This is a genomic window from Exiguobacterium sp. UBA6309, from assembly GCF_002439205.1.
In the GTDB taxonomy this organism is placed as follows: Bacteria; Bacillota; Bacilli; order Exiguobacteriales; family Exiguobacteriaceae; genus Exiguobacterium_A.
This window is the reverse complement of the sequence record NZ_DJTL01000025.1, coordinates 115344-230686: the sequence shown is the minus strand read 5'-3', so window position 1 is coordinate 230686 and position 115343 is coordinate 115344. Positions and strand designations below refer to the sequence as shown.

General features: G+C 46.2%; 114 protein-coding genes and 1 other annotated feature (2 of these 115 cut by a window edge). Of the genes, 82 read left to right on the top strand and 32 right to left on the bottom strand.

Annotated elements, in window-relative coordinates; genetic code table 11:
* The 3 genes from budA to cydS form a co-directional block, all read right to left on the bottom strand.
* On the bottom strand, window positions 1-211 hold the start of the coding sequence (gene budA, locus B3M90_RS07645; protein WP_214852765.1) for an acetolactate decarboxylase. The gene continues 503 nt to the left of window position 1, outside the view; the window shows 211 of its 714 coding nt (coding positions 1-211); the start codon lies at window positions 209-211; its stop codon lies off the left edge, out of view.
* 11 nt (window positions 212-222) lie between these two features.
* Window positions 223-1914, bottom strand: a complete 1692-nt coding sequence (gene alsS, locus B3M90_RS07640; protein WP_056062730.1) for an acetolactate synthase AlsS — start codon at window positions 1912-1914, stop codon at window positions 223-225.
* A gap of 163 nt (window positions 1915-2077) precedes the next feature.
* A complete protein-coding gene (gene cydS / locus B3M90_RS14540; RefSeq protein ID WP_414651135.1) occupies window positions 2078-2179 on the bottom strand; it encodes a cytochrome bd oxidase small subunit CydS in 102 nt (33 codons plus the stop codon).
* 176 nt (window positions 2180-2355) lie between these two features.
* Here cydS and trmB point away from each other — a divergent pair, with 176 nt between their 5' ends.
* Both trmB and B3M90_RS07630 read left to right on the top strand, forming a co-directional pair.
* Window positions 2356-2997, top strand: a complete 642-nt coding sequence (gene trmB / locus B3M90_RS07635; protein WP_035406161.1) for a tRNA (guanosine(46)-N7)-methyltransferase TrmB — start codon at window positions 2356-2358, stop codon at window positions 2995-2997.
* Window positions 2998-3113: 116 nt separating this feature from the next.
* On the top strand, window positions 3114-3629 hold the full coding sequence (locus B3M90_RS07630) for a hypothetical protein (protein ID WP_214852771.1): 516 nt from the start codon (window positions 3114-3116) through the stop codon (window positions 3627-3629).
* Window positions 3630-3666: 37 nt separating this feature from the next.
* Here the strand turns inward: B3M90_RS07630 and B3M90_RS07625 are convergent, their stop codons facing one another.
* Both B3M90_RS07625 and B3M90_RS07620 read right to left on the bottom strand, forming a co-directional pair.
* A complete protein-coding gene (locus tag B3M90_RS07625) occupies window positions 3667-4023 on the bottom strand; it encodes a DUF1304 domain-containing protein (RefSeq protein ID WP_214852773.1) in 357 nt (118 codons plus the stop codon).
* A 69-nt stretch (window positions 4024-4092) separates the two neighbouring features.
* On the bottom strand, window positions 4093-4395 hold the full coding sequence (locus tag B3M90_RS07620; RefSeq protein ID WP_012371126.1) for a PepSY domain-containing protein: 303 nt from the start codon (window positions 4393-4395) through the stop codon (window positions 4093-4095).
* A 119-nt stretch (window positions 4396-4514) separates the two neighbouring features.
* Here B3M90_RS07620 and B3M90_RS07615 point away from each other — a divergent pair, with 119 nt between their 5' ends.
* Together B3M90_RS07615 and B3M90_RS07610 are read left to right on the top strand one after the other, a co-directional pair.
* Window positions 4515-5585 (top strand): M42 family metallopeptidase, encoded by a 1071-nt coding sequence (locus tag B3M90_RS07615; protein WP_214852775.1) that lies wholly within the window; start codon window positions 4515-4517, stop codon window positions 5583-5585.
* A 179-nt stretch (window positions 5586-5764) separates the two neighbouring features.
* Window positions 5765-6778 (top strand): PTS transporter subunit IIC, encoded by a 1014-nt coding sequence (locus tag B3M90_RS07610; RefSeq protein WP_214852777.1) that lies wholly within the window; start codon window positions 5765-5767, stop codon window positions 6776-6778.
* A gap of 88 nt (window positions 6779-6866) precedes the next feature.
* On the opposite strand, the gene B3M90_RS07605 is transcribed toward B3M90_RS07610, so the two are convergent.
* Window positions 6867-7157, bottom strand: a complete 291-nt coding sequence (locus tag B3M90_RS07605) for a hypothetical protein (RefSeq protein ID WP_056062721.1) — start codon at window positions 7155-7157, stop codon at window positions 6867-6869.
* A 126-nt stretch (window positions 7158-7283) separates the two neighbouring features.
* On the opposite strand from B3M90_RS07605, the gene B3M90_RS07600 reads away from it, so the two are divergent.
* The 7 genes from B3M90_RS07600 (at window position 7284) to B3M90_RS07570 (ending at window position 12481) form a co-directional block, all read left to right on the top strand.
* Window positions 7284-7592 carry a thioredoxin family protein gene (locus B3M90_RS07600; protein WP_214852781.1) on the top strand — a complete coding sequence of 103 codons (309 nt, stop codon included), beginning with the start codon at window positions 7284-7286 and terminating at the stop codon, window positions 7590-7592.
* 53 nt (window positions 7593-7645) lie between these two features.
* Window positions 7646-8443: a DUF1444 domain-containing protein gene (locus tag B3M90_RS07595; protein ID WP_290783226.1), complete on the top strand. Its 798-nt coding sequence runs from the start codon at window positions 7646-7648 to the stop codon at window positions 8441-8443.
* A 53-nt stretch (window positions 8444-8496) separates the two neighbouring features.
* A complete protein-coding gene (gene ytpR / locus B3M90_RS07590) occupies window positions 8497-9105 on the top strand; it encodes a YtpR family tRNA-binding protein (RefSeq protein WP_214852783.1) in 609 nt (202 codons plus the stop codon).
* A gap of 37 nt (window positions 9106-9142) precedes the next feature.
* Window positions 9143-9880, top strand: a complete 738-nt coding sequence (locus B3M90_RS07585; RefSeq protein WP_056062712.1) for a hypothetical protein — start codon at window positions 9143-9145, stop codon at window positions 9878-9880.
* A gap of 78 nt (window positions 9881-9958) precedes the next feature.
* Window positions 9959-11254, top strand: coding sequence for a UDP-N-acetylmuramate--L-alanine ligase (gene murC, locus B3M90_RS07580; protein ID WP_035406189.1), 1296 nt, complete (start codon window positions 9959-9961; stop codon window positions 11252-11254).
* A 170-nt stretch (window positions 11255-11424) separates the two neighbouring features.
* The gene (locus B3M90_RS07575) at window positions 11425-11940 is read left to right on the top strand and encodes a DUF2179 domain-containing protein (protein ID WP_035406192.1); all 516 of its coding nucleotides are present in this window, start codon (window positions 11425-11427) and stop codon (window positions 11938-11940) included.
* Between the two features lie 100 nt (window positions 11941-12040).
* On the top strand, window positions 12041-12481 hold the full coding sequence (locus B3M90_RS07570) for a Dps family protein (RefSeq protein ID WP_023469073.1): 441 nt from the start codon (window positions 12041-12043) through the stop codon (window positions 12479-12481).
* 53 nt (window positions 12482-12534) lie between these two features.
* Here the strand turns inward: B3M90_RS07570 and B3M90_RS07565 are convergent, their stop codons facing one another.
* Entirely contained in the window at window positions 12535-13647 is a 1113-nt protein-coding gene (locus B3M90_RS07565) for an aminopeptidase (protein WP_035406195.1), read from the bottom strand.
* A gap of 138 nt (window positions 13648-13785) precedes the next feature.
* Here B3M90_RS07565 and B3M90_RS07560 point away from each other — a divergent pair, with 138 nt between their 5' ends.
* The 4 genes from B3M90_RS07560 (at window position 13786) to ccpA (ending at window position 17343) form a co-directional block, all read left to right on the top strand.
* Entirely contained in the window at window positions 13786-14355 is a 570-nt protein-coding gene (locus B3M90_RS07560) for a DUF948 domain-containing protein (RefSeq protein WP_035406198.1), read from the top strand.
* The gene (locus B3M90_RS07555) at window positions 14352-14888 is read left to right on the top strand and encodes a YtxH domain-containing protein (RefSeq protein ID WP_056062709.1); all 537 of its coding nucleotides are present in this window, start codon (window positions 14352-14354) and stop codon (window positions 14886-14888) included. Before B3M90_RS07560 ends, B3M90_RS07555 begins: the two co-directional genes overlap by 4 nt.
* A 200-nt stretch (window positions 14889-15088) precedes the next feature.
* Window positions 15089-16174 carry a bifunctional 3-deoxy-7-phosphoheptulonate synthase/chorismate mutase gene (locus B3M90_RS07550; RefSeq protein WP_035406204.1) on the top strand — a complete coding sequence of 362 codons (1086 nt, stop codon included), beginning with the start codon at window positions 15089-15091 and terminating at the stop codon, window positions 16172-16174.
* 158 nt (window positions 16175-16332) lie between these two features.
* Window positions 16333-17343, top strand: a complete 1011-nt coding sequence (gene ccpA, locus B3M90_RS07545; protein WP_035406207.1) for a catabolite control protein A — start codon at window positions 16333-16335, stop codon at window positions 17341-17343.
* Between the two features lie 53 nt (window positions 17344-17396).
* On the opposite strand, the gene B3M90_RS07540 is transcribed toward ccpA, so the two are convergent.
* The 4 genes from B3M90_RS07540 to B3M90_RS07525 form a co-directional block, all read right to left on the bottom strand.
* Window positions 17397-18140 (bottom strand): FixH family protein, encoded by a 744-nt coding sequence (locus tag B3M90_RS07540; protein WP_214852789.1) that lies wholly within the window; start codon window positions 18138-18140, stop codon window positions 17397-17399.
* A gap of 102 nt (window positions 18141-18242) precedes the next feature.
* Window positions 18243-19436 carry an acetoin utilization protein AcuC gene (locus B3M90_RS07535; RefSeq protein WP_290783223.1) on the bottom strand — a complete coding sequence of 398 codons (1194 nt, stop codon included), beginning with the start codon at window positions 19434-19436 and terminating at the stop codon, window positions 18243-18245.
* Window positions 19433-20065, bottom strand: a complete 633-nt coding sequence (locus B3M90_RS07530) for an acetoin utilization AcuB family protein (protein WP_035406212.1) — start codon at window positions 20063-20065, stop codon at window positions 19433-19435. The genes B3M90_RS07535 and B3M90_RS07530 overlap by 4 nt, the downstream gene beginning before the upstream one ends.
* Before the next feature lie 18 nt (window positions 20066-20083).
* Window positions 20084-20716, bottom strand: coding sequence for a GNAT family N-acetyltransferase (locus tag B3M90_RS07525; protein WP_214852799.1), 633 nt, complete (start codon window positions 20714-20716; stop codon window positions 20084-20086).
* 146 nt (window positions 20717-20862) lie between these two features.
* On the opposite strand from B3M90_RS07525, the gene acsA reads away from it, so the two are divergent.
* Complete coding sequence (gene acsA / locus B3M90_RS07520; protein WP_290783221.1) at window positions 20863-22566, top strand: acetate--CoA ligase; 1704 nt, start codon at window positions 20863-20865, stop codon at window positions 22564-22566.
* 47 nt (window positions 22567-22613) lie between these two features.
* On the opposite strand, the gene B3M90_RS07515 is transcribed toward acsA, so the two are convergent.
* Window positions 22614-25163, bottom strand: coding sequence for a transglycosylase domain-containing protein (locus tag B3M90_RS07515; protein WP_290783219.1), 2550 nt, complete (start codon window positions 25161-25163; stop codon window positions 22614-22616).
* A gap of 148 nt (window positions 25164-25311) precedes the next feature.
* Window positions 25312-25520 (top strand) — a binding site (T-box leader).
* Window positions 25521-25575: 55 nt separating this feature from the next.
* Here B3M90_RS07515 and tyrS point away from each other — a divergent pair.
* Window positions 25576-26823 carry a tyrosine--tRNA ligase gene (gene tyrS / locus B3M90_RS07510; RefSeq protein ID WP_214852806.1) on the top strand — a complete coding sequence of 416 codons (1248 nt, stop codon included), beginning with the start codon at window positions 25576-25578 and terminating at the stop codon, window positions 26821-26823.
* Between the two features lie 44 nt (window positions 26824-26867).
* On the opposite strand, the gene B3M90_RS07505 is transcribed toward tyrS, so the two are convergent.
* From B3M90_RS07505 to B3M90_RS07495, 3 genes are all read right to left on the bottom strand, one after another.
* Window positions 26868-27395 carry a biotin transporter BioY gene (locus B3M90_RS07505; RefSeq protein ID WP_214852809.1) on the bottom strand — a complete coding sequence of 176 codons (528 nt, stop codon included), beginning with the start codon at window positions 27393-27395 and terminating at the stop codon, window positions 26868-26870.
* A 153-nt stretch (window positions 27396-27548) separates the two neighbouring features.
* Entirely contained in the window at window positions 27549-28148 is a 600-nt protein-coding gene (gene rpsD / locus B3M90_RS07500) for a 30S ribosomal protein S4 (RefSeq protein ID WP_214852823.1), read from the bottom strand.
* 233 nt (window positions 28149-28381) lie between these two features.
* Window positions 28382-28867 (bottom strand): GAF domain-containing protein, encoded by a 486-nt coding sequence (locus B3M90_RS07495; protein WP_023469058.1) that lies wholly within the window; start codon window positions 28865-28867, stop codon window positions 28382-28384.
* Window positions 28868-29090: 223 nt separating this feature from the next.
* On the opposite strand from B3M90_RS07495, the gene ezrA reads away from it, so the two are divergent.
* Together ezrA and B3M90_RS07485 are read left to right on the top strand one after the other, a co-directional pair.
* Window positions 29091-30797, top strand: a complete 1707-nt coding sequence (ezrA, locus tag B3M90_RS07490) for a septation ring formation regulator EzrA (RefSeq protein WP_290783217.1) — start codon at window positions 29091-29093, stop codon at window positions 30795-30797.
* A gap of 67 nt (window positions 30798-30864) precedes the next feature.
* On the top strand, window positions 30865-32424 hold the full coding sequence (locus tag B3M90_RS07485) for an amidohydrolase (RefSeq protein ID WP_214852831.1): 1560 nt from the start codon (window positions 30865-30867) through the stop codon (window positions 32422-32424).
* Here B3M90_RS07485 and B3M90_RS07480 read toward each other — a convergent pair.
* Both B3M90_RS07480 and B3M90_RS07475 read right to left on the bottom strand, forming a co-directional pair.
* Window positions 32416-33189: a MerR family transcriptional regulator gene (locus tag B3M90_RS07480; protein ID WP_214852834.1), complete on the bottom strand. Its 774-nt coding sequence runs from the start codon at window positions 33187-33189 to the stop codon at window positions 32416-32418. The two genes, B3M90_RS07485 and B3M90_RS07480, sit on opposite strands and share 9 nt — an antisense overlap.
* Window positions 33190-33279: 90 nt before the next feature.
* Window positions 33280-34095 (bottom strand): NAD kinase, encoded by an 816-nt coding sequence (locus B3M90_RS07475; RefSeq protein ID WP_023469054.1) that lies wholly within the window; start codon window positions 34093-34095, stop codon window positions 33280-33282.
* Window positions 34096-34260: 165 nt separating this feature from the next.
* Here B3M90_RS07475 and tpx point away from each other — a divergent pair, with 165 nt between their 5' ends.
* From tpx to B3M90_RS07455, 4 genes are all read left to right on the top strand, one after another.
* Window positions 34261-34758 carry a thiol peroxidase gene (gene tpx, locus B3M90_RS07470; RefSeq protein WP_290783419.1) on the top strand — a complete coding sequence of 166 codons (498 nt, stop codon included), beginning with the start codon at window positions 34261-34263 and terminating at the stop codon, window positions 34756-34758.
* Between the two features lie 100 nt (window positions 34759-34858).
* Window positions 34859-35767, top strand: coding sequence for a class I SAM-dependent methyltransferase (locus tag B3M90_RS07465; RefSeq protein ID WP_023469052.1), 909 nt, complete (start codon window positions 34859-34861; stop codon window positions 35765-35767).
* Window positions 35768-35887: 120 nt separating this feature from the next.
* Complete coding sequence (locus B3M90_RS07460) at window positions 35888-37099, top strand: acetate kinase (protein WP_214852837.1); 1212 nt, start codon at window positions 35888-35890, stop codon at window positions 37097-37099.
* Between the two features lie 302 nt (window positions 37100-37401).
* Window positions 37402-38007, top strand: coding sequence for a 3D domain-containing protein (locus tag B3M90_RS07455; protein WP_035406242.1), 606 nt, complete (start codon window positions 37402-37404; stop codon window positions 38005-38007).
* Window positions 38008-38114: 107 nt separating this feature from the next.
* Here B3M90_RS07455 and B3M90_RS07450 read toward each other — a convergent pair whose 3' ends face one another.
* Window positions 38115-38552: a universal stress protein gene (locus B3M90_RS07450; RefSeq protein WP_029342342.1), complete on the bottom strand. Its 438-nt coding sequence runs from the start codon at window positions 38550-38552 to the stop codon at window positions 38115-38117.
* A gap of 154 nt (window positions 38553-38706) precedes the next feature.
* Here B3M90_RS07450 and B3M90_RS07445 point away from each other — a divergent pair, with 154 nt between their 5' ends.
* Entirely contained in the window at window positions 38707-39432 is a 726-nt protein-coding gene (locus tag B3M90_RS07445) for an SDR family oxidoreductase (protein WP_035406245.1), read from the top strand.
* Between the two features lie 46 nt (window positions 39433-39478).
* Here the strand turns inward: B3M90_RS07445 and B3M90_RS07440 are convergent, their stop codons facing one another.
* Entirely contained in the window at window positions 39479-40582 is a 1104-nt protein-coding gene (locus B3M90_RS07440; protein ID WP_290783215.1) for a M24 family metallopeptidase, read from the bottom strand.
* A gap of 155 nt (window positions 40583-40737) precedes the next feature.
* Here B3M90_RS07440 and B3M90_RS07435 point away from each other — a divergent pair, with 155 nt between their 5' ends.
* Window positions 40738-42048 (top strand): DRTGG domain-containing protein, encoded by a 1311-nt coding sequence (locus B3M90_RS07435; RefSeq protein ID WP_023469046.1) that lies wholly within the window; start codon window positions 40738-40740, stop codon window positions 42046-42048.
* A gap of 52 nt (window positions 42049-42100) precedes the next feature.
* Here B3M90_RS07435 and B3M90_RS07430 read toward each other — a convergent pair whose 3' ends face one another.
* Complete coding sequence (locus tag B3M90_RS07430; RefSeq protein ID WP_035406252.1) at window positions 42101-42409, bottom strand: YtpI family protein; 309 nt, start codon at window positions 42407-42409, stop codon at window positions 42101-42103.
* Window positions 42410-42472: 63 nt separating this feature from the next.
* On the opposite strand from B3M90_RS07430, the gene B3M90_RS07425 reads away from it, so the two are divergent.
* A complete protein-coding gene (locus B3M90_RS07425; protein ID WP_290783213.1) occupies window positions 42473-43408 on the top strand; it encodes a DHH family phosphoesterase in 936 nt (311 codons plus the stop codon).
* Between the two features lie 65 nt (window positions 43409-43473).
* Here B3M90_RS07425 and B3M90_RS07420 read toward each other — a convergent pair whose 3' ends face one another.
* A complete protein-coding gene (locus B3M90_RS07420; RefSeq protein WP_214852844.1) occupies window positions 43474-43668 on the bottom strand; it encodes a hypothetical protein in 195 nt (64 codons plus the stop codon).
* Window positions 43669-43813: 145 nt separating this feature from the next.
* Between B3M90_RS07420 and dnaE the strand changes: the two genes are divergently transcribed.
* From dnaE to B3M90_RS07365, 11 genes are all read left to right on the top strand, one after another.
* Complete coding sequence (gene dnaE, locus B3M90_RS07415) at window positions 43814-46975, top strand: DNA polymerase III subunit alpha (protein WP_214852846.1); 3162 nt, start codon at window positions 43814-43816, stop codon at window positions 46973-46975.
* Between the two features lie 102 nt (window positions 46976-47077).
* Window positions 47078-47596, top strand: a complete 519-nt coding sequence (locus B3M90_RS07410) for a FadR/GntR family transcriptional regulator (protein ID WP_290783211.1) — start codon at window positions 47078-47080, stop codon at window positions 47594-47596.
* 20 nt (window positions 47597-47616) lie between these two features.
* Window positions 47617-48477, top strand: a complete 861-nt coding sequence (gene accD / locus B3M90_RS07405; RefSeq protein ID WP_056062672.1) for an acetyl-CoA carboxylase, carboxyltransferase subunit beta — start codon at window positions 47617-47619, stop codon at window positions 48475-48477.
* Window positions 48464-49399, top strand: coding sequence for an acetyl-CoA carboxylase carboxyl transferase subunit alpha (accA, locus tag B3M90_RS07400; RefSeq protein WP_023469039.1), 936 nt, complete (start codon window positions 48464-48466; stop codon window positions 49397-49399). Before accD ends, accA begins: the two co-directional genes overlap by 14 nt.
* Window positions 49400-49546: 147 nt before the next feature.
* A complete protein-coding gene (pfkA, locus tag B3M90_RS07395) occupies window positions 49547-50515 on the top strand; it encodes a 6-phosphofructokinase (protein ID WP_029342336.1) in 969 nt (322 codons plus the stop codon).
* A 65-nt stretch (window positions 50516-50580) separates the two neighbouring features.
* Window positions 50581-52329: a pyruvate kinase gene (gene pyk, locus B3M90_RS07390; RefSeq protein ID WP_290783209.1), complete on the top strand. Its 1749-nt coding sequence runs from the start codon at window positions 50581-50583 to the stop codon at window positions 52327-52329.
* A gap of 59 nt (window positions 52330-52388) precedes the next feature.
* The gene (locus B3M90_RS07385) at window positions 52389-52859 is read left to right on the top strand and encodes a DUF441 domain-containing protein (protein ID WP_290783207.1); all 471 of its coding nucleotides are present in this window, start codon (window positions 52389-52391) and stop codon (window positions 52857-52859) included.
* Window positions 52860-53077: 218 nt separating this feature from the next.
* Window positions 53078-54190 (top strand): citrate synthase, encoded by a 1113-nt coding sequence (gene citZ / locus B3M90_RS07380; RefSeq protein ID WP_035406285.1) that lies wholly within the window; start codon window positions 53078-53080, stop codon window positions 54188-54190.
* 71 nt (window positions 54191-54261) lie between these two features.
* Window positions 54262-55536, top strand: coding sequence for an NADP-dependent isocitrate dehydrogenase (icd, locus tag B3M90_RS07375; protein ID WP_035406288.1), 1275 nt, complete (start codon window positions 54262-54264; stop codon window positions 55534-55536).
* Window positions 55537-55558: 22 nt separating this feature from the next.
* A complete protein-coding gene (mdh, locus tag B3M90_RS07370) occupies window positions 55559-56497 on the top strand; it encodes a malate dehydrogenase (protein WP_214852856.1) in 939 nt (312 codons plus the stop codon).
* 455 nt (window positions 56498-56952) lie between these two features.
* Window positions 56953-58092 (top strand): zinc-dependent alcohol dehydrogenase, encoded by a 1140-nt coding sequence (locus tag B3M90_RS07365; protein ID WP_290783205.1) that lies wholly within the window; start codon window positions 56953-56955, stop codon window positions 58090-58092.
* 59 nt (window positions 58093-58151) lie between these two features.
* On the opposite strand, the gene B3M90_RS07360 is transcribed toward B3M90_RS07365, so the two are convergent.
* Window positions 58152-58577: a divergent PAP2 family protein gene (locus B3M90_RS07360; RefSeq protein ID WP_223040684.1), complete on the bottom strand. Its 426-nt coding sequence runs from the start codon at window positions 58575-58577 to the stop codon at window positions 58152-58154.
* Window positions 58578-58788: 211 nt separating this feature from the next.
* Between B3M90_RS07360 and B3M90_RS07355 the strand changes: the two genes are divergently transcribed.
* From B3M90_RS07355 to B3M90_RS07295, 13 genes are all read left to right on the top strand, one after another.
* Complete coding sequence (locus B3M90_RS07355; protein WP_369792024.1) at window positions 58789-59508, top strand: response regulator; 720 nt, start codon at window positions 58789-58791, stop codon at window positions 59506-59508.
* On the top strand, window positions 59505-61238 hold the full coding sequence (pnpS, locus tag B3M90_RS07350; protein WP_035406301.1) for a two-component system histidine kinase PnpS: 1734 nt from the start codon (window positions 59505-59507) through the stop codon (window positions 61236-61238). Before B3M90_RS07355 ends, pnpS begins: the two co-directional genes overlap by 4 nt.
* A 212-nt stretch (window positions 61239-61450) precedes the next feature.
* Complete coding sequence (polA, locus tag B3M90_RS07345) at window positions 61451-64048, top strand: DNA polymerase I (protein WP_290783203.1); 2598 nt, start codon at window positions 61451-61453, stop codon at window positions 64046-64048.
* Window positions 64049-64064: 16 nt separating this feature from the next.
* On the top strand, window positions 64065-64895 hold the full coding sequence (mutM, locus tag B3M90_RS07340; RefSeq protein WP_290754636.1) for a DNA-formamidopyrimidine glycosylase: 831 nt from the start codon (window positions 64065-64067) through the stop codon (window positions 64893-64895).
* On the top strand, window positions 64892-65476 hold the full coding sequence (coaE, locus tag B3M90_RS07335; protein ID WP_214852872.1) for a dephospho-CoA kinase: 585 nt from the start codon (window positions 64892-64894) through the stop codon (window positions 65474-65476). Before mutM ends, coaE begins: the two co-directional genes overlap by 4 nt.
* Before the next feature lie 154 nt (window positions 65477-65630).
* Complete coding sequence (locus B3M90_RS07330; protein ID WP_214852875.1) at window positions 65631-66674, top strand: glyceraldehyde-3-phosphate dehydrogenase; 1044 nt, start codon at window positions 65631-65633, stop codon at window positions 66672-66674.
* Between the two features lie 258 nt (window positions 66675-66932).
* Window positions 66933-67319 carry an adenosylmethionine decarboxylase gene (speD, locus tag B3M90_RS07325; RefSeq protein ID WP_023469024.1) on the top strand — a complete coding sequence of 129 codons (387 nt, stop codon included), beginning with the start codon at window positions 66933-66935 and terminating at the stop codon, window positions 67317-67319.
* Between the two features lie 101 nt (window positions 67320-67420).
* Window positions 67421-67795 carry a hypothetical protein gene (locus B3M90_RS07320; protein WP_290783201.1) on the top strand — a complete coding sequence of 125 codons (375 nt, stop codon included), beginning with the start codon at window positions 67421-67423 and terminating at the stop codon, window positions 67793-67795.
* Between the two features lie 13 nt (window positions 67796-67808).
* On the top strand, window positions 67809-68285 hold the full coding sequence (nrdR, locus tag B3M90_RS07315; RefSeq protein ID WP_035406313.1) for a transcriptional regulator NrdR: 477 nt from the start codon (window positions 67809-67811) through the stop codon (window positions 68283-68285).
* Between the two features lie 72 nt (window positions 68286-68357).
* Window positions 68358-69719, top strand: coding sequence for a replication initiation and membrane attachment family protein (locus B3M90_RS07310; protein ID WP_290754639.1), 1362 nt, complete (start codon window positions 68358-68360; stop codon window positions 69717-69719).
* A gap of 12 nt (window positions 69720-69731) precedes the next feature.
* Window positions 69732-70649 (top strand): primosomal protein DnaI, encoded by a 918-nt coding sequence (dnaI, locus tag B3M90_RS07305; RefSeq protein WP_035406319.1) that lies wholly within the window; start codon window positions 69732-69734, stop codon window positions 70647-70649.
* A 312-nt stretch (window positions 70650-70961) separates the two neighbouring features.
* Window positions 70962-72902, top strand: coding sequence for a threonine--tRNA ligase (gene thrS / locus B3M90_RS07300; protein WP_290783199.1), 1941 nt, complete (start codon window positions 70962-70964; stop codon window positions 72900-72902).
* 220 nt (window positions 72903-73122) lie between these two features.
* Window positions 73123-74328: a right-handed parallel beta-helix repeat-containing protein gene (locus B3M90_RS07295; RefSeq protein WP_290783197.1), complete on the top strand. Its 1206-nt coding sequence runs from the start codon at window positions 73123-73125 to the stop codon at window positions 74326-74328.
* A 47-nt stretch (window positions 74329-74375) separates the two neighbouring features.
* On the opposite strand, the gene B3M90_RS07290 is transcribed toward B3M90_RS07295, so the two are convergent.
* Window positions 74376-75845: a catalase gene (locus tag B3M90_RS07290; protein ID WP_035406325.1), complete on the bottom strand. Its 1470-nt coding sequence runs from the start codon at window positions 75843-75845 to the stop codon at window positions 74376-74378.
* Window positions 75846-76277: 432 nt separating this feature from the next.
* On the opposite strand from B3M90_RS07290, the gene infC reads away from it, so the two are divergent.
* From infC to B3M90_RS07240, 10 genes are all read left to right on the top strand, one after another.
* Window positions 76278-76808 carry a translation initiation factor IF-3 gene (infC, locus tag B3M90_RS07285; RefSeq protein WP_029342318.1) on the top strand — a complete coding sequence of 177 codons (531 nt, stop codon included), beginning with the start codon at window positions 76278-76280 and terminating at the stop codon, window positions 76806-76808.
* 27 nt (window positions 76809-76835) lie between these two features.
* Complete coding sequence (gene rpmI, locus B3M90_RS07280; RefSeq protein ID WP_023469015.1) at window positions 76836-77030, top strand: 50S ribosomal protein L35; 195 nt, start codon at window positions 76836-76838, stop codon at window positions 77028-77030.
* A gap of 37 nt (window positions 77031-77067) precedes the next feature.
* Entirely contained in the window at window positions 77068-77427 is a 360-nt protein-coding gene (gene rplT / locus B3M90_RS07275; protein ID WP_012371057.1) for a 50S ribosomal protein L20, read from the top strand.
* 118 nt (window positions 77428-77545) lie between these two features.
* Window positions 77546-78028 carry a dUTP diphosphatase gene (locus B3M90_RS07270; RefSeq protein ID WP_214852896.1) on the top strand — a complete coding sequence of 161 codons (483 nt, stop codon included), beginning with the start codon at window positions 77546-77548 and terminating at the stop codon, window positions 78026-78028.
* Window positions 78029-78040: 12 nt separating this feature from the next.
* A complete protein-coding gene (locus tag B3M90_RS07265; protein ID WP_214852903.1) occupies window positions 78041-79123 on the top strand; it encodes a M42 family metallopeptidase in 1083 nt (360 codons plus the stop codon).
* Complete coding sequence (locus B3M90_RS07260; RefSeq protein ID WP_396205226.1) at window positions 79098-79883, top strand: TrmH family RNA methyltransferase; 786 nt, start codon at window positions 79098-79100, stop codon at window positions 79881-79883. The genes B3M90_RS07265 and B3M90_RS07260 overlap by 26 nt, the downstream gene beginning before the upstream one ends.
* Before the next feature lie 308 nt (window positions 79884-80191).
* Window positions 80192-81214: a phenylalanine--tRNA ligase subunit alpha gene (gene pheS, locus B3M90_RS07255; RefSeq protein WP_290783193.1), complete on the top strand. Its 1023-nt coding sequence runs from the start codon at window positions 80192-80194 to the stop codon at window positions 81212-81214.
* A gap of 12 nt (window positions 81215-81226) precedes the next feature.
* Window positions 81227-83623 carry a phenylalanine--tRNA ligase subunit beta gene (gene pheT / locus B3M90_RS07250; RefSeq protein ID WP_290783191.1) on the top strand — a complete coding sequence of 799 codons (2397 nt, stop codon included), beginning with the start codon at window positions 81227-81229 and terminating at the stop codon, window positions 83621-83623.
* 211 nt (window positions 83624-83834) lie between these two features.
* Window positions 83835-85265, top strand: a complete 1431-nt coding sequence (locus B3M90_RS07245) for an ABC transporter permease (protein ID WP_214852912.1) — start codon at window positions 83835-83837, stop codon at window positions 85263-85265.
* Window positions 85266-85269: 4 nt separating this feature from the next.
* Complete coding sequence (locus tag B3M90_RS07240) at window positions 85270-85974, top strand: ABC transporter ATP-binding protein (protein WP_214852915.1); 705 nt, start codon at window positions 85270-85272, stop codon at window positions 85972-85974.
* 64 nt (window positions 85975-86038) lie between these two features.
* Here B3M90_RS07240 and B3M90_RS07235 read toward each other — a convergent pair whose 3' ends face one another.
* The 4 genes from B3M90_RS07235 to B3M90_RS07220 all read right to left on the bottom strand — a co-directional run bounded on the left by B3M90_RS07235 (window position 86039) and on the right by B3M90_RS07220 (window position 89764).
* Window positions 86039-87220, bottom strand: coding sequence for an MFS transporter (locus B3M90_RS07235; protein ID WP_290783188.1), 1182 nt, complete (start codon window positions 87218-87220; stop codon window positions 86039-86041).
* The gene (locus B3M90_RS07230) at window positions 87217-87654 is read right to left on the bottom strand and encodes a MarR family winged helix-turn-helix transcriptional regulator (RefSeq protein WP_214852919.1); all 438 of its coding nucleotides are present in this window, start codon (window positions 87652-87654) and stop codon (window positions 87217-87219) included. The genes B3M90_RS07235 and B3M90_RS07230 overlap by 4 nt, the downstream gene beginning before the upstream one ends.
* 75 nt (window positions 87655-87729) lie before the next feature.
* The gene (locus B3M90_RS07225) at window positions 87730-89064 is read right to left on the bottom strand and encodes a sensor histidine kinase (RefSeq protein ID WP_290783186.1); all 1335 of its coding nucleotides are present in this window, start codon (window positions 89062-89064) and stop codon (window positions 87730-87732) included.
* A 37-nt stretch (window positions 89065-89101) separates the two neighbouring features.
* Complete coding sequence (locus tag B3M90_RS07220) at window positions 89102-89764, bottom strand: response regulator transcription factor (protein ID WP_214852922.1); 663 nt, start codon at window positions 89762-89764, stop codon at window positions 89102-89104.
* Window positions 89765-89894: 130 nt separating this feature from the next.
* Here B3M90_RS07220 and B3M90_RS07215 point away from each other — a divergent pair, with 130 nt between their 5' ends.
* Entirely contained in the window at window positions 89895-91364 is a 1470-nt protein-coding gene (locus tag B3M90_RS07215; protein WP_290783184.1) for a UDP-N-acetylmuramoyl-L-alanyl-D-glutamate--2,6-diaminopimelate ligase, read from the top strand.
* Window positions 91365-91387: 23 nt separating this feature from the next.
* Here B3M90_RS07215 and rnhC read toward each other — a convergent pair whose 3' ends face one another.
* Window positions 91388-92308: a ribonuclease HIII gene (gene rnhC / locus B3M90_RS07210; protein WP_214852928.1), complete on the bottom strand. Its 921-nt coding sequence runs from the start codon at window positions 92306-92308 to the stop codon at window positions 91388-91390.
* A 120-nt stretch (window positions 92309-92428) separates the two neighbouring features.
* Here rnhC and zapA point away from each other — a divergent pair, with 120 nt between their 5' ends.
* The 11 genes from zapA to trxA all read left to right on the top strand — a co-directional run bounded on the left by zapA (window position 92429) and on the right by trxA (window position 103666).
* A complete protein-coding gene (zapA, locus tag B3M90_RS07205; protein WP_029342308.1) occupies window positions 92429-92665 on the top strand; it encodes a cell division protein ZapA in 237 nt (78 codons plus the stop codon).
* Window positions 92666-92668: 3 nt separating this feature from the next.
* On the top strand, window positions 92669-93217 hold the full coding sequence (locus B3M90_RS07200) for a CvpA family protein (protein WP_214852931.1): 549 nt from the start codon (window positions 92669-92671) through the stop codon (window positions 93215-93217).
* A 45-nt stretch (window positions 93218-93262) separates the two neighbouring features.
* Window positions 93263-94978, top strand: coding sequence for a DNA polymerase/3'-5' exonuclease PolX (polX, locus tag B3M90_RS07195; RefSeq protein WP_290783181.1), 1716 nt, complete (start codon window positions 93263-93265; stop codon window positions 94976-94978).
* Window positions 94979-97345 carry an endonuclease MutS2 gene (locus B3M90_RS07190; protein WP_214852937.1) on the top strand — a complete coding sequence of 789 codons (2367 nt, stop codon included), beginning with the start codon at window positions 94979-94981 and terminating at the stop codon, window positions 97343-97345. It begins immediately after the preceding gene.
* Between the two features lie 10 nt (window positions 97346-97355).
* Window positions 97356-97763, top strand: a complete 408-nt coding sequence (locus B3M90_RS07185) for a DUF350 domain-containing protein (protein WP_023469001.1) — start codon at window positions 97356-97358, stop codon at window positions 97761-97763.
* A 183-nt stretch (window positions 97764-97946) separates the two neighbouring features.
* A complete protein-coding gene (locus B3M90_RS07180; RefSeq protein WP_035406360.1) occupies window positions 97947-98843 on the top strand; it encodes a YitT family protein in 897 nt (298 codons plus the stop codon).
* Window positions 98844-99040: 197 nt separating this feature from the next.
* A complete protein-coding gene (locus B3M90_RS07175) occupies window positions 99041-100714 on the top strand; it encodes a long-chain-fatty-acid--CoA ligase (protein ID WP_290783178.1) in 1674 nt (557 codons plus the stop codon).
* Window positions 100715-100785: 71 nt separating this feature from the next.
* Window positions 100786-101364, top strand: coding sequence for a TetR/AcrR family transcriptional regulator (locus tag B3M90_RS07170; RefSeq protein WP_052018985.1), 579 nt, complete (start codon window positions 100786-100788; stop codon window positions 101362-101364).
* A gap of 74 nt (window positions 101365-101438) precedes the next feature.
* Window positions 101439-102212 (top strand): electron transfer flavoprotein subunit beta/FixA family protein, encoded by a 774-nt coding sequence (locus tag B3M90_RS07165; protein WP_214852942.1) that lies wholly within the window; start codon window positions 101439-101441, stop codon window positions 102210-102212.
* A 13-nt stretch (window positions 102213-102225) separates the two neighbouring features.
* Entirely contained in the window at window positions 102226-103191 is a 966-nt protein-coding gene (locus B3M90_RS07160; RefSeq protein WP_214852945.1) for an electron transfer flavoprotein subunit alpha/FixB family protein, read from the top strand.
* Between the two features lie 163 nt (window positions 103192-103354).
* Window positions 103355-103666 carry a thioredoxin gene (trxA, locus tag B3M90_RS07155; protein ID WP_023468994.1) on the top strand — a complete coding sequence of 104 codons (312 nt, stop codon included), beginning with the start codon at window positions 103355-103357 and terminating at the stop codon, window positions 103664-103666.
* A gap of 59 nt (window positions 103667-103725) precedes the next feature.
* Here the strand turns inward: trxA and B3M90_RS07150 are convergent, their stop codons facing one another.
* Together B3M90_RS07150 and B3M90_RS07145 are read right to left on the bottom strand one after the other, a co-directional pair.
* Window positions 103726-104103, bottom strand: a complete 378-nt coding sequence (locus tag B3M90_RS07150; RefSeq protein WP_290783176.1) for a VOC family protein — start codon at window positions 104101-104103, stop codon at window positions 103726-103728.
* Window positions 104104-104117: 14 nt separating this feature from the next.
* Window positions 104118-105440 carry a dihydrolipoyl dehydrogenase family protein gene (locus B3M90_RS07145; RefSeq protein WP_290783174.1) on the bottom strand — a complete coding sequence of 441 codons (1323 nt, stop codon included), beginning with the start codon at window positions 105438-105440 and terminating at the stop codon, window positions 104118-104120.
* Between the two features lie 82 nt (window positions 105441-105522).
* On the opposite strand from B3M90_RS07145, the gene uvrC reads away from it, so the two are divergent.
* A complete protein-coding gene (gene uvrC, locus B3M90_RS07140) occupies window positions 105523-107307 on the top strand; it encodes an excinuclease ABC subunit UvrC (protein ID WP_214852955.1) in 1785 nt (594 codons plus the stop codon).
* A 41-nt stretch (window positions 107308-107348) separates the two neighbouring features.
* Here the strand turns inward: uvrC and B3M90_RS07135 are convergent, their stop codons facing one another.
* Together B3M90_RS07135 and B3M90_RS07130 are read right to left on the bottom strand one after the other, a co-directional pair.
* Window positions 107349-107963: a PH domain-containing protein gene (locus B3M90_RS07135; RefSeq protein ID WP_023468990.1), complete on the bottom strand. Its 615-nt coding sequence runs from the start codon at window positions 107961-107963 to the stop codon at window positions 107349-107351.
* Between the two features lie 117 nt (window positions 107964-108080).
* The gene (locus B3M90_RS07130; RefSeq protein WP_214853214.1) at window positions 108081-108500 is read right to left on the bottom strand and encodes a YslB family protein; all 420 of its coding nucleotides are present in this window, start codon (window positions 108498-108500) and stop codon (window positions 108081-108083) included.
* 213 nt (window positions 108501-108713) lie between these two features.
* Between B3M90_RS07130 and B3M90_RS07125 the strand changes: the two genes are divergently transcribed.
* The 9 genes from B3M90_RS07125 to B3M90_RS07085 all read left to right on the top strand — a co-directional run.
* The gene (locus B3M90_RS07125) at window positions 108714-109331 is read left to right on the top strand and encodes a succinate dehydrogenase cytochrome b558 subunit (protein WP_214852958.1); all 618 of its coding nucleotides are present in this window, start codon (window positions 108714-108716) and stop codon (window positions 109329-109331) included.
* Window positions 109332-109350: 19 nt separating this feature from the next.
* Window positions 109351-111114: a succinate dehydrogenase flavoprotein subunit gene (sdhA, locus tag B3M90_RS07120; RefSeq protein ID WP_023468987.1), complete on the top strand. Its 1764-nt coding sequence runs from the start codon at window positions 109351-109353 to the stop codon at window positions 111112-111114.
* On the top strand, window positions 111114-111920 hold the full coding sequence (gene sdhB / locus B3M90_RS07115; protein WP_023468986.1) for a succinate dehydrogenase iron-sulfur subunit: 807 nt from the start codon (window positions 111114-111116) through the stop codon (window positions 111918-111920). Before sdhA ends, sdhB begins: the two co-directional genes overlap by 1 nt.
* Before the next feature lie 56 nt (window positions 111921-111976).
* Window positions 111977-112432, top strand: a complete 456-nt coding sequence (locus B3M90_RS07110; RefSeq protein WP_290755031.1) for an acyl-CoA thioesterase — start codon at window positions 111977-111979, stop codon at window positions 112430-112432.
* 65 nt (window positions 112433-112497) lie between these two features.
* Complete coding sequence (locus B3M90_RS07105; RefSeq protein ID WP_012371023.1) at window positions 112498-112761, top strand: phosphocarrier protein HPr; 264 nt, start codon at window positions 112498-112500, stop codon at window positions 112759-112761.
* A gap of 86 nt (window positions 112762-112847) precedes the next feature.
* A complete protein-coding gene (gene racE, locus B3M90_RS07100) occupies window positions 112848-113654 on the top strand; it encodes a glutamate racemase (protein ID WP_290783171.1) in 807 nt (268 codons plus the stop codon).
* Window positions 113655-114410, top strand: coding sequence for a ribonuclease PH (gene rph, locus B3M90_RS07095; RefSeq protein ID WP_214852967.1), 756 nt, complete (start codon window positions 113655-113657; stop codon window positions 114408-114410).
* Window positions 114407-115000 carry an XTP/dITP diphosphatase gene (locus B3M90_RS07090; RefSeq protein WP_035406397.1) on the top strand — a complete coding sequence of 198 codons (594 nt, stop codon included), beginning with the start codon at window positions 114407-114409 and terminating at the stop codon, window positions 114998-115000. The genes rph and B3M90_RS07090 overlap by 4 nt, the downstream gene beginning before the upstream one ends.
* Before the next feature lie 5 nt (window positions 115001-115005).
* On the top strand, window positions 115006-115343 hold the 5' portion of the coding sequence (locus B3M90_RS07085) for a metallophosphoesterase family protein (RefSeq protein ID WP_214852973.1). It continues 172 nt past the right edge of the window; only the first 338 of its 510 coding nucleotides appear in the window; its start codon is at window positions 115006-115008; the stop codon falls past the right edge of the window.

Below are 115343 nucleotides of genomic sequence, written 5' to 3'. Positions count from 1 at the left end.
TCTCAGGCTGAAGTGGTCGAGCGCTACCGTCTGAACGGAGCTGGTAGAACTGACCATCAAAACCAATCATCTCACCATCCAAGTGGTCGAACGTTCCGATACCAAAATTTCGTTGATCAATAACGGACGCGTATGTGACTTCACTCTCGAATACTCCGTCGAGCAGTGCCATCATCGTTGAAATCTGGACGAGCGTTTTATCGTGTGTCATGTGAATCCTCCTCAGTTCAATTGATCGAGATGAACTTGTTCTCCGAGCGCGATGTTGTCGCGATAATCAATCGGAACATCAACGATGACTGGTCCTTCTGTCGCGAGTGCTTCATCCATGATTGCGGCTAGTTCAGATGGATGATTGACGCGTAATCCTTTTGCTCCGAAACTCTCAGCATATTTGACGAGATCGACGTCACCAAATGACGTACCGGATTTCCGTTTGTATTTCATCTCTTGTTGGAACGCGACCATGTCGAATCCGCTATCACGCCATACGAAGTGGACAAGTGGTGAGTTCAAACGAACAGCTGTCTCAAGTTCCATTGCCGAGAAGAGGAATCCACCATCACCTGAAATCGAGACGGCCTTCTTACCAGGACGTACGAGTGTTGCTGCGATTGCCCAAGGAAGCGCGACACCAAGCGTTTGCATCCCATTACTAAAGAGAAGGTGACGTGGTTCGTACGAACGGAAATGACGTGCCATCCAAATATAGTGAGAACCAACGTCGACTGTGACCGTGACATCATCCGCAATTTTTTCACGTAACGTCTTCATGAAATAGAGTGGGTGCGTCAACGGAGAATCCGCGACAGGAGGAACATCACGATCGACAAGACGTTGATGTAATCCTTCAAGGAATTGAGCTGAACTTTCAGGTAATGTGAGTGGTTGCAGGCGCTCAGCGATTGCATCGACCGTTTTCGCCATATCACCGACAAGCTCGCGGTCTGGGCGATAGAAGTGGTCAATTTCAGCACGCATTTGATCAATATGGACAAGCGTCCGGTCGTGCGTCGGTTGGTTCCAGAATTTCGGATCATAGCCAATTGGGTCATAGCCGATCGAGAGGACGAGATCCGCTTCTGCGAGCAGTGCATCTCCCGGTTGGTTACGGAATAGTCCGACGCGTCCATAGAAATTCGATTCAAGCTCACGTGATAATGTGCCGGCCGCTTGGAACGTCTGGACGACAGGAATCGAGACGTGTTTGAGCAGGGAACGAATCGCATGTACGACGTCCGGCTGACTCGCACGCATACCGAGCAACAAGACAGGTAGCTTCGCATCTTGGATCAAACGAGCTGTTTCTTCAACCCAAGCTTCTGGTGCAACACCGAGCTTCGGTGCTTCAACCGCACGGAATGCCGTGACGTTCGCTTCGCTCAATCCGACGTCTTGCGGGATACTAACGAAAGCAGCCCCGGAAGTCGTTTCCGCTGTTCGGAAAGCATTGGACAGTACTTCTGGAATATTATCGGCATCTTGCACTTCTGCACTGAAGTTCGTAATCGGTGTAAAGAGTGCCTGATTGTCCATGGACTGATGTGTTCGTTTTAAGCGGTCTGCTCGTGTAACGGCTCCGGCGATTGCGACAACTGGGTCACCTTCAGAGTTTGCTGTCACAAGACCTGTCGCTAAGTTTGATGCGCCTGGGCCAGATGTTACAAGTACAACGCCTGGTTTGTCTGTCAAGCGACCAATGGCTTGAGCCATGAATGCAGCATTTTGTTCGTGACGTGCAACGATGAGTTCAGGTCCCCGATCCTGTAACACATTGAAGACGGAATCAATTTTGGCGCCAGGAATACCAAAAATGTAATCTACACCCTGTTCGATGAGTGAATCGACGACTAAGTCTGCACCTGTTTTCTTCTGTACTAGTTCTTTTGAATCACTGTTTTTATTTTCGTTCATTACAATTCTCCTTTTTACCAACGTTTTTTGGTGTTCGATAGCTGTAATAAATAATCTGTTTCGAAAAAAGTATACATCTGTTTCATGGTAAATCCAACCTAAATTCGTTTAGAGAATAAAAAAAGTACCTTGTGTACGATTACACAAGGTACAGAGATTGCGCTTATTCAACGTCGACTTTTCCGAAAGTCGCCCAGACGAATAAGGCACAGATGCCCATGACGAGAACGATGGGGGAGCCCCAAGCAATCAAGAAGTCTTCCATGGTATAGCCCTCCTTTTTAGTTCTTACGTACCTTTAGTGTAGTAGATTGCTCACTGTTTCTCAAGTGACGAACTGCTGAACATTCTTCAATCGGGATTGAAGAAGTTCTTATATAATTACCCGAATCATGATAAACTTATCTGCGGATAATCTAAGTTTGGAAAGGATGAACGATAGTGCGTTTACGACATAAACCATGGGCGCAGGATTATATGAAGGAACAATCCTCAATCTATATAGCAGAACCAGCATCCCTGAAAGGAAACTGGGCAACGGAGTTCAAGAATGATAATCCGATCTACATCGAAGTGGGGTCAGGAAAAGGAGCCTTCATCACAGGGATGGCAAACCAACATCCGGAGATCAACTTCATCGCGATTGAACTTTTTGAGAGCGTAGCAGTGACGATCGTTCAAAAATTAGTAGAGGCTCCACAAGCAAATGTTCGCGTCTTGACAGTCGATGCGAAAGATTTACGTGATTACTTCGAAAAAGGTGAAGTAGCGCGCGTTTATTTGAACTTCTCGGATCCATGGCCGAAGACACGTCATGCGAAACGTCGTTTGACGTATAAAACGTTCCTCTCAACGTATGAAGATATCTTACCTGCGAAAGGACAAATTCACTTTAAGACCGATAATCGCAAGTTGTTTGAATCGAGTCTGATGACGATGTCGGCGTACGGCATGCGCTTCGACTGGATGTCGCTTGATCTACATGCGAATGAACCGGAAGATAACGTCCGGACAGAGTATGAAGAGCGTTTTTCTTCAATGGGTCAACCGATTTATCGGATGGAAGCAACGTACCAAAATTAATTTAGACAAAAAGTTTTCTTATTTTCCTGGTATTTCTTTCACACTTTTTTCTTATTAATTGGTACAATGTTGTTGACTGAAGAACTTGTACTTATAGGTAAAGGGGGAATTTGGGGATGTGGCAGAAAAGCTTAGCCTTCGTAACGGCGCTCTTTCTCGCATTAAGTATCGGTCAATCGGTACTTGCTGCGGTTGATACCTCAGAAATGACAAAAGCATTAGATGAGGAATTACCAACGACGCATTACGATTATAAAAAAGGTTCGGTCGAAATCGAGGATCCGAAGACGTTCACGAACGGAAAAGGAGAAGAAGTCATTGGCGGAATCGCTGTCATCAAGACAGTCCGTGACGGCATCTTCATCACAATCAAACGTGAAATCCACTTCTTCAATGCCGATAGCGGTAAATTGTTGACGAGTGCCGACGCTGCAAAAGTTGACGGCGTAAAAGAATACATCGACAGCAACTCGGACAATCTTCATCAAAAAGTCGTTTACTGGTTACCGGTACTCTTGATGTTGTTGATCATCGCTGTACCAGCGATCGTCTTATACATCGTCGTACCACGTTTGTACTCTACTTCGGAATACATGAATCCGATTTATGAGCGCAACGATAACCCGCGCTAATCAAAAAAACCTTTACCCGTTTGGGTAGAGGCTTTTTTTATGCTAACAATATAAAGATGAAAGCGAGTATGGCGGGTAATCCTTGTTTAAGTAAAATGGAGCGATTAGCCGTCAAGGCGCCATAGAGTGCGGCAATGATCACACAAGCTAAAAAGAACAATTGGACAGCAATATCTTCACGGATCAGACCAAACAGAAGACCAGCAGCTAAAAATCCATTGTAGAGACCTTGATTGGCAAAAAGCGTCTGGATTTGCTTAGATGCGACCGCTTCATCCGTCAGTCCGAATGTACGTCGTGCCGCCTTAGAGGATAAAAAGAACATTTCAAGAGCCATGATATAAAAGTGCTCTAAGGAAACAAGTAAAACGAAGATAGTAGCAAGAATGGACATGAATCATACCTCCTTTATAGGAACGTGAAAAAAAGACCGCACTTCATCGATTGAAGCACGGTCTTCTGATTAAGCGTATTCGAGTAATGCGCCAGTTTCGGCATCGACTGTGAATTGATACGTTTTTTCGTCATCACCTTCAAGGACCGAGATGCCACCTTTATAGCTTTGGTAGTCGCGTGACTCATATGCGTAAGCCTCCGGTGTTGCAGAGATCCATGCACCTTGGACACGTCCTTTTGCTGAAAATGTGCGTTTCGTGATTTCGAGCGCTTCTTCGGCAGAAAGTTGTTTGTTGTCAACGGCCTTCTTCACTGCGAAAGCGGCGACGACAGCTGCTGCCAATCCGATAATCCAATAGCGTTTTTTCATTAAAATTCCCCTCCTTACAGGTTCTATTCCTACTGTACCAAATAATTCGTTCAGAGAGAAACAAAAGGTTAAGTGATTGAAGCAATTTTTTGTATAATGGGTAACAGGAGGCGATACATATGAATGAAAAAACGAGAGAGTTATTTCGAACATTGACGGAATTAAATGGGGCACCAGGGTTTGAACACGAGGTGCGTCAGTTCGTTCGCGAACGCATTACACCTGTCACGGATGAGATCGTTACAGATGGACTGGGTTCGATTTTCGGGAAGCGAACAGGGGATGCGACAGGACCGAAAGTCATGGTTGCCGGACACATGGATGAAGTGGCATTCATGGTGACACAAATCACGAAGAATGGGATGTTACGGATCCAACCGCTCGGTGGTTGGTGGAGTCAAGTATTGCTTGCCCAACGCTTCTCGATCTGTACAGACAACGGTATCATCCCTGGTGTCATCGCGTCGATTCCACCACACTTATTAACAGAAGAAGTACGCAATAAGCCAATGGCAATCAAAGACATGTTCATCGATATCGGTGCGGATTCAAAAGAAGAAGCAGAATCGTTTGGTGTACGTCCGGGTATTCCGGCAGTACCATTTTTCCCATTCACACCGATGGCGAATCCGAAGAAAATCATGGCGAAAGCATGGGATAACCGCTATGGTGTCGGAATGGCAATCGAATTGTTGGAGGAGACGACAGCAGCGGATCATCCGAACATTTTGTTCTCTGGTGCAACGGTTCAAGAAGAAGTCGGATTGCGCGGTGCCCAAACAGCGACGACACTTATCGATCCTGATGTGGCGTTCGTCGTCGATGCGTCTCCAGCCAATGATGCGTCAGGAGACAAAACGGAATTTGGTCAACTCGGACAAGGACCATTACTCCGTATTAAAGACAGCGTCATGATTCTTTCGAAAGAGATGACGGATTATGTCCTTGATACGGCAGAATCGAACAAGATTCCGTATCAATACTACGTCGGTGCAGGTGGAACGGACGGCGGTGTCATCCATCGCTCGAACAATGGTATTCCAACAACAGTCGTTGGTTTACCGGCACGTTATATTCATACCCATGCGTCAATCATGCATACAGATGATTATGATGCGGCGAAGGAATTGCTACGAAAACTCGTCACGAATCTTGATACGACGACGCTTGCAACATTGCAAGTCAAGTAAATAACGAACGGGGAGGACCATTCTCATAAAATAGACGGCGGACTTATAATCCGTCGTCTATTTTATTGTAGTGAGAACATAATGATGTTGATTGTCTTGTCAGTTGGAAAAACAGCCTAGTCGAATCGAAAGTGGATTTGGTATAATGATACGCGATGTTGAGTAAAGGATGTGACAAGATGTTCAAGCAAAAGGGAATTTCACTTAGCCCTAAAGTATATTTCATCACTGTATTAAGTTATATGGCGCTTGGTTTATTCAGTTCGCTGATCATGGGCTTGATTGTTCAAACAATCGGAGAAGGGTTGGTAGATCGTGGTATCGAAGCAAGGTTTCTTATTCAATTAGGCGAGCAGGCGATTGCTCTGACGGGACCAGCGATCGGTGTCGCCGTAGCGTTTGCGCTTGAAGCACCGCCACTCATCTTATTTGCAGCAGTTGCGGTTGGAGCATTTGGATATGAAGCTGGCGGACCGGCAGGTAGTTACATTGCGACGCTACTTGCAACAGAAATTGGAAAACTCGTGTCAAAGACGACGCGACTCGATATTCTGTTGACGCCGTTCGTCACGTTGCTAGTTGGATTCGTTGCTGGACGTTATGCCGGGAAATGGATTGGAAAAGGCATGACCGATCTGGGTGAAATAATTCGCTGGGGGACGGAACGCGAACCGTTGTTCATGGGTATCTTCATTGCTACTGTAATGGGACTTGCATTGACAGCGCCGATTTCAAGTGCTGCACTTGGAATCATGCTTGGATTGGATGGACTTGCTGCGGGTGCTGCGACGATCGGCTGTGCCGCTCAAATGATTGGTTTTGGTGTCATCAGTTATCGTGATAACGGAATCGGGGGCGTCATCGCACAAAGTATCGGCACATCGATGCTCCAAGTCGGAAACATCATCCGCAATCCTTGGATTCTCATTCCGCCTACGATCGCAGGTGCTATCCTAGCGCCATTCGCGACTGTTCTGTTGATGCTTGAGAGCAACCCAGAAGGCTCGGGCATGGGGACGAGTGGTTTTGTTGGTCCATTGATGTTGTTGAAGACGATGGGGTTTGAAATGGAATACTATGTAGCCGTCATCGTATTATGTTTTATTGCGCCTGGCATCATCAGCTATCTCATCTATCGGTTATTACTTCGACTCGGTCGGATTCAAGATGGTGACTTGAAAATCGAATATTAAGTACAAAAAGCTGATTCTAAAGAATGTGTCTGTTTGACCGAATGGTGGATAAACAAGGACATGCCTTTTGAATCAGCTTTTTTTCATTTCATAAAGAGAATCCGAATGAACTCGAATAAAAACTCGTGAAGAAGATGTAAAGATAAACGAGATAGAGGGGTATCAAGTAACGCATGCGCACGACAGGTAATTTCCGAGCAAGTCGTTTTCCAAGTGCTTCGAGTAGAATGATGACCGCGAAACCGACAACTAAATATAAAAAGATTTCGGGTAAGCTCCGTTCGGAATCAATGAAGGAATAGCCGTAACGTAAACAACTCGTCATGCCGATGAAGCCGACGAAGCGTTCGAACGGATGTTTGATTGGTTGATCTGCCATAGTGAAGTCCTTTCAAGGTGTTTTCTAGTTGCAGTATAGCAAACCGAGCACAAAAACGCACAGTCACATTTGAATATGCTATGATGAGGGCAATGACTTCTAGGGAAATTAAAGGAGGAAACCATCATGAAAACATTACAATCCAAACAAGAATTCGATACAGCAAAACAAGGCAAGACCGTCTTTTTATTCTCAGCAAACTGGTGCCCCGATTGTCGCTTTTTAGATCCGTTCATGCCAGAAATCGAGCAGACGTTTGACGCGTTCGAATTTTACTATGTCGATCGCGACGATCACATTGAAATTGCCCAGGAAATGGACATCTTCGGAATTCCAAGTTTTGTCGCGTTCCGAGATGGTGAAGAAACAGGGCGTTATGTCGGCAAAGAGCGGAAGACACCAGAACAAGTGACAGCATTTTTAGAAACCGTTTAAGAAAAAAGCGAGCGCTGACTCGCTTTTTTTCATGATAGAAAGGATGAAATCAAGTGGAACTACAACAAATCCGAAGAATGATGACACAAACATTCGAAGAAGAAGGTTATACAACGTATTTCGATCGTGAAAAGTCCGTGTTACGAATTGAGCGGAAGCATGATAAATCAGGCGTTGATGTCGGATTGAACCCGCTCGTCGCAAAAGCAAAACGAAGAGGTGTCATCGCAGTCGAAGAGACGATCGAATACATCCGTGCTGTACTCGGACAAACGGATCAAATTTCACTCATTGGACAAGAACAGAAAATATTCCCTGTCATTCGGGCTAAATCGTTTGCTGATACGACAAAAGAAGGAAAAACGCTTGTCAGCACACCACATACTGGTGAGACGAAAATCATGTACGCACTTGATTTAGGGGCGACATATCGTTTGATTGACGAAGAGTTATTGGCATCTGCAGAATGGACGGCTGAACAGCTGTCGGAAGCTGCACGTTTTAACCTGAAATCGCTCGATGCGCCATTTAAACAAGATGAAGTAGCGGGGAACATCTTTTATTTCTTGAGTCTTGGAGACGGATATGAGGCGAGTCGTGTCTTGAACAAGACATTGTTAGCTGATTACGCGGCGCGAATCGAAGGGGAATTCGCTGTTGGTATTCCACACCAGGATGTCTTGATTTTTGCCGATATCCGCAATGACGCTGGATATGATGTCTTACAACAACTCATGTTTGATTTCTTCTCGAACGGTCGTGTACCTGTTACGGCATTGCCATTCTTATATGAAGATGACAATCTAGAGCCGGTCTTCGTCCTCGCGAAAAACAAGCAGCCGAAAGAGTAAAGAATCTGATACAATAGGCATTGTGAGAAAGACGGAAGGGAGTCATGGATTGAATGAATGTGTTTTATAATAAAGAGGGCGTCGGTGACGTCTTAATGATCATTTTAGAAGACGCACCACGTGCGGAAGTGACGGCGACTCGTGAAGGAGACGTAGCAACAATCAAGCATGGTGATCGTATTATTGGTTACAACTTGTTTGAGGCGTCGAATACATTTACGATCGAGTCACGAGGACCGGTTGAATTGACGGAAGAATTGGCAACACGCATCCAAAAGGAACTTGCAAACCGAGATATCGAATTGTCACTCGAACAAGTTGACTATTCTCCGAAATTCGTTGTTGGGTTTGTTGCTTCTTGTGAGAAGCATCCGGATGCTGACAAATTATCGGTCTGTCAGGTAGAGGTGGATAACGGAACTTTACAAATCGTTTGTGGAGCGCCGAATGTAGCAGCGGGTCAAAAGGTCGTCGTCGCTAAACCGGGTGCGGTCATGCCGTCTGGGTTAATCATTCGTCCTTCAGCATTACGTGGCGTACCGTCAAGTGGTATGCTATGTTCAGCGCGTGAGCTCGGACTTGCCAATGCGCCACAAGAAAAAGGGATTCTTGTACTTGATGATACATCAGCAGTAGGGGAAGCATTCTCAATCGGTCGATGATTCGACCGATTTTTTAACAAGATGGAGGGGTGAACGTATGAGTAATCGTTATGAACAGTCACTAAAGGAGCAGGCTGCCCGAATTCGTCGAGAGCTTGCGGGGGAACGTGAGACAAAGCCGGTAGAGCGTCCGAAAAAAGAGGAGCGCGAAGACCGCTTCGTTTTAACAGATGTTCCTTCACCGATTTATGGATTCCAACGTCCGAAACAATCTGTATCTGAAACGGTAGAAGCTGCGGAAGAAACAAAAACCGTTGAACAGGTTTCAGATGCAGATGAACAGGGAATTACTGATGAGGTTACTTTGACGGAGCAGGAGGCTGTTGCGCCGGAAGAAGTTGTCTTAGACAATGCAGAAGCAGATGCTGGCTTTGTACCGGTGACGGACGTTGAATTACTTGTACCGGAACCTGAAGCCAATCAAGATCACGTAAGCGAAGTCGAATTGCCGACCGTACCTGAAACAGAAGAAACGGTTGTAAAAGAGCGGGTAAGTGAAGCACCTTCTACACGTGAAACCGTAGAAGAGCAAACTGTTCCGATGGATACATCGAGCGAGGCACTTCTTGATGATCAAGAAGCAGAGAAGCAACAATCGGAAGAAGTCACTTCGATTTTGGATCCATCTGTTGCTGAAGCGGAAGCAGTAGCACCCGTTCAGTCGGAAGTGAAAAAGCCGGTTGGACCGCCTGTCAATGTCGTTATGACGACAAAAGACTTGATGGCGATGTATCGTGCGCGTCGAGAGCAAAATAATTTACATGGTAAAAAATAAATCGGTTTGCTATAATGGTACAGGTTTTGTACCCGAGCCCGATGGTACGGACCGGAACGTGAATTGGAGGGCTTTTATATGACAAAGTATCATTTTGTTGGAATCAAAGGAACAGGGATGAGCGCGCTCGCCCAAGTACTACATGAGATGAATCATGAGGTACAAGGTTCAGACATCGAAAAGCACATTTTTACTGAAGACGCGTTACGGGCTAAGGGAATTCCATTTTTCCCGTTCAATGCGGATAACATCAAAGAAGATTATGTCATCATCCAGGGGAATGCCTTTGGAGATGATCATCCAGAAATCGCACGGGCAAATGAACTTGGTTTAACGATCCATCATTATTACGATTTCTTAGGACACTTAGCAAATGAATATCGTTCGGTCGCCATTACAGGCTCACACGGAAAAACGTCGACGACAGGTTTGCTTTCACACGTCTTGAGCGGTATTACACCGACGGCCTTCTTGATCGGAGACGGAACAGGGGCAGGAGTAGAAGATGCGAAGGCATTCGTCTTCGAGGCATGTGAATACAAACGTCACTTCTTATATTACAAGCCGGATTACGCTATCATGACAAACATCGACTTCGATCATTCGGATTATTTCACGGGAATCGATGATGTCGTTTCGGCTTTTCAAGAGATGGCGATGCAGGTCAAGCAAGCAATCGTTGCTTGTGGAGATGACGAACATCTTCAAAACATTCAAGCGAATGTACCTGTTCTTTATTATGGATTCGGAGAAAACAATGATTTCCGAGCTGAAAATGCGACATCAACGCCAGACGGCACATCGTTTGATGTCTATTTACGTGATGATTTCTATGGCACGTTCCTGATTCCAGGATTCGGTCGTCATCATGTCTTGAATGCATTATCGGTCATTGCGATCTGTCAGTACGAAGGATTGAGTAAAGAAGACGTTGCTGAACGTTTAGCAACATTCGGTGGAGTGAAACGCCGCTTCAGTGAGTCAGAATTCGGCACACAAATCTTAGTAGACGACTACGCACACCATCCAAAAGAAATCAGCGCAACGATCGAGTCGGCACGGAAGAAATATCCGGATCGTGAAGTCATCGCGATTTTCCAACCGCATACGTACACACGCTTGAAATCATTCATGGATGATTTTGCGACATCTTTACGTGAAGCAGATGCGACATATCTATGTGAAATCTTTGGTTCAGCACGTGAACAGGAAGGGCAAGTTCGAGTCGAAGATTTGCAGGAGAAAATTCCGCAAGCTTCTATTCTGACGCGCGACAACGTTTCTGTCCTACGTCAGCATGAAAATGCTGTGCTTCTATTCATGGGAGCGGGCGACATTCAAACGTATCAGCATCAATATCAAAGTGTAAAATAAGTGAGAACCAAAAGTGTCACTCGATTAGAGTGGCATTTTTTTGTCGTAAATTTGAATTGTGATAGTAAAATCAAAAAACTGATAAGGAAAATCTGAAATAGGATTGCATCTTGAAATAAAGTTTGAAATAGTGTGTATGTGTTGAAGTTATTATAGAGAGGAAAGACACCATGGGACAGATTTTACTCATCTTATTGCTCCAGTTGATTTACGTTCCTGTTTTGACATTGCGGACGATCATGCTTGTCAAAGGACGGACCGTCATTGCCGGACTCTTTGGGACGGTCGAAACATTGATTTACATTTTTGCACTAGGAATCGTGTTCCAAGACTTAACGACACTTGGTATGGTCGTTTATGCACTCGGATTCGGACTTGGTATACTCATTGGTGGATATGTCGAACGAAAACTAGCCATCGGTTACAATATGATCCAAGTACACACACAAGAATTTCCGGCAGAACTCATTCAAGTCATCCGTGATAATGGTTTCGGTGTGACGCATTATCAAGGACAAGGTCGAGACGGTGTTCGTTACCGATTAGATGTCCTTGCGGCACGAACACGTATGAAAGTGCTCCGTAACCTCGTCGAGGAGTATGAACCGAAAGCATTTCTCGTTGCCTTCGATTCCGTCGACTTCAAAGGCGGATATATGCTAAAGGGATTAAAACGTCCGCGATAATCCAATCTTCCTGAAAATGATGTTTATCTTTTGTTATTTAAGGATAAAGATGAATTAGAACGTCATTTGAAATCAGGAAAGCAGGAAAGGGGAATATCAGATGATCAGTAATCATGCAAAATCAGCTTTGAATCAACAGGTCGCAAACTATGGGGTCCTATTCGTTAAGCTCCATAACTACCATTGGTATATTAAAGGTCCAGACTTCTTGACGCTTCACGAGAAGCTTGAAGAACTCTATACATGGGTGTCTGAGCAGTATGATGTCGTTGCGGAACGTCTCTTGATGAATAACGGAACACCTTCAGCGACGCTAAAAGAATATTTAGAACAAACGACACTCGAAGAAGCAAAATCAGGTTTGTCAGCAGATGAGATGATCGATTCGGTCATTAAAGACTTCCAACAAGTCCGAAAAGAGATGCTTGATGCGATTGAACATCTTGAGGCACAAGACGTAACAGTCGAAGATGATCTGCTTGGTCAAGCGAAGGAAATCGAAAAACAAATCTGGATGCTTCGTGCGACATTGAAAAAATAAGATATAGAAAACGGATGCCCCTGTCCTATGAAGGACGAGCCATCCGCTTTTTCTTATTTCAGGTTTTCAGGATTGAGGACTTCGAGTTCAGGAAGGACGAAACGACCGTCTTTACGGATCAATACGTCGTCAAACCAGATCTCCCCACCACCGTAATCAGGGCGTTGGATATTGACGAGATCCCAGTGAACGGATGAATCATTACCGTTGTAGGCTTCTTCGTAAGCTTGACCCGGCGTGAAGTGGAAGCTGCCATCGATTTTCTCATCGAACAGAATATCCTTCATTGGATGCTGGATAAAGGGATTGACGCCAATCGCAAATTCGCCGACGAAACGAGAACCCGCATCTGTATCGAAGACTTGGTTGATACGATCCGTATCGTTCGCCGTCGCTTCGACAATTTTACCGTCTTTGAACGTCAGTTTGACGTTTTCAAACGTGAATCCTTGATACGGAGATGGTGTGTTATATGAGATGACACCGTTGACGGAATCTTTAACGGGTGCCGTAAAGACTTCACCGTCCGGAATATTGGCATTTCCGGCACATTTGATTGCTGGGATGTCTTTGATCGAGAACGAAAGGTCCGTTCCTGGTCCGACGAGACGAACACGATCCGTCCGGTTCATCAAATCGACGAGCGGTTCCATCGCTTGTCCCATTTTTTCGTAATCAAGCGTACAGACATCGAAGTAAAAGTCTTCGAATGCTTCTGTCGATTGATTGGCGAGTTGAGCCATCGATGCTGTCGGGAAGCGAAGGACGACCCATTTCGTTCCTTTGACGCGATCCTGTGTATGCATCTTACCAATCGTTTGACCGTACAGTTTCATTTGTTCAGCTGGTACATCCGATAGTTCATTGATATTATCACCAGCTCGTAATCCGATGTATGCATCCATCGCCTGCATCTGCTTACGTTCGATGTCTGCCATCAATTGGAGTTGCTCTTCTGAAGCATTTCGGTATAATTTTCGTAGGATACGATTATCCTTAAGTAAGACGAACGGATGACCGCCAGCCGCGTAGGCAGCTTCTACGAGTGCTTCGACTAGTTCACGTTCGATACCGAAATTTTCAATCAATACTTTTTCACCAGGTTCAAGGGCAACCGAATAGTTGATCAGATTCGTTGCCAGTTGAGTAAGACGTGGGTCACGCATGAAATTTCCCCCTCGAAATGGATGATGTAGGTTTCAATTATCATTGTAACGGAAATAAACCATTTGGAGTAGCAGGAATGACTTGCTACATGTCGAACTAACAACAAAAGACTACGCAAAAAATTGGAGGCAAGAACCATGGAAATCACATTAGGCGGAATCGCCGGATTAGTCGCTGCGATCGCATTCGTAGTACTCGTCATTTTCCTTGCCCGTGTACTAAGTGCTGCAAGTAAGACGCTGAACAATGTAGCCAACACGACAGCAGGACTTGAACGTCAATTGGACGGTATCATGATGGAGACGACAGCGTTGTTACATAAGACGAATCGTCTTGTCGATACGATTGAAGAAAAAACCGAGTTGCTTGCACCTGTTGCAAACTCGATCGAAGAGCTTGGTACGTCCTTGAATAAAGTAACAGATTCTGTCCGGACGGTATCCGATACGGTCGCTGGTGCGGCGGATACGAATAAAGACCAGATTGCACAAGCAGTCCGTTGGGGCTCAGTCGCTGTAGAATTATTCAAAAAAAATAAACCGGCAGAAACAACAGTTTCAAATCATACGACAGCGACGACGACAGTCGAGAAAAAACCACGTCGTCGATTCCGGAAAAAAGCAGAGACACCGGTTACACCGGAAGTCGTATCCGTCCCGGACGTCGAAAGCATTCCAGATGAGTTGAAAGGAGATCGTAAATCATGACGAAACAACACCCATATCAAACACAAGATTCTTCTAAAGGAGGAGGTTTCCTCGCGGGAATCATCGTTGGTGGATTGATTGGTGCCGCGGCAGCTCTCCTTTCTAGTCCGAAATCAGGTCGTGAGATGCGCGACTTAATCGACGAGCGTACGGCTCCTGCACGTCAACGTTTGACGGAACAGACGCAAGTTGTTCGCGAAAAAGCAGAACCACTCGTGGGAGAATGGATTCAACTGGCAAAAGACAAAGCAGCACCTGTCATTGAAAAAGCAAAGAATAATTCGACAGTTCAAGAAGCGGCACAATACGCTGGTTTTGAGAAAGATCAGGCAAGTATCGATGCAGCTCTCGCAGAAGCAGAACAACTTGTACGTGACATCGAGCGTGAAATTGGGGACGAAGTCGATGGCGCATCCGTGGCAGAAGAAATCGATACGGAAACGGTCGTTGATCTTTCAGAGCTACGGGAACAGTTAGCGGAAGAGCAAGAGGAAGACAATGACCCACAATCTGATGTGAATCATAAGAAATAAGAAGTGAATACGGAGCTCTCATCATGAGGGCTCTTTTTCTATGTTTCTTTATAGAGAAAACGTAGAAAAAATTATATGAAAAAACGTAATTTATTTTCATATTTTAAGAAATCATGCAGCTTCTTTATGTACAACATGGAAAGAGTTCGTTATAATTAGTTGCTATTACGAGCTATATGCTGATTAGGGAGTGGTAGGACATGGATCAACACGCAGAATTAAAAAGATTACGGGATGAACTCGATTTAGTGAATGCAGAATTATTGGAATTGATGAACCGACGTGGTCAAATTGCTGTCGAAATCGGAAAAGTCAAACGAGCACAAGGGCTTGACCGTTACGACCCTGTTCGGGAACGTCAAATGCTCGAATCAATTGCTGCTAATAACCATGGACCTTTTGAAACAGGACGCCTTCAGCATGTATTTAAAGAAATTTTCAAAGCTTCTCTTGAATTACAAGGAGAAGATCGGACTCGGAAATTACTCGTATCACGGAAACAAAAACCGACGAACACGATCATCCGAATCGGAGATGCTGTCATCGGAGATGGTTCTCAACAATTGATCGCTGGACCATGTGCGGTCGAGAGCGAGGAACAAGTATTCGAAGTCGCGGAACAACTCGCGAAACACGGCGTGAAGTTCATGCGAGGTGGGGCGTACAAACCACGCACATCACCTTACGACTTCCAAGGTCTTGGACTCGAGGGTCTAAAAATGTTGAAAAAAGCAGCGGACGCGCACGGTTTGCATGTCATCACTGAAATCATGACGCCGAGTGCGGTTGAATCTGCTTTACCATATGTCGACATTATCCAGGTTGGCGCACGCAACATGCAAAACTTCGATTTACTAAAAGAAGTCGGTCGTACAAATAAGCCGGTTCTTTTAAAACGAGGACTTGCTGCAACACTCGAGGAGTTCATGTACGCGGCTGAGTACATCATGGCAAGTGGTAACGATCAAGTCATTTTGTGTGAGCGCGGCATTCGGACATACGAACGTGCAACACGGAATACGCTTGATATCTCAGCAGTTCCAATTCTGAAGCAAGAGACACATCTTCCTGTCATGGTCGATGTGACGCATTCGACAGGACGGAAGGATCTTCTGTTGCCGACAGCGAAAGCGGCTTACGCGATCGGTGCTGATGCTGTCATGGTTGAAGTCCATCCGTTTCCGGCACTCGCGCTATCTGATGCGAACCAACAACTTGATTTCCAAGAATTCGATACGTTCGTCGAAAACTTGACGACAACCTTTCCGGCACTAAACGTTCAATGATTTTCGAAAAAGGGTGACCTAAAGCGAATGAAAACGTTTTACAATAAAGGAAGAATGGGAAAAGAAAACTATCTTTTCCTGTCTTCCTTTCGTGTTGCCTAAAAATGAAAACGAAATGAAAACACTTGAGATCGATCATACTAAAGGAGGAATTTGTTTTGAATAGTAATATTACGATTTATGACGTCGCACGAGAGGCGGCGGTCTCGATGGCGACCGTATCGCGTGTCGTCAACGGGAATCCGAACGTTAAACCATCCACACGAAAGAAGGTCCAAGATGCAATCGAACAACTGGGTTACCGCCCAAACGCTGTTGCTCGTGGACTTGCAAGTAAAAAAACGACGACTGTCGGTGTCATCGTACCCGATATTTCGAACATCTTTTTTGCGGATTTAGCACGGGGGATCGAAGATGTTGCGACGATGTATAAATATAACATCATTCTTTGTAACTCCGACCAAAATCGGGAAAAAGAAATCCATTTGCTCAATACATTACTTGGAAAACAGGTTGATGGGATCATCTTCATGGGTGGACGTCTACATGAGGATCTCGTTCGTGAATTCAAGACATCACCTGTGCCCATCGTTCTCGCTGCGACACTAAATCAAGATTATGACCTTCCTGCCGTCAACATCGATTACGAAAGTGCTGCACATGACGCCGTCAAATCATTGATTGACCGTGGACATGAACGGATCGGGTTCATCACTGGTCCACTTGAACAGCAAATCAATGGTGAAAAGAAATTTGCTGGTTATCGTCGGGCGCTCGAAGAGGCAAATCTTCCGTTCAGCGAACAAAACGTCGTCCTTGGAAACTATACGTATGATTCAGGAATGAAGGCGATGAACCAGTTGCTTGAACTTGGAGAAGATTGCCCACGTGCGATTTTTGCTGGAACAGATGAGATGGCTCTTGGTGTCATCCATGCCTTACAAGATGCCGGACACCGTGTTCCAGAAGACTTCGAAGTCATCGGACACGATAATACACGTCTTGCGACGATGATTCGTCCGAAACTGACGACTGTCGTTCAGCCGATGTATGATATTGGAGCAGTCTCGATGCGTCTTTTGACAAAGATTTTGAACAAAGAAGAAATCGAAACGAACGATGTCACGTTACCACACCGAATCGAACAACGGGATTCGACACGCCCTTAATCGAAAAAGCGTCTCTTCTCTCAAGCAAGCTGCTTGAAAAAAGAGACGCTTTTTCATTTTATGACGGTGATGAGTTCATCTTGGTGATGGTGGAGTTGATCATTTTCGACGTGCAGACGCACAGTCGTCTGACCGGGGGCGTTCAATGTGACTTTTCCGCTGTATGCATCACCTTTTTTAGTTAATGGAACATAATTATGTTTTTCAATACCGGTTTCAATGACTTCGACCTGAACGTTCGCCTTTAATGGTTTTCCATCGAGAAAAACGTGAAAGGAGACAGGGAGGTCAGCACCAGCCTTTACTTTCGTCGCACCCATATAATGGACAGACAGACCATCGACGGCTTCGTGTTCATGCGATGCTTCCTCTTTTTCATGTGAATGATCCATGACGACAAAAGAGATCTTATCCATGTGATGGAGTCCTTTTTTATCATTAATATGATAGAGACCTTCGTATTCACCTTCAGCAAGTTTGGCTTCTGCTTGATAGAAACCTGTCTTTTTCAAGGTTGCTTTGAATTTTTGATGTGCCCCATCTTGTTTTCCAGCTTTCCAAACTTCAAACGTCACATCCTCAAGGTTGACGGGCTTTTTCTTTTCGACCGCGGATGCTTTAAAGACGACGGCATCTTCATCCATTGTCTTTGCTGGGATATCGACAGTGACGTCGACGGTCGGTTTTCCGGCCCCTTGCATGTTATCGTGATCCATTGCCTGCTTTTCATTCCCACACCCTGCAAGTACGATCCCTGTCGACAGAATGAGACCGGAGTAAAGCCATGCCTTTTTCATGATGATTCCCCCAACTATTCGTTTACTAAGTAAAAATTCCATATTTAGTATAGCAACAAGATGTGAACTCCGAACGAAATAAATGTGAAGATAAAAAGTCAATTAATCAGCGGAATAGGGGGAAATCGCTGTCAGTTGTTTTTTACGTTCATCGTTTACGAATGGCCAAATCAATCGTTTGACGGTCTCCCAATTTTTTTCTTCAATTTCAGGACGTCTTGGAATTGCGGGATAAAGTGGTGACGGATCATGCCAGTGCGTGGGTGGCGCTATTTCCTGTCCGCCCCATCGTTCTTGCCATGCAATTGGAATTTCCCCGTGAAAAGGATCTTGTCCTGTCATGGCAGCAAAAACCTGACTCCACGCGCGAGGAACGACACGATACCAATCATAACCACCGCCGCCTAAAGCAACGATTTTTCCATCTGTATACTTTTCTGCCGCAGCCACAGCGATTTGAGGAATCTTTTCATAACTTTTCATCGTTAAGGATAGATGCGTCAATGGGTCAAGCACGTGCGCATCAGCGCCATTTTGTGTGATGATGAGATCCGGTTGAAACAACTCGCATGCCTCAAAGAGTGCCGTCTCATAAGCAAGTAAAAACGAATCGTCTTCCGTAAAAGCATCCAGTGGTACATTCCAGCTAAAACCGTATCCTTCTTCAGATCCTCTCTCCGTTACCATCCCCGTTCCTGGAAATAAGTAGCGACCTGTTTCATGGAGAGATAGTGTCATGACATCATTTCGATTATAAAAGGCCCATTGCACACCATCCCCGTGGTGAGCATCCGTATCGACATAAAGGATTTTACAGTGATATTTTTCAATCATCGCCGCCATGGCGACAGCCGTATCGTTATAGACACAAAACCCTGAAGCACGTCCGCGGAACCCGTGATGTAATCCACCGCCGATATGAAAGGTGCGTTTATACTGACCAGATAAGACGAGGTCACATGCTTCAATCGTTCCGCCGACAAGGAGGGAAGCACCCGAATGCATGCCTTGAAACAAGGGAGTATCTTCCGTACCAAGACCGTACATCTGTGCCTTGAGTGGTGATAATACTCCGGTTCCGGCTGCTTTGACAGCAGCAATATAATCCTGATCATGAACGAGTGCCAATTCTTCATCGGTCGCATGCCGTGGGGCGATACAAGGGATGTCATCTAATTGATGCATCGATTCAAGCAAGGAAATGGTTAATTGGAGACGGATTGGGTTAAATGGGTGGGTCTCGGAAAATCGATAGGTTGCTTCTTCAGGACTATACAGATAAGCAAAATCCTTCATCTGCTCACATCCGGTCCAAGTACATCGAATCCTTCTTTGCGTAACTTCTCGATGATCCGAATTGGATTCATCGTCTGAACACGAAACGCAACGATCCGGACATACGGATCGTCTGTTGGATACACGAGTACATTTAAAATATTAATATTCGTTTTAGCAAGCAGTGCGGAAATCTTCGCTAATGTACCTGCTGTATTCTCGACACGGATCTCGATTTGGGAACTTGGTTCGAGTGCACCCGTCAACTGAACGAATGTCCGTAACAGATCCGTTTCCGTGACGATACCGACAAGACGTCGACCGCGAACGATTGGCAAGCAGGATAAGCGATATTCATAAAACAGCACAGCAGCATCTTCTAGAAAATCAAGCGGATGGGCCGTGACAGGGCTTTCGATCATAATGCTTGAAACGGGATACTGTAGGTCTTGTTTTGCTGTGTCCGGATGAAAGATGCTACTCGCACTTTGAATTTCCTTTAGTCCGACAAGACCGACGAGTTCATGACGGGCATTAACGACGAGAATATGACGAATCTGATGACGTTGCATGAGTTCAACCGCATGCGCGATGGAATTCGTCGGTTGCATCGTGATGCACGTCGTATTCATGATTTGTTCGATTAACATGACGATTCCTCCTCGAGCTCAGTCATACATGAAGCGTCTTCTCAAGCGTAGCGCATCAAAATGAGCGATGACTTCAGGTGAGACGTGTTTTCCGATACGTGCCATCAGGCAGTTAGCAGGGTGGGAGGCGATTTCCGGATCATCGGTCGGGAAAAAGACAAGACCACCATGATTCATCATCTTCTCCATGATCTTCCGGTAATCCCACACCGATAGTCCACTCCCTTTTAAGTCCCAATGCCAATAATATTCAGTCGTTAGAATTAAATAATGTTCCATGGCAGGATCCAACATGGAGATTTCAAGCAATTTTTTACCAATCTGTTGTCCGCGGAACCGAGAGGAGACTTCAATCGCCCCGAGTTCCAAGATGTACGGATTGTTTCCCTCACTCCATGTTTCATAGGGATCAGGATATAAGTAAGTCACATAACCGATGATTTCCGTTCCTTGACGAGCGACGATGATCCGTCCTTCTTCAAGGTCCGCAATCTCAACGAGCGCTTGATGTTGTTCAGCGGGTGGACGAAAAGCCGTTAACCCTGAATCGAGTGTATACGTTGCTAGTGTTTGACTCGGTACGGGACCTTCGATGTCAACAGGACCGAGTGATGTTTCATGCGTCCGATGATTGAATTGTTTTTCAAACATGTAAGCGTCACCACCTTCCTATTCATTATAGACGAAAGCGCTTGAGTAAAGAGAGGGATTTTTTAACAAATTGACGGCAAATGGATTGAACTGACGGATAACTAGCTTATAATAAAGAGGAAAATATAGAAGGGGAGGAACGAGACATGAAAGTTTTGAAAGCGCTTCCGGGGAAGCATTGGTTAGCAGAGTATGATGAAACGAACACGTACGACTGGAAAGATGCTGAGCAGTACTTTTCATGGGCGACAACGGGGAAAGTCAACATGGCCTATGAAGCAATCGACCGCCACGCAGAAGGCGAGCGGGCGAACAAGGATGCGCTGATCTATTTCGATGGAATGACGGAACAACGATTCACCTATGCAGACATGAAACGATTGACGAATAAAGCGGCAAACGTATTAGTCGATGCAGGAGTCAAAACGGGTGACCGGATTTTCATCTTCATGCCACGCTCACCAGAACTGTACTTTGCCCTACTTGGTGCACTGAAAGTAGGGGCGATCGTCGGTCCGTTGTTTGAAGCATTCATGGAACAAGCTGTTCGTGATCGTTTAGTTGACTCTGAAGCGAAACTACTCGTGACAACGAAAGCGTTGCTCCCGCGTGTTCCAGTTGGGGAACTGGAATCACTTGAAAAAGTAGTACTCGTTGATGAAGGCGTTGAAGAATCAGAAACATTACTTGATTTCCGGAAAGCGTTCAAGCAAGCATCCGATGTATTTGAACCGGTCTGGTTGGATCGTGAAGACGGATTGATCTTGCACTATACTTCAGGATCGACAGGGAAGCCAAAAGGTGTCCTCCATGTTCAAAATGCGATGATTCAGCATTTAATGACAGGACGTTGGGTACTCGATCTACAAGAAGACGATGTCTACTGGTGCACGGCTGATCCAGGGTGGGTCACAGGAACAAGTTACGGTATCTTCGCACCGTTCTTAAATGGGGCAACGAACGTCGTTGTCGGTGGACGTTTCAATCCAGATTTCTGGTATAGCGTTATCGAGAAGTATAACGTAACGGTCTGGTATAGCGCGCCAACTGCTTTCCGGATGTTAATGGGAGCGGGGGCGGACGTCGCGAATCACCATGATCTTTCAAGTCTTCGTCATGTGTTGTCTGTCGGAGAACCATTGAATCCAGAAGTTATTCGTTGGGGAAAAGAAGCATTTGACCAACGCATTCATGATACATGGTGGATGACAGAAACGGGTGCGATGATGATTTGTAACTACAAGTCGATGGACATCAAACCGGGATCGATGGGGAAACCAATTCCAGGAACCCAAGCTGCGATCATTGATGATCAAGGAAACGAGTTACCACCGTTCCGGATGGGTAACCTTGCCTTGAAAACACCATGGCCATCGATGATGCGTCAAATTTGGAACAACCCACAAAAATATGAATCCTATTTCTTTAAAGGATGGTATGTGTCAGGCGATTCTGCCTATATGGACGATGAAGGCTATTTCTGGTTCCAGGGGCGTGTCGATGATGTCATCATGACGGCTGGAGAACGGGTTGGTCCGTTTGAAGTTGAAAGCCGTCTCGTTGAGTACCCAGCAGTCGCGGAAGCCGGAGTCATCGGGAAACCAGACCCGGTGCGAGGCGAAATCATTAAGGCATTCATTGCCTTACGTGATGGTTATGAGCCAACGGATGAATTAAAACAAGAAATCCAAGCATTCGTCAAGGAAGGTCTAGCTGCTCACGCGGCCCCAAGAGAAATTGATTTCCGAGATAAGTTGCCGAAGACACGAAGTGGTAAAATCATGCGCCGTGTCCTGAAAGCATGGGAGTTGAACTTGGAAACGGGCGATTTATCGACGATGGAGGATTGAACATGAAAAAAGGATGAATCACCGAAACAGGTGATTCATCCTTTTTGTTAGTTTTCAGAAGCAGCATCTTTTTTCTTTTCATCTTGTTTCTTTTGTTGCTCTTGCTGTTTCTTTGCATCTGCCTCTTTTTTCTTAGCGTCCGCTTCAGCTTTCTTTTTTGCATCGGCTTCGGCTTTTGCATCGGCTTTTGCTTTTGCGTCGGCTTTTGCTTTTGCATCGGCAGCACGTTTTGCGTCATCTGCTGCTTTTTTCTTTGCCTCAGCATCTGCTTTTTCTTTAGCTTGATCTTGTTGTTTTTGTTGATCTTCTTTCTTCTGTGCGTCTGCCTCTTTTTTCTTTTCTTCTACTTCTTTCTGTTTCTTCGCTTCTGCTTTTTTCTTTGCTTCTTCTGCTTTTTTCTTCTTATCTTCTTCTTTGAAGCGACCACTGTTTTGGAAGTCATTTGCTGTTACAGAAGATGGTTGCGTGAAGCGGGCGCCAGATTTGAAGTAACTGCTGTTCGCACCATACGATGCATTCGCCATCTGTGACCAGAGCGTCTGCGTACGTTGGTAGTACGTTGACGGACCGATAAGTGAGTTGTTCTGGTCGTGTCCTGTCCAGACGGCAAGGGTTACGCCAGGAGTAGAACCAACAAGATAAGAGTCTTTGACATCGTTGGTCGTACCCGTCTTACCGGCCCAATCTCCCGGTACGTTCAGTCTAGCTTTAGCGAACGTCGCTGTACCTTTCGTGAAGACACCACGCATCATATCAAGTGTCAGGTAAGCTGTTCGTGGTTCATAGATCCGTTTTTTCTTCGGTTTTGCTTTATAGATATCTTTTCCGTCTTTCGTAATTTTCGAGATGATGTACGGTTGGATGAATTCACCATAGTTGGCAAGTGTCGCGTAAGCACCTGCGAGTTCGACAGGTGTGATTTCCATCGTTCCGAGTGCCGCAGAAGGGGCATAACGGATCGCATCAGGTACTTCAACTCCCATATCGACGAGTTTTTGAATCGAATTCGACATGTTCATCTTCTCGTAAATCTTAACGGCCGGTACGTTCAATGATAGTTCTAATGCCGTACGAACCGTTACATTACCACGGTAACGTCCACCTTCGTTCTTGATCGGACGGTCGCCAGGTTGACGTGGTACAGTCTGGTAGTAGTACTCTTCATCATTAACGGTAGACCCTGGTGTGATCAAGCGATTTTCAATCCCGTTCGAGTAAACGAGGATTGGTTTTGCCGTTGACCCGATTTGACGTTTGGCTTGGAATGCCCGGTTGAAATCGTCAGCTTTTCCATCGATATACCGTCCGCCGACGAATCCGAGGATACGTCCCGTTTCATTTTGAACCATGACTGCTGCTGTTTCTTCTGGATCCTGTTTCGAAACGCTTTTTTTCGTTTTTGGATCGACGACTTGTTTGTATTGCATGCTTCCTGGGAAGTTCGCACTGTTCTTCGCAGGTTGTTGCATCGCTTCATGAATTTTTTTATCAAGTGTCAAGTGAACTTTGTAGCCGCCCTGGCGCAGTGCAACAAGTGCTTGATCTTGATAGTTGGCACGCACTTCTGCCAGTTCAGACGGTTTCACTTCATCTTCCTTCACGCCATCTTGTTTCATCAGATACTTCGTCATGATTTTCGTCGCTTCACGTTCGGCTAAATCGTAGACATACGGATACGTATCACGAGAACGTTTTGATTGTTTCGCGAAATCTTTCGTAATATCATGCTTAATTGCTTTTTCGTACTGTTCCTTCGTGATGTTTTTCGCGACATACATCCGCTTCAATACTGTTTTCATCCGGTTGACACTTGGCGTCAAGTCCTTTTTGACGACGCCACCTTGAAGGTAAGGGGTGTAGTAATAAGGGTTTTTAGGAATCCCAGCGAGAAAAGCTGCTTGTGGTAACGTCAGTTTTTCCGCGGATTTGTTGAAAACTCCTTGTGATGCAGCCTCGATCCCCGCGATGTTACGACCGAGTGAATTGCGACCGAATGAGACGACATTCAAGTACGCTTGTAAAATTTCATCTTTTGACATCGCGTTTTCAAGGCGCAATGCTAAAAGAATTTCTTTCGCTTTCCGTTCGAATGAGACTTCGTTCGTCAAGATTTGGTTTTTGATTAATTGTTGTGTTAGCGTACTTCCGCCTGTGCGCGACGCAGAATTCGTTAGTTCTTGTAGAACTGCTCGTAATGTCGCTTTTGGAACGACACCATCGTGTTGATAGAAGTCTACATCTTCCGTTGATAAAAGCGCATCGATCAAGTAAGGAGAAATCTTCTTGATATCGACAGGCTGACGTTCTTCATCTGTTGAGATGTTCGTCAGCTTTTCACCACTTCCCCAATAAATTTGGCTTGTGACGGCATAGCTGTTGACTTGTTGTTTCATCTCAGTCAATGGTGGTGCTTTTGTGTCCTTGACGAGCGAAGCGAAATAGCCGCCCGCTGCACCAACAGAAAAACTACCGACGAGTAAGACAGCTATGATGAGGAACAAAATGATGTTCCATGAAACATCATATGTGATATTTGACCAGTGCCGAACGGCTTTCGTCCGGGGATGATTCCAAAACTTGAACCAGTTCTCGCGCATAAATGATCTCCTTTGCATCTTAAACTTAGGTGTAAATTAATATTAAATCACAGATAGACGTATTATACCATAAATCTACTAATGAAATCGGACTTGACAGCGGATTCGCCTTCGACGTATCATGAAACCATCTTATTTTCGTATATTGCGCTAAACCATGATCGGAATATAGTAGTAAGTCACTCCCTGTGACAGAGACCTAGTGGTGCTGCGAACTAGGACACAGTGAACTTATGAATTACGCTTCCAGGAGTTTCTTGAGAAATCAAGCGGTCCGTCCCGTTATCGACGAACCAAGTGGTCCTTTTACACAAAAGGACAATTAGGGTGGTACCACGGAAATATTCCGTCCCTTCGTTTTAGACGAAGGGACGGTTTTTTTTGTTAATAGTGAACTTTAGGAGGAGAAACAATGACGTTATTAGAAGATTTAGAATTTCGCGGGTTAATTAACCAAATGACAGATGAAGAAGGGCTGAAAACATTACTCGAGAATCCGACGACGCTTTACACAGGCTTCGATCCAACAGCAGATTCACTTCACATCGGACACTTGTTGCCGATTTTAGTCTTAAAACGATTCCAACAAGCGGGTCACCATGTCGTAGGTCTCGTTGGAGGGGCAACTGGGATGATTGGGGATCCGAGTGGTCGCGCAACGGAACGGTCATTGAACACATCGGATATCGTCGAAGAGTTCGCGAATCGGATTAAAGATCAACTGTCACGTTTCTTACCACTTGAAGGTGAAAATCCGGTCACGATCGCCAATAACTTAGACTGGACGAAAGATTTGACAATCATCGATTTCTTACGTGATATCGGAAAACACTTCCCGGTCAGCTACATGCTTGCGAAGGACTCTGTTGATTCACGTCTTCAAAACGGTATCTCATTCACTGAGTTCTCATACATGTTACTTCAATCGTTTGACTTCTTGAAACTTTACGAAGACAAAGGATGCCGTCTTCAAGTAGGAGGTAGTGATCAGTGGGGGAACATCACAGCAGGAATGGAGCTGATTCGTCGTGCTGGTCATGAAGAAAAAGCATTTGGATTGACAGTACCGCTCGTTACGAAAGCGGATGGTCAGAAATTCGGTAAGACAGCTGGCGGTGCGGTCTGGTTAGATGCTGATAAAACGTCACCGTACGAGTTCTACCAGTTCTGGTTCAATGTAGACGATCTCGACGTCATCAAGTTCTTAAAATACTTCACGTTCTTGACGCACGAAGAACTCGATGCACTTGCAGAAGAAGTCAAGGCAGCACCAGAGAAGCGCGTCGCACAACGTCGTCTTGCAGAAGAAATGACGGTTCTCGTCCACGGTGAAGAAGGTCTGACACAAGCACAACGTATTACGACGGCACTCTTTAGCGGAGATATTAAATCGTTGCAAGTCGAAGATATCGAAGATGCGTTTAAAGGAATGCCGCGCTTTACACTCGGCGAAGCGAAGAACCTGGTCGATGTTCTCGTTGAGGCGAAGATCAGTCCGTCAAAACGTCAAGCACGTGAAGACGTCACGAACGGTGCGATCTACCTGAACGGAGAACGCGAGCAAGACTTAACGAAAGAAATCACTGAATCAGATGCAATCGGTCGCTTTACGATCGTACGTCGCGGAAAGAAAAAATACTTCGTCGTCGAGCATGCTTGATGATAAACGAAACGCTCCCTGCACATAGATGCAGAGAGCGTTTTTTAAGCTGTCCGGAATAAGCGGAGTGGTAACAAACGAACGGCGATCGTCGTGGCAATGACGGCCTTGATCGTATCCCATAGGATGAAGGGGTAGTTGATCGCAAAAGCATCTTTAAACGACAGATCGAGTACAGCCATCAGACCAAATGTCCCGAGCAAGTAGACTAAACCAAGTCCGAAGACGATCATTCCAATAAAGAGTGGCACGAAGCGACGCGTTTTTTCAGCGACGAGACCGATGAAGAATCCGGCAATCGGAAAGGCAATCAAATAACCGGCAGTTGGTCCGACGAATGGAGCAAGTCCACCTTTTCCGCCGAGAACAGGGAGACCAGCAGCTGCGAGCAATAAGAAGATCAAGACAGCAAGTCCACCGCGTTTTCCACCGAGAATGGCACTGACCGTCATGATTGCAAGCATCTGAAGCGTGATCGGAACGGCGCCGACCAGTTGGATCTGCGGCATAGAGCTGACGGCTGCGATGATGGCAGCACCGAGGGCGATAAATGTTAAATCTCTTGTTTTCATGAATGAAGTCCTCTTTTCTATTTGTGTTAACTATGTATATTTAAAGGTTAACACAAACGAATGAATGACGTCACTCTTTTTTTAAGACCAGGTATACATTTTAGTCATAGGCATAAAAAAAGCACCCACCGAAGTGAGTGCTGGAACAATCGATTAACGTGAGTAGTACTCGACGACGAGTTGTTCTTGGATTTGATCGTTCAATTCAGAACGCTCAGGAAGACGGACGAACGTTCCTTCGAGCTTCTCAGCATCGAAAGTAACGAAGTCTTTAGTTGCTGGAGCAACTTCAAGTGCTTCTTTGATAACGACAAAGTTCTTCGATTTTTCGCGAACTGAGATCGTTTGACCTGGTTTCACGCGGAATGATGGGATATCAACGCGTTGTCCATCAACTTGGATGTGACCGTGGTTGACGAGCTGACGAGCAGCGCGACGTGTACGAGCCATACCCATACGGTAAACGACGTTATCAAGACGTGCTTCAAGTAAGAACATGAAGTTCTCACCGTGGATACCAGGCATTTTGCCAGCATCGTTGAAGATACGGTTGAATTGGCGTTCGTTTACTCCGTACATGTGACGAAGTGTTTGCTTCGCTTGAAGTTGAAGACCGTACTCAGACATTTTACGACGGCTGTTACCGTGTTGACCTGGTGCGTAAGGGCGTTTCGCGATTTCTTTTCCTGTTTCAGTAAGTGAGATACCGAGACGACGTGAGAGTTTCCAAGCTGGACCTGTATAGCGAGCCATAATAAGACTCCTCCTTATTGTTCGTTATTATTTGCATAAAAATAATAACGCCATCAAACCCACGTTACGCCCATTTCATGATGTGGCACCCTCGCTTGATAGCAAAGTTACACGATGCCCCTCCGGTTATTCACCGAGTCATGAAATGTGATACGTAAGCGATTTGACCGCTATCGTTATCATTTCTGCACTTTTACAAGTATACGGTGTGGACAATCGACTGTCAATCAGAATTACAGATGACGAAGCAGCGTCGTACAGAATGCTTCTAAACCAGCTTGATCGACTTCATCGAAACGGTTGAATTCTGGGCTGTCGATATCGAGGACGCCGATCGTTTGGCCGTCTTTGACGAGTGGAATGACGATTTCAGAATTCGATGCCGCGTCACATGCGATGTGACCTGGGAATTGATGAACGTCTTCGATGCGTTGTGTCGTCTGTTCTGCTGCGGACGTTCCGCAAACACCACGACCGAATGGAATACGGACGCATGCTGGAAGTCCTTGGAATGGTCCGAGGACGAGTTGGTTTTGCTCGGTATCCGTCAAATAAAAACCGACCCAGTTGATACGGTCAAGGAACTGATTGAGTAACGCGCTCGCATTCGATAAGTTCGCGACTTGATTGTCTTCTCCCATTAATAAAGCATCCAGTTGTTTTGATAGCATGTCATATTGTTTCGTCCGGTCACCTTCATATGTCTTTGTTTCGAACATAATAAAAATTCCTCCCGTGAAAAGCGTATTTTTTTTAGTTTAACGAGTTTTCGTGTAGCTGACAAACAATTGATTTTTGGAAAAAGAATTCAAAACAGCGGAAGAAATCAGGAAAAGCCTTTGTAAATCTATGCAAAACGGTTGCGCTATACTATTATAAGGATAAGATTATTGCGATTTAGAGAAAATCTAAAGTCGTACGACAGAGTGGAGGTCGTGACAAATGTGGGCATGGGTGATCGGAGTCATCGTCATCGTATTACTCGTCATGCTATTCAGCATGATCAGTCGAAAAAAATACTACACGAAAATCGATGAACTTGATATGCGCAAGCAAGGCATCGTCAGTGCATCGATTCCGAAGGAGTTGCAGGACTTAAAGCAACTACCGATGGCGGGTGAGACGGAGACGAAGTTCAGCTCCTGGCATCAAGCGTGGGAAGAGTTGTTAACGGTCCACGTCGCCCAAATCGATGAAACCCTTTACCGAGCGGAAGAAGCGCTCGATAAATACCGGTTCATCGCCGTCAAGAATGACCTTGAAGTAACGGAACAATTGATTGCGGAACTCGAAGGATTGATCGATGAGATGCTCGTCGAGATGTCGACGTTCAAAACGAATCAATCGGTTCTAGCAGAGTTGAAAGCGCAAGGGGAAGCCGATTCAGGGCAAGTTCGGAAATCGTTATTGATCCAAGCGAACTCATTCGGTCCGGCGCTCGCGCGTCTGGAAGAACGAAGTGAACAAATCGACGCGCACTGGAATGAGATGTGTCAGTACGAAGCTTCGGGTGAAGTGACGAAGGCGTATGAAACAAGCTTGTTACTCGAGCAAGAAGTAGCGACGACACGTCACCTTGTCGAGCTCGTACCGAAACAATGGAAGATTCTCGCTCATGAATTGCGTCAACGGATTGATCAGCTCGGAGCGGGTTATAAGGAAATGTCGTTAGATGGGTATCCACTTGAGCCCCTCGGTCTTCAATCTGAGATTAAACGGTTCGAGGAACAACGTTTAAGTCTTGCTGAAAAAATCGAGAGACTTGAAGTCGATGGTTTGGAAGAGGCGATTCAACAGTTATCAGCCGACGTTGATCAAATGTACGATACGTTCCGTCGTGAAGTTGATGCACGTCATCAAGTAAAAAAAGAAAATCAATCCTTGAAACAAAAAGCATTACGGATGCGCGAACGGATTCATCAGTTAGCACAAGAGTTCAGCATTTTACGTGAAAAGTATGAAATCTCAGCAGATCTTGGAATTCACTACGAAACGATCCAACGTGACGAAGAGCTACTATTTGAAGCGGCAAAAGATCTCGATGAGTCGATTGCTGGGAAAATCATTCCGTTCAGTATGCTCGAAGATCAAATGCGCGATGCGATTCGCTTAGAGGAACAGTTGATGATTCAGTACGAACGCTTTACGGTCGAACTTCAAGCGCTTCGAAAAGAAGAGACAGAAGTGCGCGAACGGATCGTCGAATGGCGTCATCAGCTCTCGCAAACACGTCTTCGTCTGAAACGACTTGGATTACCGAACTTACCAACGGAAGTCGAAGAAGCACTACGTAATGCGAATCGTTCGCTACAGACGCTTGAGACACGGCTCGAAGAGTTACCGTTTAATGTCCGATCGATCGTTGCACAAAGTCAAGACGTCCAAGAAACGTTTAAACATGTGCAAGAACGGTTAGATACATTAGTGTTCGAAGTCACGTATGCCGAACGGCTCGTCCAGTATGCGAACCGATACCGTCGCCACGACAATGAGATACATATGTCGCTGACGATCGCGGAAACGAAGTTCTTAGCGGGAGACTATGAACGTACGATCATCTTAGCGGAACGTGTCCTAAATGAATACGATCCGGACGCGATCGAACGCATTAAACGATCGTGTGCACCAGAGGAAACGTTGCACGTTTAAATCAGGATCGACAATTCAGGGTGACCGTCATGGTCACCCTATTTTTGTAAAAAGAGGAGTGAGTAGAATGGGAACACTATACGTAAACGGATTGATTCGGACGATGGCACATGAAGAGGACGTCCATTCAGCGATGTTCGTCGAGAAGACGCGGATCATCGCAATGGGGGAGGAAGGAAAACTACGTCGACGTTTCGGTAGACGTATTGAACAGATTCAAGACTTGAACGGAAAAGCTGTTTATCCAGCCTTCACAGACGCACATATTCATCTGATTGGCTACGGGGAAGCGATCAACCGTGTCGATGCCTCGCGTTATACGACGCTTGAAGCATTAGGACAAGCTTTCCTCAAGGCAGAACCAATCAATGGGATTCACGTGGCGGAAGGATATGACGAAACGAAACTTGACCGTGCGCCGACAAAAGCATGGCTGAATCAGTTGTTCCCGGACGTTCCTGCCTTATTAAAACGGACAGACCGGCATACCGCACTTGTCAACGATGTTTTATTCCAACAGCTCGGCTATAAAGCATCGACTGTCATCGATGGTGGAAAGATCGGCTTATCGGATAACGGCGAAGCTGACGGATTTTTGTACGATGCGGCGCTTGAACCTTTGTATGCGTTACAAGCTGGAAACTTAGAGCGAAACAAATCGTCACTCCGGTCAGCAATTAAGAACTTATATCAATACGGCATCATTGCGGCACACACAGAAGATTTATCGTATCACGGAGATGTCGCGGAAATCCTCCAAGCATATAAAGAAGTGACAGAAGAGACAGGCTTCCATACACATCTACTCGTTCATCATCTTGTCATCGATGAGTTCGTGCAACAGCAACCAATTTTGCCATCAACGATGTCAATTGGTGCGATGAAACTATTCGTCGACGGTGCACTCGGAGGACGGACAGCTCTACTTGGTCGTGGTTATTCTGATGATCCGACGACACGTGGCATCGAAGTGCATACGCCAGAACAACTCGAACAACTCGTCAAGCGTGCACGTAGTTACGGGTTCACAGTTGCGGCACATGTCATCGGTGACTTAGCGATTGAACGATTCGTACAGGTGCTCGAGAAATATCCAGCACCAAAAGGCAAGCGGGATCGGATCATTCATGCGACGGTCGTTCGACCAGAAACGCTTGCACGAATTCGGAAGTTACCGGTCTTGATTGACGTTCAACCGGTCTTTTTACTGGATGACGCAGACTTCATCGTCGATCGACTCGGATTGAACCGCTTAGACTGGAGTTATCGTTTACGTTCGTTAGCTGAGACCGGCGCATTATTATGCGGTGGGGCAGATGCACCGATCTCTGACCCCGATGTCCGGCGTTCCCTGTATGCAGCGACGGAAGGAACAGCGGGACGTGTCAATAAGGCGAATGAGACGTTATCGATGTACGAAGCCTTGTTACTCTTTACGAAAAATCCACATCTCGCGACCGAGACACATGGACGCAAAGGATTACTCCTACCAGGATACGATGCCGATTTCGTCATCTTTGAAGAAGACTTCTATCGCTTGCGTGGGGAAGCCATCTTGAATAACCGTTTAGTGGAGACTGTCCAAGCTGGTAAAACCGTCTATCAGGCAGAAGCAGCCTTAATTTGATGTTGCTTCTGCATAGTGCGAAATAGCTTCCGAATAGAAAGAAGATAGTCCAGGTGCATACGCATCGTAGTAGGCACGAAACCGGTCGTCGGACACATACATCTGGCCGAGTGAGGCAAAAATAGATAACTCACATGGATAATAGTACGTATCGATGAAGTCATGTTGTTCTTTCACGATTTGTTGAACGTCTGGATCTGTCGCCTTGTGCCCGTCGCGGTAGAGGGTCGTCAAGCGCTGATCGAGTTGCTTATGCATGGCGCTCAGTTGTTCTTTCTCATTCGGGGTACGTTGTTTTTGTCTTTTTGCACTGATTCGATAGGCGTCGGTGTCACCGTAGTGTTGTTGGACTTCATCTGCATGTTGTTTTTCGTGCATGACGATCTCTTCGTGACGTAAACCGCGGAATAATTGTTCATCTTTCATGGGGAGTCCTCCTATTAAAGTGAGTAATGTTTGTTCAGCGAGTTGAGCGAGCATCTGATAATGCGAAGCTTTTTCTTGAAGTAGTACAATTTGTTTTTTCAATATCATCGTGTGATGACTGGAGTCAGATTGTGTAAGTAATCTTTGGATTTCTGACAGCGGAAAATCAAGAGAGCGATAGAGAAGGATTTGTTGTAAACGTAAAAGATCCTCACTGCTATAATATCGGTGACCGGCATCGTTGCGCTTTGGCACAAGGAGACCGAACGTCTCATAATGATAAAGCGTTCGTTTTGTGACTCCGGTAAGTTTGGCGATTTCCTGAGTGGAATACATCATCTGTGTACCTCCTTTGATTGGAGTATAAGGGGTGACGTAACGGAAGACGCAATAAAAAAATCTGCCTCTTCAGGGCAGATTTTTTTATTGTCATAAGAATGAGCGTTGAATCTTATGCCAAAATGTATTGTTCGTTAATTTGACGGTTTTAAGTTCTTTTTCAGAGAGCTGGATATCGACTGAATCCGTTCGTGTCAGGCTGAGTGCTTCGTTATCCATCCCGATGATCGGATAATCGTTTCCGTCCTCAATGATGCGTAACGAGAGTTTACGTCCGCGGTTCAATAGGAAAGCAGAACCGAGTGTCCGGTACCGGTTATTGTTAACGGAAGCGATCTCGCTGACTTGAAGACAGTGGATCAATGGATCGACAATCGCACCAGAAAGTGACTTGTTATAAGCCGTAGATCCCGTCGGTGTTGAGATGACCATTCCATCCCCGCGGAATGTCTCAAACAGGAAGTCATCGATATAGACTTCGATTGCGAGTGATTTGATGATGCTCGACTTTACGGAACATTCGTTCAGACAGAGCATCGGTGGTCCACCGTTGATGGATGCTTCAAGTAGTGGATAACGACGTACTTCGATTTCGCCATCCGAGACACGATTGCCCGTCTCTTTAAAGATTGCTTCGACCGCAGAAAGATCATTGATATCAAAATCACAGTAGAACGAGTTTGGTCCTTCAGCGAATCCGACATAGATCGCATCATCACGGAAACCTGTGAAGCGTGCCGCTTGCAAGAAAGCCCCGTCTCCACCAATCGAGACGATGATGTTTGCTTGTCGATGATCTTGGACGACATTCAGTCCGTATCGTGTACCGACATCGATCAACTTTCGCACCTGCGTCTCGTGTCTTTGTGTATTTCGGTAGTACAGGTAGACATTATTTCGAGCCATGGTCAATTCCCCCTTGAAAGCGTTTCATGAACTCTTTTATTATACCTGTTTTTTAGAAAGACGGGTACTGAAGTCCATCAATTATGGCAGAATACTTGCCATCTTCGCAGATCATTCCTATAGTTAAATAGAAAATACAGTATATCCAATCAGGGGAAAAGGGGAATTCATATGGCAACGTTTAAAGGAAATCCAATCACACTTCAAGGTACAGCGGTTCAAGTCGGACAAACAGCACCGGACTTTCACGTGTTAGCTAACGACTTATCGCCTGTAACACGTGATACATACCAAGGTGTTCGAATCATCAGTGTTGTCCCATCAATCGATACAGGGGTATGCGATGCACAGACTCGTAAATTTAACGAAGAAGCAGCTAAAATCGAAGGTGTGACGGTCATGACGATCTCAAACGACCTTCCGTTCGCGCAACGTCGTTGGTGTGCGTCAAGTGGTCTTGATCAAGTCGTGACATTGTCTGATCACCGTGATCTTTCATTCGGTACACAGTACGGCGTGGCAATCGAAGAATTACGTCTGCTTGCTCGCTCTGTCTTCGTCTTAGATTCGAACAACGAAATCACGTATGTCGAATACCTCGAAGAATCAACGGATGAGGTGAATTTCGAAGCAGCACTCGCTGCAGCACGTGAAGCGAAGTAAGAATGGTTTACAAACGACGCTGAAGCGTTACAATGGAACTAATGATAGAAACGGCTCCCGCTCTACGGGGGGCCGTTTCGTTTTGGAGAGGATGACGTACATGGAGCCGTTAGAAAAGTTATATAAGGAATTAACACGTCAAACAAAACAAATCGAACGTGATCTTGATATGCCTTACCTAGAAGCGTTGACGACTGTGATTGACCGGTTGAACGATCGCCATACTGAAAATGTAGACAAAGAGGTCATTCGAAAGGCAGTATCGCTTGCTATTTTAGAAGGGATGAAACAAGCGCAACCGAACCATTTGCCGACGCCAGACAGCGTCGCTTTGTTTGCTGGTTATCTAATCGGGAAATTGGTAGGTAAGGAGGACATCCGACTACTTGAATTAGGAAGTGGAACAGGTGGTATGTTACACGCTGTCTTGAGTCAGCTTTCGACGGGCACATCTGCTGAAGCAGTTGAGGTAGATGAGACGTTAATTCGTTTATCGGCAGCTGTAACGGAATTACTCGACTACCCTGTTACGTATACGCATCAAGATGCGTTACGACCTTTGTTGCTAGATCCAGTTGATCTTGCGATGGCTGATCTCCCAGTCGGTTATTATCCGGATGAAGAGGCTGCTGCTTCTTACATCTTGAAACGAGATGAGGGTATGAGCTATAGTCATTTCTTATTGATCGAACAAGCGATGCAATACGTCAAACCAGGTGGGTTCGGTGTTTTTGTCATTCCGAACGGTTTGTTCCAGCATGATACGGAAGGCAAGTTGAAACAGTACTTTGAATCAAAAGCGCACGTCATTGGCATTTTACAATTGCCGTTAACCATGTTCAAACAAGAACAGGCAGCAAAAAGTTATTTGATCGTCCGTAATCATTTAGCCGGTATGAAGATGCCAAAACAAGCGTTACTTGCTGAACTACCATCTTTCACAGATGCCCGTGCGTTTGGTGGTATGGTGAAACAGATTGATGAATGGATTAACACAGAATTAAAATGAATTACGCAAAGTGATTGAAATCTGTCGTTAATTTGACTATTCTAGTTGTAGAACAGAAATAGAAGAAAACCTAAACAGATGTGAATGTTCATTGGATTCAAATGGAAAAGGGGAAAAATCATGGCAAAAATTATGGCGGTAAACGCAGGTAGTTCGTCTTTGAAGTTCCAATTGCTCGAAATGCCGAACGAAACGATGACTGCAGTCGGACTCGTTGAACGTGTCGGTAAAGACGATGCAATCTTTACGATTAAATATGGTGAAGGACAAAAGTATACAGATGTCCTCCCGCTTGCAACACATAAAGAAGCAGTCGAGTTATCACTCGAAAAATTAATGGAGTTCGGAATCATCTCGTCTTACGATGAGATTAAAGGTGTCGGACATCGTGTTCTTCATGGTAAAGAAAAATATGCAGACTCTGTATTGATCACGGATGAAGTCATGCAAGATATCGAGTCGTATACAGAACTCGGACCACTTCACATTCCACCAAACTTGATCGGAATCCGGGCATTCCAAGCATTGCTTCCGGAAGTGCCGCAAGTGGCGGTCTTCGATACGGCGTTCCATCAAACGATGCCAGAAGAAAACTTCCTTTACAGCTTACCGTATGATTACTACACAGAATACGGTATCCGTAAATATGGTTTCCACGGTACGAGCCACAAATATGTTACGGAACGTGCATCTGAATTACTCGGTCGTCCATTAAAAGACCTTCGTTTAATCTCATGTCACTTAGGTAGCGGAGCATCAATCGCAGCAGTTTCGGGTGGCGAATCAATCGATACGACGATGGGCTTCACACCGCTTGAAGGGATCACGATGGGAACACGTTCTGGTTCACTCGACCCAGCTTTGATTCCATTCTTAATGGAGAAAACAGGGAAAACAGCGGAAGAAGTCTTGAACGTCATGAACAAAGAGTCTGGAATCTACGGACTCTCAGGTCTTTCAAGTGACTTGCGTGACGTCCAAACGGCTGCGAAGGAAGGAAACCACCGTTCAGAGATGGCACTCCGTATCTTCGCGAACCGTATCCACGGATACATCGGGCAATATGCTGCTGAGATGAATGGTGTTGATGCCATTATCTTCACAGCTGGTGTTGGAGAAAACTCAGATTCAATCCGTGAGCGTGTCCTACGTGGTCTCGAATTCATGGGCGTTTACTGGGATCCATCACTCAACAATGGAGCTCATGGAGAAGAACTCTTCATTAACTATCCACACTCACCAGTCAAAGTCATTATCATTCCAACGAATGAAGAATTGATGATCGCACGTGATACAGTTCGTGTTGGTGGATTGGTTGCTCAAAACGCATAATTTTAAAAAGGACTGAATCGTTAATACGACGATTTAGTCCTTTTTTTGATGAAATCCCAGAAAAGTGATACACGAACGTATGATCTATTGTTACGACGATTGTCATACAACGAAAAAAAAAGCGTCATCATCGTAAAAATAAACCTAAAAAAGAGTCGTTTCTTAAAAAAATTAGTCTTTTGTAACATAACGGTAATAGTACAGACATATTTTTGTGGTCTATATGTAACGGCACTACCTGCTTTTGTCATGTATATTAATCTCAGTTAACAAACACGAAACAATGATGGAGGAGAAAATACATGATGAAACGAATGCTCGCAAGTGTTTTAACGGTCGTGTTAGCACTCAGTTCGTTCGCAGGTCTTCAAGCAGAGGCTGCAACTAAGAAAAGTGTCAAGTCAACAGTCGATAGCCTAGTCATTCGTCAAAAAGCTACTACTTCTTCGAAGAAGCTCGGTCTTCTATATAAGAACCAAACGTTATCGTACAAAGCAAAAACAGGGAACTGGTACAAAGTAAGCTACAAAGGTAAGACGGCTTATCTTAGCGCGAGTTACTCGAAAGTCGTGACGTCAAGCGGATCAAAAAAACAATCTACGGGCGGTTGGAAAACAGTCACGAATGTGAGTGCGACAGCCTATACACCGTATGATCCAGGCAGTGGCAACCTGACAGCAATCGGTTGGAACATCAAAAGCTCGAAAAAGAAAGTCGTAGCTGTTGATCCACGTGTCATTCCACTTCGTTCGACAGTCAAAGTGTATTATAAAGGGAAATTGAAAGGGACATATACAGCTGCTGATACTGGCGGTGCCATCAAAGGTAAGAAGATGGATATCCTTTACTACTCTCGTTCAGAAGCATTCAACTGGGGTCGTCGTACCGTTACAGTAAAATACAAATGATTTCAAACCATCGGACATCGGTTCGATGGTTTTTTGTTTAAGCAGGTCATCAAAAAGCCTCTCTTCCTTTGAGATGAAGGGAGAGAGGCTTTTGATGGAAGAGTGGTTCATAAACGAACAATCAAGACGTCACATTTTGCGTAACGCGTAATGCTTTCAGAGACACTACCGATGAAGAAACGCTCAACAGCGTTTAAGCCGGTCGCGCCACAAATGATTAAATCAGCATCGTGATTAGGAGCAAGTTTTTTGGCAATCGTGACTTTTGGAGAACCGTATTCAATTGCAACTTCGACTTCCTGTACACCGCGATCTTGAGCGGTCTTGACATATTCGTCTAGCAATTCCTTCGCGTAAGATTCAGCACGTTCCGTGATAGTACGGTCATATGCTTCTACTGTTGCGAACGTCCGTGTATCAATGACGTGTGCGATGATCAATTTTGCATCATTTCGCAATGAAACATCGATTGCCGTCTCGAAGGCACGTTCTGCCTCTTTTGAGCCATCTACTGCTACAAGTACATTATGATAGACGATTGCCATGATGAATCCATCCCTTCGTAATCGATATGATGAGTACACCCTAATTATACCATTCTCTTACTGGAAGCGGACGAAACATTCAACGAGTTCTAAAAATTGTCCTACCTTTCTATTCCATCGTAAAATGGAGTCAGTGAAAGGGGGCGATGCCAAGATGAGGCACGCGTTAATTACAGCAGGTACAAAAGGACTGGGAGAGCGAGTAACACGCCAGTTATTGGAAGAAGGATGGAAAGTAACGGCGTTCCATCGTTCCGAACCCGAGTTTACACATCCGAATCTTGTGACGATTCAAGCAGATGTGACGAACCAAGAAGAAGTGGAACACGCAGCTCAACAAGCAATTAACGAGCAAGGTCGGATTGATGCGTTGATACTTAATGCAGGACCATATATATTCGAGCGGAAAGCATTAGTAGATTATAGCGATCAAGAATGGAATGAAGTCATTACCGGGAATCTGACCGCTAGTTTCTGGTTGTTACGTCAAGTATTACCCGTCATGCGTAAGCAAGCCTATGGTCGAATCATCACGTATGGTTTTCCGGAAAGTGCGACAGCGCCAGGATGGGTGTGCCGGGCGGCGTTCGCTGCTGCTAAAAGCGGGATGGTGAGTTTGACGAAGAGTGTGGCGCTTGAAGAGGCAGAGCACGGCATTACGGTCAACATGGTCAATCCGGGGAACATCGTCGGTGATAACAAGACGAAACGGATTTCCGAAGCAGAGCAAGATGAAGAAACACCGGTCGGAAGAACGGGTGTCGGGGAAGATATCGCTCGCGCCATCTCCTTCTTACTCGCAGAAGAATCAAGTATGATTACAGGTGCGATTCTTGATGTGACAGGGGGCGTCAATGTCGTCCATCAATCCCGTAAGTAAATAAAAAACACCTAATCCATCGCTTGGATTAGGTGTTTTTACTGATTTAAGATGATGGAATCGATTGAAGGTGTTTTGGTGTGCGAGTCAACGCAACCGGACCTTCCGCAGTAAGATGGATATCATCTTCGATCCGGACGCCGCCGACTCCGGGAACATAGATACCTGGTTCGAGCGTGTAGACGATACCAGCTTCAGCCGTCAGTAAGTTGTTTGAAGCGAGGGACGGGAATTCGTGAACCTCGATTCCGAGTCCGTGACCAACGCGATGTGTGAAGTACTGACCGTAGCCAGCCTCTGTGATGACGTCGCGGGCTGCTTTATCCAACGAGCCGAGTGTCGTACCGATCTGACTCGCTTTTGTCGCGGCTTCAAGTGCTTGGCGGACCGTTTCATAGATTTTCGTCTGTTCTTCGCTTGCCTGACCATAAATGAAGGTCCGTGTAATGTCTGAACAGTAGCCTTTCCAAATGACACCGAGATCGAATAGGACGAAATCGCCTTCTTGGATGACGCGGTCACCTGGGACACCGTGTGGATCAGCACTGTTTGCACCAAATAGGACAAGCGTATCGAACGACATCTCGCGGACGCCTTTTTTCTTCATTTCATATTCGATTTCCGCAATGACTTCGATTTCCGTGATACCTGGACGGATCGCTTGTTTACCGATTTCGATCGCTTCATCCGCAAGTGCTGCTGCTTCTTGAAGGATAGCAATTTCTTCCGGTGTTTTCTTCAAGCGAAGCGCTTGTAAGGACTCACCAATATCAAAAATGGCTGCATTTTCAAGATGTGAGCTCAGTTCTTGATATCGACTAAACGTCATATGTTCACCTTCAATACCGATCCGATTGTTCGAATGTTCAAATGTCTTGAATAATTCAGCTAAACGATCGAATGGATTTTCATGATCTTCATACGTGACGACGTCTCCTTCCCAAGGACTCGTTGCAACGATACTTGCTTCGAGTGCTGGGCAGAATAATACATGTTTGCCGGTTACATCAACGAGGACTGCCATGACACGTTCGTGAGGTTCTGCGTAGACTCCTGAAAAGTAAAAGACATTTGCCTTTGAAGTAATGACGGCTAAATCGATTCCTTGTTCTTTCAAGAAAGCACTAATGTAATTCGTACGTTCGCTCATATGTGACTCCACCTCTCTACTCATTTTCTACATAAGTATACCATCGTCCGATTCGAAAAACATTTCTCGTAAATCAGACTAGTACACGTTTTCATCTTTGGAGTAGTACAGTATAATGGCAGGAGAGTAGAAAAAAGGAAAAGAAGGGATACAGTATGCCTACGAAACACGAACAGATCATTCGACATATCGAAGATCTTGATGTCGGAACGAAGATTTCCGTCCGACAAATCGCGAAGGACTTGACCGTATCCGAAGGAACGGCCTATCGCGCCATCAAGGAAGCGGAGAATCTTGGGTTCGTCTCGACGATCGAACGAGTCGGAACGATTCGAATCAAAAAGAAACAAAAAGAAAATATTGAGAAGCTGACATTCGCGGAGGTCGTGAATATCGTCGATGGTCAAGTTCTCGGTGGGAGAAACGGATTACACAAGACATTGACGAAATTCGTCATTGGCGCAATGAAGCTTGAAGCGATGATGCGTTACATCGATGTCGACAGTCTCGTCATCATCGGGAACCGTGAAAAAGCACACGAACTCGTGCTTGAAGCAGGGGCCGCTGTATTGATCACCGGTGGATTTGATACAACGGAGGATGCAAAACGATTGGCGGATGAGATGGAGTTACCCATCATTTCGACGTCATACGATACATTTACGGTCGCAACGATGATCAACCGAGCAATTTATGATCGATTGATCAAAAAGGAAATCTTACTCGTCTCGGATATCTTGATCCCTTTACATGATACGTTCTATTTACAGACGACGGATCCGATTTCACGTTGGCACGAGTTGAACGAACAGACGAAACACAATCGTTACCCTGTCATCGATGAACAAATGAAGGTCGTCGGTGTCGTGACGGCGAAGGACATCATTGACCGTCCACATGACTGGGCTGTTGAAAAAGTCATGACGCGGCATCCAATTACGGTCGGCATTCGAACGAGTGTCACAAATTCTGCGCATCAGATGGTATGGGAAGGCATCGAAATGTTACCGGTCATTGACCAGTATGGGCGATTGCTTGGGATCATTAGCCGTCAAGATGTCCTCAAGGCATTGCAACTGGCGAATCGCCAGCCGCAGGTCGGGGAGACGTTCGATGATCTGATCACAGGCCAGATTAAAGCGGCAGAGGACGAACGGGGACCGTACTTATCCCTTGAGGTTTCTCCGCAAATGACGAATTTCATGGGGACTGCTTCAAGTGGTGTATTGACGACGCTTCTCGTCGAAGGGGCGACGCGAATGTTGCGTCACATGAAGAAAGGTGACCTTGTCATTGAAAACGTCAGCATCTATTTCATTAAACCTGTTCAGATCGAGAGCACGGTAACGATCCGGGCCAATGTCTTTGACGTTGGTCGAAAATTCGGGAAAGTCGATGTCGAAATGTATCAAGGTACACAAATCGTTGCGAAGGCGCTCGTGACTTCTCAACTCATCGATCGTTAAGTGAATACAAAAAGAACCGAAGTCGATTGACTTCGGTTCCTCTGAATCTCGCTCAGGATTGCTCCATCTCACGGACGACATATGGATAAATCTTTTTGTAACGGATGAATCCAGCGATGAATGAAGCAACACCGACGACGATTAAAATAGAACAGACAACTTTTCCGACGAGTGTCGTTAATCCGTTCCCGGAAACGAACTGATTGACGGCGAATAGGATGACGAACAGACTCAACCAAATGCTCGCTTGTGTATTGAACAAGTATTTTCGGTTCGTGCTTTTCGTATGGAACGCGCGGCGTTTTGCTAACAAATACCCACCAAGCGAGAAAACGATGAGGGCGATGAGGATGAATTGCATGTTAAAAGGACCTCCTTTTTGTCTTCATCTAGTATCATATCAAGATTAGAGGAGCTGTGCACAGTGAAAGAGCAAATCAAACAAATGATTGAAGCTGCAAATACGATCATCATTCATCGTCATGAACGACCGGATCCCGATGCACTCGGTAGTCAGTTCGGCTTACAATTGACATTGCAACACCAGTTTCCTGAAAAAACAGTGTTGTCGGCAGGTGAGATGGCGACATCATTGTCATTTATGGGGAAGCTCGATCAGGTAGAAGACGAGTTATACAAAGAGGCGTTAGTCGTGATTCTGGATACGGCGAATCAAGCACGTGTTGACGGGAAGGTCGCGATGACAGGAAAAGACGTCATTAAAATCGACCATCATCCCGATGAGGATCCATACGCGTCAGTGCAACTCGTCGATACGACGATGAGTTCGACATCGGAACTGCTCGTTCATCTATTGAATGAATGGGAATACGACATTCCAGCATCAGCTGCTATTCAATTCTATGCGGGAATCGTCGGTGACACGGGACGTTTTCAATTCCGTGGTACGACGAAACGAACGTTTGAAGTCGCGGCGCAATTGATTGATGTAGGGATTGATACAGATTGGTTGTATCGGAATATGTACCAAACAGAACTGGCGGCGCTTCATCTACAAGGATATGTTCTTCAACATATCCAATTGACGGATCAAGGCGTCGGTTATGTCGTTTTGACACAGGATACATTGAAGCAATTTGGAGCAACGGTCGAACAAGCATCGTTACTCGTCAATAGTTTTGCCGGTTTACAAGGAATGAAGTGCTGGGCGCTGTTCCTCGAAACAGATATGGAAGTTCGCGTCCGAATTCGCTCGAAGGGTCCAGTCATCAATGAAGTAGCAAAAGAATTCAATGGCGGTGGACATCCAATGGCGTCTGGTGCGACGATTGAACAGTTAAGTGAAGTCGAACGTGTCGTTAATCGTCTGAATGAGGTCGCTGCGAACTTCCAGTTTTAAATGGAAAAAAGGCTGCTCGGTCTCATTCCTCTCGTGAGGAAGCGGAGCGAACAGCCTTTTTATGCTTATTTCGTTTTTGTTTCTTGTTGCGGAATGAACCATACGCCACGATCTGTGTGGTCTTCAATGACATTCAGTTGAAGTTCAGCGACCGACTTGCGAATCTTCTCAGCGATTTCTTCCGTTTCAGTAAAAGCAGTAACACCTAACTTTAGTTGTTCAACCTTTTCACGTGCGATTTGACTACGATTCAAAATCATGAGAAATGCTCCTTCCGTACCCGTCATGATATTTCTATACTTATTGTAGCGAATAATAAATCAGATGGCGAGTACTTGAGTTAGTTAGATATGAATGTTCTGAAAACTTTTTAAGCTTTCATCAGAAGAGAGAGGAGAATAGAAGATGCACTTAAATGTCCGGACACAATATAGTCCCTTACAAAGTTTGATTCGAATCGAGACGTACCTCGATGAGCTTGTTCATCGTCAGCTTGGACGAGCGATCATCTGTGAAACGACATTAACCGGAGTTCCGGCATTCATCGAGGCGTGTCAGCGTCGACAGTTACAACCGGTCATTGGCTGGGAACAGCGAATCGAGGAAGAAGACTGTTGTATCTTGTGGTTTGCTTTTTCTTCTGATGGCTTACGTCAATTGTACCGATTAGCTAGTGAACAACCGGTTATTGAAGCCTCATCGCTCATTGCGGTGCTCGTTCCGCTTCGTCAGGCATCGGAAGATATGACACGTCTACGTCGTTCCGTCGTGCAGTGGATGGGACACGTTCAAGGAGCGCGTACATATATGGGAGTGACTTCGAGTCGCTCGACCGTCGAGCGAGAGAGTCGCATGCGTTATCGGGAAGTAGCCGCATCACTCGGTGTAGAGACAATCCCAGTCGATCCTGTCCGTTATCTTCATCGAGCTGAAGCCCCAGCTTATCAAGCAATACGTGCGATCCGTGAAGCAACGACGTTCCAAGATCAAAAAACAGATCGTCTGATGCATTTAAAGACTCGAGAAGAGTTACTCGAAGACTTTACGGAGCGAGAAATCACGATGGCTGAGCAATTTGCCGCGACATCTGAACGCTTAGAATTACCGTTCCAGCAACGTCCATTACCACGCGTCGCAGAAGATTCGAATGCGATGCTGCGGACGCATGCTGAAGAAGGATTACTGGCACACGGTCATGAAAGTAAAGAAGCGGCGGAACGGCTCGCCTATGAACTGTCCGTCATCGAACAAACCGGATTTGCTGATTATTTTTTGATCGTCGAGGAACTTATTCGACGAGCAAAGGCGAAAGGCATTCATGTTGGACCTGGTCGTGGGTCGGCAGCAGGCTCTCTCGTTAGTTATGCGCTTGGAATCACGACGGTTGATCCGTTGAAATATGGATTACTCTTTGAGCGGTTTTTGAATCCAGAGCGGATTTCGATGCCGGATATCGATATCGATATCGAAGATGAACGACGCGAAGAGGTATTAGAAGATCTCGTAATGCGTTATGGAAAAGACCATGTCGCCCAAATCGGGACATTATCAACGCTTGGTGCCAAAGCCGCTCTGCGAGACGTCGGACGAACGCTGGAGTTTTCAAAAGATGAACTGGATGCTGCAGTCAAACAACTTGGGAAATCGACGACATTACAAGGAATCGAACAAAATAAACAGACGTATCGCTGGTTCTCTGGAAGTGAAAAACGTCGACAACTCTTACAGCTAGCGCAAGCAGTCGAAGGTCTCCCGCGACAACGTTCGGTTCACGCAGCCGGCGTCGTCATCGGGTCAGAGAATCTCGTCGAGACGACACCCTTAGAGACAGGACCGAACGAGCGATACGTGACGCAGTTCCTGATGCAAGCATTAGAACGTCAAGGATTACTGAAGATTGACTTGCTGGGGCTGCGCAATCTTAGTCGTTTGCGTCGGATGGAAGAATTGATTCGAAGAGAACACCCCTCTTTTAAGCTCTCGCAAATTCCAGAAGAAGATCGTGCGACGTTCCAAGTCTTTGCCCGCGCCGAGACGGATGATATCTTCCAATTCGAATCACCAGGCATGAAACAAACATTGCGAGAAGTGAAACCGAATCGATTTGAAGATTTGGTCGCCACGATGTCGCTCTATCGTCCAGGACCGATGAAATTCATTGATCTGTACGCAAAACGAAAAGCCGGTCAACCTTATCAGATGGTACATCCTGTATTAGAAGAGGTGCTGGCGTCGACATATGGCATCATCGTCTACCAAGAGCAAGTCATGGAAATCACACGTCGAGTGGCTGGTTTTACGCTTGCTCAAGCAGATATATTACGACGTGCGATTTCTAAGAAGAGTACGGATTCACTCGAACAGGAACGTCTCCATTTTTTAGAAGGTGCACGAACGAATGGATTCGATGATACAGTAGCGCATTCACTTTATGAACAAATCGAACGTTTTGCCGGATATGGATTTAACCGAAGTCATGCAGTCGCCTACTCAAAGATTAGTTATGCCCTTGGGTATATCAAAGCGCATTTCCCGCAAATTTTCTTTCTCGTTTCGGTGGAACAACCGGAACGCCTTGTCCGGTTGATGCGCGAACGACGTCTCCCTGTCCTATCACCGGACGTCTGGATTTCCGATTATCGTTCTTCGCTAGAGGGAAAGGGGATTCGACTTGGAATCCATGTGATTAAAGGTATTTCCGAGCGAGAGTTCGAACGGTTAAAAGAAGCGTCGAAGCACACGGCGACGATCGCCGGTCTATTGACTCATGTCGGATGGGGTAAAAAGGAACGAGCAAAAATCGAATTACTGCTTTATAGTGGCGCATTAGACCGAGCGACGCACGGCGATCGTGGACTCGCTGAACAAGAGGTGCTCGAGTACTTCACGGAATCATCGAATACCTTATTACCGGACGAACTGGCAATCCTCGGGAAACGCCGGACACAGAAGTCATCGAAACGAAGCGATTCCGACTGGGCACGCCTGGAACGAGATGCACTCGGATTCTGGTTAACGTATTCTCCTTTGACGACAGCGATGAAAGCACCGGTCGAATCTGCTTATTTTCATGATCTTAGTGTCGGAGCAGACACGCATTATTTAATCTGCTATATTGATCAAATCCGAGAATTCAAGACGAAACGCGGTCAAGTGATGGCGGTCATTCAAGCGGTCGATGGGTATTCAAATGAAGAAGTCGTCGTATTCCCAAGTCAATATGAGCGGTTCCGTCGTTCTCTTTACTTAGGGAATGTCTTATTGATCGAGTTGAAGGTTCAAGATCGTGAAGGGGAGCGCCAATTCATTTTGGAACGGCTCCGGCCACTCGGACAAGATGTATTGTTCGTCAAGCTAACATCAAAAAATGAGCTAGCCACACTCGAACAATTGTTAGAAGCTACGCCAGGCGATATTCCAGTCGTCGTTCGCTACGCTGATTCACGCGAGACGAAATCGTTACCGTCACTTTATGCGGTTCGGCATGATGAGGAATTATTAGCTCGTCTACGTATGCAGTTTGGTGAGGATCATGTTGTCCTGAAAAATGTGCCTCGCTCAAACTAGTAGTAGGTAATAAGATTTGTTATAATAAAGGGTAATTGGTCTGACCAATGCCACCGATTAAAGCAACCGACTGAAGGGTCAGAAAGGTGGTGCCGTATCGATATGGAGAAGAAACGAAATGCGTTTGAAGCCAATATCGCGGCGATTAAATTGATGATCGAACAAGATGGATTAGTTCCAGGAGACCGAATCCCATCGGAACGGGAACTGGCAGAACGACTATCCATCAGCCGACCGTCCGTACGAGAAGCATTACGGACGCTCGCTTATTTAGGCATCATCGAGACACGGCACGGAGGCGGAAGCTTTCTGTTGAACCGTGACGATCATACCTATATTCAAATCATCGCTCAATTCTTAGTGACTGGCGATTCGAAGTTTGAAGACTTGGCAGGAACGCTCCGCTTGCTTGAGCAAGCAGCGCTCGCGCAGCTGGATGACCTTTCGGTGCTTGAACCAGTTGTTGCATCTGATGCAGCGTTTCGTGAGACGTTGATTCAGACGGTCGATAACGATCTGTTTGAACGAATCTGGCGACAAGTCAATGCCTTCCATAAAAGCTTCGGTCAAGGGGAACTCTATACGCAAGTGGAACGGGAACAATTCTTGAACCGCCCATAGATGACAAGGGGGAACTGAACGTGCAAGCATTTTTTCGAAAACCTAAAAAGTTCGTCACGTTGACTTCAAAGGAGCAACGTGTCGATGTGCCTGTTGGCTTAATGACAAAATGTCCGAAATGTAAATTGATCCAATATACGAAACAACTAGAAGCGAACCTACGCGTCTGTTCATGTGGATATCATCATCCGTTGACTGCGCAAGAACGTTTTACGCAATTATTTGATGAAGGTTCGGTAACATATTTTGATCTGCCGGCAGTTCAAGCGGATCCCCTCGGATTTGAGGACTATCCGGAAAAATTAAAAGGAGATCAAGTCAGAACGGGTCTTAAGGAAGCGATCGTCTGTGGCGTCGGGAATGTGAATGGTCACCCACTCGTCGCTTGTGTCATGGATGCGCGATTCCGGATGGGCTCGATGGGAGCTGCCGTTGGTGCTGCAATTTCTGAAGCTGTTCGTTACGCGACGAAACATCGTTTACCTGTCACGATATTCTCTGCTTCAGGTGGAGCACGGATGCAAGAAGGAATGGTCAGTCTCATGCAGATGGCAAAATCAAGTCTCTTTTTAAAACAGCATTCAGATGCAGGGTTACTCTATATTTCTTGTATGACACATCCGACAACCGGTGGTGTATCAGCAAGTTTTGCGATGCTCGGTGATTTCAACATTGCTGAACCGGGTGCGTTGATTGGATTTGCGGGTCGCCGGATCATCGAACAGACGATTCGTGAAAAACTACCGGAAGATTTCCAAACAGCAGAATTCTTATTGCAAGCAGGTCAACTGGACGATGTCGTATCACGACACGATCTGAAGACGTACTATACGCGAATCTTAAAGCTACATGCGGAGGGAACGAACCATGCAACCATTTGACCAACCAGTCATCGCGTTACGCGAAAAAATTCTTGAGCTTCATGACATGGCGGAAACGCAAGGACTTGATTTCAAGGAAGAACTGCAACTTCTTGAAGAACGCCTTCATCGGTTAGAACTCGATATTTACGGGAATATGAAAGCGTGGAATCGTGTTCAGTTGGCACGTCATCCAGAACGTCCAACGACACTCGATTACATTGAATCGATTTGTGAAGATTTCATCGAACTGCACGGCGATCGTCATGGGTATGATGATGCAGCAATCGTCGGTGGAATCGGAACGCTAAATGGTCGTCCCGTGACGATCATCGGTCATCAACGCGGAAAAGATACAAAAGAGAACATTCGTCGTAACTTCGGAATGCCACATCCAGAAGGGTACCGGAAAGCACTGCGTCTCATGCAACAAGCGGAAAAATTCAATCGACCGATCATTACGTTCATTGACACGAAAGGAGCATATCCAGGACGTGCGGCAGAAGAACGCGGTCAAAGTGAAGCCATCGCGAAAAACTTATTTGAGATGGCTGGGATGACTGTGCCAATCATCTCGATTGTCATTGGTGAAGGCGGTTCAGGTGGTGCTTTAGGAATCGGCGTTTGTGATCAACTCTTGATGCTTGAGAACTCGACGTATTCCGTTATCTCTCCTGAAGGTGCTGCAGCATTATTGTGGAAAGATGCGAGTCTTGCGGAAAAGGCTGCAGAATCGATGAAGATCACAGCACCTGATTTATTACGACTCGGGATCGCGGATGCCATCATTCCAGAAGTCGTCGGAGGAGCACATCTTGATGTGTCATTACAGGCGGATAAATTAAAAACTGTATTGGTACAGAAGCTCGAATCATTGGTTCATCTGACCAAGGAAGAGCTCATCGATCAACGGACCGAAAAATATCACCAAATTGGCACATAAGCACCATGTAATCGCTATCATGATTGATATTCCTCATTTCCGGAATCGGTAATGAAAAAACAAGTGAAAGTTTATGCAATCTGCCCTGTTGTAAAACAAGAAAACAACGTGCTATTTTAGATTCAGATTAATGGAGAGGTGATTAACGTGAGTTTAAAACGGATTGCTGTCTTAACGAGTGGCGGCGATGCACCAGGTATGAATGCCGCGGTGCGTGCTGTCACGCGTAAAGCGATTTTTCATGGCTTAGAAGTATTTGGTGTCTATAACGGTTATCAAGGATTAATCAACGGGGACATCGTCCAGTTGAACCTTGGGTCAGTCGGTGACATCATTCAACGAGGTGGAACGTTCCTACGTTCAGCACGTTGCCCTGAGTTCCGTACAGAAGAAGGACGAGCAAAAGCGGTTGTCAATCTTAAGAAATTTGAAATTGATGCACTCGTCGTCGTAGGCGGAGACGGGTCGTATCGTGGTGCCCAAAAATTGACGGGACTTGGCTTCCCGACAATTGGACTTCCAGGTACGATCGATAACGATATTCCTGGAACGGACTATACGATCGGTTTTGATACAGCGCTCAACACGGCGCTTGAAGCGATCGATAAAATCCGTGATACGGCATCGTCGCATGAGCGGACGTATGTCATTGAAGTCATGGGACGCGATGCGGGTGATATCGCATTATATGCAGGACTTGCTGGTGGAGCAGAATCGATTCTTGTTCCCGAGCGTCCTGAAGATTTAAAAGAAGTCCTCGATCGCATTCAAAGTGGTGTCAATCGCGGTAAGAAACACTCAATCGTCATCGTCGCTGAAGGTGCAGGCCGTGCCCAGGACGTGGGAGACGCGATCGCAAAAGAAACAGGTCTCGATACACGCGTCACGGTTCTTGGTCACGTTCAACGTGGTGGAGCACCAACGGCAGCGGACCGTGTACTTGCAAGTCGTATGGGAGCGCATGCCATCGAAATCCTACTTCAAGGAAAACAAGGACGTGTCGTAGGTGTACGTGGTGGTAAGATGATCGATCTCGATATCGATGAGGCACTCGACGAAAATAAACATGAGCTGGATCTTGATATTCTCGAGCTTTCAAAACAGCTTTCGATTTAACGAACGTCGATAGGATTGGAATGGACAAGAGAACTTGGCCAAACACCGTAGGAGGTTTATGGAATATGCGTAGAACTAAAATTGTATGTACGATTGGACCGGCGTCAGAAAAACGTCTTCCAGAAATGATTGAAGCAGGTATGAACGTCGCTCGTTTGAACTTCTCACACGGCGATTATGAAGAACACGGCGCACGTATCACGGATATCCGCCGCGCAGCGAAAGAAGCAAACAAAATTGTTACGATTCTTCTTGATACGAAAGGACCAGAAATCCGGACACATTCGTTTGAAGAAGGAAAAGCGCTTCTCGAACGTGGTCAAGAAGTCATCATCGTTAGCGGAGACGCAAACGAAATCGTCGGAACGAAAGATAAATTCTCAGTCACGTATGAAGGACTCTATGATGACGTCGAAGTTGGTTCGATGATCATGCTTGATGACGGTCTCATCGGTCTTCGTGTCACTGAAAAACTTCCGAACCGTGAGCTTCGTTGTTCAATCGAAAACGAAGGTGTCATCAAGACGAAAAAAGGCGTTAACTTGCCAAACGTAAAGGTTAACCTTCCTGCTTTGACAGAAAAAGATATTGCGGATATCGAGTTCGGTATCAAGAGCGATATCGATTTGATCGCGGCATCTTTCGTACGCCGTGCGTCAGACGTCGTTGCGATTCGTCAATTGCTTGAGAAAAACAACGCGAGCCACATCAAAATATTCCCAAAAATCGAGAACCAAGAAGGTGTCGATAACATCGAAGAAATCCTTGCGATTTCGGACGGTTTGATGGTAGCGCGTGGTGACCTCGGTATCGAGATTCCAACGGAAGAAGTCACACCAACTCAAAAAGACTTAATCAAGCTTTGTAACGACTTCGGTAAACCAGTCATTACAGCAACACAAATGCTTGACTCGATGCAACGTTTCCCACGTCCAACACGTGCTGAAGCATCAGACGTCGCGAACGCGATTCTTGATGGTACGGATGCAATCATGCTTTCAGGTGAGACAGCAGCAGGGGACTACCCAATCGAATCTGTCCAAATGATGCACTCGATCGCAAAACGTACAGAAAAAATGCTCGACTACAAGCTCTTGTTGAAAGATCGTCAGACACGTAGTGAGCACACAGTGACGGATGCAATCGCTCAAGCGGTTACGCACACTGCAATCAACTTGGACGCAAAAGCAATCTTGACACCGACACAATCGGGTTACACGGCTGCACGTATCTCGAAATACCGTCCAGAGCCAAACATTGTCGCTGTTACACCAAGCGCACGTGTCGCACGTCAGTTGAACATCGTATGGGGCGTGTACCCAATCGTCGTTGATCATCTTTCAGACAACACGGATGACATGTTGACACTTGCTGCGGACACAGCAAAAGACGCTGGTTTCGTTACAGACGGTGATCTCGTCGTCATCTCAGCAGGTATCCCTGCTTTGACTGCTGGTACAACGAACATGTTGAAAATCCACATCGTCGGTAAAGAGATCGCAAACGGTCGTGGAATCGGTGAGCGTGGAGTCGTTGGCGAAGTCGTCATCGCAAACAACGCAGAAGAAGCAAACGCGAAAGCGAAGCCAGGCATGATCCTCGTTACGAACTCAACTGATCGTGACATGATGCCTGCAATCGAGATGGCTGCAGCGATGATCACAGTTGATGGCGGATTGACAAGCCATGCTGGAATCGTTGGACCATCACTCGGTAAACCAGTCATCGTTGGTGTTGAAAATGCATTGACAGTCTTCAAAGACGGTCAAATGATCTCAATCGATCCATTGACAGGTAAACTATATAACGCATAATCCATTCATGACGGACGTGACTTAGGTCATGTCCGTCTTTTTTTGTATGAGGAGGACGTATGGAAGCTTATCTTTTTTTGATTGCCCTCGTCTTCATCGGGGTCATCGCACAAAATAAATCATTAATCATTGCTGCTGCTTTCCTGCTGATCATCAAGGCAATCGGGCTGGATGGTCGATTATTTCCATCCTTGCAGGCAAAAGGAATCACCTGGGGTGTCACATTGATCACGGCTGCGATTCTTGTACCGATCGCAGCAGGGGATATCGGATTTAAGGAACTTATTCAAAGTATTCGGGGACATATCGGCATCATCTCATTTTTATCAGGAATCTTCGTTGCGATCGTCGCGGCACATGGTGTTGGTCTGATGAAAGAAGACCCACTTGTCACGACGGCATTGCTTGCCGGAACGATTCTCGCAGTGGGACTCTTCCGCGGAGTACCCGTTGGTCCACTAATTGGTGCTGGGATTGCTGCGCTTGTCATCGGAATGTGGGATATCATCGCAAAAACGTTCACAGGATGAGCTGAATCAGCAGAGTAACTGAATTAATTTTTTGATAATAGTATGCAAGTTCATTCACTTTTTGGGTATTTTTGTTTATACTAAGAACAGAAACAAGATGGTCTATTCAAGAGTACAGCGCTACAAGCATGGGGAACGACTCTTGAGTGGACGTCTTTTTTTTAATACGGAAATGAAAGCGTTTTAAATTTCTGGGGAAAAAAAGGGGGATTATTGTCATGACGCAAACTAAAGGTTTAGAAGGAATCGTCGCGACGACATCGAAAATCAGTTCGATCATCGATGGTCAATTGACGTACGGCGGTTATACAATTGATGATTTGGCGGAGCACGCCTCATTTGAGGAAGTCGTCTTCTTATTATGGAACGACCGTCTACCAAAAGAAGAGGAATTGAAGCAACTGTCGGAAGCACTCATTTCCGAAGCACCAGTTGCGACTGCCGTTCTCGAGACGATGAAGGCAGCACCAAAGTCGGCGAATGCGATGGCAATGATTCGAACAGCGCTCTCTCAACTCGCGCTTTACGATGAAACATCGGAAGATATGTCGACAGAGGCGAATTACGCTAAAGCCATCAAATTACAAGCGCAAATCGCAACACTTGTTACGGCTTATGCGCGTATCAAAAAAGGGCAGGAACCAATCGCACCTAAAACAGGTCTTTCTTACGCTGCAAACTTTCTGTTCATGTTGACAGGCGAAGAGCCGACAGAAGTGGCTGAAAAAGCGTTCAACCAAGCGCTTGTTCTTCATGCAGACCATGAGTTGAACGCTTCGACATTCACGGCACGTGTTTGTGTTGCGACACTCTCTGACGTCTACTCAGGTGTGACGGCAGCGATGGGTGCATTAAAAGGACCTCTTCACGGTGGAGCGAATGAAGCTGTCATGAAGATGCTGCTTGAAATTGATTCGGTTGAAAAGGTTGACGAGTATGTTCATAATAAACTTGAGAACAAGCAAAAAATCATGGGCTTTGGTCACCGTGTCTACAAGGACGGCGATCCACGTGCGAAGCACCTTCAGGAAATGAGTCGTCAGCTGACTGCTCAAATCGGGGAACCGAAATGGTATGAGATGTCAGTTAAGATTGACGAGATCGTCCAGTCGGAAAAAGGATTGAAACCAAACGTTGATTTCTATTCCGCTTCTACGTACCATGCACTTGGACTTGATACAGAACTTTTCACTCCAATCTTTGCAGTAAGTCGAATGTCAGGTTGGTTGGCGCACATTTTAGAGCAGTATAGCGATAACCGTCTGATTCGCCCACGTGCAGACTACACGGGTGAAACACACCGGACATATGTGTCCATCGAAGAACGTTAAAAGGACGGAGAGGAGTAATCCTCTCCTGATTTTTGATGTAGATTACAATTACTTAAGGGGGATTTTTAGACATGGCTACACTTCAAGGCGAAAACATCACAGTAACGAACGGTACACTTCAAGTTCCAAATGCTCCAATCATTCCATTCATCATTGGTGACGGAACAGGACCTGACATCTGGAATGCTGCGGTACGCGTATTTGATGCAGCAGTTGAAAAAGCCTATAACGGTGAGAAGAAGATTGAATGGAAAGAAGTCTATGCTGGCGAAAAAGCATTCAACAAAACAGGCAACTGGTTACCAGAAGAGACACTCGATCTCATCCGTGAGCACATCATCGCAATCAAAGGACCACTTACGACACCAGTCGGCGGCGGTATTCGCTCATTGAACGTTGCATTACGTCAAGAGCTTGATTTGTACACATGCCTTCGCCCAGTTCGTTACTTCACAGGTGTTCCTTCACCGGTTAAACGCCCAGAAGATACAGATATGGTCATCTTCCGTGAAAATACTGAAGACATCTACGCAGGAATCGAATATGCAGAAGGTAGCGAAGGCGTTGCAAAACTGCTTGAATTCCTTCAAAACGAAATGGGTGTCAACAAAATTCGCTTCCCTGAGACATCTGGTCTTGGAATCAAACCGATTTCAAAAGAGGGTACAGAACGCCTCGTTCGTGCAGCAATCGAATACGCACTTGAGCACAAGCGCGCTTCGTTGACACTCGTTCACAAAGGAAACATCATGAAGTTCACTGAAGGAGCTTTCAAAAACTGGGGTTATGAGCTTGCTGAGCGTGAATACGCAGAGCACGTCTTCACTTGGAACCAGTACGATCGTATCAAAGAAGAAGAGGGAACTGAGGCTGCGAACAAAGCACAAGCAGACGCTGAAGCTGCTGGTAAGTTAATCGTAAAAGACTCAATCGCTGATATCTTCTTACAACAAATCTTGACTCGTCCAAAAGAGTTCGATGTCGTTGCGACAATGAACTTGAACGGTGACTACATCTCGGATGCACTTGCTGCACAAGTGGGTGGTATCGGAATCGCACCTGGAGCAAACATCAACTACATGACTGGTCACGCGATTTTTGAAGCAACTCACGGTACAGCACCAAAATACGCTGGACTTGATAAAGTAAACCCATCATCTGTCATCTTGTCAGGCGAAATGATGTTCCGTCACCTCGGTTGGAACGAAGCAGCAGATCTCATCATCAAATCGATGGAAACATCGATCGAAGCAAAAGTCGTCACATACGACTTCGCACGTCTCATGGATGGTGCGACTGAAGTGAAGTGTTCTGAATTCGCGGACGAACTCATCAAAAACATGTAATCCGATCAGGAGGAATGAGTCGATGAACAGACGGAAGAAGATCGCAGTCATAGGAAGTGGCTTTACGGGCGCGACGACGGCACTTTACCTTGCCCAGCAAGAGTTAGGTGATATCGTCCTCGTCGACCGACCAGAGCAAGAAAATCCGACGAAAGGAAAGGCGCTTGATATGCAAGAAGCAGCGCCAATCCTCGGATTTGATGTTTCGGTAAAAGGGACATCGGATTATGCAGATATCAAGGACGCAGATATCGTCGTCATCACTGCCGGCATTGCTCGAAAGCCGGGCATGAGCCGCGAAGACCTTGTCAGTACGAATGCTGCCGTCATGACAGCTGTGACGAAGGAAATCGTCGCGCATGCACCAGAATCGATCATCATCGTTTTGACGAACCCGGTCGATGCGATGACGTATACGGTCTATCAAGCATCTGGTTTTCCGAAGGAACGTGTCATCGGTCAGTCCGGAGTCCTCGACACGGCGCGTTTCCGGACATTTCTAGCAGAAGAACTCAATGTTTCTGTGAAGGACGTATCAGGGTTCGTGCTCGGTGGACACGGAGATGATATGGTACCGCTACTGCGCTATTCTCAGGCAGGAGGAATTCCGATTGAGAAGCTCATATCGAAAGAACGACTCGATGCGATCGTTGACCGGACCCGTAAAGGGGGCGGTGAAATCGTTCAGTTACTTGGAAACGGTTCTGCTTATTATGCGCCAGCAGCGGCAATTGCTGAGATGGTCGAAGCGATTTTGAAGGATCAGCGACGGATTCTTCCGGCAATCGCTTATCTCGAAGGCGAATACGGATACAACGATATGTACTTTGGTGTACCGGTCATTCTTGGTGGGAACGGTGTCGAGCACGTCTACGAACTCGAGCTGACTGCCGATGAACAAGAAGCATTGAACCGCTCTGCGTCTACTGTCCGTTCGGTACTCGACCTATTAAAATCTTGATTCTAAAAAAAGACGAACTTGTCGAAAGTGACAAGTTCGTCTTTTTTGTCTCGTCATAACCGATGAGGAGAAGCATAGTGCGATAACTTAGCATACCAAGGGCAGACCAGTATAAGAAGAAACGTCAGCCAAGGAATCAAATATCCGATTCGAAGGAAGTGACCTTGATGTTCCATATGTAGGTGTTGTCGGTTTTGACAATGTGGACAGGGGAGTCCGTGAGCAGACCAGATTAAACGATAGATTGTTCGAGCAGACCAGGATTGACGACAAACGGTGCATCGTGCCACGCGAGTGCCTCCTTTCATTCATAGGTTAATTGTGTAAAGTGTGTTTTTCACAACATACGATACACATAGGATAAAAGTTCCAATTTCAATAAACATGTATAAAAAAAGATTGTATTAGGGTAAGGACAAAGGTACGTCATTCTATTCCACTAAGGGGGATGCCACATGCGCGCCGTAACGTACCAAGGAGCAAAAGATGTTCAAGTCAAACAAGTACAGGATCCATCGATTGATAAAAACGATGACATCATCGTAAAGATCACCTCGACTGCAATTTGTGGTTCGGATCTACACATTTATCAAGGGAATATGCCGGCTCACAAAGACTATGTCATTGGTCATGAACCGATGGGCATCGTTGAAGAAGTTGGACCAGGAGTGACGAAGGTCAAACGGGGAGACCGCGTCGTATTACCGTTTAACGTTGCTTGCGGTCACTGTTTCTTTTGCGAACATGATATGGAAAGTCAATGTGATAACTCAAACGGAAATCCGCATGTCGATACAGGTGGATATTTCGGTTTTACAGAAGAGTTTGGTGGACATCCCGGTGGTCAGGCGGAATATTTAAAAGTACCATTTGGAAATTTCATGCCACTTGTGATTCCTGAATCGTGTGAACTAGAAGATGAAGCGTTGTTGTTCTTATCTGACGTTTTACCTACAGCATATTGGAGTGTCCTGCATGCTGGTGTGAAAAAAGGGGACACGGTCGTCGTACTCGGATCGGGACCTGTCGGACTGATGACACAAAAATTCGCATGGATGCAAGGTGCGAAACGGGTCATTGCGGTGGATGATCAAGTGTACCGATTAAATCATGCTAAAATGACGAATAAAGTCGAGACCGTGAATTTTTCAGATCATGCAGAAAGTGGTGCCTACATCAAAGAATTGACGCAAGGTGGGGCAGACGTCGTCATTGATTGCGTCGGTTTTGACGGAAAGATGTCCGCCGTAGAAAAAATTGAACAAAAGATTGGTCTGCAAGGTGGAACGTTGAGTGCCATTAATATTGCGAAGGACGCTGTCCGGAAATTTGGTACCGTACAGTTGACGGGCGTCTATGCTGAAAAATATAATCAATTCCCACTCGGCGACTTTTTCACTCGGAATATCACACTGAAAATGGGACAAGCACCCGTCGTCCATTTGATGCCGGAACTGTTCCAGAAAATCATCAATAAGGAATTTGATCCGACGGATATCGTGACACACCGAGTGGCACTTGATGATGCTGCTTCTGCCTATCAGACATTTAATGATCGGACAAATGGATGCATCAAGGTCGTCTTGAAACCATAAACTATATCATACTCAAACAGCCCATCCGATTTTTGGATGGGCTGTTGTACATCATAGGATTAAAAGAAGAAGACGGGCCATAGAAGACCGACAGCTAAACCGAGTAAGAGACCAACGAATACTTGAAACTCAGTGTGACCGACGAGTTCGTTCAGAAGAGGGGTCTCATGACGAATTCCTTTAAAATAATCATTGAGTAATTTTGCCTGAACACCAACAGCTTGTCTGACACCCGTCGCGTCATACATGATGATTGTGGCAAATATGGCAGCTAGTGCGAAGAGCGAAGATGAGAAGCCTTCCTGAAAACCGATGACCACGGCTAACGCGACGACAGTCGAGCTATGTGAACTAGGCATACCACCGGAAGCAAACATGATCTCCAGGTCGAACTTTCGGGTCCGTACCAAACTCGTAACAAGCTTCGCTGCTTGAGCGATGAACCATGCCGTGATGGCTGCAAAAAGGGGATGATTCCATTCCATACATTTTACCTCCTACGATTGACGATATGTATTGATTCCCCGTTTTTATCGCTTTTACACGAATGATCAAGAGGGATTCATCGTCTCCTTTAAAGATTATGTAAAGAAACAGCAGAAAGATTTGTGATTTTCCAGTAAAAGTCGGTAAGATGAAGACAGACGAAGCGGATTCCACGGAATTCCTCATTCGAAAGAACGAAACTTGAGGGGGATGCAAGGTTTGAAGGATAAAATTATCGTGGTAGATGATGAATTGTCGATTGCAACACTATTGAAGTTTAATTTAGAGCAGGCTGGTTTTGTCGTTGAAACGGCACATGATGGAATGTCAGGTTTGAAATTAGCGGAAAAACAAGATGCCGCACTGATCGTACTGGATCTTATGTTGCCGGAACTCGATGGTCTGGAAGTATGTAAACGACTACGTCAACAGAAAATCAATACACCGATCTTGATGCTGACGGCAAAGGATGATGAGTTTGATAAGGTGCTCGGTCTAGAACTCGGTGCGGACGATTACCTGACAAAACCGTTTAGCCCACGCGAAGTCGTTGCCCGTGTAAAAGCGATTTTACGACGGATGAGTCATCAGACAGCATCCCCGGATGAGGTCACGGACGGAACGATTCTGATTGGTGACGTCAAAATCGTTCCGGATAACTACGAAGCTTTCAAAGCAGAAGAACGTCTTGAACTTACTCCTAAGGAATTCGAATTGCTCGTATATCTCGCTAAAAATAAAGGACGTGTCTTGACACGAGATCAACTGTTATCCGCGATTTGGAATTATGATTTCGTCGGTGATACGCGTATCGTGGATGTGCATATCAGTCATGTCCGTGAAAAAATCGAACCGAATACGAAAAAACCGATTTATATCAAAACGATTCGCGGTCTCGGGTATAAGATGGAGGAGCCGAAACCAGAATGAGTAAGTATCGGAAACGGTTCATCTTTAAAATGATTTCTTTCATTAGTTTGGTGCTTGTTGCACTCGGTTTTCTACTTGGACAATCATTTAAGGAATTCTATGTTCAAAATGAAAAAGAAAAACTGATGGATGAAACCTCGCTTGTCGAGACGATTCTACAAGGGCGCGAAGTTTCTGATATGGCACAGTACGTGAATCAATTGTATGCCGAATCCAACTTTGACATGATCTTATTTAACGGACGTGGGGAAATCATCGCAGGTACCCCTGTTGATGTCACGAAACTAAAAGTAGCAACGCTCAATTTCTCAGCGATTCCCAAAGATGGTACGTTTGAATCGAAGACGGATGACAGTGTCGTCCAGTTCACGAAGCCTGTTCCAACAGCAGATGGTGGAGAAGTGTACGTCAGTTTCATTCGTTATGCTAAAGATTTGAATATTATCTATTCACGGATTTGGACGGTCATTTTCTTCTCACTCCTTGCTTCGCTCGTAATCATCTTTTTGACAATCTATCGTTCAACGAAACGGTTCCTACGACCAATCGCGGAGGCGACCGATGTGTTGCACGAACTGTCACATGGGAATTACAAGTCACGCGTCTACGAGTTAGCGGCACCAGATGAATCACGTGATTTAGGACGCTCGATCAATCTCCTCGCACGAAATCTAGAGAATGCATCATCCGGTGAAGCGATGCAACGGGCACGACTCGAATCCTTGATCGAATACATGGGAGCCGGTCTCATGCTGATTGATGAAAAGGGTTATGTACTACTTGTTAACCGTACCTATCGGGAGATGTTCCATATTCACGAACCATCTAGTGGAAAATTATATTACCGCGTACTTCCGAACGAAAAGATGAGTCAGGTGATTGAAGATGTCTACCTGACAGAAAAACCGAATCGCAAACAATCGAGTGTCCGTTTCGGCATCAACAGTCGGACGTTTATGGTCAGTGCCGCACCGATTTTTGATAAGAACGGTCGCGTGCAAGGAACGACCGTTGTCTTCAACGATATTACGGAAATTAAAAAGCTGGAACAGATGCGCAAAGACTTCGTTGCGAATGTCAGCCACGAATTAAAAACACCACTGACGTCCATCAAGGGGTTTGCAGAAACGTTACTCGATGGTGCGCAAGATGTTCCGGAAATCCGGGAACAATTTTTGCGGATCATTCATGATGAATCAGAACGAATGCAGACATTGGTCGAAGACTTGCTCGAACTATCGCGACTGGAACAAGACAACTATCAGCTTGAAACAGCAATCGTTGATGTGACGAGTCTCGTTCGCGAAACCGCTGAGCTGTTGCATCGACGAGCAGCGGAAAAAGAGATGATGATTCATATCGAAACGGAAGAGGAAGTCTTCATCCGGGCAGATTTGAATCGGTTGAAACAAGTCGTAGTCAACTTAGTTGCGAATGCGTTGAACTACACCCCGAACGGTGGTAACGTCTGGATTCAACTCGAGGACGGAGAAGAGTCTGTCCAACTCATCATCAAAGATGATGGGATTGGTATTCATCCGAAGGAAACGCAGCGTATCTTCGAACGGTTCTATCGTGTCGATAAGGCGCGAAGCCGTAATTCAGGTGGAACGGGTCTCGGGCTGGCCATTGTTAAACACATCGTTGATCTTCACCATGGGGAAATTGATGTCGAATCGGCGGAGCAACAAGGAACGACGTTTACGATTCGTTTACCAAAACATGGCTGAATTTCACAGTGGATTCACAATTCCTTAATAGATGTATCTTATGATGAAAGTACCTTCTTCATCATCTGTATGGCGACTGGATCAGCTCCCATGTCGTCATGCCCTTGGCGGTTGACTCTCCTTGAGTCAATCGTCTTTTTTTGGTCATTTTTAGCGAACAAATGTGTGCAGAGTGATACAATAGGGACAGAAAATCGATTAAAGGGGCGTAGATGATGGAAAATAAATTGTTATTGATTGATGGGAACTCATTGACTTATCGGGCGTTTTTCGCTTTACCACCAATGACGGACGCGCAAGGACGAAATACGAACGCAGCCTATGGCTTTACGATGATGTTATTGAAGTTGCTTGAAGAAGAGCAACCGACACATATGCTCGTTGCCTTTGATGCTTCGAGTGAAACATTCCGTCACGATGTCTATCAGGAGTATAAAGGAAGTCGGGAAAAAACACCGTCTGAACTACGAGAACAATTCCCGATCGTCCGAGACATCTGTGAAGCACTCGGTATTCAAATGATGGAACTCCATCGCTATGAGGCAGATGATTTGATTGGCACGCTTGCACGAACGATGCCAACGGATCGGACACGGATCGTCACAGGAGACAAAGATTTACTTCAACTTGTCACAGATAAGGTCGAAGTCTTGATCACGAAGCGTGGTATTACGGACGTCCAGTGCATGACAGAGGAACTGTTTGCTGAGACGTATGGTGGTCTCAAACCGATTCAAATGATTGATTTGAAGGGGTTGATGGGTGATAAATCGGATAATATTCCAGGGATTCCTGGGATTGGTGAAAAGACGGCAGTTAAATTGATTTCGGCATATGGTTCTGTCGAAGGACTGTATGAACATGTTGAAGACTTAAAAGGGAAGCAGAAGGAAAAAGTCATCGCGAACGAAGAGTTAGCACGACTGTCGAAAGAACTTGCGACAATTAAAGTCGATGTCCCGCTCGAGACGACGCTAGATGATTTGCAAATTCGCGATGTTGATACCCAAGTGCCATATTCGTTGTTCCAGTCGCTCGGTTTCAAGTCGTTGACGAATCGATTCGCCCCTGTCGTCAAAGAAGAGGATAAAGAGCAGTTGAACGTCGTGACGATCACTTCACTTCCTGAAGACGTCACCGATGCGGTGTTGCTTGCTGAACAGTTGCGAGAGGATTACATGGAAGAGGACATCATCGGGTTTGCGATCGCAACGCCTGACACGATCTATGTTGCTGCCCCAACGCTCGTCGAGGATCCGGCATTCCGCCAATGGATCGAGTCGGAACATCGGAAGATTTGTCTCGATGCCAAACAAGTCGCATTCGCGTTGCGTAAGCACGGCTTAACCTTAAACGGTTATGAGGATCTGTTATTAGCGGGTTACTTATTGAACTTAAGTGGCGGCACGACGCTCGCTTCAATTGCTGGTCATTATGCATTGATGGCACCGAACGAAGAAGCAGTCCTCGGTAAGGGAGCCAAACGTCTAGCCCCAGCGGATGACGTATTACATCCTTATCTTGCAGAAAAGGCACGGATGATCGAGTTATTGTTCCCGAAAGTCCGGGAAGAGTTGAAGGCGAATCAGCAATATGAGCTGTATGAAACACTAGAGCGTCCATTGTCAGGTGTCCTCGCTGAGATGGAGTGGACCGGGATTCGTGTCGACGTCGCGACGCTCCAGTCGATGCAAGCAGATCTTGCCGGACGTTTAACGGAACTTGAGACGTTGGTCTTTGAAGCGGCAGGTGAGTCATTCAATATTAATTCACCGAAACAACTTGGTGTGATTCTGTTTGAAAAACTCGAATTGCCCGCCTTCAAGAAAACAAAGACCGGCTACTCGACTGCCGCAGACGTCCTTGAAAAACTGCGTCCGCTGCATCCGGTCATCGATCACATCATGTTATACCGGGAGCTCCAAAAATTACAGTCGACGTATGTTGAAGGCTTACAAAAAGTCATTAAGGAAGACGGAAAGATTCATACCCGTTTTGCTCAGACGATTGCCCAGACAGGTCGTTTAAGTTCGGTCAATCCGAACCTTCAGAATATCCCGATTCGGATCGAAGAAGGACGGAAGATTCGAAAAGCCTTCGTTCCGAGTGAGGCAGGCTGGTCATTGTACGCTGCTGATTATTCACAAATTGAATTACGTGTCATGGCCGATATGTCGCAGGATCAGACGCTTGTCGATGCGTTCCTCCATGATGAGGATATTCATACTCAAACGGCAAGTAGTGTCTTCGGTGTCGAACCGGAAGATGTCACAGGAAACATGCGACGTCAGGCGAAAGCCGTCAACTTTGGAATCATTTACGGAATCAGCGATTATGGATTGTCTCAAAACTTGAACATCACACGCAAAGAAGCGCAATCATTCATCGATCGTTATTTCGAGTTGTTCCCGCAAATCAAACAGTTCATGGATACAGCGATCGAGACGGCACGAGCAAATGGATTCGTCGAAACGTTGATGAACCGTCGCCGCAATATTCCGGATATCAATTCGAAAAACTTTAACTTACGCGGTTTTGCTGAACGTACTGCGATCAATACACCGATTCAAGGTTCGGCTGCAGATATCATTAAAAAAGCAATGCTTGATGTTCATGCTGCTTTGAAAGCATCTAATCTGAAGGCACGCTTGTTATTACAAGTACATGATGAATTGATTTTTGAAGCACCAGACGAAGAACTCGACGCTTTACAAGCACTTGTCAAACAAGCGATGGAGCAGACCGTCGAACTATCCGTACCGCTACGCGTCGAGGGGGGCGCAGGGCATACGTGGTACGAAACGAAGTAAGCAAGGAGGAATAGATGTGCCTGAATTACCTGAAGTCGAGACCGTTCGCCGCAGTTTAGAACGTTCGGTCTCTGGAAAGACAGTCTCTTCCGTCAAAGTCTACCATCCGAAAATGATTCGGGGGATGGAAGTGGCGCCATTTGCAGATGCCTTACATCAAGAAAGGATCGAACGCGTCGAACGTCGCGGAAAGTTCCTGCTCTTTGATTTTGATCGTTTTTATCTCGTCAGCCATTTGCGGATGGAAGGAAAGTACTTCCCGTATCCACAACCGGTTGAACGGGATAAACATACGCATGTCGTTTTCCGCTTCACGGATGGTTCGGAACTTCACTATAATGATGTTCGGAAGTTCGGAACGATGGAATTACGTAATAAGGAAACAGCGATGCAGACTGCTCCACTGGCACAACTGGAGCGTGAACCGTTTGATCCGGAATTTACAGCAGAAGTGTTAGCGGAGAATTTAATTCGTAAAAAGAGAAGTCCAATCAAAACGGCACTGCTCGACCAGTCCATCTTCCTTGGTCTCGGTAACATCTATGTCGATGAGACCCTTCATGCTGCACGCGTCCACCCGTTGACGAAAGCCGGCGCCTTGACACTCGATGATATCTCACGCATTCATCAAGCCGGTGTCAACGTTTTACGACAAGCGGTGGAAGCAGGAGGAAGTACGATCCGGAGTTATGTCTCGCCGTCAGGAAAAGGTGAATTCCAGCTTCAACTTGCGGTATACGGTCAAAAAGGGGAACCGTGCCCTCGTTGTGGTACAGCCATCGAAAAAATCAAAGTCGGTGGACGGGGAACACATTTCTGTCCGACGTGCCAACAGGTTGCCTTATGAGAGTCGGTCTGACAGGGAGTATCGCAACCGGTAAAAGTACGGTTTCTAGCTATTTAAAACAAAAAGGAATAGCGGTCATCGATGCGGATCTCATTGCGCGAGAAGTCGTTGAGCCGGGAGGGCGAGCATATGATGCAGTCCAACTGGCATTCCCGGAGGCGTTTGAAAAAGGACGTCTTGTCCGTCCAAAGCTCGGACAAATCATTTTTCAAGATAGTGAAAAACGACAACAATTGAATCAGTTGATGCACCCGAGTATTCGACAACAGATGCTCGAAGCAGCAGATGCCTATGAACGTTCAGGACATTCTCTCGTCGTATTTGATATTCCGTTACTGCTAGAAGGGGATTGGCGAAACCTGTTCGAACGCGTCGTTGTCGTCTATTGCCCAGAAGATATGCAGTTAAGACGATTGATGCAACGTAATGATTTATCAGAAGCAGAAGCGTATGCACGTATCCATGCGCAACTCGGCATCGAACAGAAAAAAGAGCTTGCAGATGATGTATTCTTCAATGACGGTAGTATTGATTCGTTATACCAACAAATCGATGAGTGGTTAAGTCGGTATGGTGATTGATGCAAATGATGACAAGTTATGAAAAACATGAAGTGAGAGAAGTTTCCATCTTCTCTCACTTTTTTTAGAGAACATAATGAAATCGCTTACATTTCGTGATATAGTTCTATCTGTAAACGGAGCTACATCCGTCACATTGAAGGGGGATCCGCACATGGGAGTCAAGGTGGCAGTCAATGGTTTTGGTCGAATTGGTCGAATGGTCTTTCGACGTCTGATCGCTGAGGGGAAAAGCGAAGTCGTAGCAATCAATGCGAGTTATCCAGTCGAAACACTCGCGCATTTAATCAAGTATGATACGGTACACGGAAAATTCAATTACCCGGTCGACATCATCGATGGGGCGTTGATGGTTGACGGAAGAGAGATTCAAATTGTCAGTGAACGCAATCCTGAATTATTGCCGTGGGGGGAACTCGGCATCGATATCGTCGTCGAAGCAACAGGGAAGTTCAATTCGGATACGGGCGCTGCGAAGCATTTAGTGGCAGGAGCAAAAAAGGTCGTCATCACGGCACCTGCTAAAGGGGATGTTCGGACGATCGTCATGGGTGTCAATGATGACATGTATGATCATGAAACGGATGATATCGTTTCGAACGCATCGTGTACGACGAACTGTCTCGCACCTGTCGTACAAGTCATCGACCGTGCATTCGGAATCGAATCCGGTCTCGTCACGACGGTTCATGCGTTTACGAACGATCAAAATAACATTGATAACCCGCATAAGGATTTACGGCGCGCCCGGGCATGCGGCTCATCGATCATTCCGACGTCGACAGGCGCGGCAAAGGCGATCGCGCTCGTCTTGCCACATTTGGAAGGGAAATTAAATGGACTCGCGCTTCGTGTTCCGACACCGAACGTATCACTCGTCGATCTCGTCGTCGAAGTCAGTCGGGATACGACGGTCGCTGAAGTGAACGAAGCCTTCACGAAAGCAGCGGACGGTGCGCTTGAGGGCATTCTCGGAATGACGATGGAACCGCTCGTCTCAATCGACTTTAACGGAGAAGAACGTTCGACGGTCGTCGACGGGCTCTCGACGATGGTCATGGGTGGTCGTCAGGTGAAGGTCCTCGCTTGGTACGATAATGAGTGGGGTTACTCATGCCGCGTCGTCGATCTCGTACACCTCGTCTCGGCACACTTAGAGGCGATGGGAACCGTTGAAAAAGAACTTGAATTGAATTAATTATAACGGGCAGATCCCAGCAATGACGGGGGCTGTCCCGTTTTTTTTCTTAAAATATATTAATTTTTGAAATTTATCCTTGTGTATCTTTTTGATACTCGCTATAATTCAAATCGTGAACTTCAATCGGTCTGGCAATCGCAGCTTAAAGGGTTAGGACCTCTCTGGACTAACTTTCCCCCGTGGGTGCGAACGACTCAGGCGCAAAGTAAGTGATCAACTACTTTGAAGACCATTGAATGTAGGGGGGATCCACAAATGGATACTATGGGAAGACACATTATTGCAGAACTTTGGGATTGTAATCCTGAAAAATTGAACGACATGGAATTCGTTGAACGACTTTTCGTTGACGCAGCACTTCAAGCAGGTGCAGAAGTACGAGAAGTAGCATTCCACAAGTTTGCACCACACGGCGTCAGTGGCGTCGTCATTATCTCTGAATCGCATTTAACGATTCACAGTTTCCCAGAGCACGGGTATGCATCGGTTGATGTCTTTACTTGTGGGGATCGGATCGATCCAGCCATCGCAGCGAACTACATTGCTGAAAAGCTTGATGCGAAAATCCGTGAAAATGTCGAAATTCCACGTGGTATGGGACCTGTTCAAGTCCCAGCGGCTACTGTCCAGCACGTCAACTGACAATACACACGAATTCGTCAAGCCCTCGTCGTTCAGACGAGGGCTTTTTAATATGTCTGACGTCTGTTATTCTTAATAGTAGAAGAAACAAAGAAAAGAGGATGACCATGGGACTGAAGGAACGTTTGCAAAAACAGCTAGAGACATCCGATACACATAAAAACGAAAACCTACGCACACACTACTACGCAGCAACTGTGGAGATGTTATTTGCTGGTTTAGAAAATATCTTAAAGCAAGATGGCGGAACGGTTCGTCGTGTTGACGCGGAACGTGGAGAACTCGCTTTTACCTTAAAAGAAGTCGATGGACTTGCGACAGTCATCATGGTGGCAGGCGGACGTACTGCCGTCGATTTCTTCTTACACCGTGAAAGTCTTCTCGGACCTGATCTCGAGAAACAAATTGAGCGAATCTATACATCACTTGATGCAGGGTATCGATTAAAGATGATTGGAACAAAAGAAATCACGTGAACGGAGGTACGGCATGCGCTGTCCAGCCTGTAATTTTAACGGAACAAAAGTACTGGATTCAAGACCAGTCCAGGATTTCGGTTCGATTCGAAGAAGACGTGAATGTGAGTCTTGTGGCTATCGTTTTACGACATTCGAAATGGTCGAGCAGACCCCTTTAATCATCGTAAAGAAAGACGGAACGCGTGACGAGTTCAATCGCGAGAAAATTCTACGCGGATTAGTGCGTGCCTGTGAAAAACGACCGATTTCGATTGAACAGCTAGAAACAGTCGTCAGTCGGGTCGAAAAGGCATTACGAGCGACAGCTCAGCATGAGATTCCAAGTGAGCAGGTCGGACGTCTCGTATTAAATGAGCTAGCATCCGTTGACGAAGTGGCATATGTCCGCTTTGCGAGCGTTTATAAACAATTTAAGGACATCAATGTCTTTTTCCAAGAGCTCTCTGAACTGATGGAGCGACATCAGGAAAATGACCGTGAGAATTGAACGTGATATAAGAGAGGTCGTCTGTCCGGTCAGCGCACCTCTCTTTTTCTCCCTAAGGAAAGGACGAGTCAGATGATAGAACGTGAACTTTCCGGTACCGACCTTTGCTTAGTGATGAGCAATGGTGTCGTCGACCGTGAAGCTTATCAATCTTTATATTATTTGTACCAGCCGATTATCGGTGTTAAAGCGCTTGGGCTCTATCAAACGTTTTGGAGTGAGATGATCCCAGGGAAAACGAAATCCCAGTATATTTCCCATGCGGAACTCGGAACACTACTCGGGTTTTCCGTCGATGAGTTCAAGGAAGAGTTATTTAAGCTAGAAGGGATCGGGTTGATTCGAACGTTCGAAGCGCGCCAAGCCGCGTATCGTTACATTTATCAAATCCGGGTTCCGCTCGCGCCGAACACCTTCTTGAATGATGGGGTGTTATCGAGTCTGCTGTTCTATCGCGTCGGTGAAATCCGGTTCCGGTCGTTACAGCATCGTTTTCGGACGGAGCCGCTTCCGAAGAACATCGTTGATCGGACGGTTCGATTTGATCAAGTGTTCGACGTAAAAGCTGGTCTTGCTTCCGCTCATCAGCCGAAAGCTTATGCGAAACAGGAACGTGCGGTATATGAATTCGACTATTCTTTTGATCTAGAAGAGATGAAGCGACAGACCGATCGTTTCCTGCCACGAACATTTTACTCAAAGGCAATCGATCATCTGCTCGTGAAGCTTGCTTACGTCACGCAGTCGAATGAAGCATTGATGGCGGAACTGTTGAATGCCCGTTTCCGTCACGAAGCGTACTTGCCGATGACCGATGCTGAGAAGCAAGAACGCTGCAAACAGATGATGTTGTCAGCGAAACAAAAACTCAGCCGGGAGAAAAAAGCGAAGGTCGCCTCACTAGACACGATCGAGGTCGGAGACATCGAAGCGACGGAGACGATGGAAAGCACCCATCCGAAGCATTATGTAGCGAAGTTGCGAAAGGTCAAAGCGTTGTCTGAACGGGATGAAGAATTGATCCAACAATTGATCATCGATTATGAGATGTCGTCTGGGATCGTCAATGCTGCGTACTACTATGCGCTCGTCATCAAAAAAGATAATCGCTTCAGCAAGAACTTCCTCTTATCGATCGTTGATGATTGGAAACAGAAGGGATACGTGACGGCATCCGAGGCATTAGCGAAGACGCAGGAGCAGGATGAGTTGATTTCAAAAAAGCAGGAGCAAAAACAAGAACGTGCGCGTCAAACTGTTGGTGGTCGCCGGGGACGGACAAGCAACACGAATGGCGGTCCGAATCCGAAGTGGTTGCAAGAAGAGAAAGCGAAACAGCAGCAGTACGAAGCCTCTAAAAAAGCGAGTTTCGAAGCAGATGTTCCAGATGATGAAGAAATGGAACGGATCTTACGAGAACTGAAGGGGAACTAAAGGAGTCGAGACATGGAACATATCCAATCATCTATCGAAAAAATATTAAGTCGACCGGACGTCGCAGAATCGGTTCGAGCGATTCAACAACGAGTGTTGTCTCATCCAGGTGTCGTCATGTTCTTACGGACACATCCGGAGATCGATCAACGGATGATCGAGCGGGGCATGCTCAAATTGAATGAATATGCGGAACAGATGGACGGAAATCGACTGATTGAAAGTAAAGCAGTCATCGAAGGGTACCAGCCGATCCTGCACGTCGAAAAAGGACAGATCGTCGTCTCGTATGAGAAGTCGCAAGCGTTAAAAGACCGAGAGGATGAACGTGCGCTTGAGAAGAAATTTAAGAGCCTGTTCCTGCCGGATGAAGTCCGCGATGCGAACTTCAGTGATTTTGACTTATCGACGACGGACCGTAAGCTTGCCTTGCGTGCGGCGTCTCAGTTCCTCAATCATCTCCGCTCGAAGGAGACGGTCAAGGGATTATACCTTCATGGTAGCTTTGGCGTCGGGAAAACATACCTCTTGGCTGCGATCGGGAATGCTTTGAAAAAAGAACGGATTGCAACGATTCTTGTCCATGCCCCGGGGTTTGTCGCTGAAGCGAAACGGCGGATTCGGTCTGACTCATTCGATACATTCCTCGAAGGATTTCAAACGATTCCAGTCTTGTTGATTGACGATATCGGTGCTGAATCGATCAGCCCGTGGGTACGTGATGAATTGTTCGGGATCATTTTGCAGTATCGCATGATGCATCGTCTGCCAACATTATTCAGCTCGAACTTATCTTATGATGAACTCGAGCTCCATTTCGGAATCACGAACGATCAAGGCGATAAGTTAAAGGCTGCACGACTGATGGAACGAATCCGGACGACGACGCAACCAATCGAGTTCCTTGGTGAAAATCGACGTCGCTACTAATTTTCCTTGTCAAGGAAGCAACGGATTCGTTATACTAATGACACGTCAATAGACGATGCAACGATTGAGGATATGGAGTATGAAATGAACCAAACTAGCGAGAGAAGAACGGTGGAAGCTTCTCATGGCATCATTCATGTCTTTACTCCCTCATAGCACGAACGGGGCTAATCCGTTTGCGCCTCACGCCCGTTAACGCGTGTTCGAGCCGAACCAGTACATGGTCCGGGAACGAGGGTGGTACCACGACATTAAGACTCGTCCCTTTTTAGGGATGAGTCTTTTTTTATTTTGTAAAAGGGGGAAACAGTCATGTCAAACATCGCACTTACATTTCCAGACGGCGCCGTAAAGGAATTTGCAGCCGGCACGACAGCTGAAGAAGTGGCAGCTTCGATCAGCCCAGGTCTTCGTAAAAAAGCCTTTGCTGCTAAATTGAACGGGCACGCCATCGATTACCGTCGTCCAATCGAAGAGGACGGTACAATTGAATTGATCATGCCGGATTCAGAAGAAGGGCTCGACTTGATTCGTCACTCTTCAGCTCATTTGATGGCACAAGCCATCAAACGTCTGTATCCGGATGAAACGATTCATCTTGGAATTGGACCGACAATCGAGAATGGTTTTTACTATGACATCGATATGGAACGTCGTCTGACAGAAGAGGACCTTCCAGAAATCGAGAAGATGATGAATAAAATTGCCGGTGAAAACTTGCCGATCGAACGAGAAGTCGTCTCGCGTGACGAGGCACTTGCCATCTATAAAGAACTCAATGATCCGTTGAAGGTTGAATTGATCGAGTCGATTCCTGCTGATCAGGATTTGACGATTTACCGTCAAGGCGAATTCTTCGATCTATGCCGTGGACCACACGTTCCAGCGACAGCGAAGCTACAAGTCTTCAAATTGATGAGCATTGCTGGTGCTTACTGGCGTGGTGATTCGAAAAACAAGATGTTACAACGGATTTACGGTACAGCATGGGCAACAAAAGATCAGTTGAAACAACACCTCCACTTCCTCGCTGAAGCAAAAGAACGGGATCACCGTAAACTCGGGAAGGAACTTGGATTGTTCTTCACTTCTCAAGAAGTCGGTCAAGGACTCCCGATGTGGTTACCAAAAGGAGCAGCGATCCGCCGGACAGTCGAGCGTTATATCGTCGATAAAGAACTCGAACTTGGGTATGAGCACGTCTATACACCGGTCCTCGGTTCAGTCGATCTATACAAAACATCGGGGCACTGGGATCACTATCAAGATGACATGTTCCCGAAAATGGAGATGGACAATGAAGAACTCGTTCTTCGCCCGATGAACTGTCCACATCATATGATGGTCTATAAGAACGAACCACGTTCGTACCGTGATTTACCACTTCGTGTCGCGGAGCTTGGTGGCATGCACCGTTACGAAATGTCTGGTGCCTTGACTGGTCTTCAACGCGTTCGTTACATGGTTCTTAACGATGGACATACGTTCGTCCGTCCTGACCAAATGAAAGAGGAGTTTAAAGCCATCGTTCATCTCATTCAAGAAGTCTATGCTGATTTCGGGATCACGGATTACAAATTCCGTCTTTCATACCGTGACCCAGCGGACAAAGAGAAGTACTTCGACAACGATGCGATCTGGGAAATGGCGCAACGTGAGTTGAAAGAAACAATGGATGAGCTCGAACTCGAATACTTCGAAGCAGAAGGCGAAGCCGCCTTCTACGGACCAAAGCTTGACGTTCAAGTTCGGACAGCGCTTGGTAAAGATGAGACGCTCTCAACAGTCCAACTCGACTTCCTCTTACCAGAGCGATTCGAATTGACATACAAAGGGAACGACGGACAAGATCACCGTCCAGTCGTCTTACACCGAGGTGTCGTATCAACGATGGAACGCTTCGTTGCTTACTTGATCGAAGAATACAAAGGCGCATTCCCAACATGGCTCGCACCGGTTCAGGTGAAATTGATTCCGGTCTCGAGCGTTCATGAAGACTATGCCCGTGAAATCAAAGCGATCCTGTTGAAAAAGGGAATCCGCGTCGAAACAGATTTCCGTGACGAGAAACTCGGTTATCGTATTCGTGAAGCACAAGTCAATAAAGTACCCGTCATGCTCGTTTTAGGTGACAAAGAAGTTGAATCACGCGAAGTCAACATTCGTCGTTACGGTTCAAAAGACTCGAGTAATGCATCACTCGAACAATTCGTTGCAGATTTAGAGCAAGAAATCGCAAACCGTTCAAAATAATTCTAGCCTCATGAAAGAGTTCGTCCTGCTGATGTAGGGCGGACTTTTTTCGTGATGTGATTCTTAAAAGAAGGAAGCAACAAGCCGATGATAAAGGTAGATCATCCAGCTACATCTATCCAGCATAACCGAAAATCATTTTTCCTTTAATTGGATAAATTCTATAATAAACCTTCATGGGATAGAATGTTTTGAAGGGTAGGAAGGAAGTTACAGAAAAATGAAACAGACGACTCTTGCTGTTTTCATCGCCTTTTCACTTTTAATAGGTGTTCATCCGGGAAAAGCAGATGCGGCGACGACTAAAAAGACGTACCGGATTACACCAAAAACAGAAGCGATTGACCCAGCAATCCGTAAATATACGACCTATAATGCAAAGACACGCAATCATTATACGATGCGTTCTTATTTGGAACGACTTGAAAAAGAAGGGGGAGGCACCCTCGTTCTAACAAAGGGAACGTATCTGTCCCCTTTACGTGTTGGTATCCCGTCCAATACGACGGTGATCCTAGAGGATGGTGTCATCATCAAAAAGACGACAGAGACAGGGACGACAAAGATTAGTTCGACGACGAGTGTCTTTGATTTCGTTGCGCCATCGGTTTTGCGTCTGAATAAAAAAGTTGGCAAATATAACGGTTCACAGAACGTTAAACTCATCGGTAAGGGGAATGCACAGATCGACTTGAATCGATATGCGCGTGGTTCGGCTTTCGCTATTGCCCATAATCAAAACTTATATATCGGCGGCATCACAGTACGGAATCAAAAGGGTTCACATGCGATGGAACTTGATGCGACGAAGAAGGCAGTCATCGAAAACATGAAATTCGTCGATGCTGTCATGATACCGAATACAGGTCCGAATGAATCGATTAATCTCGATACTCCAGATCCAATCACGAAGGGCTTCAACTGGAAGTGGTCGAATCAAGATGGCACTCCAAATGAAGACATCACGATTCGTAATAACTTGTTCCGTAACATCAATGTGGCGATCGGCACACATCAATACACAGAAAACAAATTACACACGAACGTCCGGATTGAAAAAAATACGATTGACGGAACGAAGGATTATGCGATTTCGATGATGAACTGGAAGAATCCAACGGTCCGTTACAATACGATCCGAAACGTGCATCGAGCAGATGGGAAAGCGATGACGATTCTCGGTAGAGGAGTTGTCGGAGGGACGATTCGCTACAATCGATTGGAAGACGCGGATCGTGCGATTCAAATGCAACCGTTCCAAAGCAACGGCTATTCTCCCATTTATAATACGTTTACAGCAGAACAAAAACGTTACATGCAACAAAATACAGTCAAGCAGGTTGGACTCGATCAAATCGTCTTATTCAAAAAATTGAATGAGTTCACGTATAAAACAGCAGAGCGCTACGATTTCATTCTATACTAAGACATAAGAAAGCACCCAAGACTAGCGTCGAGGGTGCTCGTTTTGCGTTATGAGCGCATTTGTTGCAGGAACGGTTCGATATTGACTTGTAAAGCTTCTGATAGCTTCTGACCGAGTGATGCATCAGCACGATAGAAGTTACAGATTGCGAGCAGGACCGTATTTTCATGACGCACTTGCTGAAGGTCGTTGACGAGGTTCTTCAAGAGAGCTGCTTGCTCTTCTTCTGTCAGGCGACGGTATACTTCTCCGGCTTGACCAAAGTTATTCGTCTTCTCGATTTCGAGACGACCATGTTTATCATCAAGCAACGGTTGATTTTCTTCCGTATACTCGGGTGTTTCTTTTGGTTCTTCTTGATAACGGTTCGGTTCGTAGTTGACCGGACTCGTTTGCTGACCGACCGGCATTGCACCGTCACGTTGGTAGTTGTTCACTTGTGCAAACGGACAGTTGATTGGAAGTTGTTGATAATTCGTGCCAATACGGTAGCGTTGTGTGTCCGAGTAAGAGAATAAGCGACCTTGTAACAACTTATCTTCAGATGGCAACATCCCTGGAATCAAGACACCTGGGTTGAACCCGACTGATTCTGTTTCAGCGAAATAGTTATCGACGTTTTTGTTCAATGTCATCGTACCGACGTGTTGGAACGGGATGACATCTTCGAACCAATCCTTTGTCGCATCGAGCGGATCGAAATCGAACTGATCGACGTCAGCTGGATCAAGTACCTGTACGAACAGATCCCATTCCGGGTAATCGCCATCTTCAATCGCTTGGAACGTATCGTTTGAAGCATGGTTGAAGTCTTTTCCTTGAATCTCTGTCGCTTCTTCTGCTGAGAGATTATGAACACCAGCTTTTGGTACCCAGCGTAGTTTCACATAAACCGTATTACCGTGTGCATTCACCCATTTGAATGAGTGAACGGAAGAACCACGCATTTTACGGTAGCTTGCAGGAATACCCTCATCCGTGAAAAGGTGCATGAGCATGTTCGTCGATTCCGGACGAAGTGTCATGAAGTCCCAGTAACGGTCAGGATCTTGAATGTTCGTTCTTGGATCTGGTTTGAGAGAATGGACCATATCTGGGAATTTCATGGCGTCGCGAATGAAGAAGACAGGAAGATTGTTCCCGACGAAATCCCAGTTTCCTTCTTCTGTATAGAACTTGACAGAGAATCCACGTGGATCGCGGAGCGTCTCTGGAGAATGCGTGCCGTGAATAACAGTCGAGAAACGGGCGAAGACAGGAACTTCTGTCCCTTCTTCTTGTAGAAACGCAGCTTTCGTGTACTTTTTCATTGAATTTTTGACAGTGAAGACACCGTGAGCACCGAATCCACGAGCATGTACGACGCGCTCAGGTACACGTTCCCGGTCGAAATGGGCCATCTTTTCAATTAATTGATAGTCTTCTAATAAAGTTGGTCCGCGACGTCCAGCCGTACGTGAATTCTGGTTGTCTCCGATTGGGACACCTTGATTGGTCGTTAATCGTTTTTCAGTCATCTGTTATTCTCCCCTTTATGTAAGATTAAATTAATTATAAAACAATAATCATTCTAAATAAACAGTTTTGCTTGCGAATGTTCTGAATCTTTTTTCATGTTATGAATGTACCCGTGAAAAACTGGTTAGAAACTTCTTGCTTATCGCTCAAAGGATTGCTATTATAATCAAGTATGTGAGCAACGTTCTGTAAGAACATAGAAAGCGGCTTGACATCACGGGAAAACAAGTGCTATGATAGCAAAGTGAAATGACAACAAAGCAGAAGCATCCCGCTTCTCACCATGTATGATCACTCGTACTGGTTCATCATGAAGATACGCAATGTATAGCAAATGCTGTGCCTTGGCGTTCCTTATGAGTGTGGGCGGGAAAAACTGCCGACGCTTTTTTTATAGCGTTTTCTATCATTCATTTTTCGTGCAATGCACGATGGAGGTGCTAACCATTAGCAAAGATCTGTTAATCAATGAAAGCATCCGTGCCCGGGAAGTTCGTCTTATCGGAGCGGATGGTGCTCAACTAGGTGTCCAATCACGCAACGAAGCGCTACGTCTCGCAGAGGAAGCGGAACTTGACCTCGTCATGGTCGCTCCACAAGCGACGCCGCCAGTTTGTAAGATCATGGACTACGGTAAATACCGTTTCGAGATGCAAAAGAAGGACAAAGAAACTCGGAAGAATCAGAAAGTGATTCAGATGAAAGAAGTTCGTCTTAGCCCGACGATCGAGGAGAACGACTTCCAAACGAAATTCCGTAATGCGAAGAAATTCTTGGAGAATGGTAACAAAGTGAAAGCGAGCATTCGCTTCCGCGGTCGTGCCATCACTCACTCGGAAATCGGTAAACGCGTTCTCGAACGCCTCGCAACGGATTTAAGTGAGTTCGGTGTTGTGGAACAGAGACCGAAGATGGAAGGACGCAGCATGTTCCTCGTGCTTGCTCCTAAGAAAGAAGACTAATCGAATCGAAGTAGGAGGGAATCTCTCATGCCTAAAATGAAATCGCACCGCGGTGCTTCTAAACGTTTCAAACGTACTGCTTCTGGCAAATTGAAACGTGGTCGTGCTTACACAAGCCACTTGTTCGGTAACAAATCAACAAAAGCGAAACGTAAATTACGTAAAGCTAGCATGGTATCTACGGGTGACTTCAAACGCATCCGTCACATGATCGCGAAGTAATTTATCCAATCGTATACAGATTTAGGAGGGAATTTATATGCCACGCGTAAAAGGCGGATATACGACTCGTCAACGTCGTAAAAAACAACTCAAATTAGCTAAGGGCTACTACGGCTCGAAACATACACTCTTCAAGGTTGCGAAACAGCAAGTCATGAAATCTCTCATGTACGCTTACCGTGACCGTCGTCAAAAGAAACGTGACTTCCGTCGCCTCTGGATCACTCGGATCAATGCGGCAGCACGTATCAACGGTCTTTCTTACAGCCGCATGATGCATGGTCTTAAATTAGCAGGTATCGACGTTAACCGTAAGATGCTCGCTGACCTCGCAGTTACAGATGCAACTGCATTTGCTTCACTTGCTGACACAGCAAAAGCAAAATTGAACGCTTAAGTTCTACAATTCGTCGGGGAATTTAATTCTCCGACGTTTTTTTCGATTTAATGATAAAATAAGAAGGCACGTCGATGAGACGGTCATATGATTTTTTTAGATAGAAGGAGAATTAAAGATGGATTGGTTGACACTTTTTGAGATGCAAGAACAGTTGGATAAACGGATTCAGTCAGAACATCAATTAACAGGCAATCAATTCGACGAGCGTCTGCTTGCCTTATTGGTCGAACTCGGTGAACTTGCGAACGAGACACGTTGCTTCAAGTTCTGGTCGAACAAGGGACCATCCGCTCAAGTCACAATTCTTGAGGAATATGTCGATGGCGTCCATTTTCTACTCTCACTAGGTCTAGCACTTGAGTATAAGAAGAGTCATTTTGCAGAAGGTGACTTCTATTTAACGGCAACGGATGCTTTTTTAGACGTCTATAATAAAACGAACGTCTTCGCGATTTCGCGGACGGAACAAAGTTATGATGTTTTGATTGGTGCATACCTTGCATTAGGTGCTACACTAGGTTTTACACAGGATATGATTTTCAAGGCTTACATTTCTAAAAATGAAGCAAACCATGTACGACAAGACAACGGTTACTAAGGAGGAAATCAGATGAATGAACAATTACATATGCTAAAACGTCTCACGGACGCAACAGGTGTACCGGGAAATGAAAAGGAAGTCCGGAGCCTCATGCGTGAATATCTAGAACCCCATGCAGAAGCATTCCACCAAGATGGTCTCGGTAGTCTGTTTGCTGAACATAAAGGCGCAGGTGAAGATGCACCACGTGTATTGATTGCTGGTCACATGGATGAAGTCGGATTCATGGTCACGAAGATCGATGAAAAAGGATTCCTTCGTTTCCAACCACTCGGCGGTTGGTGGGGTCAGGTCCTCTTGGCGCAGCGTATGAATATTGTGACATCATCTGGTGAAGTCATCCCAGGTGTAATCGGCGCAAAACCACCTCATGTTTTACCACCGGAAGCGCGCAATAAGCCGGTCGACATTAAAGAGATGTTCATCGATATCGGTGCTTCATCGAAAGACGAAGTCGACAGCTGGGGAATTCGTCCGGGTGATACGGTCGTTCCACATTGCGAATTTACTGTGATGAAAAATGAGAACTTCTTGATGGCAAAAGCGTGGGACAACCGGATTGGTTGTGCCATCGCAATCGAAGCAATCAAACGCTTAAAAGCAGACGGACATCCGAACACGATTTTCGCAGGAGCGACTGTTCAGGAAGAAGTCGGGTTACGCGGGGCTCAAACTGTCGCACACCTGCTTAAACCATCGATCGCCTTTGCTGTCGATACAGGTATCCCGGGTGATACGCCAGGAATGACCGATCGTGAAGCATTGTCGAAATTAGGTGAAGGCGTTCAAGTCATCATGTTCGACGCGTCGATGATCGCACATCGCGGATTGATCGATTTCGTGACGAAAGTCGCAACAGAAGAAAATATCAAGTATCAACTGGACTTAACACCAGGTGGCGGAACGGATGCAGCGAAGTTCCATTTATCGAATACAGGTGTTCCATCACTTGCATTGACTGTACCGATTCGTTATCTGCACACGAACGTCTCAATCATGCATAAGGCCGATTTCGAAGCAGCCGTCGATTTAGTCGTTGCTGTGACAAAACGTCTTGATGCGGAGACTGTCCAAGCGATCTACGAGGGGTAATATAACAATGAAGCACATCGCATCAGCAAAGAACGAAATCGTTAAACAATGGAAAAAACTCTTAACGAAAAAAGGACGTCTGCAGACGAATCGCTTTTTGATTGAGGGAGAACACTTGATTGAAGAGGCTGTTCGCGCTGGAATCGTCAAGGAATTGATCGTGCGTGAATCGTATCAAGTACCCGGTTCTTGGAAACGGAACGCCGATGTCTTTACGATCGATGAAGCCGTCATCAAAGTACTGGCTGAGACGGAAACGTCGCAAGGTATCTTCGCTGTCTGTGAGATGAAACAAGCTTCGGTACAATTAGAGCGAGGACGTTATTTACTACTCGATCGTTTGCAGGATCCCGGAAACGTCGGGACGATGATTCGAACAGCTGACGCAGCTGGATTCGATGGTGTCGTCGTCGGACCGGGAACGGTTGACGTCTATAACGGAAAAGTCATCCGTGCGACACAAGGATCGCTATTTCACTTACCTGTTATCGCAATGCCACTCGAAGAGGCAGTCAATGCCTTGCATGAACAAGGGATTGCGGTAATCGGCACGGCGTTAGAAGGAGCGACGTCTTATCAAGGGATCGCACCGATGGATGCTCTCGGTTTAATTATCGGGAACGAAGCACAAGGCGTGGCGCCAGAGTTGCTTTCTTACTGTGATGAGCGTGCCTACATCCCGATCCGTGGTAAAGCGGAGTCATTGAATGCGGCAGTAGCAGCAGGCATTTTGCTCTATTATTTTGCAAGCGTGGATTGAAACCGACAGGCGTTCATGCTAAAGTGAACATCAGGAATACATCACGGACGTTGATGGAACAGAGTACGTTAGGGAATGATTCAATCAGGGAGAGGCAGTCATAGACTGAAAACTGCTTCGTGAATCTGCTAACCGAATTCACTCCGGAGTCGCACGAGAGATCGTGACGGGATGCGCCCGTTATCGCGCAATTGGAGGACTTTTCGATTGAAAAGTCAAACAAGGGTGGTACCACGGTGTTTACATCGTCCCTTCGGCATTTGCCGGAGGGACGTTTTTTTATATCTTCAACTAAAGGAGTGGGAAAGATGCGCGAGCAATTAGAAGCATTACGCGATGAAGCGTTGACATTAGTCGATCAGGCAACAACACAAAAAGATCTCAATGACGTCCGAGTCAAGTATCTCGGGAAAAAGGGACCAATCACGGAAGTATTACGAGGAATGGGTAAGCTATCAGCGGAAGAACGACCAGTCGTCGGTGAGATCGCGAATGCGGTTCGTCAAGCGATCCAAGAGCAACTCGAACAACGTTTGACAGCTGTCAAACAGCAGGAGATGGATGCGAAACTGGCAACGGAAGCAATTGACGTCACATTACCAGGACGCCCGAAAAAGGTCGGTCATGCGCACCTCTTGCAACAGGTGTCAGATGAGATCGAAGACATCTTCGTCGGACTCGGTTATACGATTGCGGAAGGTCCAGAAGTCGAGCAAGATCTTTTCAACTTCGAGATGTTGAATTTACCGAAGGATCACCCAGCACGTGATATGCAAGATTCATTCTACATCACGGAAGAAATTTTGATGCGAACGCATACGTCACCAGTCCAAGCGCGGACGATGCTCGCTTCTAAAGGGGAACCGATCCGTATTCTCTGCCCAGGTAAAGTCTATCGCCGGGATGAAGATGATGCGACGCACTCGCACCAATTCATGCAAGTCGAAGGACTAGTCGTCGGAGAATCGATTTCGATGGCTGACTTAAAAGGAACGCTTGAAGCCTTCGCGAAGCAGATGTTTGGTGAAGCACGTGAAGTCCGCTTACGCCCAAGTTTCTTCCCATTCACGGAGCCGTCCGTCGAAGTCGACGTTTCGTGCTTCAAATGTAGCGGTAAAGGATGCAACATCTGTAAACAGACGGGTTGGATTGAAATTCTAGGTGCTGGAATGGTTCATCCTCACGTTCTCGAAATGGCCGAATATGATAGCACGAAAATGTCAGGTTTTGCATTCGGAATGGGCATCGAACGGATTGCCATGTTGAAATACGGTGTCGATGATATTCGCCACTTCTATACGAATGACGTTCGCTTCAGCGAACAGTTTTAAGGGGGAACGCAGATGTTAGTCTCAAAACAATGGTTGAACGAATATGTGGATGTCAGTCATACATCAGGACAAGACCTGGCTGATTTGATTACTAAGAGCGGAATCGAAGTCGAAGGCGTTGATGTCCGGGATGAAGCGTTAAACAACATCGTCGTCGGACGTGTGTTAACGAAAGAAAAACATCCAGAAGCAGATAAATTGAACGTCACGACGGTCGACATCGGACAAGACGAACCGGTTCAGATCGTTTGTGGTGCACCGAATGTCGAAGCAGGACAAGATGTCATCGTCGCGCGTGTCGGAGCTCGCTTGCCAGGGATTAAAATCAAACGTGCCAAATTGCGCGGTGTCGTCTCGGAAGGGATGATTTGTTCACTCGAAGAACTCGGATTCGAAAAGAAATACATCCGAGAAGATGAGCAAGACGGAATCCACACGTTCCGTGAACCAGTCACACCGGGACAAGATGTTCTAGAATTACTCGGTCTACGCGATGAAATCCTCGAACTTGGGTTAACGCCGAACCGGTCGGACTGTCTCAGCATGTATGGTGTCGCACACGAAGTGGCCGCGCTTTATGACACGACACCGACTTTCCCGGTCGTTGAAGTCAAAGAAGCAGAGCCAGCGACGACAGTAGAAGTAACGCTTGATTCAGAGGAGTGCTCGTTCTACGCGGCTCGAGAAATCCAAGGGGTGACGATTCAAGAATCACCGACTTGGTTAAAAAACCGCTTGATTGCAAATGGCATTCGTCCGATCAACAACGTCGTCGACGTCACGAACTTCGTTTTACTTGAAACAGGTCAGCCGCTTCATTCATTCGATGCCGAAAAACTCGGGAAACAAATCGTCGTGCGTCAAGCACGTGCAGGGGAGTCATTCACGACGTTAGACGAAGTCGAGCGGACACTTGATTCTTCGATGCTCGTCATCACAGACGGTGAACGCCCGGTCGCGCTTGCTGGAGTCATGGGTGGAGCAAATACCGAAGTGGACGGTAATACGACATCGATCATTTTAGAGTCTGCTTATTTCGCACCGATTTCTGTCCGGAAGACGAGCCGTGTTCTTGGACTCCGTTCTGACTCGAGTGCGCGTTTTGAAAAAGGTGTCGACCCACGTCGTGTCTTGTTAGCACTCGATCGTGCTGCAGCTTTGATTGCTGAACTCTCGGGTGGAACGGTTCAAGCCGGTGTCGCTCAAGCCGGAACGCTCGAGCTTGACGATCATTTGATTGAAGCGAGTGTCTCGTACATCAATCATCGTCTTGGTATGGAAATTGAAGGAACGGTCATGCAAACGTTACTCGAACGTCTTGGTCTCGGTGTTGAATTATCGGGGGATGCCTTGACGGTCAGCGTACCGACTCGCCGCCAAGATTTGAAAATTCCGGCTGATTTAGCGGAAGAGGTCGCACGTCTCTATGGATATGATGCCCTGACTTCAAGCTTACCGTCTGAAGCAAGCCGTGGTTTCTTACCAAAACGGAACATCCATCGTCGTCATTTACGCCGGACACTGCAGGGAGCAGGTCTTTCGCAAGCGATCACGTATTCATTGACGAGCGAACAACGCGCGATGCAATTCAATGAACGGGAAGATTTGCATCCAGTCAAACTGGCGATGCCAATCAGTGAAGCACGTTCGACATTGCGGACATCACTCATTCCGGGACTCCTTGAAGTCGCACAACATAACGTCGCTCGACAGCATGCCGATGTTGCGTTTTATGAACTCGGCAGTGTTTATCTGCAACGGGATGCGTCACTTGAGACACTTCCGATCGAACAAGAAATGATCGGCGGCGTCGCAGTCGGTGTCTCAGAACAACACCGGGCTCATGGCACACTTGTCAAAACAGATTTCTTCGTCATGAAAGGAATCGTCGAGACACTCGCATCTGCGTCTGGTGTCACGTTGACGTTCGAAGCAGCGAGCATTCCATCAATGCACCCAGGACGGACGGCGCGCGTTCTGCTTGACGGAGAAGCAATTGGATTCGTCGGTCAAGTGCATCCTGGTCTGTCAAAAGAACAGTATGGTCTAAAAGAAGTGTACGTCTTCGAATTAGAGGCGATGGCATTGCGTTCGAAAGAGGAACAGGTCTACTCGGAAATCTCACGTTTCCCATCGATGACACGTGACTTAGCAATCGTCGTCGAGCGATCAGTGACGGCGCAATCCATCGTCGATGTCATGACGGAAGCAGCCGGTCCACTTTTACAGACGATCGAATTGTTCGATGTCTATACGGGTGAGAACGTCGGAGAGAATGAAAAATCATTCGCTTTCTCACTCCGTTATCAAAACAAGGAACGGACGTTAGTCGATGAAGAAATCACGACAGCGCAACAACGAGTCGTAGATGCAGTGAAAGAAACATTCAATGCGGAACTTCGCGCATAATTAGGTAATGGAATGGGACATGGATCATGATGAAGATTCCACGGTTACCTATTTTCAGATTAAAAGTAAAATGCAGTTCTTTTCTTAACTGAAAAGAACTGCATTTTTTTGTTTCATAGCGTTTCTTCGTTCAATATACAGTTGAACTACAGTCGAGCTACAGATTCGTTTCATACGATGAATGCAGACGATAAAAGGAGGAACAGGACATATGAATTTTTTGAAACGGGCTGGGAAGAGTATCATCGCTCGAAAGGGCAAGACGATGATCATGTTGATTATTTTAACGGTAATTGGATCGCTGGTTCTATCAGGATTCGCGATTCAGAATGCTGCAAAATCAGCTGGAGAAGAAGCAAGAAAAGAACTGGGAGCTACCGTGACGTTACAAGTCGACCGACAAAAACAAATGCAGGAGCGACAAGCTTCTGGAGAACGAGGAAGACCAGAAGAAGTTAAAATTTCGATGAAAGAAGTTGAAGCGATCGAACAACTAGATGCAGTCAAGTCGACTAATTATCTTTCGCAAGCGACCGCGACCGCGAGTGATATTGAACCGATCGAAAGTGAGTCGACGAATACAGGTGGTGGACCGGATGGTGGACCAGGCGGTGAAATGCCAGAGGGAATGACGACGCCCGACTTCTCGTTGAACGGTGTGACGAATATGGAGTTACTTGATTCGTTTTCGAATGGAACATTAAAAATTGTTGATGGCGTAGCATTGACGTCTGATGCGAAAGAAAATAGTGTTGTCATCGATGAAAATCTAGCAACTGAAAACGACCTTAAAGTAGGAGATACATTCAAACTGAAATCGACGACGACGAATCAAACACAAAAACTGACGATCATCGGGCTTTCTTCATCGACAGATGCGAGTTCAGACGCAAGTTTCCGTGCTGCGGGGTTCATGGATCCGATGAATCAAATGTATGTTTCAAATGAGACGCTTGCCGACTTTGCTACCGAGGATGGGACAGTGAGTGCGTCAAGTGTTGTCTACTCTTTAAAGGATCCGTCTGAAGTCGAGGCGTTCAAACAAAAAGCAAAATCGGTTTCATCAGTGGACTGGGATACGTTCACGTTGGATGCGAATGATGCGGCTTACCAAAAAATGGTCGGACCAATTGAACAAGTTGCTTCCTTCTCAAAATCAGTCGTCTATCTCGTTAGTATCGCAGGTGGTTTGATTCTGGCACTTTTGATTTTGTTATCTGTACGTGAACGCCGGAAAGAGATGGGGATTTTGATGGCAATGGGTGAAAAACGTTCGAAGCTGATGAGTCAATTATTAGTTGAAACATTTGCGATTGCGGCAGTTGCGTTTCTCATAACGTATGCGACGGGAGGAATGACATCACAATTCATGACCGATCAATTATTAAACCGAGAAGTGACAGAAGCGGCAAGTTCGGCTACAACGGATGGATTTGGAGGTCCAGGTGGAGGTCCGGGTGGTCAAGGACAACAACTCCTCGCTAGTATTCCTCAAATTACAGAGATGACGACGAAAATTGACTGGTCGACACTAGCACAAGTCGTTCAAATCGGTAGTCTGATTGTCTTTTTATCCGTTTTATTACCGTCACTTATCTTATTACGAATGAATCCAAAAGAAATCTTATTGCGGGAGGATTAATCAGATGACGACTTTAGAAATGACGAAGGTGTCGTATGCGTATACATCAGCAGGAAAGCAACAACGAATCTTAAATGAGGTATCGATGCAGTTCGAGGCGGGAAGATTTTATGCAATTCTTGGAGAATCAGGTTCTGGTAAAACGACTGCGTTAAGTTTACTCAGTGGACTAGACTCACCAACGGAAGGACAAATACAGTATGAAGGACGTGAATTGCGAAAAATCGGACTGACGACGTATCGATCGCGTCATGCAGCGACTGTCTTCCAATCTTTTAATTTATTAACTTATATGAATGCTATTGATAATGTCATTGTCGCACTTGAGTTGAGTGGGCGACGGATTAAGGAGAAGAAGAAACGAGCTCTTGAGTTACTGGAACAGGTCGGGATCGATGAAATACATTCGAAAAAGAACGTATTACAGTTGAGTGGTGGTCAGCAACAACGGGTTGCCATCGCGCGCGCTCTAGCGACAGAAGCGCCAATCATATTAGCGGATGAACCGACAGGAGCACTCGATGAAAAAACAGCTACGGAAATCATCCGTTTGTTTCAACAACTAGCGCATGATGCCAATCGTTGCATTATCGCAGTGACACACTCAGCAGAAGTCGCACGTGCTGCCGATCAAATCATTGAACTGAAAAAACAACGGTTCGTCGAAAAGAAACCTATCGTTGAAGGGCAGACCATACCGGCTCGTTGAAGAAACGAAATGAATGTATTAAAAGAAGGGACTCTCATCAATCGTTGAGAAGTCCCTTCTTTACTTATGAGGCGATGTCCTGATTGGTTGCTGTAGCGGAGGAACGTCTCGAATACACATATAAGAGACCGCTGCTGACGACGACGAGACTGCAGATCAAAAACATATTCGAGTATCCAGTCTTAGCCGCAATGCCCGATAGCAGGAAAGCACCGATGCCAAAGCCACTATCATAGGCGAGGAAAAATGTAGAGATGGCTTTGCCTTTTTGTTCAGGAGCTGCATACGTCAGCATGACCGTCTGCAATCCTGGGAAGATGGAGGCGGAGCCGATGCCGATGATGAGGGCGGCGAACAACAAACCATAAAGCGTTGGAAAGAATCCAAGTACTAGAAATCCGACCGCATACAGACCATAGGATGGAATAAGCACGGAAGCTGGTCCTTTTCGGTCAAACCGTTTTCCGGCTAGTGGACGAATGGCGACCATACCGAGCGCAGCCAGTCCGTAAAAATAAGAGGCATACGTCACATGGTGAATGGAATCGGCATATAAGGAGATAAATGCAGACGTACTGGAAATCGCAATTCCCGCAAAGCTTGTAGCTAGCAACAAGACGGGACTGTCTAAGAAAAGCGATTGACGGAGCCGAAATGGTGACGTTTGCGGAATATGACTGCTCGTCAATGGTAAACGGATCACGAAAAGAAATGAACAGATGGCGAGTAGAGCAACTGTCATGAAATACCAGACCATGACATCATGAGCAATCAACGTCAATCCGATGACAGGACCTAGGACGGAAGCGAGATTCATCGAGAGGACGAAGTAACCCATTCCTTCACCCTGACGTTGTTTAGGAATCAACGTCGTGACACTTAAACTCAGTGAAGAAGAGATCATACCGAAACTAAACCCATGTAACACACGAATGATGAGCAATAAACTGAATGATTCAATCGGCAGAATGATCAAGTAGAGACAGCTAAAGAGAGTAAACAGACTAGCAGATAATAGTAACATCCGTTTCAGTTCGTACCGATCGAGCCAATGACCAATCAACGGACGTGAACAGACCGTTGCGAGTACGAATGCCGTCACGACCCATCCGAGTGATCCTTGTGAAACCTCGAATTTTTGGGCGGCGAGTAGAGGCAGGGATGCATTTAATAAGTAAAACGTTATGAATAATAAGAGATTGACGAGTAATGTCGTCACGTAATGCCGGTGAAATAAACGATTCACGATGATTCCTCCTGTTCGACCGGGCGATGGGTAAGAAGTAGCTGAGTCATCAGGCGCTCTAAGGAAGACTGGTCTTCTGGCGATAATTCATCCAAAAATATACGATGTGCTTGTTGGACGGATGCATCAATCGTCTGAAATAAGTCGCGTGCTTGTGAAGTCAATTCGACCAGGCGATGACGTCCTGCGTTCTGACGAAAGATGAATCCTAATTCTTCTAATCGAGCGACTGTTTTTGTGACGGCTGGCTTTTCGATGACTAAATATTTCGACAGGGTGACCTGTGAGACTGGTTCAAGTAAAGACACGGCCTTCAAGAGTGCCCATTGTCCAGTGTGTAACGAATATTGAGCGAGGGTGGCATCGACGTCTCGTTTGACGAGTCGGGCGACTTTTGACAGTTGTCCGAGAATATCTTCTTGTTGAGATGACATAAAAAAACCTCCTTTAAGTTAACTAGTTAACTTAAAGGAGTATAGCGGATTCTTTACTTCTTTGGCAAGTAGAAATCAAGAAGTAGTTTCAAAAAACGTCGTGAATCGTACCTGATCAGGTGTTCCAGTCAAAGTAGTCTTTAAATCTAATCGATCCATGATTTGGTGTACCAAATATAGTCCGAGACCACTACCGCCATGAATTCGATTTCGCGATTGTTCGGCGCGTGTAAGGGGGTGGAACCAAGCGGCAGTATCACTTGAATCTTGAATAGTCGGTGAGTTTGTGATCGTTAGCACCACACCATTTTGTTTTCCGGTCGTCTCGATTAGAATCGTTCCACCCGGAGCCGTATACGATATGGCATTCATTAATACGTTATGAAAAGCGCGCTCCAACAAGTGACGATCCGTGTTAACGTTCCAGTCTTCTTTAGGTGAGATCACACGTAATTGCTGATCATGAATAAGTTGTCCGAATTGATCGAGTTGTTGTTCGAGTAACAGACGAAGATTCGTTTCCTCGAAATGAAGTGCCATTTGTTCGACACGGGCGACTTCGAGCAACGATGCAATGAGACGTTCCATATTTTCAATCACCTGACTAGCACGCTCCAAATAGTAATCACGGTCTCGGTAGACTCCGAGATTCAAGAGCATCCCTTCGACTTGACCCTTGATGATCGTAACAGGTGTTTTTAACTCATGTGAGATAGCGAGGAATAGCTGTCTTCGTTCTGCATCACGTATTCGATCTTTTTCCGCTTCAAGACGAAGGCGTTCATTGGAGGCTTGTAAAGAATCCATCGTCGCCTCGAGTGTGGTGGCGAGTTGATTGATATTTCTTGATAGATCACCCAGTTCATCCGTTGAGTGATGATGGGTTCGGACAGCAAAGTTTAAATTCGCTAACTCCTTCGTCGCTTGATTGATGGAGATCAGCGGTCGAGAAATGGTACGTGAATAAAGATAGGCAGCAAGACCGGCTAATAATAGAAGCGGAAAAACGATATAAGGAGCTAGTTTCAACAAGACGGCTTTCACTTCATCAATCGGTTGAATCATTTGATCCGCATCGAGAGTAACCGTTTGACTGTTCAGTTGAAGTGGAAGGGAGGCTTGGATCGTTCCGGTAGGAGAGTTATCGGTAGTGCGACGAATCGGTCCGCGACCAAAATCGGGTGCATATAAGAGTTGATCGTCCTCCGTCCACAGTGAAAAACGAATCCCTTTGTCTGTCAGTTGATCAAGCAATGGGATGAGTTCTTCGATTGAACGATCTTTACTTTTTAGTTTAATAGATGCCATCGTCGAGTGAAATTGTTCTTCTCGATAGGACTGATAGTACGAAGGCAACGAGGCATATAGAAAACCAACCGTCGAGAGGACAGCGACGATGAGTAAGCTCATCGTTAAAAAAAATAGTTTAGCAGTGATTCCTTGACGTTTAGCTAGGTGCTTCAAGCTTATAGCCAACTCCTTTTACTGTTTGAATATAAGGTACGTTTATTTTTTTTCGTAGGTTTTTAATATGTGTATCCAAGAATCGTGTATCGCCAAGGGCATCAAACCCCCAAAGTTGCTGAATCAGCTGTTCTCGTTCGAGTACACGGCCGGGATGTTCGAGTAATAAATGAAGAATTTGAAATTCCTTAAGTGTTAATGTCGTCGGATTTCCAGAAACGTATACGTTATAGCTTGATGGAAAAAGGGTAATCTCTCGAAATGAGAGTGATTCTGCTTCATTCGATTGAATGCGCCTGATAACGGCTTCGATCCGTCTAAGTAAGATGCGAAGGGAAAATGGTTTTGCGATGTAATCATCGATTCCGAGATCAAATCCTTTCACCTGGTTTTCCTCATCTTGCAAAGCGGTTAAAAAAATAATCGGCGTTTGTGATTCTTTACGAATGTCGCGTGCAACCTCAAAACCATCGAAGAAAGGCATCATGATATCTAAGATGATTAAATCGAAAGAGCCCGATCGGTAAAGTTGTAAGGCTTCCATGCCGTTTGCCGCGCTAGATACAATGTATCCATTGGAGTTCAATAATTCTGTTAGTAGTTCCCTGATATCGTATTCATCTTCTGCGATCAAAATATGTGTCATATCATTCACCTCATTGTTAGTTGTAACATATTCATCTGAAGTTTAGCTGAAGATAAACAATTGATACATCGAGTCATTTATATTAGACCAAATAAAGCAAATCTTGAGACAAGGAAGGGAAGCAAACATCATGAAGCCCTGTTCGAAATCCTTAGCATCATTAGTATCACTTTTTAATTTACGAACAGATTCAAATCCGATAGTTACGAGTATTGAGACAGACTCACGAAACGTAATACCAGGAAGTCTGTTTATTTGTGTTCGCGGCTACACGGTAGATGGTCATCGATATGCTAGAGAAGCGGAACGTAATGGAGCAGTTGCGATTTTAGCGGAAGAAGCATTAAGTGATGTAACGATTCCTGTTATTCTCATCGAAAATACAAAGGCAGCTGCCGGGAAGGTAGCAGACTTTTTTTATGATCATCCGAGTCAAAAAATGCGTGTCTATGGTGTAACGGGAACGAACGGAAAAACGACGACGACAAAATTGGCGTATGATCTCTTTCGTGCAACAGGCATAAAAGCCGGCATGATTAGCACGGTCGGTGCACGAATTGATGAGGAACTCATTGAGACACCGAATACGACGCCTGAAGCGATCATCTTACATCGACTGTTGTATGAAATGGTTGAAAAAGGCGTGACGGATTGCATCATTGAAGTGTCTTCTCATGCATTAGCTGAAGGTCGAGTCGAAGGAGTGTCTTTCCACTCGGCAGCATTTACGAACCTGACGCATGATCATCTGGATTATCACCATTCAATGGAGGATTACGCCAAGACGAAAGCGTTGTTATTTCAACAAGTCGCTGCGTCAAATGGTCGGACCATCGTCTTGAATCGAGAAGATGGTTGGAGCCGCGTCATGCGAGAAGCTGCGCCTTTACAACCCGTCATCTGGTATACGACACAACCACACCGGACGTCACAAATCGCGGTCGAATGGTTGACGGACACCGTCAATGTGCGGATCGACGAGAAGACGACGCGTGTGCCGACAGCTTTACTAGGTGAATTCAATGCAGCGAATTTAGCGGCGGCGATGGGATTATTGCGGGCAGGTGATGCCAATCTCTATGCTTTGATTCGTCACATTCCAGAACTGGAATTGCCGAAAGGACGACTTGAACGACTGGACTGGGCACCTTGTGAGATTTATATCGATTATGCCCATACACCGGATGGTCTAGAAAAATGTTTACAGGCACTCACTTTTTCCGGAGAATCGCTATCGGTCGTTTTAAGTGCAGCTGGAGAGCGTGATCGAACGAAACGAGCGGAAATGGGGCGGATTGCAAGTAAATATTGTGAACACATCATCGCAACGGTCCATGATGCGAGGACAGAGGATCCGGATCGAATCATCGAAGAGCTAATCGTTGATATTCCACGTGAACATTTAGTAGGTTGTCATACATCCCGTCACGAAGCGCTCGTACAAGCAGCGCATCTGGCGCACGAAGGAAAACGCATCGTCATCGTCGGGAAAGGTCATGATGAGGTAGAACGAATCGGTACAAAAACGATTCCTTTTAATGAAAAACACATACTTCTTGCGGAATTAGAACGACTGTCTGAAGGGGAGTCCGTCATTTAAAAAAACCGACCATTCCGTTAAGGTCATGGTCGGTTTCGTTTCGCAGCTAGTTGTTGTGCCTTTTTCGTATTCGCAAAATGGGCTTTCGTCCAGTCACGCAGTTTGTCAGCTCCATAACGTAAAATCAGTGAGGCGGCGACTTGATCGACCTTGGCACCAGCACCTTTCGGAATGACGACACCTGTTGTTTCACTCAACTTGTCCATCTCCTTCAAAAAGATGGCGCGAGCAATGATCGAGGAGGCAGCGACAGCGACATGGAGTTGTTCCGCCTTGGTCGAGAAGTAGACATTTTCTCGAACGGGATTGACGACACCAGCTAGGTGTTTATAATAGACACTTTTTTCGGCGAACTGATCAATCAAGATCGCTTCTGGTTTCGTCTCCAGTTGGTCAAGAAGCCGCTCGATTACATCATTATGCATCAGGGCAGTCATCTTTCCTTGAGTCATCGACCGTTGCATCTGATTGTATTCTGGATTGTGTAGGATACGATATGTGTACGGAATGACAGCATGGAGATCGCGAGCAATTCGACGAATCTCGATATCGTTCAAATGTTTGGAGTCTCGGACACCGAGTTCGTGAAGAAGTGCGATCTGCTTTCGATCAACAAAGGAAGCGGCGACGACGAGTGGACCGAAGAAATCGCCTTTCCCGACTTCGTCACTACCAACGACGGACCATTCCGAAAAACCATTCGGTAACGTTGAAACAAGTGGTTCTTTCGACTTAGTCGGCGAAGCCGTACCGAAACGTGTAGCGATAGCTTCGGCTTGCGGTCCTTGAAACATCACTTTTCCAGAATTATAAATCGTGATGACACAACCAGGAATCTTGGCAGCGAAACGAGCATACGGAGGAGACTTCGTCTCGTTCTGTTTGAAGTTCTGTATGACTAAGTCCTGTTTTTCTTTAGATAAGCGTAAAACGGTCGTTCCCATAGGATAACCTCCCTTTCCGGGATTAAGCATACCATCCTTAAGACCGATGGGGGACTTCTTTTCCTAAAACGAAAATGATGGTACTATATGAAAGAAGCAAAGTATGAGGAGGACAGAAAAATGGCTGATTCAGAAGGGTTGAACCGGACGACGATTCATATCGCAGGCAATGATTATACGATTGTCGGAACGGAGTCGCCAGAACACGTACGCGAAGTGGGTCTCCTCGTAGATACGAAGATTCGAGAAATCCGAGAACAAGCACCACAACTCGACGTTCGTCAAATCGCCGTCCTAGCGGCGCTTAATATTGGTAGTGATTATGTAAAAATTAAAAAGAATTTGGGTGAACTATAAACTATGATTTCTCTCGTTATCTTATTACTTCTCGCCGTAGGTGTCATGACAGGGGTCCGAAGGGGAGTTGTGTTGCAGGCCGGTCATTTGCTCAGTCTGATCATTTCCTTCATCGTTGCACTGTCGTTCTATGAGGAACTGGCTACGAAATTCCGATTGTGGGTACCATATCCGTCTACACTGGATGATGCGGGAATCGATTTGACGATGTTCGCGATTCCAAGTTCAGCACGACTCGATGAGGTGTTCTACAAAGCCTTTTGGTTCGTCGTCCTGTTCTTCGGTACAAAAATCATCTTATCGATCTTATTGTCGATGTTTGATTCGTTGACGAATGTCCCGATTCTAAAACAAGTCAAAGGGTTGTTAGGTGGTGTCTTTGGTTTCATCGAGATGTACATCTTCATCTTCCTGCTCTTGTTCTTAGCGGCATTCGTTCCAATCCAATCGATACAGGATGCAATCGCGAATTCGAGTTTAGCAAGCTTCATTATCCAGCATACCCCGCTTCTTGCGAACTGGCTGATGGATCAAGTTGGATTGATAAAATAAACAGGCTCCCACGATTGGGAGCTTTTTTTGAGGGGAGAACTGCACATGCGTACGATTCAAGATGCGATGCGTCATTTGGAACGGATATCGGTCTACCTAGAGGTCAAAGGGGAAAATCCATTTAAGATTAATGCTTTTCGGAAAGCAGCAAGTATTCTCGAAGCATCCGATGCTGACTTCATGGCGATTGAGGATTTCACGGCGATGAAGGGGATTGGGAAAGGAACGGCTGCTGTTCTAGAGGAATATCGGGAAACGGGAACGAGCACGGCACTGACAGAACTCGAACAAGAAGTGCCAGAAGGATTGATCGCCTTATTGAAGATTCCGGGTCTTGGTGGGAAAAAGCTCGCTAAACTGCATGAAGTTGGCGTCATTGATGCAGATTCCTTTGCAGAGAAATTAGCAGATGGTACAGTCGAAGCGATGCCTGGATTCGGCAAGAAGACGGTCGAGAAGTACGTTAAAGCACTTGAAACGTTTGAAACACGACCGGAGCGATTACCATACGGTGTCATGCGAAAGATTGTCGCTGAATTGAATCAGACACTTGCATCGTTTGATGCAATCATTCGTTTTGAAGTTGGAGGAAGTTTCCGTCGAGCAGAAGAGACGTGTAAGGATCTTGATTTCATTCTATCAACGAATGAACCGGAACGAATCAAGGAGCAGCTTCTAGAACTGTCGCTCATCGATGAAGTCATCGCAGCTGGCAGCACGAAAGTATCGCTCATCTTAAAACGAGACGTTCATTATATCGCGGTTGATTTCCGAATCGTGGATGATGCGGCGTATGCATCCACATTACATCACTTTACGGGTTCGAAGGATCACAACGTCCGGATGCGCCAACTCGCAAAAGAGCGAGGAGAGAGTATTTCTGAATATGGTGTCGAGACCGAGCAAGGATTAGTGCAACCGAACACAGAAGAAGAATTGTTTGCGCGATATGATTTACCGTTCATCGCGCCTGAATTACGAGCGGGACGTCATGAATTCGAGCAAGATTTATCACGTCTCTTGACGGAACAAGATATTCAAGCCGATGTGCATATGCATACGACATGGTCAGATGGTACGTTGTCTGTTGAAGAACTAGTCGATGCCTGTGCTGCACGCGGATATACATGGATGGCGATCACGGATCATAGTAAATATATGAAATTCGTCAATGGATTAACGGAAGAACGTCTGCGTGCACAACGTATTGAAATCGAAGCGGCACGCGAGAAACATCCCGATATGACAATTTTATGCGGTGTCGAGATGGATATCTTGCCCGATGGATCACTTGATTATGAAGATGAGTTCTTAAAAGAAATGGACTATGTCATCGCCTCGATCCACTCGAAGTTCGATCAGACGGAAGAAGAGATCATGCAGCGGCTCGAGAATGCTTGTCGTAATCCTTATGTTTCCTTGATTGCTCATCCGACGGGACGAATCATTGGAAGACGAGAAGGATACGCCGTCAATGTCGATCGATTGATCGAACTAGCAGCGGGGACAGGAACAGCGCTTGAGATGAACGCGAATCCAGCACGTTTTGATTTAACAGCAAGTTCGCTTGCGAAAGCGAAGGCTGCCGGCGTGAAGATTTTAATTAATACGGATACACACCGACCAGAAATGTTAGAAGATATGAAACTTGGAGTCCTCCATGCTCGTAAAGCTTATTTGGAGGCGTCTGATGTCATCAATACGTGGTCTGCTGAAGAAGCACTCGAATTCTTCGGTCGAAAACGTTTAGGAGTGGATTAAATGAATGCCAACGCATTACGCGTTTTAGAATATGAGAAGTTAAAAGAAAACATGCTCGCCTTCACGGCTAGTTCACTCGGAGCACAGTTCGTCCGGGCAATGCGTCCGGCGGAAGACTTCGAGCAGGTCAAGGAACTGTTAGCTGTCACGACGGAAGCAACGACGGTCTACCGGTTGCGTGACCGTTATCCGTTCGGTGGATTGACGGACGTCCGAAGTGAAGTGAAACGAGCAGAGATTGGCTCTGTCCTCTCGACGAGTGAACTTCTAGCCGTCGCAGACGTCGTCTACTCGGGACGTCAAGTGAAGGCATTCCAAGAACGGCTACACGAAGACCATGCGGATCTACGATTACCGCGCCTTGATAGTCGAATCGAGCAAATCACGAAGCTCGTCGAGATCGAACAGGGGATTCGCCATGCCATCGACGATCAAGGGACTGTCCAAGACTCAGCGAGTGATAAATTACGAGCGTTACGCAGTCAGTTACGCTCGCTCGAAGGACAAGTTCGTTCGAAAATCGATAACGTCTTACGTAGTAAAGCGAAGATGCTGTCTGACGCCATCGTGACGATGCGAAACGATCGTTATTGTGTACCGGTCAAACAAGAATATCGTCAAGCGTTCGGCGGAATCGTCCATGATCAGTCCGCTTCTGGAGCAACGTTGTTCATCGAACCGCAAGCTGTCGTCTCTGCGAACAACGAAATTCAAGAAGCGCGTTTGAAAGAACGGGCGGAAATCGAACGAATTCTTGCACAACTATCGGCACTTGTCGGTAGCGTTGGTGATTCGCTACGCATCAATCTGGATGTATTAGCAGAACTTGATTTCATCATGGCAAAAGCATTATACGGTCATCAAATTGGAGCGGTCGAGCCACGCTTGAACGAAAACCGCCATATCATTCTGAAGGAAGCACGGCATCCGTTCATCCCGAAAGAGGAAGTCGTACCAATTACCGTATCACTGGGTGGGGATTTTACGTCACTCGTCATCACCGGTCCGAACACCGGCGGTAAGACAGTTACCTTAAAGACGATCGGTCTTTTGCAATTGATGGTGCAATCAGGACTATACGTGCCAGCTGCAGATGAGACGGAACTCAGTGTCTTCGATGCGATTTATGCCGATATCGGGGATGAACAGTCGATTGAACAAAACTTATCGACGTTTAGTTCGCACATGACGAACATCGTCTCGATGATGGAAAAAATCGATTTTATGAGTCTAGTACTGTTCGATGAATTAGGTGCGGGAACGGATCCGACAGAAGGGGCTGCCCTTGCAATCGCGATTCTTGATGAAGTGAAGCGACGCGGCGCACGTGTGGCAGCGACGACACACTATTCAGAATTAAAGGCGTACGGCTATAACCGAGAAGGGGTCGTCAATGCGTCGATGGAATTCGATGTCGAATCACTCAGTCCGACCTATCGCTTACTCATCGGTGTACCTGGACGCTCGAATGCGTTCGAGATTTCAAAACGTCTTGGACTCGAAGACCGGATCATCGACGCGGCACGTGGTCAGATCGGTAGCGACGCACAGTCTGTCGAGACGATGATCGAACGATTAGAAGAAGCGAAACAGCGGGCTGAAACGTTAGAGGCACAGTTGTTAGAAGAGAAAAAACGACTTGTCGAAGAGAGAGAGCAGTTCGAGCAAGAACAAGCTGAGATCCAGGAAGAGAAAAACGAAATTCTGGCAAAAGCGGAAGAAAAAGCAGCACGTGCGGTCGAACGCGCTCAAAAAGAAGCAGAAGGCGTCATCAAACGTCTGAAGGAATTACGAGACGCTGGTGCCGTCAAAGAGCATGAACTGATCGAGGCGCGGAAGCGACTCGAAGACGCGAAGCCGAGTCTGCAAGAGAAGCGGATCGCTAAAGTAAAAGCAAAATACGACCAAACGCCGCGATTTGATAAAGGCGAAGAAGTTAAAGTCACGACCTTCAATCAAAAAGGCTATATTATCAACCAACAGGCGAACGGCGAGTATACCGTCCAAGTGGGCATCATGAAGGTGAACGTCAAACCGGAAGATCTCGCGAAGATTGGCAGTACACCAAAACGTCCACAAACGAAAGGGCGCTCTGGTGGAACGAGTGTGACGAAACAATCGACACCTTCGGCTGAACTGGATTTACGTGGCGTGCGTGTCGAAGAAGGGTTGTCGAAGCTCGAACGCTTCATGGACCAAGCCTTGTTATCGAACTACGACCACATCCGTGTCATTCATGGCTTGGGTACGGGAGCGATGCGACAAGGTGTCCAAGAATTCTTGAAAGGTCATCGTCACGTCAAAGGTCACCGGTTAGGTGGTCAAGGTGAAGGCGGACACGGTGTGACGATCATCGAACTGAAATGAGGAAAGCAAGATGAACATTTTTGAGAACGTCTATGTCTATACGACAGCGCTCTATTCGGTCGCGGGATTACTGATCATTTTGGGGCTTGCACTTTTTGAGTTGACAACCCGGTATAAAAACTGGGAACATATCAAGAGTGGCAATATCGCCGTTGCGTTAGCAACAGGTGGAAAAATCATCGGACTCGCCAATATCGTTCATTTCGCTGTCCAAGGGGAAGAACGGGTCGGGTCGATATTTCTTGAAAGTGCCTTTGGCTTCTTATTGTTGATATCGACATATTGGATCTTTGAATTCCTGACACCGAATTTGCCGGTAGACCGTGAAATCGAGAATGGCAACATTGCTGTCGGTATCATTTCATGCGCTTTATCGATCGGCATGTCCTACGTCATCGGATCAGCGTTAGTGGGGTGAATCCGTGTTAGAACGTTTAGCGAAAATCATGTTCGGGGTTTCGATCGCCTTTTTGGTTGTCGGTATCCTTTGGATTGTATTTAATTAAAAGAACCGGTCTTACCGTGTGATCATTCCGTACTGACATCGTTTCAGTACGGAATTTTTATTGAGCCACGCCTAATCAAAAAAGGAGGAACGCATATGAACGTACGAAAAACATCAACAACGACAGAAACGAGACGCCGTGCTTTTGAGGCGATGCAATTGATTTCTTGGAAGGACATCTTCTGGGTTATCATCGGGTCGTCGATTCTCGCCTTTGGAATCAACTACTTTACGATTCCAAATGATCTCTCAGAAGGTGGATTGATTGGGATCACGGTCATTTTCTACTATCTTTACGGTTGGGATACGGGACTTGTCTCCTTGCTTGCGAACGCTTTGCTGTTCGTTGTCGGTTATCGATTCCTTAGCCGGAAGACGATGCTTTACTCAGTCATCTCAGTCGCCGTCACATCGTTTGTCCTCTCTTCGACAGCAAACCTTGCGACATCATCGGATAGCCGTTTGATTGGAACGGTCTATGCGGGTATTTTGATTGGTGTCGGAATCGGACTCGTCATTCGTGCGGGAGGAACGACGGGCGGTGGTGTCATCATCGCTCGACTGATGAATAAATACTTGAATCTCAGTATCGCAGTCTCGATGTTCATCATCGATGTCGCCGTTGTCGGTGCGTCAGGTTTTCTATTTGGAGAAGAGACGATGCTGTACACGTTAATTGCGATCATCATCGGTTCGTATTTGATTGATCTCGTCAGCGAAGGATTGAACGTCCGCGAAGCGGTCACGATCATTAGCCATCGCCAAGAAGAAATCGCGACGATCCTGACGGAGACGCTCGGACGTAGCGCGACTGTCATCCACAGTCATGGTCATTTCACGAAACAAAAGAATGACATGTTGTATATGATCGTCGATAAACGACAACTGGCACCGTTGAAACAAATCGTCGAAGCAGCGGATCCCCGCGCCTTCGTCGTCATTCATAAAGTGCGAGAAGTCATCGGGGAAGGATTCACATATCCCTCCCGGTAATATGGATTCAAAAGTAGCACCTCTCTTTTTCGGAAATCGAGAAAGGGAGGTGCTGCTTTTTTAGTATTAAAATTTTGATTGAAAAAACCAAAAAACAAGCAGATTCAATTTCTTTTTTTGGGATTTTACTGGCATGTCGAATTCAAATCAACGTATAATGAAAATGAATAGTAATTCATTATCAGGGAGGGAAACGTATGGAATCCGTTTGGTTATCTGATTATCCAAAGCAAGTACCCGTATCGATTGATTATCGAGAAATACCTCTTTATCAGGCACTTGATGAGGCAGCGACTGATTTTCCAGAACAACGTGCCTTAAGTTTCTTAGGGAAACGTATGACGTTTCGTGAAGTGTGCGACGAAGCACATGCACTCGGAAGTTTACTTCAAGAGCATGGCCTCAAAAAAGGAGATCGTGTCGGACTGATGTTACCGAACTGTCCCCAGTATATGATCAGTTATTATGCTGTCCTCTATGCTGGTGGAATCGTTGTGCAGGTGAATCCGCTCTATACGGACCGTGAACTCGAACAGATCCTCATCGATTCAGGTGCACATCTGCTCGTAACCCTCGACCTACTTTATCCGAAAGCATCTCGCGTCAAAGCGGCGACGGAACTCAAAACGGTCGTGACAACAAGCATCGCGGATTACCTTCCCTTCCCTAAAAATAAACTGTATCCCATTAAAGCACGGAAAGATAACAACATCATCATCGATACGACGGGTTCGATTCCATTTTTATCGCTACGTGGTTATGAACCGATTACACCGATTGCGATTCAACCGAAAGAAGATGTCGCGGTTCTTCAGTATACGGGTGGAACGACAGGTGCTCCAAAAGGTGTCATGCTGACGCACTATAACCTGAGTGCGAATGTCGAGCAAATCGACAAATGGTTTTATAAATATGAGCGGGGAGATGGACGAAAACTGTTAGCTGTCGTTCCGTATTTCCATGTCTATGGCATGACATGTAACCTCAATTTCGGTATTTTTAATGCCTATGAGCAAATCATCGTTCCGAAATTCGACATTGAACAAGTATTGAAAACGATTCATAAGGAAAAACCAAATCTGTTCCCTGGTGCACCGACGATGTATGTCGGTCTGTTGAACCATCCGAAGCTAAAGAAATATGATCTGTCTTCAATCGAAGCTTGTATTTCAGGTTCAGCTCCACTGCCGGTCGAAGTCCAGGAAAAATTCGAAGCATTAACGGGCGGACGAATCGTTGAAGGATATGGTTTGTCTGAGACGAGTCCGGTGACGCATACGAACTGTATCTGGGATCGCCGGATTCCTGGAACGGTTGGTATTCCGGTACCCGATACGCAAGCGAAAATCGTCCAAGCGGATGGAGAGACACCCGCAACTCTTGGTGAGATCGGTGAGATCATCGTCACAGGTCCGCAAGTCATGAAAGGATACTGGAAACGACCAGAAGAGACGCAAGCGGTTCTTCGAAACGGTTGGTTGCACACGGGAGACCTTGGTTATATCGGCGAAGATCATTACTTCCGGATCGTCGATCGGAAAAAGGATTTAATCATTGCTTCCGGATTTAATATTTATCCACGTGAAGTCGAAGAAATCTTGTACGAGCATCCGGCCGTCAAGGAAGCCGTCGTCATCGGTGTTCCGGATGCCTATCGTGGAGAGACCGTCAAGGCGTTCATCGTCGTCAAGGATGAGATGACGGTCACAGAAGAAGAGCTTGATCAATTCTGTCGTAAACAGTTAGCGTCATTTAAAGTGCCAAAGCAGTACGAATTCCGACAAGAGTTACCGAAGACGTTCGTCGGGAAGATTCTCCGCCGTGTTCTTGTTGAAGAAGAACGTGCCAAACAACTCGAAGAAAGCAGTTGACAGGACGAAATGACATGATAGAATAAATATGAATGAACCATCATTCATTTTATGCGTTAGGAGATAGTGGAATGAAACGAACAATGTCAAAGAGTGACCGCATCATTGATGCCGCCGTAAAAGTCATCGCTAAAAACGGCTACCATGGAGCGAAGGTGACCGCCATCGCAAAGGAAGCCGGTGTTGCGGATGGAACGATCTATCTGTACTTCAAGAATAAAGAACACCTACTGATTTCGCTATTCCAAGCGAAAATGGGAAGCTTCATCGAATATTCCGAAGGACAAATCGCGAATCACACGTCAGCGACAGAACAATTGGCCGCATTGATCGAGGCACACCTTGAGCAATTATCCGTCGATTATGATTTGGCTGTCGTCACGCAAATCGAGCTACGTCAATCCAACCAAGACATGCGCCAAAACATTGCCGCCGTCTTGAAACCGTATCTGCATCTGATTGACCGTGTCATCAAGCACGGGATGACGACAGGCGAGTTTTCAAACGAACTCGATTATCGATTAGCGCGTCAGATGATCTTCGGAACAATCGATGAGGTCGTGACGAGCTGGATGGCAAGTGGATTCAAATATGAGTTGCTTGAGACACGCGACGGGATCCATCGGATGTTGATCAAAGGGCTGAGTTAAGCCCTTTTCATGACAACAATCATGTAAGCGGATACAAAGAATGATGGTGAATAGACGACAAGGGGGAGCATGAGATGGAAATCTATGTACTGTTGAAACGCACATTCGATACGGAAGAAGCAATCCAACTCGAGAATGGTCAAATCGATGAGGATGGCGCTGAGTTCATCATTAACCCGTACGATGAATATGCGGTAGAAGAAGCGATTCGTGTCCGTGATGCACAAGGGGGAACGGTGACGGTCGTGACGGTCGGACCGGAAGATGCGGACAAGGAATTACGAACAGCACTCGCAATGGGAGCGGACCAAGCAGTTCGCATCTCGATTGAAGATGATATCGAAGAGGCAGATCATTTCACGATTTCTGAAGTGCTCGCTGGTTATTTAAAGGAACAGACAGTTGATCTCGTCATCGCTGGAAACGTCGCAGTTGATGGCGGAAGTGGTCAAGTGGCACCACGCGTCGCAGAATTGCTCGATATTCCTTACGTGACGACGATCACGAAACTTGAACTCGACGGCACGAAGGCTGTCGTCACACGCGACGCTGAAGGGGATACAGAAACGATTGAAACAACACTTCCGTTACTCGTCACTGCGCAACAAGGGTTGAACGAACCACGTTACCCAAGTCTTCCAGGAATCATGAAAGCGAAGAAGAAGCCGCTTGAAGAACTCGAACTCGATGATCTCGAACTCGATGAAGATGAACTCGCACCACGTCTAGAGACGATCGAACGTTTCTTACCACCGAACAAAGCAGCCGGTAAGGTCCTTGAAGGTGAACTGAACGAGCAAGTCGCACAGCTCGCATCATTATTACGCAACGAAGCAAAAGTGGTCTAAGGGGGAGAAACGAATGACAAAAGCATTAGTACTCGCAGAATCACGGGATGGCAGTTTACGGAATGTATCGTTTGAGGCTATCGCAGCAGCGCGACGTGTCGCAGACGAAGTCATCGCAGTCCTGATTGGACACGATGTCGCTAAGGATGCCGACGTACTAGCGTCACGCGGAGCGGATCAAGTCCTCGTCGTCGAGGATGAGCGTCTTCTACACTACACGCCAGACGGTTATGGACAAGTCTTCCTTGAGTTGATGAATCGGACGTCACCTGACGTGCTCGTCTTCGGTCATACGTCGCTCGGCAAGGATCTATCACCGAAGATCGCGGCAAAACTGCAAGCTGGTCTAATCAGTGATGTGACGGCGATTGAAGGGGAAGGCGCGGAAGCAACGTTCATCCGACCGATCTATTCAGGGAAAGCATTCGAGAAAGTCAAAGTCGCAGAAGGCAAGACACTCTTTACGGTCCGTCCGAATAACATCGATCCGCTCGAAACGGGGAGTTCACAAGGCACGGTCGAGTCGGTCACAGTCGAGCTGAAGGATTTACGGACGATCGTCGCAGACATCGTACGTAAAGCAACAGGTGGTGTTGATTTATCAGAGGCAAAAGTCATCGTCGCAGGTGGACGCGGTGTCAAGAGCTCAGACGGCTTCGCACCGTTACAAGAACTAGCGGATGTTCTCGGAGGAGCAGTTGGTGCTTCGCGTGGTGCTTGTGATGCGGATTACTGCGATTATGCACTTCAAATCGGTCAGACGGGGAAAGTCGTTACACCAGACTTGTATATCGCGTGCGGGATCTCGGGTGCGATTCAACACTTAGCGGGGATGTCGAATGCAAAAGTGATCGTTGCGATCAATAAGGATCCAGAAGCGAATATCTTCTCTGTCGCGGACTACGGGATCGTCGGAGATTTGTTTGACGTCGTGCCGTTATTGACAGCTGAATTCAAAAAAATGCTTGTTCACGGATGAGTGAATGTACCGGTGCCATGCAGATGGTACCGGTATTTTTTTTACGAATTCTTCACGTGAGCAGTTTCGTTTGTTGGAAGAGACTGCTATGATATACTCGAATCAATAAAGAGATCACCCATTTTTTTTCCGGGTTGATCTACTCATTAGGAGGTTATGATCAATGGCAATCGTACACGCAACTAGCCAATCATTTAAAGAAGAAACACAAGAAGGACTCGTTCTTGTTGATTTTTGGGCAACATGGTGTGGACCATGTCGTATGCTCGCACCAGTTCTTGAAGAACTCGATGCTGACATGCAAGATGTAAAAATCGTTAAAGTTGACGTGGATGCAAACCCAGAAGTAGCTGGAGCATTCCAAGTTCAAAGTATCCCGACACTCGTTCTCTTCAAAGATGGACAACCTGTCAACAAAACGATGGGCTTCATGCCAAAAGACGCACTTAAAGAATTCGTTGAAACATCTAACTAATTCTTTCCTGCATATTAAAACAGACCGTTCTGCATAGGCAGAACGGTCTGTTTTTTAGATTACATTGGCGTACAAAGTTCGATGAGGTGACCATCGGGGTCGAGGACATAGGCGACGACTTGCCACCATGGTTTTTTAACAGGAGCAAGGACGGTCTCATATCCTGCCTCCACCACCTTCTGAAAAAGAGTCGGGACGTCATCCGTGACGAAACCAATCTCTAACGTCTGATGCGCTTTTCCGCTTGGGATCGTGTAATCCGGAATCAACTGTTGCACGTCTTCACGCGTATTGAAGGCGAGTGTCGTCTGACCGGTCTCGAACTCGATGTAGCTCCCGTGCTCCGCCTTGACGGATAGTCCAAGGACGTCTCGATAGAATGTCAGCGTCTGTGCAGTATCTTCAACGTATAAAATCGTATAGCCGTATTGAATCATCAAAAAGCCTCCTATCAATCCTCGAATAACGAAGCGATATCTGAAGCCGGTGTCGGGTAAGCGAATCCAGTCTGTTGCATCGAAGTACTTGGAATCCGGTGTTGCATCGCAAACGAGAAATAGTTTGCTAGTTCCGCTGCATTGACACCGATGAAGTGTGCGCCGAGTACTTGATCATCTTCCCCGACGAGCACTTTCGCCCGAGCGAAACTGTCTTTGATCCGTGCGTTCGTTTGCCAGGAGGACGTATCAATCAAGCGACCACGGTAAGGAATACCTGCTTTTTTCAAAGCAGCTTCCGTCTCACCGACAAGGGCGAGGTTCGGAGCAGTGAATACGACGCTAGGTACAGGGAGCAGCTCCAGTTTCCGGTTGTTCCCTTCGAGCATGTTGTCGGCAGCGAGTCGTCCTTCTGTTCCGGCAAACGGTGTCAACGCCGGATTCCCGCTGACAGCAACATCTCCTGCGGCATAGATATGTTCGACGGAAGACTGGAGATACGCATTGACATGAATTCCTTTTTCGTTATGCGAAACGCCGATGGCTTCGAGACCAAGTTGATCAATACTTGCGACACGTCCAGTCGCATTCAAGACGACATCCGTCTTCAACACATCACCGTTCGATAAACGAAGGGAATCCTCTTCGTAAGCGACGACTTCTGCCTCTTTGATGATCGAGATGCCAAGTGCTCGTGTGGCGTCGAGTAAGACATCGACGAGTTCACTTTCGAATTGTTTTAAAGGATCAGATCGTAAGACGATCGTCACGTCTGCACCAGCAATCCGAGCAAGATGCGCGAACTCGAACGAGATGTACCCGCCACCAATACAGACGAGTCGACGTGATAGATCCTTTAGTTCTAAAAATTCATTACTCGTTATAAAACGTTCACTACCGGGTACAGTTAATTCGCGAGGTCGTAGACCGGTTGCGATTAAAAACTGTTTCCCTTCGATTTCTTCTTCACCAATTCGAAGACGATGTGAAGAGACGAAGCGGGGTTCGCCGTGGAAATAGTCGATGTCCGTTTCCGCGTACCGCTTTCGTGTCTGCTCCGGGATGGCGCGCGTGTATTCATTCTTGCGCTCCATCAACTGGCGCCAATCGATTGAAATTAATCCCTTTACGCCATATCCGAGCAATCGCTCGACAGCGTCTTTCGTCTCACTACCCGTCAGTAAGATTTTTTTTGCGTCACATCCACGTTGTGCGCATGTGCCACCTGGAGTGAAGTTTTCCACGATGGCAACACGTAGTCCTTTTTCAGCGAATTTATAAGCCGCTTGATTTCCAGCGGAACCTGTTCCGATCACAATGCAATCATATGTACGCATTTTTCATCCTCCGTATGTCATAATCAATGTATGGTATTTACCCGAACGAATAAAACTAAAAACGGTGAAAGGAGACATTTATTTGGGACATCAAGAACATATCAAAGCGAAACTATCCCTTTTGCCGGATGAGCCAGGATGTTATCTGCACAAAAATGAATTCGGTGAAGTCATCTATGTCGGAAAAGCAAAAAATCTCAAGAATCGTGTCCGTTCCTATTTCACGGGAGCACATGATATTAAGACAGAACGCCTCGTCGCGGAAGTCCGTGACTTCGAATACATCATCACAGCGAGTGAACTAGAAGCGTTATTGCTTGAGATGACGCTAATTAAGAAACATGATCCGAAATATAACATCATGTTGAAGGATGATAAATCCTACCCTTACCTGAAGATTACGAATGAGACCTATCCGCGCTTGATCACGACGCGTAAGTTGAAGAAGGATGGCGGTCATTATTTTGGTCCTTATCCGAATGCCTATGCGGCAAACGAAACGAAACGTTTGTTAGATCGTTTATATCCGCTGCGCAAATGCCAGCCGATGCCGAAAAAACTTTGTCTCTATTATCATATTGGTCAATGTCTCGGTCCATGCGAAATCCCGAATCTCGAGTCGGAACAAAAAGCGCTCGTTTCGGAAATCCGCAGGTTCTTGTCCGGGGACACGAAGGAACTCGTCGAAAGCTTGAAACAGAAGATGGCGGAAGCAGCCGAGACGATGGAATTCGAGCGAGCCGGAGAATTACGGGATCAAGTCCGAGCGATCGAGTCGATCATGAACAAACAAAACATGATTACAGCGGATCTGACGTCACGCGACGTATTCGGAATTCATGTCGATAAAGGTTGGATGTGTGTCCAAGTCTTCTTCCTTCGCGGCGGAAAGATGATCGAACGTGATGTCTCGCTTTTCCCGATCTATGGTACGCCGGCAGAAGAGCTTGAGAGTTTCATCGTCCAGTTCTACGAAAAGAACATCAAACCAAGTGAAGTTTATGTACCGCCACTCGTTAATCAGCTTCTGCTCAAAGAGGCGCTCTCGATTAAAATTCACGTTCCGGTCCGAGGATCAAAACGGAAATTACTTGATCTAGCAACGAAGAATGCTGAAAACGCGATCTCGGAACGCTTCGAGTTGTTAGCGAAAGATGAGAAACGGACCGTTCAGGCAGTCGAAGAACTCGCTGACGCGATCGACGTTCATCCATTGTCACGGATCGAAATCATCGATAATGCGAACATCCAAGGAGCGGATGCCGTATCGGCGCTCGTCGTCTTTGAAGACGGTAAACCACTGAAAAAAGAATACCGGAAGTTCAAGATCCGGACGGTTCAAGGACCGGATGACTATGAATCGATGCGGGAAATCGTTCGTCGGCGTTATCGACGCTTGTTACTTGAGGGAGCGCGCCTTCCGGACCTCGTCTTGATTGACGGAGGGGTCGGACAGTTGAATGCTGCTTTAGAAGTCATTCAAGATGAACTCGGCCTATCCCTGCCGGTCGGCTCATTAAAAAAAGATGACAAACACCGGACGAGTCAGTTGTTGTTTGGAGAAGATGCGCGATTGATCGAACTCAGCCCTCGCTCAAGTGCATTTTATTTACTTCAGCGCATGCAAGATGAGGTCCACCGATTCGCGATCACCTTCCACCGCTCGCTTCGTTCAAAAGGGATGACACGTTCATTGCTCGACGAGATTCCAGGAGTCGGACCGAAACGACGCCAGCAGTTGATTCGTCATTTCGGGTCGATGCGTAGTCTAAGACGTGCGACGATCGAACAGTTGGCTGAGGCAGGATTGCCTGTGAAATTAGCGGAAACCGTCGCTGAATATTTAAGTCAAGCGAATGAAGAATGAAAAAATGCCGTCCTCTTGAAGAGGGCGGCATTTTAAAATAATTAGTTGTTGATGTACTTCTCGTAGTACGAACCGAAATCACGCTGGTTCCACTGATGGTAGTGACCTTGAAGCCACTCGAAGGATTGTTCAGACAACTCCTTGAATGTTTGCGGAACGTTCATGTCGCCTTGGCGAAGACCACCGAGAATCGTGACCGAATGATTTAATGAGCTATTCGCGAACTCGAGCATCTTTTGTCCTTCGTATTGTTTTTCAGCGATGGCAAGTAATGTCTTATACAGATCCTTTACATGCTCCAGTTGTTTTTTATCAACGTCGATCGAATAATGTTTGCCACCGATTTCGAACTTGATCTCGACATCGAGGTCGACTGTTCCAGCCGTTTCGAACATGACGTGGCGAATTGGATAATGTGCATATGGATAGCGGTAGAGTACACGTTTTGAACTGACAGCACTTTCTCCATCAAGGTGAATCAAGGCTAAGTTCGTAAAGCAATACTCGTCAGATTTGGACTTGATCAAGAAATAGATTTTTTCGCCGTCTTCATGTAAAACATAATCGTCAGCGGCTGCCTTGTCGAAATCATCAGGATGAATGACTTGTCCGATATCACTGAATCCCGTTAAATCTGCTGCTAGTTTTTTGAACATGTAAAGTTCCTCCTCGCGATTTGTGTACGCATGATTTTACGATCACTTACTGCAAAAAGTTTCAAGGATCTATTTCGATGTTGAAAATAAAGATTCCTGTCACATTCTATGTAAAGTTCAACCGATTGGTTCGAGTGGATCTTTTGGATCGATTTGGACCGTGATTTGAACAATCTCTTTGCTTGTCTCAGCATATCCTTCCGCAACACATCCGTTAAAACGGGAGAACTGTTCAGCGAGGAAACCGGCTTCGAGTTGAAAGTAGCCTTGTGGCCGTTCATCTCTCGTCGTATCAGGAGGAGACAGTACGAACGAGATGACCGTTCCTTTACGTTTCTTGATTTCGAGCATTCCCCAACCGGCTTGTTCAAAGAATGAGGCCAATTCAGATTCATCCACGACAGGGAATTGACGCGCGAGACGTTTACCTGCCCAGTAGATGACTTGCCGATAATCCGACCCTAGAAGATCGGTCAGCACATAATCCCGGATCAGTTCGATTCCGAAAAGTGGTGTTTGGTTTGGTGTAACATCCATCATGATTCACTCCTATCTGCCAACCATTATACCGAGATGATTCTAGCAGGTCATTGTTTTCCTGAAAAAATTTGCAGTTAAATGCAACGGCTCGGGTTGTCTTCTAAAAAGGACAGGAGTAGAATAAGTGATGAAAAGACGAATTTCCTTATGAAAGCGCTTTTCTACCAAAATGCGCCAACGGTTGATTGGCAAACAAAAGGGGGGATTTGGATGGCGAATCATCGTGATTTCGTGAGTCGTAAAATACACTCACTGCTCGGCGTCATTCCAATCGGGTTATTTTTACTTTCGCACTTAACGACGAACTACTTCATCGTACGTGGTGAGGAAGACTTCAATAAGGCCGCGGAATTCGTGGGGAGCGTTCCGTATCGATTGTTCTTAGAGATCTTTGTCATCTTCATTCCAATCATCTTGCATGGTGTCTACGGTGTTTACATCGCATTCACGGGTTCTGCGAACGCGGGACGATATACATATTTCCGGAACTGGATGTATGTCTTGCAACGGTTTAGCGGAGTGTTCCTCGTCGTGTTCATCACATGGCACGTTTGGGAGACTCGGATTGCCGCTGCGATGGGAACAGAAGTTGATGCGAGCATGATGCAGAACATCGTTGATAACGGATTCATGTTAGCGTTCTATATCGTCGGGATCTTGGCAACGACATTCCACCTCGCGAACGGACTCTGGACGTTCTGTATTACTTGGGGAATCACGCAGTCACCAGCATCTCAACGGGCGATGTCTTACGTGGCAGCACTCGTATTCATCGGTTTATCGTTTGTAGGCGTACGCTCGATCTTAACGTTTGCAGGCGTGTTGTAAGGAAAGGGGAACTGACAACATGGCGAACAAGAATCTTGTCATCATCGGCGGAGGGCTTGCCGGTCTGATGGCTACGATAAAAGCAGCAGAGCAAGGCGTACCAGTTAAGTTATTCTCGCTCGTACCCGTCAAACGCTCACACTCTGTTTGTGCACAAGGTGGCATCAACGGAGCAGTCAATACGAAAGGGGAAGGGGATTCACCATATCAGCATTTCGATGACACGGTATACGGTGGAGACTTCCTCGCAAATCAACCACCTGTTCAAAAAATGGCGGAAGCAGCACCGAAGATCATCCATATGTTCGACCGCATGGGTGTCATGTTCAACCGGACACCGGAAGGGTTACTCGACTTCCGACGCTTCGGAGGAACGTTGCATCACCGGACGGCATACGCGGGAGCGACGACGGGACAACAGTTATTGTACGCATTAGATGAACAGGTTCGTAAGTTCGAAGCGCAAGGTTTGGTAGAAAAATATGAAGGATGGGAATTCCTTCGTGCCATCATCGATGACAATGGCATTTGTCGTGGAGCGGTTTGTCAAAACCTCCGGACGATGGAAATCGAGGCATTTGCCGCGGATTCTGTCATCCTCGCGACAGGTGGTCCTGGGGTCATCTTCGGAAAATCGACGAACTCGGTCATTAACACAGGACAAGCGGCAGCAGCTGTCTATCGTCAAGGTGCGATCTATGCGAACGGTGAGTTCATTCAGATTCACCCGACAGCGATTCCTGGTGATGATAAATTACGTCTCATGAGTGAATCAGCACGTGGTGAGGGCGGTCGCGTCTGGACGTATAAAGACGGTAAACCTTGGTACTTCCTTGAAGAGAAATATCCGGCATACGGAAACCTTGTCCCACGAGATATCGCGACACGCGAGATTTTTGACGTCTGTGTCAATCAAAAACTCGGAGTCAACGGGGAGAACATGGTCTATCTTGATCTATCACATAAAGACGCAAAAGAACTCGACGTCAAACTCGGTGGGATCCTTGAAATCTACGAAAAGTTCGTCGGTGATGATCCACGAAAAGTACCGATGAAAATTTTCCCGGCTGTTCACTATTCAATGGGTGGACTATGGGTCGACTACGATCAGATGACGAATATTCCTGGACTATTCGCAGCAGGCGAATGTGATTATTCGATGCACGGAGGAAACCGTCTCGGAGCGAATTCACTTCTTTCTGCGGTATATGGTGGAATGGTCGCCGGACCGTCAGCGATCGCCTATATGAATGAACTTGAGACATCGGTTCATGAGATGAGCGAAGACGTCGTCGAAGCGCATAAGATCGAAGAAATCAATCGTTTTAACGATATCTTATCGATGGAAGGTACAGAAAACGCGTATCAGATCCACCGTGAACTTGGAGAAATCATGACGGATAATGTCACGGTCGTCCGTTATAACGATAAGCTCGAAGAGACACTCACGAAAATCAAGGAACTTCGTGATCGGTTCACGCGCATTTCGGCAACGGACACAGCGCGTTGGAGTAACCAAGGAGCGTCGTTCATCCGTCAGCTCGATCACATGCTCGACTTAGCCGAAGCAATTACGCTCGGTGCCTTAAAACGTGACGAGAGTCGCGGGGCGCACTACAAACCGGACTTCCCGGAACGTAATGATGAACAGTTCTTGAAGACAACGATGGCTCGTTATACGAATGGTCATCCAGAAATCTTCTATGAAGATGTCGACACGTCGTTGATTCCACCGCGGAAACGCGACTACAGTAAGAAGTCGAAGAAAGAGGTGAAAGCATAATGGCGACACCACTCGAATCATCTACTACGCAAAAATCGGTTCAATTCATCGTTCAACGTCAAGATGGACCTGATGGTAAACCGTATGATGAAGCGTTTGAAATTCCGTACCGTCCGAACATGAACGTCATCTCTGCTTTAATGGAGATTCGTCGTAATCCTGTGAATGCAGCCGGTGAAAAAACGACACCGATCAACTGGGATATGGGTTGTCTAGAAGAAGTATGTGGCGCTTGTTCCATGGTCATCAACGGTACACCACGTCAATCGTGTACGGCACTCGTCGATAAACTCGAACAACCGATCCGCCTTCAACCGATGCAGACATTCCCAATCGTTCGTGACCTTCAAGTCGACCGTCAGCGCATGTTTGATGCGTTGAAAAAAGTTAAAGCATGGGTCCCGATCGATGGAACGTATGACTTAGGTCCAGGACCACGGATGCCAGAGAACAAACGTCAATGGGCGTATGAGTTATCGAAATGTATGACATGTGGCGTGTGTCTCGAAGCATGTCCGAACGTCAACGATCGTTCGACGTTCATCGGACCAGCATCGATCTCGCAAGTTCGTCTATTCAACTCGCATCCAACAGGTGCCTTCCATAAGGAAGAACGTCTTGAAGCGTTGATGGAAGATGGCGGGATCATGCAGTGCGGTAATGCTCAAAACTGTGTCGAGGTTTGTCCGAAAGGCATTCCGCTGACGACTTCGATCGCAGCGATGAACCGTCAGACGACACTTCACTCATTCAAGAAGTTCTTCGGTAGTGACGAAGGACGGACAGGTGAAGCAGTTAGTTCATAAGTTATTAAAGAAGGAGCCTGCTCCTTCTTTTTTCATTCAGACAGGAGGAACCGATTGTGCGCGTACCAGCTTATATTTCAGAACTCGAATCATGGCTTGAACAAATGAAACATGGAACACGACTCGACGTCGCTGTTCGTTTTGCAGAGACGGATGCCTATGGTCATATGAATAACAGGGTACCGTTCATCTATTTCGAGGACGTTCGGACATTGATGTTAGAGGAGACCGGATACTCGCTTGCAGAAGACGGGATCATCGTCGTTGCGGATGCCCAGTGTAATTACATTCGCCAAGTGTATCCACGGACACGTCTCGCCGTCTATGCGTACCCAGTACATGTCGGAAGTGCATCGTGTGACGTCCATTATGCGGCATTTGATGAACAGGGTGAATTGATGTTCACAGGACGGACATCGATGGTACAAATCAATCGTGCCGGGAAAGCATTCCCATGGAGTGAGGCATATAAAAATTCCTTGCAGAATCGATTCGAATCCGTTATCATTTGATAATGAGTTCACATATTCGAAAACGACTCACTAGTACGTTATTAGTGAAGGGAGATTTCTTAATCATGGAAAAAACATTCAAAGTCATCGCGGATTCAGGCATTCACGCTCGTCCCGCTACTCAGCTCGTCAACACAGCTTCTAAATTCCAATCAGACATCAACTTGGAATACAACGGAAAGACTGTCAACTTGAAGTCAATCATGGGTGTTCTTTCACTCGGAATCGCGAAAGATTCAGATATCAAAATCGTTGCAAACGGTGACGATGCTTCTGAAGCAATCACGACTCTTTCAGATATGCTGACTAGCGAAGGTCTTGCTCAGTAATCCTGTAATCGTACATTCTCGGACGTCGGTCTTGCACCGTCGTCCTTTTTTGTTACCATAAGATTGATAGAAAGAGGTGGAGAAGAGTGAATCGAGCGATTGGAGTACTGGATTCCGGAGTCGGTGGATTGACGGTCGCACGTGAATTGATGCGACAGTTGCCCCATGAGCGAATCATCTATGTCGGGGATACACTACGTTGTCCGTATGGTCCGCGTCCAGAAGAAGAAATTCGTGAGTTTACGTGGGAGATGATTGATTATCTCGTACAACAAGATGTGAAATTGATCGTGATCGCCTGTAATACAGCTACGGCTGTCGTCTTAAAAGAAGTGCGAGAACGTTTAAATATACCTGTCATCGGTGTCATCGATCCGGGTGCCCGTGCAGCAGTCAAGGTGACACGTACGAAACGAATCGGTGTCATCGGAACGAAGATGACGATTACAAGTAATTCCTACGAGAAGGCATTACGACATGTCGAAGGACAAGTCGTCGTTGAATCGTTAGCGTGCCCGCCATTCGTTCCGCTCGTCGAGTCGATGCAGACGGATGGCGCATACGTCGAACGTGTCGTGGCGAATACGCTACGACCTTTGATGAATTACGATATGGATACACTAATACTCGGGTGCACCCATTATCCGCTTTTAGCAGATGTCATTGGACGGGTCATCGGACCAGGCGTTCAACTCATCTCTTCAGGGGATGAAACCGCACTCGAAGTAGCAGCACTACTTGACTACAACACGATTTCAGCAGATGTGACACAAACACCAGAACATCGTTATTACGCGACAGGCGATATCCGCTCATTCGACCAAATTGCAACGGACTGGCTCGATCAGCCCATTCATGCGGAGCGCATCGTCCTTGGAACGGAGGAAGATTAAATGCGGACAGACCAACGAACGGCGGACGATCTCCGTCCAGTACAGTTATCAGTTGACATCAATAAACACGCGGAAGGTTCGATTTTGATTGAACTGGGTGATACGAAAGTCCTCTGCACGGCGACCGTCGAGGAAAGGGTACCACCATTTCTACGTGGAAAACGCCAAGGCTGGATCAATGCGGAATATTCGATGTTACCGCGGGCAACCGCTCAGCGGACTGCACGAGAAGCCGTTCGCGGCAAACAGACGGGGCGGACGATGGAAATCCAACGTCTCATTAGCCGATCACTTCGGGCGGTCGTCGATTTAGAAAAACTTGGTGAACGGACGATCTGGATCGATTGTGACGTCATTCAAGCTGATGGCGGAACACGAACAGCATCGATCACCGGTGGATTTTTAGCACTCGTTCGAGCTATCGATCAACTGATTCAAGCGGGAAAATTGACCGATACACCAATCAAAGAGGGCATCGCCGCCATCTCAGTTGGAATCGTCGGATCGAATGCCTTACTTGATTTATGCTACGAAGAGGATGCTGCAGCTGAAGTCGACTTCAATCTCGTCATGACCTCATCCGGTAAAATCGTCGAGATGCAAGCAACAGGAGAAGAGTCGACCTTTTCCCGTCAAGAGATGCTCGAAATGCTCGAACTTGGGGAAAAAGGTATTAAGGAACTGATTGAAACCGGTCGCGAGGCACTCGGTGTTTCGTGGTGGTATGTAGGAGAAGAAGTGGGGGAACATAAATGAAAGTCATCGTCGCAACACATAACGCTGGTAAAGTGAAGGAACTCGAAAGCATGCTTGGGCGTCTCGGCTATACAGTCGAGTCGTTACTCGATCATGCGGATGCTAAAGAAACGGATGAGACAGGTGAAACATTCGAGGAGAATGCACTCTTAAAAGCAACAGAAGCAGCAGCCTACTTTGGTCACGCAGTACTTGCTGACGATTCAGGTCTTGAAGTCGATGCTTTAGATGGCGCTCCAGGTGTCTACTCGGCACGCTTCGCGGGTCTTGAAAAGTCGGATGCAGCGAACAACGCTCTACTACTTGAAAAGTTAGAAGGTGTTCCGGAAGAGGAGCGGACGGCACGCTTCGTTTGTGTACTCGCGCTAGCAAAACCAACAGGCGAAACATTGACGGTACGCGGAACAATGGAAGGGCGAATCGGTTTTGAAGCAACGGGATCGAACGGTTTCGGTTATGACCCTTTGTTCGTCACGGCAAGTGGACAAACGGCTGCTGAGTTGACGAAAGAAGAAAAAGCGATGATCAGTCATCGTGGCAATGCATTGCGCAAGCTCGAACAAGACTTAACTACTTTCCTAGGAGTGTGATGAAAATGAGAGCGTTGATCGTTAGTGATAGCCATGGACTAGAACAAGAACTGCTTACGATATTCGAACGGCATCAGGACGTGGATCTAGCATTTCATTGTGGAGACTCTCAATTGACGCGCGACATTGAATCGTTATATCCATATCGTGTTGTACGGGGGAACTGTGATTATGGACACGATTTCCCGGAAGAAGTCACGTCGGAAATGGACGAGCATAAGGTACTCTGTGTCCATGGACATCGTCAGGACGTCAAATATAGCCTAGATGTCTTGCAACATCATGCGAACGAAAAGCAAGCTGATATCGTTTTGTATGGTCATTCTCATGTTGCGAAGGCGGA

Excerpts from the sequence above, each read along its gene's own strand:
- B3M90_RS07165 (WP_214852942.1), top strand. The coding sequence starts at position 101,439 with ATGGAAATCTATGTACTGTTGAAACGCACATTCGATACGGAAGAAGCA.
- B3M90_RS07605 (WP_056062721.1), bottom strand. The coding sequence starts at position 7,157 with ATGGCAGATCAACCAATCAAACATCCGTTCGAACGCTTCGTCGGCTTC.
- B3M90_RS07515 (WP_290783219.1), bottom strand. The coding sequence starts at position 25,163 with ATGCGCGAGAACTGGTTCAAGTTTTGGAATCATCCCCGGACGAAAGCC.
- mdh (WP_214852856.1), top strand. The coding sequence starts at position 55,559 with ATGAACAGACGGAAGAAGATCGCAGTCATAGGAAGTGGCTTTACGGGC.
- B3M90_RS07475 (WP_023469054.1), bottom strand. The coding sequence starts at position 34,095 with ATGGCTCGAAATAATGTCTACCTGTACTACCGAAATACACAAAGACAC.
- B3M90_RS07320 (WP_290783201.1), top strand. The coding sequence starts at position 67,421 with ATGACCATGGGACTGAAGGAACGTTTGCAAAAACAGCTAGAGACATCC.
- pnpS (WP_035406301.1), top strand. The coding sequence starts at position 59,505 with ATGAGTAAGTATCGGAAACGGTTCATCTTTAAAATGATTTCTTTCATT.
- B3M90_RS07190 (WP_214852937.1), top strand. The coding sequence starts at position 94,979 with ATGAATGCCAACGCATTACGCGTTTTAGAATATGAGAAGTTAAAAGAA.
- B3M90_RS07355 (WP_369792024.1), top strand. The coding sequence starts at position 58,789 with ATGCAAGGTTTGAAGGATAAAATTATCGTGGTAGATGATGAATTGTCG.
- B3M90_RS07225 (WP_290783186.1), bottom strand. The coding sequence starts at position 89,064 with ATGAGCTTACTCATCGTCGCTGTCCTCTCGACGGTTGGTTTTCTATAT.
- polX (WP_290783181.1), top strand. The coding sequence starts at position 93,263 with ATGCGTACGATTCAAGATGCGATGCGTCATTTGGAACGGATATCGGTC.
- B3M90_RS07465 (WP_023469052.1), top strand. The coding sequence starts at position 34,859 with ATGGAGCCGTTAGAAAAGTTATATAAGGAATTAACACGTCAAACAAAA.
- B3M90_RS07295 (WP_290783197.1), top strand. The coding sequence starts at position 73,123 with ATGAAACAGACGACTCTTGCTGTTTTCATCGCCTTTTCACTTTTAATA.
- B3M90_RS07455 (WP_035406242.1), top strand. The coding sequence starts at position 37,402 with ATGATGAAACGAATGCTCGCAAGTGTTTTAACGGTCGTGTTAGCACTC.
- pheT (WP_290783191.1), top strand. The coding sequence starts at position 81,227 with ATGTTAGTCTCAAAACAATGGTTGAACGAATATGTGGATGTCAGTCAT.
- sdhB (WP_023468986.1), top strand. The coding sequence starts at position 111,114 with ATGGCGACACCACTCGAATCATCTACTACGCAAAAATCGGTTCAATTC.
- acsA (WP_290783221.1), top strand. The coding sequence starts at position 20,863 with ATGAAAGTTTTGAAAGCGCTTCCGGGGAAGCATTGGTTAGCAGAGTAT.
- B3M90_RS07105 (WP_012371023.1), top strand. The coding sequence starts at position 112,498 with ATGGAAAAAACATTCAAAGTCATCGCGGATTCAGGCATTCACGCTCGT.
- pheS (WP_290783193.1), top strand. The coding sequence starts at position 80,192 with ATGCGCGAGCAATTAGAAGCATTACGCGATGAAGCGTTGACATTAGTC.
- B3M90_RS07585 (WP_056062712.1), top strand. The coding sequence starts at position 9,143 with ATGAGTAATCGTTATGAACAGTCACTAAAGGAGCAGGCTGCCCGAATT.
- B3M90_RS07565 (WP_035406195.1), bottom strand. The coding sequence starts at position 13,647 with ATGCGTGACCCACGTCTTACTCAACTGGCAACGAATCTGATCAACTAT.
- B3M90_RS07495 (WP_023469058.1), bottom strand. The coding sequence starts at position 28,867 with ATGTTCGAAACAAAGACATATGAAGGTGACCGGACGAAACAATATGAC.
- dnaI (WP_035406319.1), top strand. The coding sequence starts at position 69,732 with ATGGAACATATCCAATCATCTATCGAAAAAATATTAAGTCGACCGGAC.
- B3M90_RS07310 (WP_290754639.1), top strand. The coding sequence starts at position 68,358 with ATGATAGAACGTGAACTTTCCGGTACCGACCTTTGCTTAGTGATGAGC.
- B3M90_RS07530 (WP_035406212.1), bottom strand. The coding sequence starts at position 20,065 with ATGTTAATCGAACAAATCATGAATACGACGTGCATCACGATGCAACCG.
- rpmI (WP_023469015.1), top strand. The coding sequence starts at position 76,836 with ATGCCTAAAATGAAATCGCACCGCGGTGCTTCTAAACGTTTCAAACGT.
- B3M90_RS07200 (WP_214852931.1), top strand. The coding sequence starts at position 92,669 with ATGATTTCTCTCGTTATCTTATTACTTCTCGCCGTAGGTGTCATGACA.
- B3M90_RS07480 (WP_214852834.1), bottom strand. The coding sequence starts at position 33,189 with ATGATGTATTCCACTCAGGAAATCGCCAAACTTACCGGAGTCACAAAA.
- B3M90_RS07535 (WP_290783223.1), bottom strand. The coding sequence starts at position 19,436 with ATGAAGGATTTTGCTTATCTGTATAGTCCTGAAGAAGCAACCTATCGA.
- B3M90_RS07180 (WP_035406360.1), top strand. The coding sequence starts at position 97,947 with ATGAACGTACGAAAAACATCAACAACGACAGAAACGAGACGCCGTGCT.
- B3M90_RS07330 (WP_214852875.1), top strand. The coding sequence starts at position 65,631 with ATGGGAGTCAAGGTGGCAGTCAATGGTTTTGGTCGAATTGGTCGAATG.
- B3M90_RS07445 (WP_035406245.1), top strand. The coding sequence starts at position 38,707 with ATGAGGCACGCGTTAATTACAGCAGGTACAAAAGGACTGGGAGAGCGA.
- B3M90_RS07160 (WP_214852945.1), top strand. The coding sequence starts at position 102,226 with ATGACAAAAGCATTAGTACTCGCAGAATCACGGGATGGCAGTTTACGG.
- ezrA (WP_290783217.1), top strand. The coding sequence starts at position 29,091 with ATGTGGGCATGGGTGATCGGAGTCATCGTCATCGTATTACTCGTCATG.
- B3M90_RS07460 (WP_214852837.1), top strand. The coding sequence starts at position 35,888 with ATGGCAAAAATTATGGCGGTAAACGCAGGTAGTTCGTCTTTGAAGTTC.
- B3M90_RS07240 (WP_214852915.1), top strand. The coding sequence starts at position 85,270 with ATGACGACTTTAGAAATGACGAAGGTGTCGTATGCGTATACATCAGCA.
- B3M90_RS07630 (WP_214852771.1), top strand. The coding sequence starts at position 3,114 with ATGTGGCAGAAAAGCTTAGCCTTCGTAACGGCGCTCTTTCTCGCATTA.
- rplT (WP_012371057.1), top strand. The coding sequence starts at position 77,068 with ATGCCACGCGTAAAAGGCGGATATACGACTCGTCAACGTCGTAAAAAA.
- B3M90_RS07620 (WP_012371126.1), bottom strand. The coding sequence starts at position 4,395 with ATGAAAAAACGCTATTGGATTATCGGATTGGCAGCAGCTGTCGTCGCC.
- B3M90_RS07290 (WP_035406325.1), bottom strand. The coding sequence starts at position 75,845 with ATGACTGAAAAACGATTAACGACCAATCAAGGTGTCCCAATCGGAGAC.
- B3M90_RS07615 (WP_214852775.1), top strand. The coding sequence starts at position 4,515 with ATGAATGAAAAAACGAGAGAGTTATTTCGAACATTGACGGAATTAAAT.
- B3M90_RS07365 (WP_290783205.1), top strand. The coding sequence starts at position 56,953 with ATGCGCGCCGTAACGTACCAAGGAGCAAAAGATGTTCAAGTCAAACAA.
- trxA (WP_023468994.1), top strand. The coding sequence starts at position 103,355 with ATGGCAATCGTACACGCAACTAGCCAATCATTTAAAGAAGAAACACAA.
- tyrS (WP_214852806.1), top strand. The coding sequence starts at position 25,576 with ATGACGTTATTAGAAGATTTAGAATTTCGCGGGTTAATTAACCAAATG.
- polA (WP_290783203.1), top strand. The coding sequence starts at position 61,451 with ATGATGGAAAATAAATTGTTATTGATTGATGGGAACTCATTGACTTAT.
- B3M90_RS07150 (WP_290783176.1), bottom strand. The coding sequence starts at position 104,103 with ATGATTCAATACGGCTATACGATTTTATACGTTGAAGATACTGCACAG.
- B3M90_RS07385 (WP_290783207.1), top strand. The coding sequence starts at position 52,389 with ATGGAAGCTTATCTTTTTTTGATTGCCCTCGTCTTCATCGGGGTCATC.
- cydS (WP_414651135.1), bottom strand. The coding sequence starts at position 2,179 with ATGGAAGACTTCTTGATTGCTTGGGGCTCCCCCATCGTTCTCGTCATG.
- B3M90_RS07600 (WP_214852781.1), top strand. The coding sequence starts at position 7,284 with ATGAAAACATTACAATCCAAACAAGAATTCGATACAGCAAAACAAGGC.
- B3M90_RS07215 (WP_290783184.1), top strand. The coding sequence starts at position 89,895 with ATGAAGCCCTGTTCGAAATCCTTAGCATCATTAGTATCACTTTTTAAT.
- B3M90_RS07270 (WP_214852896.1), top strand. The coding sequence starts at position 77,546 with ATGGATTGGTTGACACTTTTTGAGATGCAAGAACAGTTGGATAAACGG.
- B3M90_RS07090 (WP_035406397.1), top strand. The coding sequence starts at position 114,407 with ATGAAAGTCATCGTCGCAACACATAACGCTGGTAAAGTGAAGGAACTC.
- ytpR (WP_214852783.1), top strand. The coding sequence starts at position 8,497 with ATGAATGTGTTTTATAATAAAGAGGGCGTCGGTGACGTCTTAATGATC.
- B3M90_RS07555 (WP_056062709.1), top strand. The coding sequence starts at position 14,352 with ATGACGAAACAACACCCATATCAAACACAAGATTCTTCTAAAGGAGGA.
- speD (WP_023469024.1), top strand. The coding sequence starts at position 66,933 with ATGGATACTATGGGAAGACACATTATTGCAGAACTTTGGGATTGTAAT.
- B3M90_RS07610 (WP_214852777.1), top strand. The coding sequence starts at position 5,765 with ATGTTCAAGCAAAAGGGAATTTCACTTAGCCCTAAAGTATATTTCATC.
- B3M90_RS07440 (WP_290783215.1), bottom strand. The coding sequence starts at position 40,582 with ATGAGCGAACGTACGAATTACATTAGTGCTTTCTTGAAAGAACAAGGA.
- rnhC (WP_214852928.1), bottom strand. The coding sequence starts at position 92,308 with ATGGGAACGACCGTTTTACGCTTATCTAAAGAAAAACAGGACTTAGTC.
- B3M90_RS07550 (WP_035406204.1), top strand. The coding sequence starts at position 15,089 with ATGGATCAACACGCAGAATTAAAAAGATTACGGGATGAACTCGATTTA.
- B3M90_RS07185 (WP_023469001.1), top strand. The coding sequence starts at position 97,356 with ATGAACATTTTTGAGAACGTCTATGTCTATACGACAGCGCTCTATTCG.
- B3M90_RS07575 (WP_035406192.1), top strand. The coding sequence starts at position 11,425 with ATGGGACAGATTTTACTCATCTTATTGCTCCAGTTGATTTACGTTCCT.
- pyk (WP_290783209.1), top strand. The coding sequence starts at position 50,581 with ATGCGTAGAACTAAAATTGTATGTACGATTGGACCGGCGTCAGAAAAA.
- zapA (WP_029342308.1), top strand. The coding sequence starts at position 92,429 with ATGGCTGATTCAGAAGGGTTGAACCGGACGACGATTCATATCGCAGGC.
- rph (WP_214852967.1), top strand. The coding sequence starts at position 113,655 with ATGCGGACAGACCAACGAACGGCGGACGATCTCCGTCCAGTACAGTTA.
- B3M90_RS07420 (WP_214852844.1), bottom strand. The coding sequence starts at position 43,668 with ATGATTTTGAATCGTAGTCAAATCGCACGTGAAAAGGTTGAACAACTA.
- B3M90_RS07245 (WP_214852912.1), top strand. The coding sequence starts at position 83,835 with ATGAATTTTTTGAAACGGGCTGGGAAGAGTATCATCGCTCGAAAGGGC.
- B3M90_RS07265 (WP_214852903.1), top strand. The coding sequence starts at position 78,041 with ATGAATGAACAATTACATATGCTAAAACGTCTCACGGACGCAACAGGT.
- B3M90_RS07230 (WP_214852919.1), bottom strand. The coding sequence starts at position 87,654 with ATGTCATCTCAACAAGAAGATATTCTCGGACAACTGTCAAAAGTCGCC.
- B3M90_RS07430 (WP_035406252.1), bottom strand. The coding sequence starts at position 42,409 with ATGCAATTCATCCTCATCGCCCTCATCGTTTTCTCGCTTGGTGGGTAT.
- murC (WP_035406189.1), top strand. The coding sequence starts at position 9,959 with ATGACAAAGTATCATTTTGTTGGAATCAAAGGAACAGGGATGAGCGCG.
- B3M90_RS07360 (WP_223040684.1), bottom strand. The coding sequence starts at position 58,577 with ATGGAATGGAATCATCCCCTTTTTGCAGCCATCACGGCATGGTTCATC.
- B3M90_RS07170 (WP_052018985.1), top strand. The coding sequence starts at position 100,786 with ATGAAACGAACAATGTCAAAGAGTGACCGCATCATTGATGCCGCCGTA.
- B3M90_RS07220 (WP_214852922.1), bottom strand. The coding sequence starts at position 89,764 with ATGACACATATTTTGATCGCAGAAGATGAATACGATATCAGGGAACTA.
- infC (WP_029342318.1), top strand. The coding sequence starts at position 76,278 with ATGGAGGTGCTAACCATTAGCAAAGATCTGTTAATCAATGAAAGCATC.
- B3M90_RS07435 (WP_023469046.1), top strand. The coding sequence starts at position 40,738 with ATGCCTACGAAACACGAACAGATCATTCGACATATCGAAGATCTTGAT.
- B3M90_RS07570 (WP_023469073.1), top strand. The coding sequence starts at position 12,041 with ATGATCAGTAATCATGCAAAATCAGCTTTGAATCAACAGGTCGCAAAC.
- thrS (WP_290783199.1), top strand. The coding sequence starts at position 70,962 with ATGTCAAACATCGCACTTACATTTCCAGACGGCGCCGTAAAGGAATTT.
- B3M90_RS07505 (WP_214852809.1), bottom strand. The coding sequence starts at position 27,395 with ATGAAAACAAGAGATTTAACATTTATCGCCCTCGGTGCTGCCATCATC.
- B3M90_RS07130 (WP_214853214.1), bottom strand. The coding sequence starts at position 108,500 with ATGGATGTTACACCAAACCAAACACCACTTTTCGGAATCGAACTGATC.
- B3M90_RS07145 (WP_290783174.1), bottom strand. The coding sequence starts at position 105,440 with ATGCGTACATATGATTGCATTGTGATCGGAACAGGTTCCGCTGGAAAT.
- B3M90_RS07125 (WP_214852958.1), top strand. The coding sequence starts at position 108,714 with ATGGCGAATCATCGTGATTTCGTGAGTCGTAAAATACACTCACTGCTC.
- B3M90_RS07450 (WP_029342342.1), bottom strand. The coding sequence starts at position 38,552 with ATGGCAATCGTCTATCATAATGTACTTGTAGCAGTAGATGGCTCAAAA.
- dnaE (WP_214852846.1), top strand. The coding sequence starts at position 43,814 with ATGCACTTAAATGTCCGGACACAATATAGTCCCTTACAAAGTTTGATT.
- B3M90_RS07135 (WP_023468990.1), bottom strand. The coding sequence starts at position 107,963 with ATGTTCAAAAAACTAGCAGCAGATTTAACGGGATTCAGTGATATCGGA.
- B3M90_RS07525 (WP_214852799.1), bottom strand. The coding sequence starts at position 20,716 with ATGTTTGAAAAACAATTCAATCATCGGACGCATGAAACATCACTCGGT.
- citZ (WP_035406285.1), top strand. The coding sequence starts at position 53,078 with ATGACGCAAACTAAAGGTTTAGAAGGAATCGTCGCGACGACATCGAAA.
- B3M90_RS07540 (WP_214852789.1), bottom strand. The coding sequence starts at position 18,140 with ATGAAAAAGGCATGGCTTTACTCCGGTCTCATTCTGTCGACAGGGATC.
- coaE (WP_214852872.1), top strand. The coding sequence starts at position 64,892 with ATGAGAGTCGGTCTGACAGGGAGTATCGCAACCGGTAAAAGTACGGTT.
- B3M90_RS07485 (WP_214852831.1), top strand. The coding sequence starts at position 30,865 with ATGGGAACACTATACGTAAACGGATTGATTCGGACGATGGCACATGAA.
- nrdR (WP_035406313.1), top strand. The coding sequence starts at position 67,809 with ATGCGCTGTCCAGCCTGTAATTTTAACGGAACAAAAGTACTGGATTCA.
- sdhA (WP_023468987.1), top strand. The coding sequence starts at position 109,351 with ATGGCGAACAAGAATCTTGTCATCATCGGCGGAGGGCTTGCCGGTCTG.
- icd (WP_035406288.1), top strand. The coding sequence starts at position 54,262 with ATGGCTACACTTCAAGGCGAAAACATCACAGTAACGAACGGTACACTT.
- alsS (WP_056062730.1), bottom strand. The coding sequence starts at position 1,914 with ATGAACGAAAATAAAAACAGTGATTCAAAAGAACTAGTACAGAAGAAA.
- B3M90_RS07625 (WP_214852773.1), bottom strand. The coding sequence starts at position 4,023 with ATGTCCATTCTTGCTACTATCTTCGTTTTACTTGTTTCCTTAGAGCAC.
- B3M90_RS07560 (WP_035406198.1), top strand. The coding sequence starts at position 13,786 with ATGGAAATCACATTAGGCGGAATCGCCGGATTAGTCGCTGCGATCGCA.
- accA (WP_023469039.1), top strand. The coding sequence starts at position 48,464 with ATGCAACCATTTGACCAACCAGTCATCGCGTTACGCGAAAAAATTCTT.
- B3M90_RS07410 (WP_290783211.1), top strand. The coding sequence starts at position 47,078 with ATGGAGAAGAAACGAAATGCGTTTGAAGCCAATATCGCGGCGATTAAA.
- B3M90_RS07175 (WP_290783178.1), top strand. The coding sequence starts at position 99,041 with ATGGAATCCGTTTGGTTATCTGATTATCCAAAGCAAGTACCCGTATCG.
- rpsD (WP_214852823.1), bottom strand. The coding sequence starts at position 28,148 with ATGGCTCGCTATACAGGTCCAGCTTGGAAACTCTCACGTCGTCTCGGT.